The sequence below is a fragment of the Pseudomonas sp. Lb2C2 genome, assembly GCF_052112205.1.
Lineage (GTDB): Bacteria > Pseudomonadota > Gammaproteobacteria > Pseudomonadales > Pseudomonadaceae > Aquipseudomonas > Aquipseudomonas kilonensis.
The window spans coordinates 516,756-631,740 of the sequence record NZ_JAUTYW010000004.1 but is presented as its reverse complement, the minus strand read 5'-3'; the positions used below and the strand labels follow the sequence as shown (position 1 = coordinate 631,740).

The 114,985-nt window shown below is 60.7% G+C and carries 101 protein-coding genes and 4 pseudogenes (2 of these 105 only partly in view); 60 read left to right on the top strand and 45 right to left on the bottom strand.

Features of this window, described 5'->3' with window-relative positions; genetic code table 11:
* The 6 genes from hflD to aceA form a co-directional block, all read left to right on the top strand.
* Positions 1-404: the 3' portion of a high frequency lysogenization protein HflD gene (gene hflD, locus Q7F16_RS14820; RefSeq protein WP_046064955.1), read on the top strand. The gene continues 220 nt to the left of window position 1, outside the view; 404 of the gene's 624 nt are visible here — the last part of the coding sequence; its start codon lies off the left edge, out of view; the stop codon is at positions 402-404.
* 124 nt (positions 405-528) lie between these two features.
* Positions 529-1,899: an adenylosuccinate lyase gene (gene purB, locus Q7F16_RS14815; RefSeq protein ID WP_046064954.1), complete on the top strand. Its 1,371-nt coding sequence runs from the start codon at positions 529-531 to the stop codon at positions 1,897-1,899.
* A gap of 84 nt (positions 1,900-1,983) precedes the next feature.
* A complete protein-coding gene (locus tag Q7F16_RS14810; protein WP_014337681.1) occupies positions 1,984-3,150 on the top strand; it encodes a ribosomal protein uL16 3-hydroxylase in 1,167 nt (388 codons plus the stop codon).
* Positions 3,143-3,568 carry a GNAT family N-acetyltransferase gene (locus tag Q7F16_RS14805; protein ID WP_409557188.1) on the top strand — a complete coding sequence of 142 codons (426 nt, stop codon included), beginning with the start codon at positions 3,143-3,145 and terminating at the stop codon, positions 3,566-3,568. The genes Q7F16_RS14810 and Q7F16_RS14805 overlap by 8 nt, the downstream gene beginning before the upstream one ends.
* Before the next feature lie 231 nt (positions 3,569-3,799).
* Complete coding sequence (locus Q7F16_RS14800) at positions 3,800-4,561, top strand: secretin N-terminal domain-containing protein (RefSeq protein WP_409557189.1); 762 nt, start codon at positions 3,800-3,802, stop codon at positions 4,559-4,561.
* Between the two features lie 456 nt (positions 4,562-5,017).
* Positions 5,018-6,343: an isocitrate lyase gene (gene aceA / locus Q7F16_RS14795; protein WP_014337679.1), complete on the top strand. Its 1,326-nt coding sequence runs from the start codon at positions 5,018-5,020 to the stop codon at positions 6,341-6,343.
* A gap of 112 nt (positions 6,344-6,455) precedes the next feature.
* Here the strand turns inward: aceA and Q7F16_RS14790 are convergent, their stop codons facing one another.
* A complete protein-coding gene (locus Q7F16_RS14790; RefSeq protein ID WP_409557467.1) occupies positions 6,456-7,160 on the bottom strand; it encodes a methyl-accepting chemotaxis protein in 705 nt (234 codons plus the stop codon).
* A 198-nt stretch (positions 7,161-7,358) separates the two neighbouring features.
* Positions 7,359-8,243: pseudogene (locus tag Q7F16_RS14785) on the bottom strand (methyl-accepting chemotaxis protein); the annotation flags it as partial.
* 949 nt (positions 8,244-9,192) lie between these two features.
* Between Q7F16_RS14785 and Q7F16_RS14780 the strand changes: the two are divergent.
* From Q7F16_RS14780 to nuoN, 13 genes are all read left to right on the top strand, one after another.
* Positions 9,193-9,606: an NADH-quinone oxidoreductase subunit A gene (locus Q7F16_RS14780; RefSeq protein WP_003203367.1), complete on the top strand. Its 414-nt coding sequence runs from the start codon at positions 9,193-9,195 to the stop codon at positions 9,604-9,606.
* 10 nt (positions 9,607-9,616) lie between these two features.
* Entirely contained in the window at positions 9,617-10,291 is a 675-nt protein-coding gene (locus Q7F16_RS14775) for a NuoB/complex I 20 kDa subunit family protein (protein WP_013693708.1), read from the top strand.
* Positions 10,292-10,364: 73 nt separating this feature from the next.
* Positions 10,365-12,149 carry an NADH-quinone oxidoreductase subunit C/D gene (gene nuoC / locus Q7F16_RS14770; protein ID WP_018609203.1) on the top strand — a complete coding sequence of 595 codons (1,785 nt, stop codon included), beginning with the start codon at positions 10,365-10,367 and terminating at the stop codon, positions 12,147-12,149.
* A 2-nt stretch (positions 12,150-12,151) separates the two neighbouring features.
* Positions 12,152-12,649: an NADH-quinone oxidoreductase subunit NuoE gene (nuoE, locus tag Q7F16_RS14765; RefSeq protein ID WP_003203372.1), complete on the top strand. Its 498-nt coding sequence runs from the start codon at positions 12,152-12,154 to the stop codon at positions 12,647-12,649.
* The gene (gene nuoF, locus Q7F16_RS14760) at positions 12,646-14,001 is read left to right on the top strand and encodes an NADH-quinone oxidoreductase subunit NuoF (RefSeq protein WP_003203373.1); all 1,356 of its coding nucleotides are present in this window, start codon (positions 12,646-12,648) and stop codon (positions 13,999-14,001) included. The genes nuoE and nuoF overlap by 4 nt, the downstream gene beginning before the upstream one ends.
* A 137-nt stretch (positions 14,002-14,138) precedes the next feature.
* The gene (gene nuoG, locus Q7F16_RS14755; RefSeq protein WP_409557190.1) at positions 14,139-16,853 is read left to right on the top strand and encodes an NADH-quinone oxidoreductase subunit NuoG; all 2,715 of its coding nucleotides are present in this window, start codon (positions 14,139-14,141) and stop codon (positions 16,851-16,853) included.
* Entirely contained in the window at positions 16,850-17,857 is a 1,008-nt protein-coding gene (gene nuoH / locus Q7F16_RS14750; RefSeq protein WP_014337673.1) for an NADH-quinone oxidoreductase subunit NuoH, read from the top strand. Before nuoG ends, nuoH begins: the two co-directional genes overlap by 4 nt.
* A gap of 11 nt (positions 17,858-17,868) precedes the next feature.
* Positions 17,869-18,417 carry an NADH-quinone oxidoreductase subunit NuoI gene (gene nuoI, locus Q7F16_RS14745; RefSeq protein ID WP_003180051.1) on the top strand — a complete coding sequence of 183 codons (549 nt, stop codon included), beginning with the start codon at positions 17,869-17,871 and terminating at the stop codon, positions 18,415-18,417.
* A 9-nt stretch (positions 18,418-18,426) separates the two neighbouring features.
* A complete protein-coding gene (gene nuoJ / locus Q7F16_RS14740) occupies positions 18,427-18,927 on the top strand; it encodes an NADH-quinone oxidoreductase subunit J (protein WP_003203382.1) in 501 nt (166 codons plus the stop codon).
* A gap of 4 nt (positions 18,928-18,931) precedes the next feature.
* Positions 18,932-19,240, top strand: coding sequence for an NADH-quinone oxidoreductase subunit NuoK (nuoK, locus tag Q7F16_RS14735; protein WP_003180046.1), 309 nt, complete (start codon positions 18,932-18,934; stop codon positions 19,238-19,240).
* Positions 19,237-21,090, top strand: a complete 1,854-nt coding sequence (gene nuoL, locus Q7F16_RS14730; RefSeq protein WP_409557191.1) for an NADH-quinone oxidoreductase subunit L — start codon at positions 19,237-19,239, stop codon at positions 21,088-21,090. The genes nuoK and nuoL overlap by 4 nt, the downstream gene beginning before the upstream one ends.
* Before the next feature lie 39 nt (positions 21,091-21,129).
* Positions 21,130-22,662, top strand: a complete 1,533-nt coding sequence (gene nuoM / locus Q7F16_RS14725; RefSeq protein ID WP_014337671.1) for an NADH-quinone oxidoreductase subunit M — start codon at positions 21,130-21,132, stop codon at positions 22,660-22,662.
* Between the two features lie 7 nt (positions 22,663-22,669).
* Positions 22,670-24,133 (top strand): NADH-quinone oxidoreductase subunit NuoN, encoded by a 1,464-nt coding sequence (gene nuoN, locus Q7F16_RS14720; protein WP_003203388.1) that lies wholly within the window; start codon positions 22,670-22,672, stop codon positions 24,131-24,133.
* Positions 24,134-24,269: 136 nt separating this feature from the next.
* Here the strand turns inward: nuoN and Q7F16_RS14715 are convergent, their stop codons facing one another.
* On the bottom strand, positions 24,270-24,605 hold the full coding sequence (locus Q7F16_RS14715) for a GNAT family N-acetyltransferase (RefSeq protein WP_079302263.1): 336 nt from the start codon (positions 24,603-24,605) through the stop codon (positions 24,270-24,272).
* A 179-nt stretch (positions 24,606-24,784) separates the two neighbouring features.
* Between Q7F16_RS14715 and Q7F16_RS14710 the strand changes: the two genes are divergently transcribed.
* From Q7F16_RS14710 to Q7F16_RS14695, 4 genes are all read left to right on the top strand, one after another.
* Complete coding sequence (locus Q7F16_RS14710; protein ID WP_014337668.1) at positions 24,785-25,057, top strand: CopG family ribbon-helix-helix protein; 273 nt, start codon at positions 24,785-24,787, stop codon at positions 25,055-25,057.
* Positions 25,057-25,332 carry a type II toxin-antitoxin system RelE/ParE family toxin gene (locus Q7F16_RS14705; protein WP_014337667.1) on the top strand — a complete coding sequence of 92 codons (276 nt, stop codon included), beginning with the start codon at positions 25,057-25,059 and terminating at the stop codon, positions 25,330-25,332. The genes Q7F16_RS14710 and Q7F16_RS14705 overlap by 1 nt, the downstream gene beginning before the upstream one ends.
* A gap of 63 nt (positions 25,333-25,395) precedes the next feature.
* Positions 25,396-26,505, top strand: a complete 1,110-nt coding sequence (locus Q7F16_RS14700) for an NAD(P)/FAD-dependent oxidoreductase (RefSeq protein ID WP_409557192.1) — start codon at positions 25,396-25,398, stop codon at positions 26,503-26,505.
* 198 nt (positions 26,506-26,703) lie between these two features.
* Positions 26,704-27,180, top strand: a complete 477-nt coding sequence (locus Q7F16_RS14695; RefSeq protein ID WP_003203396.1) for a hemerythrin domain-containing protein — start codon at positions 26,704-26,706, stop codon at positions 27,178-27,180.
* Between the two features lie 56 nt (positions 27,181-27,236).
* On the opposite strand, the gene Q7F16_RS14690 is transcribed toward Q7F16_RS14695, so the two are convergent.
* From Q7F16_RS14690 to Q7F16_RS14660, 7 genes are all read right to left on the bottom strand, one after another.
* Entirely contained in the window at positions 27,237-28,115 is an 879-nt protein-coding gene (locus tag Q7F16_RS14690) for a LysR family transcriptional regulator (protein ID WP_079302265.1), read from the bottom strand.
* A 240-nt stretch (positions 28,116-28,355) separates the two neighbouring features.
* A complete protein-coding gene (gene ycaC, locus Q7F16_RS14685) occupies positions 28,356-28,985 on the bottom strand; it encodes an isochorismate family cysteine hydrolase YcaC (RefSeq protein WP_014337664.1) in 630 nt (209 codons plus the stop codon).
* Positions 28,986-29,131: 146 nt separating this feature from the next.
* Positions 29,132-30,970 (bottom strand): amidohydrolase, encoded by a 1,839-nt coding sequence (locus Q7F16_RS14680; protein ID WP_409557206.1) that lies wholly within the window; start codon positions 30,968-30,970, stop codon positions 29,132-29,134.
* Positions 30,971-31,088: 118 nt separating this feature from the next.
* A complete protein-coding gene (locus Q7F16_RS14675) occupies positions 31,089-31,727 on the bottom strand; it encodes an antibiotic biosynthesis monooxygenase (RefSeq protein ID WP_409557193.1) in 639 nt (212 codons plus the stop codon).
* A complete protein-coding gene (locus Q7F16_RS14670; protein WP_014337661.1) occupies positions 31,720-32,133 on the bottom strand; it encodes a DoxX family protein in 414 nt (137 codons plus the stop codon). The genes Q7F16_RS14675 and Q7F16_RS14670 overlap by 8 nt, the downstream gene beginning before the upstream one ends.
* Complete coding sequence (locus Q7F16_RS14665; protein WP_014337660.1) at positions 32,130-33,077, bottom strand: LysR substrate-binding domain-containing protein; 948 nt, start codon at positions 33,075-33,077, stop codon at positions 32,130-32,132. Before Q7F16_RS14665 ends, Q7F16_RS14670 begins: the two co-directional genes overlap by 4 nt.
* A 138-nt stretch (positions 33,078-33,215) precedes the next feature.
* Entirely contained in the window at positions 33,216-34,037 is an 822-nt protein-coding gene (locus tag Q7F16_RS14660; RefSeq protein ID WP_003203408.1) for an alpha/beta fold hydrolase, read from the bottom strand.
* Positions 34,038-34,394: 357 nt separating this feature from the next.
* Between Q7F16_RS14660 and Q7F16_RS14655 the strand changes: the two genes are divergently transcribed.
* Positions 34,395-37,184: an ATP-binding protein gene (locus Q7F16_RS14655; RefSeq protein WP_409557194.1), complete on the top strand. Its 2,790-nt coding sequence runs from the start codon at positions 34,395-34,397 to the stop codon at positions 37,182-37,184.
* Here the strand turns inward: Q7F16_RS14655 and Q7F16_RS14650 are convergent.
* Both Q7F16_RS14650 and Q7F16_RS14645 read right to left on the bottom strand, forming a co-directional pair.
* Entirely contained in the window at positions 37,146-38,636 is a 1,491-nt protein-coding gene (locus tag Q7F16_RS14650) for an ATP-binding protein (RefSeq protein ID WP_409557195.1), read from the bottom strand. The genes Q7F16_RS14655 and Q7F16_RS14650 overlap by 39 nt on opposite strands.
* Positions 38,637-38,818: 182 nt before the next feature.
* On the bottom strand, positions 38,819-39,769 hold the full coding sequence (locus Q7F16_RS14645; RefSeq protein WP_046064941.1) for a GlxA family transcriptional regulator: 951 nt from the start codon (positions 39,767-39,769) through the stop codon (positions 38,819-38,821).
* A 310-nt stretch (positions 39,770-40,079) separates the two neighbouring features.
* Here Q7F16_RS14645 and Q7F16_RS14640 point away from each other — a divergent pair, with 310 nt between their 5' ends.
* Both Q7F16_RS14640 and Q7F16_RS14635 read left to right on the top strand, forming a co-directional pair.
* Complete coding sequence (locus tag Q7F16_RS14640) at positions 40,080-40,802, top strand: pirin family protein (protein ID WP_409557196.1); 723 nt, start codon at positions 40,080-40,082, stop codon at positions 40,800-40,802.
* Between the two features lie 382 nt (positions 40,803-41,184).
* The gene (locus Q7F16_RS14635; protein ID WP_014337654.1) at positions 41,185-41,598 is read left to right on the top strand and encodes a hypothetical protein; all 414 of its coding nucleotides are present in this window, start codon (positions 41,185-41,187) and stop codon (positions 41,596-41,598) included.
* A gap of 120 nt (positions 41,599-41,718) precedes the next feature.
* Here Q7F16_RS14635 and Q7F16_RS14630 read toward each other — a convergent pair whose 3' ends face one another.
* Positions 41,719-42,762 carry a GlxA family transcriptional regulator gene (locus Q7F16_RS14630; RefSeq protein WP_046064939.1) on the bottom strand — a complete coding sequence of 348 codons (1,044 nt, stop codon included), beginning with the start codon at positions 42,760-42,762 and terminating at the stop codon, positions 41,719-41,721.
* 292 nt (positions 42,763-43,054) lie between these two features.
* Between Q7F16_RS14630 and Q7F16_RS14625 the strand changes: the two are divergent.
* The 11 genes and pseudogenes from Q7F16_RS14625 to Q7F16_RS14575 all read left to right on the top strand — a co-directional run.
* Positions 43,055-44,137: pseudogene (locus tag Q7F16_RS14625) on the top strand (HAMP domain-containing protein); the annotation flags it as partial.
* Positions 44,138-44,143: 6 nt separating this feature from the next.
* Positions 44,144-44,998 (top strand): methyl-accepting chemotaxis protein, encoded by an 855-nt coding sequence (locus Q7F16_RS14620; protein WP_371103548.1) that lies wholly within the window; start codon positions 44,144-44,146, stop codon positions 44,996-44,998.
* A gap of 269 nt (positions 44,999-45,267) precedes the next feature.
* Positions 45,268-46,260 (top strand): SphA family protein, encoded by a 993-nt coding sequence (locus Q7F16_RS14615; RefSeq protein WP_409557197.1) that lies wholly within the window; start codon positions 45,268-45,270, stop codon positions 46,258-46,260.
* Between the two features lie 55 nt (positions 46,261-46,315).
* On the top strand, positions 46,316-47,497 hold the full coding sequence (locus Q7F16_RS14610) for an MFS transporter (RefSeq protein ID WP_409557198.1): 1,182 nt from the start codon (positions 46,316-46,318) through the stop codon (positions 47,495-47,497).
* Positions 47,498-47,532: 35 nt separating this feature from the next.
* On the top strand, positions 47,533-48,981 hold the full coding sequence (locus Q7F16_RS14605; RefSeq protein WP_409557199.1) for a carotenoid oxygenase family protein: 1,449 nt from the start codon (positions 47,533-47,535) through the stop codon (positions 48,979-48,981).
* 314 nt (positions 48,982-49,295) lie between these two features.
* On the top strand, positions 49,296-50,147 hold the full coding sequence (locus Q7F16_RS14600) for a fumarylacetoacetate hydrolase family protein (protein ID WP_409557200.1): 852 nt from the start codon (positions 49,296-49,298) through the stop codon (positions 50,145-50,147).
* 2 nt (positions 50,148-50,149) lie between these two features.
* On the top strand, positions 50,150-50,971 hold the full coding sequence (locus tag Q7F16_RS14595) for an IclR family transcriptional regulator (RefSeq protein WP_409557201.1): 822 nt from the start codon (positions 50,150-50,152) through the stop codon (positions 50,969-50,971).
* Positions 50,972-50,992: 21 nt separating this feature from the next.
* Complete coding sequence (locus Q7F16_RS14590; protein WP_409557202.1) at positions 50,993-52,639, top strand: bifunctional 3-(3-hydroxy-phenyl)propionate/3-hydroxycinnamic acid hydroxylase; 1,647 nt, start codon at positions 50,993-50,995, stop codon at positions 52,637-52,639.
* A gap of 22 nt (positions 52,640-52,661) precedes the next feature.
* Positions 52,662-53,510, top strand: a complete 849-nt coding sequence (locus tag Q7F16_RS14585; protein WP_409557203.1) for a VOC family protein — start codon at positions 52,662-52,664, stop codon at positions 53,508-53,510.
* Between the two features lie 73 nt (positions 53,511-53,583).
* Positions 53,584-55,062 carry an aldehyde dehydrogenase family protein gene (locus Q7F16_RS14580; RefSeq protein ID WP_409557204.1) on the top strand — a complete coding sequence of 493 codons (1,479 nt, stop codon included), beginning with the start codon at positions 53,584-53,586 and terminating at the stop codon, positions 55,060-55,062.
* Between the two features lie 88 nt (positions 55,063-55,150).
* Positions 55,151-56,149: a helix-turn-helix domain-containing protein gene (locus Q7F16_RS14575; RefSeq protein WP_079302308.1), complete on the top strand. Its 999-nt coding sequence runs from the start codon at positions 55,151-55,153 to the stop codon at positions 56,147-56,149.
* 186 nt (positions 56,150-56,335) lie between these two features.
* On the opposite strand, the gene Q7F16_RS14570 is transcribed toward Q7F16_RS14575, so the two are convergent.
* Genes Q7F16_RS14570 through Q7F16_RS14560 form a run of 3 tightly spaced genes read right to left on the bottom strand, consistent with a single transcriptional unit; the run spans position 56,336 to position 62,072 of the window.
* The gene (locus Q7F16_RS14570; protein ID WP_046064911.1) at positions 56,336-57,733 is read right to left on the bottom strand and encodes an efflux transporter outer membrane subunit; all 1,398 of its coding nucleotides are present in this window, start codon (positions 57,731-57,733) and stop codon (positions 56,336-56,338) included.
* Positions 57,730-60,876 carry an efflux RND transporter permease subunit gene (locus tag Q7F16_RS14565; RefSeq protein WP_046064910.1) on the bottom strand — a complete coding sequence of 1,049 codons (3,147 nt, stop codon included), beginning with the start codon at positions 60,874-60,876 and terminating at the stop codon, positions 57,730-57,732. Before Q7F16_RS14565 ends, Q7F16_RS14570 begins: the two co-directional genes overlap by 4 nt.
* A 2-nt stretch (positions 60,877-60,878) precedes the next feature.
* On the bottom strand, positions 60,879-62,072 hold the full coding sequence (locus Q7F16_RS14560; protein ID WP_046064909.1) for an efflux RND transporter periplasmic adaptor subunit: 1,194 nt from the start codon (positions 62,070-62,072) through the stop codon (positions 60,879-60,881).
* Positions 62,073-62,184: 112 nt separating this feature from the next.
* Between Q7F16_RS14560 and baeS the strand changes: the two genes are divergently transcribed.
* The 3 genes from baeS (at position 62,185) to Q7F16_RS14545 (ending at position 64,622) form a co-directional block, all read left to right on the top strand.
* Positions 62,185-63,603 (top strand): sensor histidine kinase efflux regulator BaeS, encoded by a 1,419-nt coding sequence (gene baeS, locus Q7F16_RS14555; protein WP_046064908.1) that lies wholly within the window; start codon positions 62,185-62,187, stop codon positions 63,601-63,603.
* Positions 63,604-63,605: 2 nt separating this feature from the next.
* A complete protein-coding gene (locus tag Q7F16_RS14550; RefSeq protein ID WP_046064907.1) occupies positions 63,606-64,289 on the top strand; it encodes a response regulator in 684 nt (227 codons plus the stop codon).
* Between the two features lie 168 nt (positions 64,290-64,457).
* Positions 64,458-64,622, top strand: coding sequence for a hypothetical protein (locus Q7F16_RS14545; RefSeq protein WP_153387482.1), 165 nt, complete (start codon positions 64,458-64,460; stop codon positions 64,620-64,622).
* Positions 64,623-64,690: 68 nt separating this feature from the next.
* Here Q7F16_RS14545 and Q7F16_RS14540 read toward each other — a convergent pair whose 3' ends face one another.
* The 4 genes from Q7F16_RS14540 to Q7F16_RS14525 all read right to left on the bottom strand — a co-directional run bounded on the left by Q7F16_RS14540 (position 64,691) and on the right by Q7F16_RS14525 (position 67,642).
* Positions 64,691-64,888 carry a hypothetical protein gene (locus Q7F16_RS14540; protein WP_413211832.1) on the bottom strand — a complete coding sequence of 66 codons (198 nt, stop codon included), beginning with the start codon at positions 64,886-64,888 and terminating at the stop codon, positions 64,691-64,693.
* Positions 64,889-65,142: 254 nt separating this feature from the next.
* Positions 65,143-65,592, bottom strand: a complete 450-nt coding sequence (locus Q7F16_RS14535) for a hypothetical protein (protein WP_409557255.1) — start codon at positions 65,590-65,592, stop codon at positions 65,143-65,145.
* Positions 65,593-65,699: 107 nt separating this feature from the next.
* Positions 65,700-66,962, bottom strand: a complete 1,263-nt coding sequence (locus Q7F16_RS14530; RefSeq protein WP_409557256.1) for a HAMP domain-containing sensor histidine kinase — start codon at positions 66,960-66,962, stop codon at positions 65,700-65,702.
* A complete protein-coding gene (locus Q7F16_RS14525) occupies positions 66,959-67,642 on the bottom strand; it encodes a response regulator transcription factor (RefSeq protein WP_014337608.1) in 684 nt (227 codons plus the stop codon). Before Q7F16_RS14525 ends, Q7F16_RS14530 begins: the two co-directional genes overlap by 4 nt.
* Before the next feature lie 225 nt (positions 67,643-67,867).
* On the opposite strand from Q7F16_RS14525, the gene bamA reads away from it, so the two are divergent.
* The 3 genes from bamA (at position 67,868) to Q7F16_RS14510 (ending at position 72,195) form a co-directional block, all read left to right on the top strand.
* Positions 67,868-70,234 (top strand): outer membrane protein assembly factor BamA, encoded by a 2,367-nt coding sequence (gene bamA, locus Q7F16_RS14520; RefSeq protein WP_217870548.1) that lies wholly within the window; start codon positions 67,868-67,870, stop codon positions 70,232-70,234.
* Positions 70,235-70,388: 154 nt separating this feature from the next.
* The gene (locus Q7F16_RS14515) at positions 70,389-71,333 is read left to right on the top strand and encodes a glycosyltransferase family 2 protein (protein ID WP_082098025.1); all 945 of its coding nucleotides are present in this window, start codon (positions 70,389-70,391) and stop codon (positions 71,331-71,333) included.
* A gap of 25 nt (positions 71,334-71,358) precedes the next feature.
* Positions 71,359-72,195, top strand: coding sequence for an NAD-dependent epimerase/dehydratase family protein (locus Q7F16_RS14510; protein ID WP_409557257.1), 837 nt, complete (start codon positions 71,359-71,361; stop codon positions 72,193-72,195).
* A gap of 519 nt (positions 72,196-72,714) precedes the next feature.
* Here Q7F16_RS14510 and Q7F16_RS14505 read toward each other — a convergent pair.
* The 4 genes and pseudogenes from Q7F16_RS14505 to Q7F16_RS14490 form a co-directional block, all read right to left on the bottom strand.
* On the bottom strand, positions 72,715-74,880 hold the full coding sequence (locus tag Q7F16_RS14505; protein ID WP_409557258.1) for a glycosyltransferase: 2,166 nt from the start codon (positions 74,878-74,880) through the stop codon (positions 72,715-72,717).
* Positions 74,873-75,559, bottom strand: a complete 687-nt coding sequence (locus Q7F16_RS14500) for a 2OG-Fe(II) oxygenase (protein WP_041475847.1) — start codon at positions 75,557-75,559, stop codon at positions 74,873-74,875. The genes Q7F16_RS14505 and Q7F16_RS14500 overlap by 8 nt, the downstream gene beginning before the upstream one ends.
* Positions 75,553-76,914, bottom strand: a pseudogene (locus Q7F16_RS14495) (polysaccharide pyruvyl transferase family protein); the annotation flags it as partial. The pseudogene Q7F16_RS14495 and the gene Q7F16_RS14500, both read right to left, overlap by 7 nt.
* 138 nt (positions 76,915-77,052) lie before the next feature.
* Positions 77,053-78,276: pseudogene (locus Q7F16_RS14490) on the bottom strand (ABC transporter ATP-binding protein); the annotation flags it as partial.
* Between the two features lie 183 nt (positions 78,277-78,459).
* Between Q7F16_RS14490 and Q7F16_RS14485 the strand changes: the two are divergent.
* From Q7F16_RS14485 to Q7F16_RS14430, 12 genes are all read left to right on the top strand, one after another.
* A complete protein-coding gene (locus Q7F16_RS14485) occupies positions 78,460-79,278 on the top strand; it encodes an ABC transporter permease (protein ID WP_046064647.1) in 819 nt (272 codons plus the stop codon).
* Positions 79,279-79,425: 147 nt separating this feature from the next.
* Complete coding sequence (locus Q7F16_RS14480; RefSeq protein ID WP_046064646.1) at positions 79,426-81,873, top strand: glycosyltransferase; 2,448 nt, start codon at positions 79,426-79,428, stop codon at positions 81,871-81,873.
* 113 nt (positions 81,874-81,986) lie between these two features.
* Positions 81,987-84,395 carry a phospholipid carrier-dependent glycosyltransferase gene (locus Q7F16_RS14475; RefSeq protein ID WP_235399668.1) on the top strand — a complete coding sequence of 803 codons (2,409 nt, stop codon included), beginning with the start codon at positions 81,987-81,989 and terminating at the stop codon, positions 84,393-84,395.
* A gap of 12 nt (positions 84,396-84,407) precedes the next feature.
* On the top strand, positions 84,408-85,430 hold the full coding sequence (locus Q7F16_RS14470) for a glycosyltransferase family 2 protein (protein ID WP_003203521.1): 1,023 nt from the start codon (positions 84,408-84,410) through the stop codon (positions 85,428-85,430).
* Between the two features lie 92 nt (positions 85,431-85,522).
* On the top strand, positions 85,523-86,209 hold the full coding sequence (locus Q7F16_RS14465; RefSeq protein ID WP_409557259.1) for a class I SAM-dependent methyltransferase: 687 nt from the start codon (positions 85,523-85,525) through the stop codon (positions 86,207-86,209).
* Positions 86,206-86,613 (top strand): GtrA family protein, encoded by a 408-nt coding sequence (locus Q7F16_RS14460; protein ID WP_409557260.1) that lies wholly within the window; start codon positions 86,206-86,208, stop codon positions 86,611-86,613. Before Q7F16_RS14465 ends, Q7F16_RS14460 begins: the two co-directional genes overlap by 4 nt.
* Positions 86,614-86,615: 2 nt before the next feature.
* Complete coding sequence (locus tag Q7F16_RS14455) at positions 86,616-87,896, top strand: NAD-dependent epimerase/dehydratase family protein (RefSeq protein WP_409557261.1); 1,281 nt, start codon at positions 86,616-86,618, stop codon at positions 87,894-87,896.
* On the top strand, positions 87,886-89,472 hold the full coding sequence (locus tag Q7F16_RS14450; RefSeq protein ID WP_409557262.1) for an FAD-dependent monooxygenase: 1,587 nt from the start codon (positions 87,886-87,888) through the stop codon (positions 89,470-89,472). The genes Q7F16_RS14455 and Q7F16_RS14450 overlap by 11 nt, the downstream gene beginning before the upstream one ends.
* Positions 89,469-90,578, top strand: a complete 1,110-nt coding sequence (gene wecB, locus Q7F16_RS14445) for a non-hydrolyzing UDP-N-acetylglucosamine 2-epimerase (protein WP_046064641.1) — start codon at positions 89,469-89,471, stop codon at positions 90,576-90,578. Before Q7F16_RS14450 ends, wecB begins: the two co-directional genes overlap by 4 nt.
* Positions 90,569-91,675: a glycosyl transferase gene (locus Q7F16_RS14440; protein WP_409557263.1), complete on the top strand. Its 1,107-nt coding sequence runs from the start codon at positions 90,569-90,571 to the stop codon at positions 91,673-91,675. Before wecB ends, Q7F16_RS14440 begins: the two co-directional genes overlap by 10 nt.
* A 60-nt stretch (positions 91,676-91,735) precedes the next feature.
* Entirely contained in the window at positions 91,736-91,999 is a 264-nt protein-coding gene (locus Q7F16_RS14435) for a hypothetical protein (protein ID WP_003203536.1), read from the top strand.
* An 81-nt stretch (positions 92,000-92,080) separates the two neighbouring features.
* The gene (locus Q7F16_RS14430) at positions 92,081-92,167 is read left to right on the top strand and encodes a hypothetical protein (protein ID WP_442087941.1); all 87 of its coding nucleotides are present in this window, start codon (positions 92,081-92,083) and stop codon (positions 92,165-92,167) included.
* A 102-nt stretch (positions 92,168-92,269) separates the two neighbouring features.
* On the opposite strand, the gene Q7F16_RS14425 is transcribed toward Q7F16_RS14430, so the two are convergent.
* Positions 92,270-92,587 (bottom strand): type II toxin-antitoxin system RelE/ParE family toxin, encoded by a 318-nt coding sequence (locus tag Q7F16_RS14425; RefSeq protein ID WP_409557264.1) that lies wholly within the window; start codon positions 92,585-92,587, stop codon positions 92,270-92,272.
* A 2-nt stretch (positions 92,588-92,589) separates the two neighbouring features.
* The gene (locus Q7F16_RS14420; protein ID WP_024617907.1) at positions 92,590-92,820 is read right to left on the bottom strand and encodes a type II toxin-antitoxin system ParD family antitoxin; all 231 of its coding nucleotides are present in this window, start codon (positions 92,818-92,820) and stop codon (positions 92,590-92,592) included.
* Between the two features lie 125 nt (positions 92,821-92,945).
* Here Q7F16_RS14420 and Q7F16_RS14415 point away from each other — a divergent pair, with 125 nt between their 5' ends.
* Positions 92,946-94,967: a DKNYY domain-containing protein gene (locus Q7F16_RS14415; protein ID WP_409557265.1), complete on the top strand. Its 2,022-nt coding sequence runs from the start codon at positions 92,946-92,948 to the stop codon at positions 94,965-94,967.
* Here the strand turns inward: Q7F16_RS14415 and Q7F16_RS14410 are convergent.
* The gene (locus tag Q7F16_RS14410) at positions 94,964-96,004 is read right to left on the bottom strand and encodes a zinc-dependent alcohol dehydrogenase family protein (RefSeq protein WP_409557266.1); all 1,041 of its coding nucleotides are present in this window, start codon (positions 96,002-96,004) and stop codon (positions 94,964-94,966) included. The genes Q7F16_RS14415 and Q7F16_RS14410 overlap by 4 nt on opposite strands.
* A gap of 417 nt (positions 96,005-96,421) precedes the next feature.
* Here Q7F16_RS14410 and Q7F16_RS14405 point away from each other — a divergent pair, with 417 nt between their 5' ends.
* The 3 genes from Q7F16_RS14405 (at position 96,422) to Q7F16_RS14395 (ending at position 99,798) form a co-directional block, all read left to right on the top strand.
* The gene (locus Q7F16_RS14405) at positions 96,422-97,861 is read left to right on the top strand and encodes a lactate dehydrogenase (protein ID WP_409557287.1); all 1,440 of its coding nucleotides are present in this window, start codon (positions 96,422-96,424) and stop codon (positions 97,859-97,861) included.
* A gap of 205 nt (positions 97,862-98,066) precedes the next feature.
* Positions 98,067-99,509 (top strand): permease, encoded by a 1,443-nt coding sequence (locus Q7F16_RS14400; protein WP_409557267.1) that lies wholly within the window; start codon positions 98,067-98,069, stop codon positions 99,507-99,509.
* 22 nt (positions 99,510-99,531) lie between these two features.
* Complete coding sequence (locus Q7F16_RS14395; protein WP_014337586.1) at positions 99,532-99,798, top strand: thioredoxin family protein; 267 nt, start codon at positions 99,532-99,534, stop codon at positions 99,796-99,798.
* A 34-nt stretch (positions 99,799-99,832) separates the two neighbouring features.
* On the opposite strand, the gene arsJ is transcribed toward Q7F16_RS14395, so the two are convergent.
* The 7 genes from arsJ to Q7F16_RS14360 all read right to left on the bottom strand — a co-directional run bounded on the left by arsJ (position 99,833) and on the right by Q7F16_RS14360 (position 105,387).
* Positions 99,833-101,053, bottom strand: coding sequence for an organoarsenical effux MFS transporter ArsJ (gene arsJ / locus Q7F16_RS14390; RefSeq protein WP_186651482.1), 1,221 nt, complete (start codon positions 101,051-101,053; stop codon positions 99,833-99,835).
* Between the two features lie 9 nt (positions 101,054-101,062).
* The gene (locus Q7F16_RS14385; RefSeq protein WP_014337584.1) at positions 101,063-102,067 is read right to left on the bottom strand and encodes an ArsJ-associated glyceraldehyde-3-phosphate dehydrogenase; all 1,005 of its coding nucleotides are present in this window, start codon (positions 102,065-102,067) and stop codon (positions 101,063-101,065) included.
* Positions 102,068-102,141: 74 nt separating this feature from the next.
* Complete coding sequence (gene arsH / locus Q7F16_RS14380; protein ID WP_014337583.1) at positions 102,142-102,858, bottom strand: arsenical resistance protein ArsH; 717 nt, start codon at positions 102,856-102,858, stop codon at positions 102,142-102,144.
* 46 nt (positions 102,859-102,904) lie between these two features.
* Positions 102,905-103,276, bottom strand: a complete 372-nt coding sequence (locus tag Q7F16_RS14375; RefSeq protein ID WP_082098021.1) for a metalloregulator ArsR/SmtB family transcription factor — start codon at positions 103,274-103,276, stop codon at positions 102,905-102,907.
* A gap of 132 nt (positions 103,277-103,408) precedes the next feature.
* Positions 103,409-104,467 (bottom strand): flavin-containing monooxygenase, encoded by a 1,059-nt coding sequence (locus tag Q7F16_RS14370; RefSeq protein WP_409557268.1) that lies wholly within the window; start codon positions 104,465-104,467, stop codon positions 103,409-103,411.
* A 37-nt stretch (positions 104,468-104,504) separates the two neighbouring features.
* A complete protein-coding gene (locus Q7F16_RS14365) occupies positions 104,505-104,852 on the bottom strand; it encodes an ArsR/SmtB family transcription factor (protein WP_046064631.1) in 348 nt (115 codons plus the stop codon).
* Between the two features lie 91 nt (positions 104,853-104,943).
* Complete coding sequence (locus Q7F16_RS14360; protein ID WP_186651486.1) at positions 104,944-105,387, bottom strand: tautomerase family protein; 444 nt, start codon at positions 105,385-105,387, stop codon at positions 104,944-104,946.
* Between the two features lie 95 nt (positions 105,388-105,482).
* Here Q7F16_RS14360 and Q7F16_RS14355 point away from each other — a divergent pair, with 95 nt between their 5' ends.
* Positions 105,483-106,445, top strand: coding sequence for a GlxA family transcriptional regulator (locus Q7F16_RS14355; protein WP_046064629.1), 963 nt, complete (start codon positions 105,483-105,485; stop codon positions 106,443-106,445).
* 107 nt (positions 106,446-106,552) lie between these two features.
* Here Q7F16_RS14355 and Q7F16_RS14350 read toward each other — a convergent pair whose 3' ends face one another.
* The 11 genes from Q7F16_RS14350 to Q7F16_RS14300 all read right to left on the bottom strand — a co-directional run.
* Positions 106,553-107,386, bottom strand: a complete 834-nt coding sequence (locus tag Q7F16_RS14350) for an ABC transporter substrate-binding protein (RefSeq protein ID WP_409557269.1) — start codon at positions 107,384-107,386, stop codon at positions 106,553-106,555.
* A 56-nt stretch (positions 107,387-107,442) separates the two neighbouring features.
* A complete protein-coding gene (locus Q7F16_RS14345; RefSeq protein WP_409557288.1) occupies positions 107,443-108,171 on the bottom strand; it encodes an amino acid ABC transporter ATP-binding protein in 729 nt (242 codons plus the stop codon).
* A 23-nt stretch (positions 108,172-108,194) separates the two neighbouring features.
* The gene (locus Q7F16_RS14340) at positions 108,195-108,938 is read right to left on the bottom strand and encodes an amino acid ABC transporter permease (protein WP_409557270.1); all 744 of its coding nucleotides are present in this window, start codon (positions 108,936-108,938) and stop codon (positions 108,195-108,197) included.
* Between the two features lie 6 nt (positions 108,939-108,944).
* On the bottom strand, positions 108,945-109,646 hold the full coding sequence (locus Q7F16_RS14335) for an amino acid ABC transporter permease (protein WP_018609115.1): 702 nt from the start codon (positions 109,644-109,646) through the stop codon (positions 108,945-108,947).
* A 119-nt stretch (positions 109,647-109,765) separates the two neighbouring features.
* Positions 109,766-110,518 (bottom strand): SDR family oxidoreductase, encoded by a 753-nt coding sequence (locus Q7F16_RS14330; protein ID WP_018609113.1) that lies wholly within the window; start codon positions 110,516-110,518, stop codon positions 109,766-109,768.
* A 131-nt stretch (positions 110,519-110,649) separates the two neighbouring features.
* Positions 110,650-111,417, bottom strand: coding sequence for a LamB/YcsF family protein (locus Q7F16_RS14325; protein ID WP_409557271.1), 768 nt, complete (start codon positions 111,415-111,417; stop codon positions 110,650-110,652).
* A 16-nt stretch (positions 111,418-111,433) separates the two neighbouring features.
* Positions 111,434-111,838, bottom strand: a complete 405-nt coding sequence (locus Q7F16_RS14320) for an acetyl-CoA carboxylase biotin carboxyl carrier protein (protein WP_409557272.1) — start codon at positions 111,836-111,838, stop codon at positions 111,434-111,436.
* Between the two features lie 12 nt (positions 111,839-111,850).
* Positions 111,851-112,822 (bottom strand): biotin-dependent carboxyltransferase family protein, encoded by a 972-nt coding sequence (locus Q7F16_RS14315; RefSeq protein ID WP_214510663.1) that lies wholly within the window; start codon positions 112,820-112,822, stop codon positions 111,851-111,853.
* Positions 112,819-113,490 (bottom strand): 5-oxoprolinase subunit PxpB, encoded by a 672-nt coding sequence (pxpB, locus tag Q7F16_RS14310; protein WP_409557273.1) that lies wholly within the window; start codon positions 113,488-113,490, stop codon positions 112,819-112,821. Before pxpB ends, Q7F16_RS14315 begins: the two co-directional genes overlap by 4 nt.
* Positions 113,487-114,839: an acetyl-CoA carboxylase biotin carboxylase subunit gene (gene accC, locus Q7F16_RS14305; protein ID WP_409557274.1), complete on the bottom strand. Its 1,353-nt coding sequence runs from the start codon at positions 114,837-114,839 to the stop codon at positions 113,487-113,489. Before accC ends, pxpB begins: the two co-directional genes overlap by 4 nt.
* A 31-nt stretch (positions 114,840-114,870) precedes the next feature.
* Positions 114,871-114,985 carry the 3' portion of an acetyl-CoA carboxylase biotin carboxyl carrier protein gene (locus tag Q7F16_RS14300; RefSeq protein ID WP_409557275.1) on the bottom strand. 308 nt of this gene lie beyond the right edge of the window, so 115 of the gene's 423 nt are visible here — the last part of the coding sequence; its start codon lies beyond the right edge, outside the window — the gene reads right to left on this strand; the stop codon is at positions 114,871-114,873.

Below are 114,985 nucleotides of genomic sequence, written 5' to 3'. Positions count from 1 at the left end.
GCGATCCCAGCGCCCTGCAACGCGAACCGCTGCGCTACGCCCTGTCGATGCTGGGCCTTGAGCGCCAGCTGGCCAAGCGCGACGACCTGCTGGAAACCATCGGCAAACGCTTGCCGCAGATCCAGTCCCAGGTCGAGCACTTCGGCCCGTCCCACGAAAACGTCGTCGCGGCCTGCGGCGCGCTGTACCAGGACACCCTGAGCACCTTGCGCCAGCGCATCCAGGTGCATGGCGACATGCGCAACCTGCAGCAACCGAGCAATGCCTCGAAGATCCGCGCCCTGTTGCTGGCCGGGATTCGTTCGGCACGGCTGTGGCGACAGTTGGGCGGCCATCGCTGGCAACTGGTGATCAGCCGGCGCAAATTGCTTAAAGAGCTTTACCCGTTGATGCGCAACGAATAAGTCGCCTCAACCCGTTTTTGTAGTTCGTTACGCGTAATACGCCGGTCAGTTGGCGACGGACCGGCGATTGTTTTCATGTATGATACGCGCCCCATTTCGTTGCCCGACTGTCCGAGAACACCCCATGCAGCTCTCTTCGCTCACTGCGGTTTCCCCTGTTGACGGCCGCTACGCCGGCAAAACCCAGGCCCTGCGCCCGATTTTCAGCGAGTACGGCCTGATCCGTGCCCGCGTCCTGGTTGAAGTGCGCTGGCTCCAGCGCCTGGCCGCCCACCCTGCCATCAGCGAAGTGCCGGCGTTTTCCGCCGAAGCCAACGCGGTGCTCAACACCCTGGCAGAAAACTTTGTGCTTGAGCACGCCGAGCGCGTCAAAGAGATCGAGCGCACCACCAACCACGACGTCAAGGCCATCGAATACCTGCTCAAGGAGCAGGCGGCCAAGCTGCCGGAACTGGCCAATGTCAGCGAGTTCATCCACTTCGCCTGCACCAGCGAGGACATCAACAATCTGTCCCACGCCCTGATGCTGCGCGAAGGCCGCGATGAGGTGATGCTGCCACTGATGCGCCAGACCGCCCAAGCCATCCGCGAGCTGGCGATCCGCTTCGCCGACGTGCCGATGCTGTCGCGCACCCACGGTCAACCGGCTTCGCCGACCACCCTGGGCAAGGAGCTGGCGAACGTGGTCTACCGCCTGGAGCGCCAGATCGCCCAAGTGGCCGCCGTGCCGCTGCTGGGCAAGATCAACGGCGCCGTGGGCAACTACAACGCCCACCTGTCGGCCTACCCGGACATCGACTGGGAAGCCAACGCCCGCGCCTTTATCGAAGACGAGCTGGGCCTGAGCTTCAACCCCTACACCACCCAGATCGAACCGCATGACTACATCGCCGAGCTGTTCGATGCGATCGCGCGCTTCAACACCATCCTGATCGACTTCGACCGTGACATCTGGGGCTACATCTCCCTGGGTTACTTCAAACAGCGCACCATCGCCGGCGAAATCGGTTCCTCGACCATGCCGCACAAGGTCAACCCGATCGACTTCGAAAACTCCGAAGGCAACCTGGGCATCGCCAACGCGCTGTTCCAGCACCTGGCGAGCAAACTGCCGATCTCCCGCTGGCAGCGCGACCTGACCGACTCCACCGTGCTGCGCAACCTGGGCGTGGGTTTTGCCCACAGCGTCATTGCCTACGAAGCCAGCCTCAAGGGCATCAGCAAGCTGGAACTGAACGAGCAGAAGATCGCCGCTGACCTGGACGCCTGCTGGGAAGTCCTGGCCGAGCCGATCCAGACCGTGATGCGTCGCTATAACATCGAAAACCCGTATGAAAAGCTGAAAGAACTGACCCGTGGCAAGGGCATCAGCCCTGAAGCGTTGCAGACTTTCATCGATGGCCTGGACATGCCTGCCGAGGCCCGCGCCGAGCTGAAGAAGCTGACGCCGGCCAACTACATCGGCAACGCGGCGGCACAAGCCAAGCGCATCTGATACACGGCTGTACCTTTGAGACGCCCGGCCGCGCCGGGCGTTTTTATTCGCGTCTGAAAAGTATATTTTTTCAATAGGTTACACATGAATCCTGATATTCCTCTGCAACTTCTGGGCGGCATCACGGCACGGGAGTTCCTGCGTGACTACTGGCAGAAAAAGCCCCTGCTGATCCGTCAGGCGATTCCTGACTTCCAGAACCCGATCGATGCCGACGAACTGGCCGGTCTGGCCTTGGAAGAAGAAGTCGAATCGCGCCTGGTGATCGAACACGGCGAGCGCCCTTGGGAATTGCGTCGCGGCCCGTTCGCCGAAGACGAATTCAGCAAGCTGCCAGAGCGCGAGTGGACCCTGCTGGTACAGGCCGTCGATCAGTTCGTACCGGAAGTCAGCGAGCTGCTGGAGAACTTCCGCTTCCTGCCGAGCTGGCGCATCGACGATGTGATGATCAGCTTCGCCGCCCCAGGTGGCAGCGTGGGCCCGCATTTCGATAACTACGACGTGTTCCTGCTGCAGGGCCATGGCCAGCGCAACTGGAAAATCGGCCAGATGTGCGACTCCGAAAGCCCGCTGCTGCAGCACGCCGACCTGCGCATCCTCGCTGAATTCGAAGCCACTGACGAGTGGACCCTGGAACCGGGCGACATGCTCTACCTGCCGCCGCGCCTGGCGCACTGTGGCGTGGCCGTGGACGACTGCATGACCTACTCGGTGGGTTTCCGTGCGCCGAGCGCCGCTGAAGTCCTGACCCACTTCACCGACTTCCTCAGCCAGTTCCTGCCGGACGAAGAGCGCTACACCGACGCCGACGCGCGCCCTGTAGCCGACCCGCACCAGATCCAGCAGGACGCCCTCGACCGCCTCAAGGGCTTGCTGGCCGAGCACATGAGCGACGAGCGCCTGCTGCTGACCTGGTTCGGCCAGTTCATGACCGAGCCGCGCTACCCGGAACTGGTGGTGGGCCCGGAACTGGAAGAAGACGACCTGCTGGCCAGCCTGGAACAAGGTGCCGTGATCATTCGCAACCCGAGCGCGCGCCTGGCCTGGTCGGAAGTCGATGACGACCTGCTGCTGTTCGCCAGCGGCCAGAGCCGTTACCTGCCGGGCAAGCTGCGCGAGTTGCTGAAAATGATCTGCGCCGCCGACGCCCTGCACATCGAGAACCTCGGTCCGTGGCTGGCCGACGAAGACGGTCGCGGCCTGGTCTGCGAACTGGTCAAGCAAGGCAGCCTGGGGTTCGCCGATGAATAAAATTCACGTTCGTGTCGCAGCCTGGCAAAAGGATAACGCCGAGATCCGGCGCATTCGTGAGACCGTGTTCATTGCCGAGCAGTCCGTTCCACCTGAGCTGGAATGGGATGCCGACGACCAGAGCGCGGTGCATTTTCTGGCGTTTGAAGGCGACTTTCCCATCGGCACCGCCCGCCTGTTGACCGACGGCCATATCGGCCGTGTCTCGGTCCTCAAGGACTGGCGCGGCCTGAAGGTGGGCGATGCGCTGATGCATGCAGTGATCGCCGAAGCCGAGAAACGTGGGCTCCAGCAACAGATGCTCAGCGCCCAGGTGCATGCCACGCCGTTCTATGAGCGACTGGGGTTTGCGGTGGTCAGCGAGGAGTTCCTGGAAGCCGGGATTCCGCATGTGGACATGGTGCGGCGCTCAGCCTGAAACCTGTGGCGAGGGAGCTTGCTCCCGCTGGGCTGCGCAGCGGCCCCTGCTTTTTGGGGTTCGCTTCGCGACCCAGCGGGAGCAAGCTCCCTCGCCACAAAAGCATCATGCAAGCTCAAAACGCCCCGCCATCCACCGATGCCGGGGCGTTTTGCCGTCTAACATTCAACTTGCCCCACCCGGGGCCGACAAACTGGCAATATCAGGCCTTTGTCTCACGGAGAAATGGACATGCTTCTACGCACCCTGCTGACCCTCCTGCTGCTTGGTAGCAGCCTGTCAGCCATGGCCGATACGCAAGTCGTGCCGCTGAACTACCGCACCAGCGCAGACCTGCTGCCGGTGGCGCAGAATTTCATCGGCAAGGACGGCCAGGTCAGCGCCTACGGCAACCAACTGATCGTCAACGCCGAGCCCGGCAAGATCGAAGAACTCCGGCAATTCCTGGCCCAGTTGGACACCGCGCCCAAGCGCCTGCTGATTACGGTCGATACCAACGAAAACAACCTGCAGGGCGACCAGGGTTACTCGATCAACGGTGCCGCGCCCAGCCAGACCCGCATCATCAACCGCAGCACCGCCAGCCGTGACGGCGGCGTGCAGCAGGTGCAAGCCAGCGAAGGCCAGCCGGCGCTGATCCAGGTCGGCCAGAGCGTGCCCTTCACCAGCAGCCAGACCGACAACTACGGCCGCCTGCAAAGCCAGACCGAATACCGCAACGTCACCCAGGGTTTTTATGTCACGGCGAGCGTCACCGGCGAGACCGTTCATCTCAGCATCAGTACCAACCGTGACCGCATGAGCCAGGAACGTCCCGATGTAGTGAACGTTCAGAGTACCAACACAACCGTCAGCGGCCGCCTGGGCGAATGGATCACCCTGGCCGGCGTCAATCGCCAGACTCAAGCCGACAAACAGGGCCTGACCCGCAGCTACTCGACCCAGGGCCGCGACGACATGATTCTGCGGGTCAAGGTCGACACCCTGAACTGAAGCACCAAAAACTGACTGATGAGTCGTATTAGACCAAAGATGTAGTGCCACAAAAAAAGCACTACAAAACGTTTGACGAGGCAAAAAACCGAAGGCATGATGGCCTCGCTCCCGCTAATCAGGGGCCCTGGCAAGGGCCTTCGGGTCGACGCTTGCAACTACCCTGCGAGCCGATTCGTGTCTGTACCGCCCACAAGGTGTGTTTGACGAGGTTGCGACTGGAACGAAGTTGTCCCGAGGGACGGAAGCGTAACTAGGTAACCCGGCATCACTCTGAGTTCGTATGGAGGCCCACGACGCCCGAATGCGCCCGCAGTTCGCCCCTACCTGCTCACTTTCCCCTCGAGCCCATCGTTCATCCCGTCGCCACCCCGCCTGAACCGACTTGCACGCCAACCCCCTGGTCGGCAGGAGCAGGAATTTTCCACCAAGACCTATGCGACGAGGTTTATCTCCATGGCACTGACACGCGAACAGCAAATTGCAGCCCTTGAAAAAGACTGGGCTGAAAACCCGCGCTGGAAAGGCGTGAAGCGCAATTATTCCGCTGCTGACGTCGTCCGTCTGCGTGGCTCGGTTCAACCTGAGCACACCTTTGCGAAGATGGGCGCCGAGAAGCTCTGGAACCTGGTGACCCAGGGCGCCAAGCCAGCCTTCCGTCCCGAGAAAGATTTCGTCAACTGCATGGGCGCCCTGACCGGCGGCCAGGCTGTGCAGCAAGTCAAGGCCGGCATCCAGGCGATCTACCTGTCGGGCTGGCAAGTAGCCGCGGACAACAACTCCGCCGAGTCGATGTACCCCGACCAGTCGCTGTACCCGGTGGATTCGGTTCCAACCGTGGTCAAGCGCATCAACAACTCGTTCCGTCGCGCCGACCAGATCCAGTGGAAAGCCGGCAAGAACCCGGGCGACGAAGGCTACATCGACTACTTCGCGCCGATCGTGGCTGACGCTGAAGCCGGTTTCGGTGGCGTCCTGAACGCGTACGAGCTGATGAAGAGCATGATCGAGGCAGGCGCCGCCGGCGTTCACTTCGAAGACCAACTGGCTTCGGTGAAGAAATGCGGCCACATGGGCGGCAAGGTACTGGTTCCAACTCAGGAAGCCGTGCAGAAGCTGACCGCTGCCCGCCTGGCTGCCGACGTTGCCGGTGTACCGACCATCATCCTGGCCCGTACCGATGCCAACGCCGCTGACCTGCTGACCTCCGACTGCGACCCATACGACCAGCCGTTCGTGACGGGTACCCGCACCCAGGAAGGCTTCTACAAGGTGCGCGCCGGTCTCGACCAGGCCATCGCCCGTGGCCTGGCCTACGCGCCGTACGCCGACCTGATCTGGTGCGAAACCGCCAAGCCGGACCTGGACGAAGCCCGTCGCTTCGCCGAAGCGATCAAGAAGGAATACCCGGACCAACTGCTGTCGTACAACTGCTCGCCTTCCTTCAACTGGAAGAAAAACCTGGACGACGCGACCATCGCCAAGTTCCAGCGCGAACTGTCCGCCATGGGCTACAAGCACCAGTTCATCACCCTGGCCGGCATTCACAACATGTGGCACAGCATGTTCAACCTGGCGCACGACTACGCCCGCAACGACATGACCGCCTACGTGAAGCTACAAGAGCAAGAGTTCGCTGACGCCGCCAAGGGCTACACCTTCGTGGCTCACCAGCAGGAAGTGGGCACCGGCTACTTCGACGACATGACCACCGTGATCCAGGGCGGCACTTCGTCGGTGACCGCACTGACCGGTTCCACCGAAGAAGAACAGTTCCACTGATACACGCCGTAAACGGCCCTTGCGGACCGAGTAAAAGCTAACCGCAAAGCCGATGATCTGAAGCCCCGACTGGTTCGGGGCTTTTTTTTGCCGGTTTTTTCCGCTCCGTTTTTCACACCTTGAAGTGACTGACCAACTGCTGCAACTGGTTACCCAGGCGCGCCAGTTCGATGCTGGAGGCGGCGGTTTCTTCGCTGGCGGAGGCGGTCTGTTCGGATACATCGCGCACGCTCAGGATACTGCGGCTGATTTCCTCGGCCACCGAGCTTTGTTGCACCGCGGCGGCGGCAATCTGTTGGTTCATGGCCTGGATGCCAGAAACCGCCTGGGTAATGTTGCCCAGGGATGTGCCGGCTTTGCCTGCCAATTCCACGCTGCTGTCGGTCAGTTCGCGGCTATTTCGCATGATGCTCGATACCTGGCGCGTGCCGTTCTGCAAGCCCGCCACCAGGCTTTCAATCTCTTCGGTGGAATGCTGGGTACGCTGGGCCAACCCACGGACTTCGTCGGCGACCACGGCAAAGCCGCGCCCGGCGTCACCCGCGCGAGCGGCCTCGATGGCGGCGTTAAGGGCCAACAAATTGGTCTGCTCAGCCACCGCCCTGATCACGTCCATGATCTTGCCGATGCGCCCGCTTTCCTGCTCCAGCTCGTTCATGGCGTCGACGGAGCGCCCGACCTCGCTGGCCAAGCGCTCAATTTGAACGATGGCTTGCGCGACCACCTGGTCGCCGACACGGGCTTGTGCATCGGCCTCTGATGCAGCTGCGCGAGCTTGTTCGGCATTACGCGCGACTTCATGTACGGTGACCGACATTTCGTGCATGGCGGTAGCCACCTGATCGGTCTCGGTCTTCTGACTATTGACCCCGGCACTGGTCTGCTCGGTGACAGCCGATAGCTCTTCGGCGGCACTGGCGATTTGGGTGACGCCATCGCGGATGCCACCGATCAAGTCGCGCAAGGTCGTGCCCATACGCTCGATACCCTGCTGCAAGACACCCAGCTCATCACGACGGGTCACGATCATGTGTTGCGTGAGGTCACCTGCTGCAATGCGATCGACCACAGCCAATGTGTCCTGTAACGGCCGTGTAATCTGGCGGGTGATGATCAGGGCGGCAAAAATCCCCAGCAACATCGCCAAGGCAGTACAGCTCAGTTGCAGGATGCGCGCCTGGGCGCTGTCTTCGTCACGGGAGACCAGTTGGTTGGCATACATTTCGTCAGACAGTCGAGTGATGGTTTCACCCAAATCGACAGTGTCCTGCACCGCCTTGCCAATGGCCTGATTGCTGGCAGTGAAGTCCTGCACCGAACGGCGGTAGGCAATCAGCGCGGTTTCCAACTGCTTGATGGTGTCGGCATAGGTCGGACCGAAAGCGCCGTTGAGGGTTTCGATGCCCTTGAGCGCATTTTCGAGCTGGCGGGCGGCGGCGAGCTCGGTGGCACTGTTGGGGTTGCCGGTATAGCCACGCACTTCATAACGCACCAGTGCCAAGTCCTCTTTTGCCTTGAGGATGACCCTGTACTGCTCGAAACGGCGCTCATCCGAGGCAGGCATTGCTTCTACGTCATTGATGACCTTGGCAATCAGCGCGGCCCCCTTGACCGCGTTGACGCCCATCTCCTTGCGCATGGCCGCGTCATTGCGATAAGCCTCGCGCATCGCATCCAGCGCCACTTGATACTGCGTGCTGGCCTGCTCGATCAGCGCAAGTTTTTTCAGGTTTTCAGGTTTTCTCAACTCGTTTGCGAGGCTTTTCTGCTTGGCGACAAACTGCTCCAGCGACGCCTGGATCAGTGCACCCTTTTGTTCATCTCCCCGGTCCAGCTGGTATTGCAAGCGAGCCCTGCGCAGGTGATCAAGACGGTTGCCGAGTTCGGTGATGCTGGTCATTCGATCAGTACGCTCGATCATTTTCCCCAGGCTGAACCAACCGGTCGCGGCGAGGATAGCGGTCAGAAGCAGCACAACGGCAAAGCCCAAAGCCAGCTTGAGCATAACGCTCATATTCGCGATCCAAGAGTTCATGGCATTCCTTGTGGTCATCAGCCGCGAACGATGAGACCTGGCGCGGCTATCTAAGAAGGGGGCGTTGGCCTAACCAAATATTGGTATAGATGATTAGATGAATGAGGCACAAAGATAGCCATTTGATATCACTTCTTCAAGAGAAGTCGACGACGGATAGATTGTGCGGGGGGCTAGCGAGCAAAAATCGGCACGAGTCTGGTTTTTTCACCCGTTTTTTTTGAAGCAACCTACGCTGTAAGAGCAAGCCTGCATCTGTGGGAGTCAGGCTCGCCTGCGATGAACGATTACGCTGTCTGCCTCGGGACCGCGTTACCGGCATGGCGAGCAAGCTTGGCTCCCACAGGAGCAGTCCCCCACGCAGATCCAACCCTCACCGAGCCCTTCCTCACAAAACTTCGGCGTACGGATAGAAAAATTGATCGAACGCAGTATTGGGCAGTCCGAAAAGGAGTAAAACGTGCGGCGCTGACAATTGCAGTAGCGGCGATGTAAGACAGTCTCTCGGGCACAATACTAAGTACACCGTAGAAAGGCCGCCACAGATAATAATAATTATCATTTGGAAGCCATTATCATTGTTACATTCCGCACGAAATATTATTGCTGAACACACGGTCAACGCCCGCCCGGCCTGGGCCGCGGGGTCATGGAGGCGCGCTATGTCCTTATTCCAATAAATAATTTCGCTATAGGAATTTTACTTGCCCGGTGTTTAGCCATAAAATCACCGCGATTGATTGCTGCGACATATCGTCACTGCGTTATTTCATTCAAGCTCAGAGACCTTTGCTCTCTGTTAAGGATTTCCAGCATGTCCGAAGCGACAGGACTCATGGCCCACAATTGGGGCTTTGCCATTTTCCTTCTGGGCGTTGTTGGCCTGTGTGCTTTCATGCTCGGTGTGTCGAGCCTGCTTGGGTCAAAAGCCTGGGGCCGCAGCAAAAATGAACCGTTCGAGTCCGGCATGCTACCTACCGGTGGCGCCCGCTTGCGGCTCTCAGCCAAATTCTATCTGGTCGCGATGCTCTTCGTGATCTTCGATATCGAAGCCCTCTTTCTCTTTGCATGGTCTGTGTCCGTCCGCGAAAGCGGCTGGACCGGATTCGTCGAAGCTCTCGTTTTCATAGCAATTCTGTTGGCAGGTCTTGTCTACCTTTACCGAGTGGGGGCGCTTGATTGGGCTCCGGAAGCTCGGCGCAAGCGGCAAGCGAAGCTGAAACAATGAGGCTTTGGCAATGCAATACAATCTCACCAGGATCGACCCCGATGCTCCTAACGAGCAGTATCCGATTGGCGAACGGGAAACCGTCGCCGATCCGTTAGAAGATCAAGTCCACAAAAACATCTTCATGGGCAAGCTCGAAGACGTGCTGAACAGCACGGTCAACTGGGGTCGCAAGAACTCCCTGTGGCCGTACAACTTCGGCCTTTCGTGCTGCTACGTGGAAATGACCACCGCCTTCACGGCGCCCCACGACATCGCGCGCTTTGGCGCCGAGGTGATCCGGGCATCGCCACGCCAGGCGGATTTCATGGTTATCGCCGGTACCTGCTTCATCAAGATGGCGCCGATCATCCAGCGTCTCTACGAGCAAATGCTCGAGCCCAAGTGGGTCATCTCCATGGGTTCGTGCGCCAACTCCGGTGGCATGTACGACATCTACTCCGTCGTTCAAGGGGTGGACAAGTTCCTGCCCGTGGACGTCTACGTGCCCGGCTGCCCGCCTCGCCCTGAAGCTTTCCTGCAAGGCCTGATGCTGTTGCAGGAGTCGATTGGCCAGGAGCGTCGCCCACTGTCCTGGGTCGTTGGCGATCAAGGCGTCTATCGCGCCGACATGCCATCGCAAAAGGAACAGCGCCGCGAACAGCGTATCGCAGTCACCAACCTGCGCAGCCCCGACGAAGTCTGATCCAGCTCTGTTCCTCTACAAGAAACGAGAACCTGGCTTCATTCTTTACGTTGACCGAAAGCGATAAATAACCATGACTACAGGCAGTGCTCTGTACATCCCGCCTTACAAGGCAGACGACCAGGATGTGGTCGTCGAACTGAACAACCGTTTTGGCCCCGAGGCGTTCACCGCCCAGCCGACCCGCACCGGCATGCCGGTGCTTTGGGTTGCCCGCGCCAAACTCGTCGAAGTCCTGACCTTCCTGCGCAACCTGCCCAAGCCGTACGTCATGCTCTACGACCTGCACGGCGTGGACGAGCGCCTGCGCACCAAGCGTCAAGGGCTGCCCGACGGCGTCGACTTCACCGTGTTCTATCACTTGATGTCGATCGAGCGTAATAGTGACGTAATGATCAAGGTCGCCTTGTCCGAGAGCGACCTTAGCGTGCCGACCGTGACCGGCATCTGGCCGAACGCCAACTGGTACGAGCGTGAAGTGTGGGACATGTACGGGATCGACTTCCCCGGCCACCCGCACCTGACCCGCATCATGATGCCGCCGACCTGGGAAGGTCACCCGCTGCGCAAGGATTTCCCGGCTCGTGCCACCGAGTTCGACCCGTTCAGCCTGTCCCTGGCCAAGCAACAGCTCGAGGAAGAAGCCGCGCGCTTCAAGCCTGAAGACTGGGGCATGAAGCGTTCGGGCGCCAACGAGGACTACATGTTCCTCAACCTGGGCCCGAACCACCCTTCGGCCCACGGTGCGTTCCGCATCATCCTGCAACTGGACGGCGAAGAGATCGTCGACTGCGTGCCTGACATCGGCTACCACCACCGTGGCGCCGAGAAGATGGCCGAGCGCCAGTCCTGGCACAGTTTCATCCCGTACACCGACCGCATCGACTACCTCGGCGGTGTGATGAACAACCTGCCGTACGTGCTGTCGGTGGAGAAACTGGCCGGGATCAAGGTACCGGAGAAGGTCGACGTCATCCGCATCATGATGGCCGAGTTCTTCCGTATCACCAGTCACCTGCTGTTCCTGGGGACCTATATCCAGGACGTGGGCGCCATGACGCCGGTGTTCTTCACCTTCACCGACCGCCAGAAGGCCTACACGGTGATCGAAGCCATCACCGGTTTCCGCCTGCACCCGGCCTGGTACCGCATCGGTGGCGTTGCCCACGACCTGCCACGCGGCTGGGAAAAGCTGGTCAAGGACTTCGTCGAGTGGATGCCCAAGCGCCTGGACGAATACACCAAGGCCGCCCTGCAGAACAGCATCCTCAAGGGTCGTACCATCGGGGTCGCCGCCTACAACACCAAGGAGGCCCTGGAATGGGGCGTCACCGGTGCCGGCCTGCGTTCCACCGGTTGCGACTTCGACCTGCGCAAGGCACGCCCCTACTCCGGCTACGAGAACTTCGAATTCGAAGTACCGCTGGCGGCCAATGGCGATGCCTACGACCGCTGCATGGTTCGCGTCGAGGAAATGCGCCAGAGCATCAAGATCATCGACCAATGCATGCGCAACATGCCGGAAGGCCCGTACAAGGCGGATCACCCGCTGACCACGCCGCCGCCCAAAGAGCGCACGCTGCAGCACATCGAGACCCTGATCACGCACTTCCTGCAGGTTTCGTGGGGCCCGGTCATGCCGGCCAACGAATCCTTCCAGATGATCGAAGCGACCAAGGGCATCAACAGTTATTACCTGACGAGCGATGGCGGCACCATGAGCTACCGCACCCGGATTCGCACCCCAAGCTTCCCACACCTGCAACAGATCCCTTCGGTGATCAAAGGCAGCATGGTCGCGGACATGATTGCGTACCTGGGTAGTATCGATTTCGTTATGGCCGACGTGGACCGCTAAGCATGAACAGCACGCTTATCCAGACTGACCGTTTCGCCCTGAGCGAAACCGAGCGCTCGGCCATCGAGCACGAGCTGCATCACTACGAAGACCCGCGCGCGGCGTCGATCGAAGCCCTGAAGATCGTCCAGAAGGAACGTGGCTGGGTGCCTGACGGCGCGCTCTACGCCATCGGCGAAATCCTCGGCATCCCGGCCAGCGACGTCGAAGGCGTGGCCACCTTCTACAGCCAGATTTTCCGCCAGCCAGTAGGCCGTCACATCATTCGCGTCTGCGACAGCATGGTCTGCTACATCGGCGGCCACGAATCGGTGGTCGGCGAAATCCAGAACAAGCTGGGCATCGGCCTGGGCCAGACCACCGCCGACGGTCGCTTCACCCTGCTGCCAGTGTGCTGCCTGGGCAACTGCGACAAGGCGCCAGCGCTGATGATCGACGACGACACCTTCGGTGACGTCCAGCCTGACGGCGTCGCCAAACTGCTGGAGGGCTACGTATGACCCTGACTTCCTTCGGGCCCGCCAACCGCATCCAGCGTTCGGCCGAAACCCATCCCCTGACCTGGCGCCTGCGTGACGACGGCGAAGCCGTATGGCTGGACGAGTACCAGGCCAAGAACGGCTACGCCGCTGCGCGCAAGGCGTTCAGCGACATGGCCCAGGACGACATCGTCCAGACCGTGAAAGACTCCGGCCTCAAGGGCCGTGGTGGCGCGGGCTTTCCCACGGGTGTGAAGTGGGGCCTGATGCCCAAGGACGAGTCCATCAACATCCGCTACCTGCTGTGCAACGCGGATGAAATGGAGCCCAACACCTGGAAGGACCGCATGCTGATGGAGCAACTGCCCCATCTGCTGATCGAAGGCATGCTGATCAGCGCCCGCGCGCTGAAAACCTACCGCGGCTATATCTTCCTGCGTGGCGAGTACACCACCGCCGCCAAGCACCTGAACCGTGCCGTGGAAGAAGCCAAGGCCGCCGGCCTCTTGGGCAAGAACATCCTGGGCTCGGGCTTTGATTTCGAGCTGTTCGTCCACACCGGTGCCGGGCGCTACATCTGCGGCGAAGAAACCGCACTGATCAACTCCCTGGAAGGCCGTCGCGCCAACCCACGTTCCAAGCCGCCCTTCCCTGCCGCCGTAGGCGTGTGGGGCAAGCCGACCTGCGTGAACAACGTCGAGACCCTGTGCAACGTGCCGGCGATCATCGCCGACGGCGTGGACTGGTACAAATCCCTGGCCCGTGACGGCAGCGAAGACATGGGCACCAAGCTCATGGGCTTCTCCGGCAAGGTCAAGAACCCTGGCCTGTGGGAACTGCCGTTCGGCGTCACCGGCCGCGAGCTGTTCGAAGACTACGCCGGCGGCATGCGCGACGGCTACAAGCTCAAGTGCTGGCAGCCTGGCGGCGCCGGTACCGGGTTCCTGTTGCCGGAACACCTGGACGCCCAAATGTATGCCGGCGGCATCGCCAAGGTCGGCACCCGCATGGGCACCGGCCTGGCGATGGCGGTGGACGACAGCGTCAACATGGTGTCGCTGCTGCGCAACATGGAAGAGTTCTTCTCCCGTGAGTCGTGCGGTTTCTGCACCCCTTGCCGCGATGGCCTGCCGTGGAGCGTCAAGCTGCTGCGGGCCCTTGAAAACGGCGAAGGCCAGGCCGGCGACATCGAGACCCTGCTGGGTCTGGTGGGTTTCCTCGGCCCAGGCAAGACCTTCTGTGCTCACGCACCGGGTGCCGTGGAGCCGTTGGGCAGCGCGATCAAATACTTCCGTCCAGAGTTCGAAGCCGGCATCGCGCCCACCAGCGCCGTCGTCCCGCCTCTGGCAAAGCCGATCGTAGTCGGCGCGTAAACGCTTAAAAAGACGAAGGGTCCGTGCCCTTCGTCTTCTCGTGTGATGACGCCGTAAACGGCTGTGTTGATTCACGCGAATAACAAGATTCCATTAGCCACGCCCGCTGACACCGGGCCAACGAAGAACTTTGAACCATGGCCACTATCCACGTAGACGGCAAAGAGCTCGAAGTCGATGGCGCAGACAACCTGTTACAGGCATGTCTGTCGCTGGGCCTCGACATTCCTTATTTCTGCTGGCACCCCGCCCTTGGCAGCGTTGGCGCTTGTCGCCAGTGCGCGGTCAAGCAGTACACCGACGAAAACGACAAGCGTGGTCGGATCGTCATGTCCTGCATGACCCCTGCCACCGACGGCAGCTGGATCTCCATCGACGACGAAGAAGCGAAAGTGTTTCGCGCCAGCGTCGTCGAATGGCTGATGACCAACCACCCTCACGACTGCCCAGTCTGTGAGGAAGGCGGCCACTGCCACCTGCAAGACATGACGGTGATGACCGGCCACAACGAGCGCCGTTATCGCTTCACCAAGCGCACCCACCAGAACCAGCAACTGGGCCCGTTCATTTCCCACGAGATGAACCGCTGCATCGCCTGCTATCGCTGCGTGCGTTTCTACAAGGACTACGCCGGCGGCACCGACCTGGGTGTGTTCGGCGCCCACGACAACGTGTACTTCGGTCGCGTTGAAGACGGCACCCTGGAAAGCGAGTTCTCCGGCAACCTTACCGAGGTTTGCCCGACCGGTGTGTTCACCGACAAGACTCACTCCGAACGTTACAACCGCAAGTGGGACATGCAGTTCTCGCCGAGCATCTGCCATGGCTGCTCCAGCGGTTGCAACATCTCCCCGGGCGAGCGCTACGGTGAACTGCGTCGCATCGAGAACCGCTTCAACGGTTCGGTGAACCAGTACTTCCTGTGTGACCGTGGTCGTTTCGGCTATGGCTACGTCAACCGCAAGGATCGTCCACGCCAGCCGCTGCTGGCAAACGGCGCCAAGCTGAGCCTGGACCAAGCCCTGGACAAGGCCGCCGAGCTGCTGCGCGGTCGCAACATCGTCGGCATCGGTTCGCCACGGGCCAGCCTGGAAAGCAACTACGCGCTGCGTGAGCTGGTCGGCGCCGAGCACTTCTACAGTGGCATCGAAGCCGGTGAGCTGGAACGCATCCGCCTGGTGCTGCAAGTGCTCAAGGACAGCCCGCTGCCCGTGCCGAACATGCGCGACATCGAAGACCACGACGCGGTGTTCGTCCTTGGCGAAGACCTGACCCAGACCGCCGCCCGCATGGCCCTGGCCCTGCGCCAGTCGGTCAAGGGCAAGGCCGAGGACATGGCAGACGCCATGCGCGTGCAGCCGTGGCTCGACGCCGCCGTGAAGAACATCGGCCAGCACGCGCTGAACCCGCTGTTCATCGCCAGCCTCGCTGAAACCAAGCTCGACGACGTGGCCGAAGAATGCGTCCACGCCGCTCCGGACGATCTGGCGCGCATCGGTTTCGCCGTGGCCCACGCCCTGGACGCCAGCGCCCCGGCCGTCGAAGGCCTGGACAGCGAAGCGGCCGCCCTGGCCCAACGCATCGCCGACGCCCTGCTGGCGGCCAAGCGCCCACTGATCATCGCCGGCACCTCGTTGGGTTCCAAGGCGCTGATCGAAGCTGCGGCCAACATCGCCAAGGCCTTGAAGCTGCGCGAGAAGAACGGTTCCATCAGCCTGATCGTGCCGGAAGCCAACAGCCTTGGCCTGGCCATGCTCGGTGGCGAATCGGTGGACGCCGCCCTGCAAGCGGTGATCGACGGCAGCGCCGACGCCATCGTGGTGCTGGAGAACGATCTGTTCACCCGCACTGACAAGGCCAAGGTCGATGCCGCGCTGAACGCAGCCAAGGTTGTGATCGTCGCCGACCATCAGAAAACCGCCACCACCGACCGCGCCCACCTGGTGCTGCCGGCGGCGAGCTTCGCCGAAGGCGACGGTACGCTGGTCAGCCAGGAAGGTCGCGCCCAGCGCTTCTTCCAGGTCTTCGACCCGCAATACCTGGACGCCAGCATCCTGGTTCATGAAGGCTGGCGCTGGCTGCACGCCCTGCGCGCAACCCTGCTGGACCAGCCGATCGACTGGACGCAACTGGACCACGTTACCGCCGCCGTCGCTTCGAGCAGCCAGCAACTGGCCGCCATCGTCGACGCCGCACCGTCCGCCTCGTTCCGCATCAAAGGCCTGAAGCTGGCGCGCGAACCGCTGCGCTACTCCGGTCGCACCGCCATGCGCGCCGACATCAGCGTTCACGAACCGCGCACCTCCCAGGACAACGACACCGCGTTCTCGTTCTCCATGGAAGGCTACTCGGGCTCGACCGAACCGCGTTCCCAGGTGCCATTCGCCTGGTCGCCGGGCTGGAACTCGCCGCAAGCCTGGAACAAGTTCCAGGACGAAGTCGGTGGTCACCTGCGTGCAGGCGACCCGGGCACCCGCCTGATCGAAAGCCAGGGCGATCGCCTGAGCTGGTTCGCCAGCGTGCCGCGCGCCTTCAATCCGGCACCGGGCACCTGGCAGGTCGTGCCGTTCCATCACCTGTTCGGCAGTGAAGAGAACTCGTCCAAGGCCGCACCGGTACAGGAACGCATCCCGGCCGCCTACGTGTCGCTGGCCAAGTCCGAAGCCGACCGCCTGGGCGTCAATGACGGTGCCCTGCTGAGCCTGAACGTGGCCGGCCAGACCTTGCGTCTGCCGCTGCGCATCAATGAAGAACTGGGCGCCGGCCTGGTGGCCCTGCCGGCCGGCCTGGCAGGCATCCCGCCAGCGATTTTCGGCAAAACCGTCGACGGTCTGCAGGAGGCAGCGCAATGAGCTGGTTCACCCCTGAAGTGATCGCTGTGATCCTGACGGTCCTCAAGGCCATCGTGATCCTGCTGGCCGTGGTGGTCGCAGGCGCACTGTTGAGCTTCGTCGAACGTCGCCTGCTGGGCTGGTGGCAGGACCGCTACGGTCCGAACCGCGTTGGCCCATACGGGATGTTCCAGATCGCCGCCGACATGATCAAGATGTTCTTCAAGGAAGACTGGACGCCACCGTTTGCCGACAAGGTGATCTTCACCCTGGCACCGGTGGTCGCCATGAGCGCCTTGCTGATCGCCTTCGCGATCATCCCGATCACCCCGACCTGGGGTGTGGCGGACCTGAACATCGGCCTGCTGTTCTTCTTCGCCATGGCCGGCCTGTCGGTGTACGCGGTGCTGTTCGCCGGCTGGTCGAGCAACAACAAGTTCGCCCTGCTGGGCAGCCTGCGGGCCTCGGCCCAGACCGTGTCCTACGAAGTGTTCATGGGCCTGGCGCTCATGGGCATCGTGATCCAGGCCGGCTCGTTCAACATGCGCGACATCGTCGAGTACCAGGCCCAGAACCTGTGGTTCATCATTCCGCAGTTCTTCGGTTTCTGTACCTTCTTCATCGCGGGCGTAGCCGTGACTCACCGTCACCCCTTCGACCAGCCGGAAGCGGAGCAGGAACTGGCCGACGGTTACCACATTGAATATGCCGGCATGAAATGGGGCATGTTCTTCGTCGGTGAATACATCGGCATCATCCTGATCTCGGCGCTGCTGGTAACGCTGTTCTTCGGTGGCTGGCACGGTCCGTTCGGCATCCTGCCGCAACTGTCCTTCGTCTGGTTCGCCCTGAAGACCGCGTTCTTCATCATGCTGTTCGTCCTGCTGCGCGCCTCGATCCCGCGCCCACGCTACGACCAGGTGATGGACTTCAGCTGGAAATTCTGCCTGCCGCTGACCCTGATCAACATGCTGGTGACCGCTGCGATCGTTTTGATGAACGCGCCTGCGGCCGCGGTTCAGTGAGGATTTGACCCATGTTCAAATATATTGGCGACATCGTTAAGGGTACTGGTACCCAACTGCGAAGCCTGGTCATGATCTTCGGCCATGGCTTTCGCAAGCGCGACACCCTGCAATACCCGGAAGAGCCGGTCTACCTGGCACCGCGCTATCGTGGCCGCATCGTCCTGACCCGCGACCCCGACGGCGAAGAGCGCTGCGTGGCCTGCAACCTGTGCGCCGTGGCGTGCCCGGTGGGTTGCATCTCGCTGCAGAAAGCTGAAACCGAAGACGGTCGCTGGTACCCGGACTTCTTCCGCATCAACTTCTCGCGCTGCATTTTCTGCGGCCTCTGCGAGGAAGCCTGCCCGACCACCGCGATCCAGCTCACGCCGGATTTCGAAATGGCCGAGTTCAAACGTCAGGACCTGGTGTACGAGAAAGAAGATCTGCTGATTTCCGGTCCCGGTAAAAACCCTGATTACAACTTCTATCGTGTTGCAGGTATGGCCATTGCCGGTAAGCCAAAAGGCGCCGCGCAGAACGAAGCCGAACCGATCAACGTGAAGAGCTTGCTGCCTTAAGGAAGAAAGATGGAATTCGCTTTCTATTTCGCATCGGGTATCGCGGTGGTGTCCACGCTTCGTGTGGTCACCAACACCAACCCCGTGCACGCCCTGCTCTACCTGATCATTTCGCTGATCGCCGTGGCCATGACCTTCTTCGCCCTCGGTGCACCGTTCGCCGGTGCCCTGGAAGTGATCGCCTACGCCGGCGCCATCATGGTGCTGTTCGTGTTCGTGGTGATGATGCTCAACCTCGGTCCGGCCGCGGTCCAGCAGGAACGCTCCTGGCTCAAGCCCGGCATCTGGGCGGGACCGGTGATCCTGTCCGCCCTGCTGCTGGGTGAACTGCTGTATGTGCTGTTCGCTCACCAGAGCGGCCAGGCCATCGGCCACACCACCGTAGACGCCAAGGCCGTGGGCATCAGCCTGTTCGGTCCGTACCTGCTGGTGGTCGAACTCGCCTCGATGCTGCTGCTTGCCGCAGCCGTCACGGCGTTCCATTTGGGCCGTAATGAGGCGAAGGAGTAATCACATGCCTGCTATCCCTCTCGAGCATGGTCTGGCGGTTGCCGGCATCCTGTTCTGCCTCGGTCTGGTTGGCCTGATGGTCCGCCGCAACATTCTGTTCGTGCTGATGAGCCTGGAGGTCATGATGAATGCCTCCGCCCTGGCTTTCATCGTCGCGGGCGCTCGCTGGGCGCAGCCGGATGGACAGATCATGTTCATCCTGGTGATCAGCCTGGCAGCCGCCGAGGCCAGTATCGGCCTGGCGATCCTGTTGCAGCTGTATCGCCGCTTCCACACTCTCGATATCGACGCTGCCAGCGAGATGCGCGGATGAACCTACTCTTTCTGACTTTCGTATTCCCCCTCATTGGTTTCCTGCTGCTGTCGTTCTCTCGTGGACGCTGGTCGGAAAACCTTTCGGCACTGGTTGGCGTGGGTTCCATCGGCCTGTCTGCCATCGTCACGGCCTACGTGATCTGGCAATTCAACGTCGCCCCACCGGAAGGTGGCAGGTACGTGCAGGTGCTGTGGCAGTGGATGGCCGTTGAAGGCTTCACGCCGAACTTCGCCCTCTACCTGGATGGCCTGTCGGTGACCATGCTCGGCGTGGTGGTCGGGGTGGGTTTCCTGATCCACCTGTTCGCCTCCTGGTACATGCGCGGTGAAACCGGTTATTCGCGCTTCTTCGCCTACACCAACCTGTTCATCGCCAGCATGCTGTTCCTGGTGCTCGGCGATAACCTGTTGTTCCTGTACTTCGGCTGGGAAGGCGTGGGCCTGTGCTCGTACCTGTTGATCGGTTTCTACTACAGCAACCGCAACAACGGGAATGCCGCACTCAAGGCGTTCATCGTCACCCGCATCGGCGACGTGTTCATGGCCATCGGCCTGTTCATCCTGTTCCAGCAACTGGGTACGCTGAATATCCAGGAACTGCTGGTCAAGGCACCCGAGCACTTCAAGGTCGGTGACTTCTGGATCGTCCTGGCGACCCTGATGCTGCTGGGCGGCGCCGTCGGTAAATCCGCGCAACTGCCGCTGCAAACCTGGTTGGCGGACGCGATGGCCGGCCCTACCCCGGTCTCGGCACTGATCCACGCCGCAACCATGGTGACCGCCGGCGTCTACCTGATCGCCCGTACCCACGGCCTGTTCGCCCTGGCGCCGGACATCCTGCACCTGGTGGGCATCGTCGGCGGCGTGACCCTGGTGCTGGCCGGTTTCGCCGCGCTGGTACAGACCGATATCAAGCGCATCCTCGCCTACTCGACCATGAGCCAGATCGGCTACATGTTCCTGGCCCTGGGCGTCGGTGCCTGGGAAGGCGCGATCTTCCACCTGATGACCCACGCCTTCTTCAAGGCGCTGCTGTTCCTTGCTTCCGGTGCGGTGATCGTTGCCTGCCACCACGAGCAGAACATCTTCAAGATGGGCGGCCTGTGGAAGAAACTGCCGTTGGCCTATGCCAGCTTCATCGTTGGCGGCGCGGCCCTGGCGGCCCTGCCACTGGTCACCGCCGGCTTCTACTCCAAGGACGAGATCCTCTGGGAAGCGTTCGCCAGCGGTAACCAGGCACTGCTCTATGCCGGCCTGGTGGGTGCGTTCATGACCTCGCTGTACACCTTCCGCCTGATCTTCATCGCGTTCCATGGTGAAGCCAAGACCGAAGCCCATGCCGGCCACGGCATTGCTCACTGGCTGCCACTGTCGGTGCTGATCGTGCTGTCGACCTTCGTCGGCGCCATGATCACCCCACCGCTGGCCGATGTGCTGCCACAAAGCGTCGGCCATGCCGGCGGCGAAGCCAAGCACAGCCTGGAAATCGCCTCGGGCGCCATCGCCCTGGCGGGTATCCTGCTGGCCGCCCTGCTGTTCCTGGGCAAGCGTCGTTTCGTCACGGCGATCGCCAACAGCGGCATCGGGCGATTCCTTTCGGCCTGGTGGTTCGCCGCCTGGGGCTTCGACTGGATCTACGACAAACTGTTCGTCAAGCCATACCTTGCGATCAGCCACATTCTGCGCAAAGACCCGCTCGACCAGACCATTGGCCTGATCCCGCGCATGGCCAAGGGCGGCCACACTGCCCTGAGCCGTACCGAGACCGGTCAACTGCGTTGGTATGCGGCTTCCATGGCGGCTGGCGCCGTGCTGGTTATCGGCGCCATCGTGCTGGTAGCGGTCTGATATGAACCTTGCGAACTTGCGAAAGGAAACGAGCCCGTCATGATTCTGCCCTGGCTAATCCTGATCCCCTTCATCGGCGGCCTGCTGTGCTGGATCGCGGAGCGCTCCAGCTCCACGCTCCCGCGCTGGATTGCGCTGCTGACCATGTCCCTGGAACTCGCGCTCGGCCTCTGGCTGTGGGCGACCGGCGACTATTCATTTGCTCCGGCTCCTGGCGCCGATCCGACCTGGGCGCTTGAATTCAAGCACGTCTGGATCGCGCGCTTCGGCATCAGTGTGCATCTGGCCCTCGACGGCCTGTCGCTACTGATGATCCTGCTGACCGGCCTGCTGGGTATCCTCTCGGTACTCTGCTCCTGGAAAGAGATCCAGCGTCACGTGGGCTTCTTCCACCTGAACCTGATGTGGATCCTGGGCGGCGTCATCGGCGTGTTCCTGGCGCTGGACCTGTTCATGTTCTTCTTCTTCTGGGAAATGATGCTGGTGCCGATGTACTTCCTCATTGCGCTCTGGGGTCACAGTTCTTCGGACGGCAAGAAAACCCGGATCTACGCGGCGACCAAGTTCTTCATCTTCACCCAGGCTTCCGGCCTGATCATGTTGGTGGCGATCCTTGGCCTGGTGCTGGTCAACTTCAACAACACCGGCGTGATTACCTTCAACTACGCCGACCTGTTGAAAGTGCAGATGTCCAAGACCACCGAGTACGTGCTGATGCTCGGCTTCTTCATCGCCTTCGCGGTGAAGCTGCCGGTGGTGCCGTTCCACTCCTGGCTGCCGGACGCCCACGCCCAGGCGCCGACCGCAGGTTCCGTGGACCTGGCCGGTATCTTGCTCAAGACCGCGGCCTACGGCCTGCTGCGCTTTGCCCTGCCGCTGTTCCCCAATGCGTCGGCCGAGTTCGCGCCGATCGCCATGACCCTGGGCCTGATCGGGATTTTCTACGGTGCGTTCCTGGCGTTCGCCCAGACCGACATCAAGCGTCTGATCGCGTTCTCCAGCGTTTCGCACATGGGCTTCGTGCTGATCGGGATCTACTCCGGCAGCCAGCTCGCCCTGCAAGGCGCGGTGATCCAGATGCTGGCTCACGGCCTGTCGGCGGCAGCGCTGTTTATCCTCAGCGGCCAGTTGTACGAGCGCCTGCACACCCGGGACATGCGTGAGATGGGCGGCATCTGGTCGCGCATCGCCTACCTGCCGGCCATCAGCCTGTTCTTCGCAGCCGCGTCCCTGGGCCTGCCAGGTACTGGCAACTTCGTCGGCGAGTTCCTGATCCTGATCGGCACGTTCGCCAGCGCTCCGTGGATCACCGCCATCGCCACTTCCGGCCTGGTGTTCGGTTCGGTCTACTCGCTGATCATGATCCACCGTGCCTACTTCGGCCCGACCAAGTCGGACGAAGTGCTGCGTGGCATGGACGGTCGCGAACTGATCATGGTGCTCGGCCTTGCGGTGCTGCTGGTTTACCTCGGCGTTTTCCCGCAACCGTTCCTCGACACCTCTGCCGCCACGATGCATGGCGTGCAGCAGTGGCTCGGCACCGCCTTCTCTCAACTCGCTTCGGCCCGGTAAGAGCGCTATGGAATTCACGATTCAACACTTTATCGCGCTTGCGCCGCTGTTGATCACCAGCGCCACGATCATCGTGGTGATGCTGGCGATCGCCTGGCGCCGCAATCACTCACAGACCTTCCTGCTGTCGGTGGCGGGGCTGAACCTGGCCCTGCTGTCGATCCTGCCGGCCCTGAAAGTCGCGCCACTGGCGGTCACCCCGCTGATACAGATCGACAGCTTCGCCTGCCTCTACATGGCGTTGATCCTGGTCGCCACCCTGGCCTGCGTCACCCTCGCCCACGCCTACCTCGGCGATGGCGGTTCGGGTTACCCGGGTAACCGCGAAGAACTGTACCTGCTGATCCTGATGGCCGCCGCCGGTGGCCTGGTCCTGGTCAGCGCGCAGCACCTGGCCAGCCTGTTCATCGGCCTGGAACTGCTCTCGGTACCGGTCTACGGCCTGGTGGCCTACGCCTTCTTCAACAAGCGTTCCCTGGAAGCCGGCATCAAGTACATGGTGCTGTCGGCGGCAGGTTCCGCGTTCCTGTTGTTCGGCATGGCCCTGCTCTACGCCGAAGCCGGCACCCTGAGCTTCGTCGGCATCGGCCAGGCCCTGGCGGCCACCGGCCTGCCTAGCCCGATCGCGCAACTGGGCCTGGGCATGATGCTGATCGGCCTGGCGTTCAAGCTGTCGCTGGTACCGTTCCACCTCTGGACCCCGGACGTCTACGAAGGCGCCCCGGCGCCAGTGGCGGCGTTCCTGGCCACCGCTTCGAAAGTGGCGGTGTTCGCGGTCATGGTGCGTCTGTTCCAGATCTCGCCAGTGGCCAGCAGCGGTGTGCTGAGCAACGTGCTGACCATCATCGCCATCGCGTCGATCCTGTTCGGCAACCTGCTGGCACTGACCCAAAGCAACCTCAAGCGTCTGCTGGGTTACTCGTCCATCGCCCACTTCGGCTACCTGCTGATCGCCCTGATCGCCAGCAAGGGCCTGGCCGTGGAAGCCATCGGCGTGTACCTGGTCACCTACGTGATCACCAGCCTCGGCGCCTTCGGTGTGATCACCCTGATGTCCTCGCCGTACAACGGCCGCGACGCCGACGCCCTGTACGAATACCGCGGCCTGTTCTGGCGCCGTCCGTACCTGACCGCCGTGCTGACCGTGATGATGCTGTCCCTGGCCGGCATCCCGCTGACCGCCGGCTTCATCGGCAAGTTCTACATCATCGCCACCGGCGTCGAGGCTCACCAATGGTGGCTGGTCGGCTCCCTGGTGCTGGGCAGTGCCATCGGCGTGTTCTACTACCTGCGCGTCATGGTCACCCTGTACCTGATGGAACCGAACCTGCGTCGCCACGACGCCGAGTTGCACTGGGAACAGAAGGCAGGCGGCGTGATGCTGCTGGCCATCGCCGTACTGGCGTTCTTCCTCGGCGTGTACCCGCAGCCGTTGCTGACCCTGGTTCAGCAGGCTGGTTTGACGGGTTGATCGTGTAGCGGTAGCTCGTAGAAAACAGAAACGGCACCTTTGGGTGCCGTTTTTGCGTTTGGGGCATGATGGATTTTCAGAAACCCGTGATCGCAGCCTTTCTTGCTCCAGTTCTTATGCGATCAATCAAACCTTCCTATAAAAGCCTCTTCACCATGGGAACACATGCCAGTTGAAGCCCCGAAGGGGATTGGTAAATCGCAGGCGCCTCACCCACGAAACCGCAGCGTCGGTAAAAGTCAGCCGCATTCAAAGTCGCATCAAGATTGACTTCCGCCAGGCCCAACCCTCGCGCCAGGCATTCGAGGTGATCCAGGACTCTCCTGCCAATACCGCGCTGCATAAAGTCAGGATGCACAAAGATCGCGCCGATTTCGCTGTTCTCCAGGTCAAGCATTCCTGTCGCCACCGGCTCTCCATCAATACAGCCCAGATAGAAGTGCTTCTCCACAACCTGTGCATGTTCCGACATGCTTTTGAGTATCCGGAGCTGTTACGAACGGAGTGCTTGACGCTACAACATTATTCAATATGATTCATTCTTAATCATTTCGCTTAATAAAGATTCACTATTATTCACCGATAGCAAGTAGCCCCGGAAGCGGTTGCTCAGACTGGCTTTTACTGCCAATTGCCTAAGAGAAATCCACCATGACAACCACCGCGAAAACCCGGTCGGTCACAGCTCACGTCCCGGTGCACCTGGCCGAAAAAGTCGACCTGATGGCCGAGCGCCTCGAGCGTTCCAGGAACTGGATCGTCAAACAAGCGCTATCTGCCTGGATCGAGCAGGAGGAGGAGCGAAGCCGCCTGACCCATGAGGCCTTGGCCGATGTTGACGCCGGCCGAGTGATTGACCACCAGGCTGTCCAGGCATGGGCCGATAGTCTCAGCACCGACGCCCCGTTACCGGTACCGCGCTGATGGAGTTGAAGTGGACCAGCAAGGCGCTTTCCGACATTGCTCGACTTTATGAATTTCTGGCGGCGGTGAATCAACCCGCGGCCGCGCGAACAGTGCAACAACTCACGGCCGCGCCGACCTCTCTGCTGGCCAACCCGCGCATTGGTGAACGCCTGGAAGAGTTCGAACCTCGAGATGTGCGCAGAATCCAAGTGGGGCGCTACGAAATGCGCTATGAAATAGCCGGTTCCACCCTGTACCTGCTGCGCCTGTGGCACACACGTGAGGATCGATGACTTGGGCTCGAAGGGAATGACTGCCGTCACGCAGAATCTTTTTTCATTCGACGACCGGCAGGGATGAGCGTCGATATCGAATGCGTGGTGGTCGGCGCAGGCGTCGTTGGCCTTGCCGTGGCACGGGAAATGGCCCGGGCCGGTCATGAAGTGCTGCTGATCGAAGCCGCCGAAGCCATCGGCATGGGCATCAGCTCGCGCAATTCCGAAGTCATCCATGCGGGCATCTATTATCCGCCGGGCAGCCTCAAGGCGCAGCTGTGCGTAGAAGGCCGGCAACGGCTGTACACCTATTGTGAAAGCCACGGCGTCGCCACCCGCCGGCTCGGCAAGTTGATCGTTGCCACGGATCAGGCGCAGGTGGGCGGACTCGAAGCATTGCTTGAGCGGGGCTCGATGAACGGCGTGGACGACCTGCGCCTGCTCGACCAAGAACAGGCGCAGGCATTGGAACCGGCCCTGTCCTGTGTCGCCGCGCTGTATTCGCCTTCCACCGGTATCGTCGATTCCCACGCTCTGATGCTGGCCTTGCTGGGTGACGCCGAAGCGGCCGGGGCGAACATTGCTTTCCACACGCCTTTACTGGGTGCTCGCGTCATCACTGGGGGGTTCATGCTGGAATTGGGCGGCACGGCGCAGATGGCCTTGTCCTGTCGCCTGCTGATCAACGCCGCCGGCCTCCAGGCACCTGCCCTCGCCCGCCGCATCGAAGGCCTGGAGATGCAATCAGTGCCCGAGGACTTTTTGTGCAAGGGCAACTACTTCAGCCTCGCCGGGCGAGCACCGTTCCGGCACTTGGTCTATCCCGCCCCGGAAGCCGCCGGCCTGGGCATCCACATGACGCTGGACCTGGCCGGCCAGGCGCGTTTCGGGCCGGACACCGAATGGGTCGAGTGCGAGGACTACCGAGTGGATCCGGCCCGGGCCGAAGCGTTTTACCCGGCGATCCGAAATTACTGGCCGGGGCTGCCGGACCAGAGCCTGCAACCGGCCTACAGCGGCATCCGCCCGAAGATCTCCGCGCCCGGCGAACCGGCCCGCGACTTTGTCATCAGCAGCGAGGCCGAGCACCGGGTGCCAGGGTTGATCAACCTACTCGGGATCGAATCGCCCGGGCTGACATCCTGCCTGGCAATCGCCAGCCGGGTCCGACAACAGATCGAAAATGTCTAGCCACCAGCGCAAAGTGCAACGCGTTTTGCCCCCCGCTCATGCAGCTTGCACGACGCCGGAAATTCTTTGCGTTTCAACTTATTGTTTATAAAGGGTTTTAAATCGATCTTCGGCTGGCACAGCTGATGCAATTCAGCTCTTACGCGGCGTCGGCGTCTCCAAGCCTGCCCGCTTCCGTGTATTGCCGAGGAGCTACCTATGAATGCCATCGATCTGTTGAAAGCCGACCACGAACGCGTCAAAGCCATCCTGACTCAACTGAGCGAGTCGACCGAACGCGCCGTGAAAAAACGCACCGACCTGTTGGCGAAACTGGAAATGGAAATTTCCATCCACACCCGCCTGGAAGAGGAAATTCTTTATCCGGCTTTCAAGCAGGCCGGTGGCAAGGATGAGGCCGAAATGTATTACGAGGCCAAGGAAGAACACCGTACCGTCGACTCGCTGGTGCTGCCGGACCTGAAAGCCACCGATCCAACCCAGCCGGAATTCGCCGGTCGGGTGAAAGTGGTCAAGGAACTGCTTGAGCACCACATCGAGGAAGAAGAAAAGGAAATGTTCCCCCACGCGAAAAAACTGTTGGGCAAGGCAAAACTGGACGCCTTGGGTGCAGACATGGAAACCATGAAAGCGCAGTATAAAAAAGAACTGAGCAGCGCCAATCTAGCCGCCTGACCAAAGCGCCGTAGATGCTTCAGCCGTCATGTGACGGCTGAATGCGTTGCGGCGATTTATTGCATTTGTTCGCGCAAGAATTCCACCAACGCCTGCACCGGGCGTGCACTTTGCCGATGCTGGGGATACACCGCCGATAGCGCCAACGGCTCGGTCTCGAAGCCTTCCAGGACCTTGATCAGCCGCCCATCCTTCAAGGCATCGCCGAGGATGAAAGCGGGCAGATAGGTGATGCCCATGCCGGCGATGGCCGCGTCCCTGAGCAAATCCCCGTTATTGGCGCGCATGCGTCCCGTGACCTCCAGGGTCAACGGTTTGCCAGTCCCCGCAAAACGCCACTGCACCTGACGGCTGTGCCCGTAGGGCAAGCAGTCGTGATTGCGCAGGTCTTCAGGCCGCGCGGGTGTGCCTTTTTGCGCCAGGTAGGCGGGGCTGGCGCAGTACACCCGCTCGATGGTCGCGATGCGCCGGGCAATCAGCGTCGAATCCTCCAGCACGCCGATGCGCAGTGCCAGGTCATAGCCCTCCCCCAGCAGATCCACCGAGCGGTCGCTCAGGTCCACCTCGACACTGACGCCCGGATAGCGCTGCAGAAACAGCGGCAGCAGGCTGCCCAGGTGCGCCACGGCGAAGGACAGCGGTGCGCTGAGGCGAAGGGTGCCGCGGGGCTCGCTGGTCTGGCCGCTGATGCCCTGCTCCACCTGCTCGACTTCATTGAGCAGGCGCAGCGCCGCTTCGTAATAGCGCTGGCCCAGGGGCGTGACGTCCAGTCGCCGGGTCGAGCGATTGAGCAGGCGCACGCCCAGGCGCTGTTCCAGTTCCATCAGCTTGCGGCTGACGAACTGCTTGGACAGCCCCAGTTTGTCCGCCGCAGCGGTGAAACTGCCCGACTCCATGACCTGGGCAAAGATGCGCATTTCTTCGAAGGGGTTCATTGTCATTCCTGGGGTGGACAGTCATGGTGATTTGCTGGGTATTGTGGTCTTGGTGAATCAGATTGCCTAGCTGTGGGGATGTGCCATCGTCATCGCGAGCAAGCTTTGCTCCCACATTGGATCTGTGGGAAAACCTGTGGGAGCAAAGCTTGCTCGCGATAGCGGTGGCACAACTTGCGAGGCGCCAATGCCCGACACAAAAACGCCCGCACAAGGCGGGCGTCGTTCAGCATGGACCGCTTACTTGGCCGTCAGCGCCGAGTAGCTGTTCATCAGGTTGCGGTAGTTCGGAATGCGCTGGGACAGCAGGTTGCCCAGGCCTTCGATGTCGTTGCGCCAGTCGCGGTGCAGCTCACAGGCCACCGAGAACCAGTTCATCATCTGCGCGCCAGCAGCGGTCATGCGTACCCAGGCGGCCTGTTGTACGGTTTCGTTGAACGTACCCGAGGCGTCGGTCACCACGAACACGTCAAAACCTTCAGCCAACGCCGACAGGGTCGGGAACGCCACGCAGACGTCGGTGACGACGCCAGCGATGATCAGTTGCTTGCGGCCGGTGGCCTTGATCGCCTTGACGAAATCTTCGTTGTCCCAGGCATTGATCTGGCCTGGACGGGGGATGTACGGCGCGTCCGGGAACATTTCCTTGAGCTCCGGCACGATCGGACCGTTGGGCCCTTGTTCGAAGCTGGTGGTCAGGATGGTCGGCAGTTCGAAGAACTTCGCCAGGTCGGCCAAGGCCAGCACGTTGTTCTTGAACTCGTTGGGCGAGAAGTCCTGGACCAGGGAAATCAGGCCGGTCTGGTGATCGACCAGCAGGACGACCGCGTCGTCTTTGTTCAGACGGTTGTAGGCGGGTACGTTGCTCATGGGATGACTCCTTTGGGATGGTTTGTGACAAAACCCTGTGGGAGCGAGCTTGCTCGCGATAGCGGTGTGTCAGCTTGCGGCGATGTCGGGTGTTCCGCCGCCATCGCGAGCAAGCTCGCTCCCACAGGGGGAAATCCGCGTGTTAGTCAAAAGGCAAAGCAGGAACAGCCAAACGCGCCCCAGAAGCCTTGGAAATCGCTGACCGGGACGTTCGACAATCGCGCCCGTTCATGGCTGTGGGAATGCACCGTGCACGGACCGCTGCACTGGTGGACCTGGGCCTGCAACGGTGACGTCGGGCGCCAGTGGCCCGGGACCTTGACCACCGGCGACCAGTCGGGCAGCACCGGGACGCTGGCCGGCCCGAGTTTTTCGAAGTCGCCGGCGGCATACACCACCTTGCCGTCGACCACGGTCAGCACCGACTCGATCCACTTGATGGCTTCTTCCTCGACGCTGAAGAAGTCCGCGCTCAGGGCCGCCAGGTCAGCCAGTTGGCCAACCTTGATCTGGCCTTTCTTGCCCTGCTCCGACGAGAACCAGGCACTGCCGTGGGTGAACAGTTCCAAAGCGGTCAGCCGCGGCAGGCCCTCTTCATGCAACGAAAGGCCGCCGACCGTGCGCCCGCTGACCATCCAGTACAAGGAGGTCCAGGGGTTGTAGCTGGAGACGCGGGTGGCGTCGGTGCCAGCGCCCACCGGCACGCCTTCGGCCAGCATGCGCTTGATCGGCGGCGTGGCTTCGGCGGCCTTGGCGCCGTAGCGGTCGACGAAGTATTCACCCTGGAAGGCCATGCGATCCTGGATCGCAATCCCGCCGCCCAACGCACGTACGCGCTCGATGTTCTTCGGCGTGATGGTCTCGGCATGGTCGAAAAACCAGGGCAGGCCGTTGAACGGAATGTCGCGGTTCACCTTTTCGAACACATCGAGCATGCGGCTGATGGATTCGTCGTAGGTGGCATGCAGGCGGAACGGCCAGCGCTGCTCCACCAGGTGCCGGACCACCGGCTCCAGGTCCTGCTCCATGCCCGGCGGCAGATCCGGACGCGGCTCGAGGAAGTCCTCGAAATCCGCCGCCGAGAACACCAGCATTTCCCCGGCGCCGTTGTGCCGCAGGAAGTCGTCGCCCTGGTGCAGCTTGACGCTGCCGGTCCAGTTCTTGAAGTCGGTGAGTTCTTCCTTGGGCTTCTGAGTGAACAGGTTGTAGGCGATGCGCACCGTCAACTGCTGCTCGCGGGCCAGCTGTTCGATGACCTCGTAGTCGTCCGGGTAGTTCTGGTAGCCACCGCCGGCGTCGATGGCACTGGTCAAGCCCAGTCGATTGAGTTCCCGCATGAACTGGCGGGTGGAGTTGACCTGGTATTCCAGCGGCAACTTCGGCCCTTTCGCCAGCGTCGAGTAAAGGATCATCGCGTTGGGTCGCGCCACCAGCATGCCGGTGGGCTCACCCTTGCTGTCACGCACGATCTCGCCACCCGGCGGGTTCGGCGTATCACGGGTGTAGCCGGCCACCCGCAGCGCGGCACGGTTGAGCAAGGCACGGTCATACAGGTGCAACACGAACACTGGCGTATCGGGAGCGGCCTGATTGAGCTCTTCCAGGGTCGGCATGCGTTTTTCGGCGAACTGGAATTCGTTCCAGCCGCCCACCACGCGCACCCATTGCGGTGTTGGCGTGCGGTCGGCCTGGTCCTTGAGCATGCGCAAGGCATCGGCCAGGGACGGCACGCCTTCCCAGCGCAGTTCCAGATTGTAGTTCAGGCCGCCGCGGATCAGGTGCAAGTGCGAGTCGTTGAGCCCGGGAATGACGGTGCGCCCCTTGAGGTCGATGACCTGGGTGCCGCTGCCGCGCAGGGCCATGGCTTCGGCGTCGGTGCCGACCGCGACGAAGCGCCCCTGGCTGATGGCGACCGCACTGGCGCGGGGCTTTTCACGGTCGACGGTATGGACCTGGCCATTGAACAGAATCAGATCGGCGTTCATCGGATTTCCTTCTGGATGAGTAGAGGCAAGGGACAGCCGCGGCCAGAAAGCCGCCGCAGCACTGAGCAAGGACCCGGCGGCGAGCAATTGGCGGCGCAGCGGATCGGTTGGGTCGTCCTTATTGGCCATGGTCGGGCTCCAGGTGCACGTGGGCTTTCGAGGCCTCAAGCCACGGTGCGAACAGACGGGTCGCCAGCGGCATGCACACGTACACCACCGAAAGCACGATGGTCAGGGTGATCAGGAACGTGGCCACCACGTAGTTGGAAAGAAAACTGTTGAGTTGCAGCAACGGCCCCCAGATCAGCGGCACCAGCAAGGTGTGCGGCAGGATCACCAGCAGCGTCACCACGGCCTGCTTCCAGCGCGGCGGCGGTGTGGCCGCATCGGCCAGCGGGGTGAACCAGAATTCCTTGTGCGACCCGACTTCGGTCTGGTCACCGTCGGCCAGCAACGGCAGGGCCTCCTCCACCAGCTCGCGGCGCTCGGGCGAGTCCAGCCAGCGCTGCATGGCCTCGGTGGAACAGAAACGCAGCACGCAGGTGAACAGCGCCAGCCCGCCCTGCTTGCCCCGCACCACATCCACCCCCAAGTGCCCCGGCCACTGGCCGGCCACGCGCACCGTGCGACGCAACCAGGCCTCGTAGGCAGCCTCCTGGCCAGCCTTGATCCGGTGCTTGACCACCAGGGTCACGATTTCATCGAAGCCGGGCCTGGCCGGGCTCGTGGCGGATTCAACGGTTTGCGATTCAGACATGGCGAAGCACTCCAACAAAACGCGTATTGATTGCCAGGCGTCCAGGCCCGGCGATAAACACGCTGGTAAATACGATCAGCAGCAGCCAGCCGAACTGGCCTTCTTCCAGGCTCCACTGCGGGTGCACCACCAGCAGCGCCACCGCCAGGAGAAACAGGATCGGCAGGCACGCCAGGCGCACCAGCACACCGGCCATGATCAGCAGCGGACACAGCACCTCGGCGAAAATCGCCAGGACCAGGGTCGGCGCCGCGCCAAGGTGAAACGGGTCTTCGATACGGGTCAGCTCGACGCTGTAGTGCAACAGCTTTGGCAGCCCATGGACCCACAGCAAAAACAACCCGCCGCTCAGGCGCAGGAACAACAAGCCCAGATCCTGCAGCGGGCGCTCATCAGTCATGTTCATCGGTGGGCTCCGTCCGCGGTGAGCGAGGCCGCCGCTGGCAGCGGTTGGGACATGTGACTGGCAATGCGCGAGCGCAGCCAGCGCTCGGCCGGGTCGTTGTCATGCACGCCGCTCCAGACCATCGACAGCTCGGCGGCATTGATCTCGAACGGCGGGTCCTCGGCGCGCAGCGCGCAGCCTTCCACCAGCGCGCAGGCGGCATAGTCGGGCACAGTGGCGATCAGTTCGGTACCGGCCAGCAAGGCCCGCAGCCCGCTGAACTGCGGCACCGCCAGCACCACTTTGCGGGTCCGGCCAATACGGGCCAGGTCCAGGTCGATGTTGCCGCTCAGGTCACCCGAGAACGAGACCATGGCGTGGGGCCGCGAACAGTATTCATCCAGGGTCAAGGGCCCCGGGCGCTTGTCGCCACGCAAGACTTTGCAAGGAATGTCCCGCAGTTTCTTGCGCTTGGCATTGGCCGGCAGATCGGTGGTGTAGCTGACACCGACGCTGATTTCACCGCTGGCCAGCAGCGACGACATCAGCAGGAAGTTGGCCCGGCGCACCACCACGATGATCCCCGGCGCTTCTTCGCGCAGTTGGCTCAGCAGCGGTGGAAACAGGCCGAATTCGGCATCGTCGGACAGACCGATGCGAAACACGTCGCAACTGGTGGACGGATCGAACGCCTTGGCCCGGCTGACCGCGCCAGAGATGGTGTCCATGGCCGGTTGCAGCTCTTGCAGGATCGCCAGGGCCCGCGGCGTCGGCTCCATGCCACGACCGTGGCGGATCAGCAACGGATCATCGAACAGATCCCGCAGTCGCCCCAGCGCCGCGCTCACCGCCGGCTGGCCCATGAACAGCTTTTCGGCGACGCGGGTCAGGTTTTTCTCGAACATCAGCGCCTCGAAGATCACCAGCAGGTTCATGTCGAGACGGCGTAAATCGTTGCGGTTCATGGGTGTGAGTCCTATCGATCCTGTGGGAGCGAGCTTGCTCCGGGCGGCGTTCCGACGATAGCGGTGGATCATCTGGCATCGATGTTGAATGTAATGACGCCATCGCGAGCAAGCTCGCTCCCACAGGTTAGTGCTTGATCAACCCTGGATGAACGCCAGCAGGTCCGCGTTCAGGCGGTCCTTGTGGGTGTCGGTCAGGCCGTGGGGCGCGCCGGGGTAGATCAGCAGCTGCGAGTTCTTGAGCAACTTGGCGGCGGCGATGCCCGCCGTTTCGATGGGGACCACCTGGTCGTCATCGCCATGGACCACCAGGGTTGGCACGTCGATGTTGCGCAGGTCTTCGGAAAGATCGGTCTCCGAGAACGCCTTGATGCAGTCGTAGGTGTTCTTGTGGCCGGCGAGCATGCCCTGCATCCAGAACCAGTCGATCATGCCTTGGGAGACTTTGGCGCCCGGACGGTTGGCCCCGAAAAACGCGCTGGCCACATCTTTGTATAGCTGAGAACGGTCGGCCAGGGACGCCTGGCGGAAACCGTCGAACACTTCCACAGGCAGACCGCCGGGGTTGGCCGGGGTCTTGAGCATCAGCGGCGTCACCGCCGAAATCAGGCCGAGCTTGGCGACACGGGCAGCACCATGGCGGCCGATGTAGCGCGCCACTTCGCCACCGCCGGTGGAGAAGCCGAGCAACACCGCGTCCTTCAAGTCCAGCCGCTCGATCAGCTCGGCCAGGTCATCGGCGTAGGTGTCCATGTCGTTGCCGTCCCAGGGCTGGCTGGAGCGCCCGTGCCCACGGCGGTCATGGGCGATCACCCGGTAGCCATTGGACGCCAGGAACATCATCTGCGCCTCCCAACTGTCCGAGTTCAACGGCCAGCCGTGGCTGAAGACCACCGGTTGACCACTGCCCCAGTCCTTGTAGTAGATCTCGGTGCCATCGCGGGTGATGAAGGTGCTCATGACATGACTCCTTGAGGTGGGTGGATCGCTTTATGGTCTGGTCAGAGGAGGCATCAGCGTGAGTTAAACGTTGTTAATTTTTGCGGAACGGTGGTGTTAAAAACCGGCTTTTGTGGCGAGGGAGCTTGCTCCCGCTGGGCTGCGTAGCAGCCCCAGAACTGTCACCTCGGAGTGTCAGATTGATTGGGGGGTGAGGCCTTTGGGGCCGCTTCGCGGCCCAGCGGGAGCAAGCTCCCTCGCCACAGGTTCGGCGTCTGGAAGGCCGGGAGTAGAGCCTGCGCCGTTGCGCTTGAAGCCAAACCTGAGGAATATGCTCGGGTAAAGCCCAGGCACCAGGACCAGAACATTGAGAGCAACATGAGCCAATTCCTCAGCCTGCCCGTCGAACAGACGGTGCATTTCGGCCCTTACCGGGTCCATCCTCGCCAGCGCCTGGTGCTCGAGGGTGGGCAACCGTTGCGCCTGGGACGGCGGGCCGTGGAGATTCTGCTGGTGTTGCTCGAGCACGCCGGCGAGGTGGTGAGCAAGCAGCAACTGATCGCTAGGGTCTGGCCCAGGAGCGTGGTGGAAGACACCAACCTGCGCGTGCACGTCGCGGCACTGCGCAAGGCCCTCGGGGATGGCCAGGCCGGGCAGCGCTACATCGTCACCGTGGCGCAGCGCGGCTACAGTTTTGTCGCGCCGCTGTCATTCGAACCGTTCGACCAATGGGCACACATCCCTCATCCATCTTTGACGCGCAACCTGCCGCTGCAGCGCACGCGCCTGATCGGACGCCAGGCCCTGGTGGAAAACCTGGTGACCCAGCTACCGCGAAAACGCTTCATTACCCTGGTCGGCACCGGCGGCATCGGCAAGACCACCGTTGCCCTGCGGGTCGCTGAACGGCTGATCGACCACTACCGTGACGGCACCCATCTGCTGGACCTGGCGTCGCTCAACGATGCGGCCATGATCGCCCCCAACCTCTGCGCATTGCTCGACGTGCCACTGCAGGACGGCGATCCGCTGGACGCCATCGCCCGGCAGCTCAGGGAGCGGCATCTGCTGCTGGTGATCGACAACTGCGAGCACCTGATCGACGCCATCGCCCAGCTCAGCGAAACCCTGCTACGCGGCGCCCCTCACCTGCACATCCTGGCCACCAGCCGCGAAGGCCTGCGCGCCGAAGGCGAACACGTGCAGCGCCTGGACGCCCTGGCGTTCCCGCCTCGGGAGATGCCCATCGAGGGCTATCCCGCCCTGGAATACCCGGCGTTGCAACTGTTTGCCGAACGGGCGATGGCCAGCCGTGACGACTTCGAACTGACCGATCGCGAGGTGCCGTTGGTGATCGACATCTGCCAGCGGCTGGATGGCATTCCACTGGCCATCGAACTGGCCGCTGGACAACTCGGCCGCTTCACCCTGGAGGAACTTCACCGGCAACTGCAAGACAACGTCGCCCTGCTTCACAACGACACCGACGCCGCACCGCGCCAGCAAACCCTGCGCGCCACGCTGGACTGGAGCTTCGCGTTGCTCACGGCCTGCGAGCAGACCTGCCTGCGGCGACTGGCGGTGTTCATGGGCAGTTTCAACCTGGCCTCGGCCGCCGCAGTGATCGTCGGCCAGCATGTCGCGCCCGAGCAGGTGCTGGTGTCGGTCAGCCAGTTGGTCGCCAAATCGTTGCTCAATGTAGAGATCGGCGATGAAGAGGTACGCTATCGCCTGCTGGACACCACCCGCCGCTATGCCTTGGAGCAACTGGCCGAGGCCGGGGAACTGGCGGCCAGTCAGGAACGCCACGCCGAGCGCTGCCTGGCGCTCATGGGGCAAGCGGAAAGCGATTGGGAAAACACCCCCACCCGACTGTGGATCGCCCGCTACGCCGACTATCGCGACGACATCCGCGCCGCGCTCGACCGAGGCTTGGGCCCGCAGGGTTCACACGCCGTAGCGATCCGCCTGACCGCCCGTACCCTGCCCCTCTGGCAGGAGCTGTCGCTGCTCAAGGAACACGGCCTCTACGTCAACAAAGCGCTGCAATTGTTGCGGGCCAACCCCGCGCCATGCCCTCGCTTGACCCTGGCTCTGGAACTGGCCCACGCCAGTTTCAACTACCACACCGAGGGCGGCACACCGGCCACTGTTCGCGCCTTCGCCACGGCCCGGCAACTGGCCCGGCAATGCCAGGACCTGGCCGGCGAGCTGCGGGCCGTGTCCGGGCAAATGACCGTCGACCTCAGTTGCGGTGACTACCAACAGGCCCTGGCACACAGCCGGGATTTCGACCGATTGGGCTTGCAGGGCGACCCGACCCTGTCCTTGAGCACCCAACGCCTGCGGGTGCTGGCGTTGCACTTCACCGGCGATCAGGGGGCGGCGCGGCGCGAAGCCGAACAGGTGATCCAGCGCCTGACCCAGAGCGGTCACCTCAGCCGCTTCAGCCACGGCTTCGGCGTGCAATACGATCAGAGCGTGGCCGCGCTGACGGTTCTGGCGCGCATCCTCTGGCTGCAAGGCTTTGCCGAGAAAGCCCGGCGCACCGCCAACCTGGCGCTGCAGATCGCCGTGCAGATCAACCACGGCATTTCGATCTGCTACACCTTGGCGCTGGCCGGTTGCGTGATCGCCCACTACAACGGCGATCATCCGACCGCCCGAGAAAGGCTCGACCTGCTGAAGCAGCAAGCCAAGAAACATTCGGTGATGCTGTTCCATGACTGGGCTTGCCATTACGACTACGCATTCGACGGCCAACCCCTGGCAACGCGCCCGACAAACGGCTTGATCCAGGACATCGCCGTCACCCTGCGCAGCGACGTCGTCAGCCCGGCGCAAATCGAACGGGCCCGCAGTGGCGCCGCGGGCTGGTGTTCGGCGGAGATCCTGCGGGCCAATGCCGAGAGCTTGCTGGCCCGGAACGAACCGTCTCTTGAAGAAGCAGCCGAAGCGCAACTGCTGGCCGCACTGGGCATCGCCCGTCGTCACCAGGCCCTGGCCTGGGAACTGCGCAGCGCCACGTCCCTGGCCCGTTTGTGGCAGCGCCAAGGGCAAGCGCATGCCGCGCAGGCACTGCTCGGCCCCGTCTATCGACGCTTCACCGAAGGTTTCGAGACCCCTGACCTATTGGAAGCCGGCGTGCTGCTCCAGGCGTTGACTTGACGGTTGGGGCCGTGAACGCCGGACTCCCCAAGCACCTTGCAGCACGTAACGCCGATGAAACACAGGCCACTGACCACTGCACCGCAGTTTGTCCATGGCATAGGTGCGAGTGGTGCGGAGCAGGTAGAAGCGAACCCCTTCGGCACGCGGCTCGACCATCAGCAGCGACACGCTCGCCAGCCGCGACAGCAGCGGGGGCAATTGTCCGACACTCAGTTCAGCGCAACTGATCACGGCCAGCGCCGCCTTGAGCGTAAACGGCCCCTCGAACACCGCCAGACGCTGGAATGCGGTTTGTTCGTCAGCGCTCAACCGCTCGAAACTCGAGTCCAGCACCGCCTCCAGGCTGCGATGCCGGGCCACCGCCGTCCGCCGTCCGTGGCTCAAGAGTGATAAACCGTGATCCAGTTGTTCCAGGACTCCAGCCACTCCCAAGGCATCAACCTGGGCCGCCGCCAGTTCCAACGCCAGCGGCAATCCGTCCAAGCGCTGGCAGATCTGTGCAAGCGTCGACCAGTCGCGACCACCCGGCCTGAAGCCCTGCTGCCGGGCGCCAACCCGCTCGATCAGCAACTGCACCGCCGGACATGCCTCGATCTGGTGCTCGGGTTCCCGGGGCGACGCCACGGCCAGGCCCGGCAGTGACACAACCCTTTCGTCCTGCAAGTCCAAGGGTTCGCGACTGCTGAGCAGCAGCGACACCCCAGGCGCCACCGCAGCCAGTGTCCGGACCAGTTCCCGACAGGCATCGAGCATGTGCTCGCAGCCGTCGAGCACCAGCAACATCCGACAGGGTTCGAGGACGCGACCCAAAGCACCCTGCTCCACGCCCAGCACACCGGCCACTTGCGCCACCACTTGTGAAGGATCGCTAACGGCCGCCAGGTCAACGAACCAGGCACCATCCTCAAAGTGCTCGAGCAGCAGCTCCGCCACCCGCACCACCACGGTGGTCTTGCCGACACCGCCCGGGCCAGTCACTGTGGTCAGCGACTGACGGGGCACTTGCGCCAGTAGCCGCCCCAGGACTTGGTCGCGACCCACCACCGGGCTCAAGCGTGCAGGCAGGTTATGCCGCTCGGCTTGGGGGCAAAAAGGCGGCTCAATACTCTCTTGCACCGCCAGGGGCACCGCCAGGCAATAGCCTTGCCGAGGATGATTGAGGATATAGCGAGCGCCATCGCGCCCGTCACCAAAGGCCCGCCGCAGCGCCGCGATGTGCACCCGCAGGTTGATGGCCTCCACGACGCTGTCCGGCCAGACGTGGGCGATGAGTGTTTGCTTGCTGACGTAGTGGCCGGCGTGCTCCACCAGCACCTGCAGGACATCCAGGGCACGGCCACCCAGCGCGAGGGGCTGGCCGTCACGGGTGACCAGCCGCTGCTGCCGGTAGAAGGCAAACGGACCGAAGCCCACCGCCGGCTCGCTATCGGGTTTGACGAAACTGTTCATGGGCGATCCAGCGCCGGATAACCGGTGCGGGCGTCAGCGTGCGGATCACCGAACACATCTGCCCTGGCTCCTGCGCATCCTTTCCAAAGGGTTCGCCGTATCTTGGCAGGCACAGGCCTCAGGACAATGCTGGCACAGGGAGCGCCACGGACATCACGGTGCCCTGGACGGACACCGATGGCTCAACTGAACTGCTGGCGATACTGCACCGGGGTCAGGCCGAGCTTTTCACTGAACAAAAATCGCATGTGCCGCACACTGCCGAAGCCACTGCGAAACGCCACGGTCTTGAGCGGCAGGTCGGTGGTTTCCAGCAACTGACGCGCCCGGTCGATGCGCGCGCCTTGCAGGAACTCCATGGGCGTCATTTTCACTTCACGGGCGAAGACCCGGGCGAAATGCCGCGAACTCATGGCGGCCAACGCGGCCATGCGCTCGATGGTGAAGGGTTCTTCCAGATGTTCCATCACATGATTCTGCACCCGGGTAATGGCCGATTCCTGCGTCGACACCGCCGCCACCGAGGGGCTGAACTGCGCCTGTCCGCCCTGGCGTTTCATCACCACCAGCAACACCTTGGCCACGTCTAACGCGACTTTGCGGCCGTGGTCCTGGGCGACGATGGACAGCGCCAGGTCGATCCCGGCGGTGACACCGCCGGAGGTGATCAGGCGCCGGTCCTGCAGGAAGATCTTGTCGGTTTCCACCAGGGCCTTGGGGAAACGTTGGATCAGGCGCTCGGTGTAATGCCAGTGGGTGGTGACGCGATAACCGTCGAGCAAGCCCGCCTCACCGAGCACAAAGACTCCGGTACAGATGGAGCCGTAGCGCGTGGCCCGTTGCGCCGCCGCCCGCAGCCAGGTGTGCAGTCCCGGATGCTGGTCGTTATAGGCCCCCGGCCCGCCCGGCACCAGCAACACGTCATAGGCCGCCCAGGCCTGGTCGATATGGATATCGGCCTGCACCATCACGCCGTTGGACGCCCGCAACGCCCCGCGCTCGGTTCCCAGGGTCAGCAATTGATAACGCAGGTCCGCTGGGAGGTAACGATTGGCGATGGAAAACACCTCCAGAGGCCCGGCCATGTCGAGCAGCAAAAAATCCGGGAACAGCACCATTGCAACGGTTTTCATCGGGAAAGACGCCAAAAAATCCAGAAACTGTGAAACCTCTTGTGGGAGCGAGCTTGCTCGCGATAGCGGCGGAGCAGTTGGAATTGATGTGACTGACACACCGCTATCGCGAGCAAGCTCGCTCCCACAGGGTTTATCGTCAGCATTATGTCGAAGCGAAGCATCAGCCGGTAGGCATTCTCGATTGTCCACTCAAAGCAGACAGTCTTTCGTTTTTCACCTGCTTATTGAACATATGGATAACCATTAACCTTCTTCTGAACCCGGCGAGCGGCCCAGCCGTCGCCCACAGACATCAGGAGAATTGATCATGCTGACCCTTCGCAAAGCTTCGGACCGCGGTATTGCCCGCCACGGCTGGCTGACCTCGTTCCACACCTTCTCGTTCGCCAGCTACCGCGACCTCAACGAACAGGGCTTCTCCGACCTGCTGGTCATCAACGATGACCGGGTCGCCGCCGCCAAGGGTTTCGGCCAGCATCCCCACCGGGACATGGAGATCTTTTCCTATGTGCTCGAAGGGGCGCTGGAACACAAGGACACCCTGGGCACGGGCTCGGTCATTCGCCCCGGTGACGTGCAGTTGATGAGCGCCGGCAGCGGTGTGGCCCACAGTGAGTTCAACCATAGCGCGGACGAACCGGTGCACTTCCTGCAGATCTGGATCGTGCCCAACGTCAGCGGCGCCACGCCACGCTACCAACAGGAGCATTTCAGCAGCGAGCAGAAACGCGGTCGCCTGCAATTGATCATCTCCCCCGACGGTGCCGACGGCTCGCTCCAGGTGCGCCAGGATGCACGGGTCTACGCCGGGCTGTTCGATGGCGAGCAAAGCGCCACCCTGACCCTGGCCCCGGATCGCTATGCCTACGTGCACGTGGCCCGAGGCGCTGTCGAGCTCAACGGCGTGCCGTTACAGGAAGGTGATGGCGTGCGAGTGCGCCAGGAGCAGGTCCTGACCTTGAGTAACGGCCAGGATGCCGAGGTGCTGGTGTTCGATCTGCGGCCGCAGGAACTGCCACAGATGCCATGAAGCAACCGTGAACCCTTGTGGGGGCGAGCCTGCTCCCACAATGTTTATCTCTGGCAATGAGCGAAAAAAGACTCGAAAGTCCTTAATCCATAATTAATGACGCATTTCAGGCTAAAAACATCTAAAAAAAGTCAGCCAATCTGAAAAATCCAGGCTTAGATAATTGAGAGCGGCGCATTTTGAGAGATTCACTGGGCCGCCTCAAAATGCGTTCGTCTGTTGCCACGAGCCAGGTCGATCTATAAAGTTCCCGAAAGAACCTCGTTTCTGACAGAAGGTCATTGGATACTTCTCCAACGCAAATTGACCAGCGCACGCGCCAAGGCAAAATGATCTCACTTTGCCATTAATTCTCCTGACTTGCTTATTCACGGAAGAAAGCATGAAAACCGTCATATCCCTCGCGTTACTTTCCATTGCGTGCAGTGCGGCTGCGGACGTCCAGAACATCAAGTACGTCTACGATGATTCGGATGCCGTGTACTCCATCGTTTCGTCTGTCGACAGCGGTACCGCCATCCAGGCCACCGTTCAACGATCGGGCGCTTACTTCACCAACTACACAAAGCTTGAACTTGACTGCGCCAACCGCAATGTTCGGCACATGGGGATGTACAACAGTCTTTCAGGGGTGGAAAAAGCTCAGTTCGACCAGATGCAAGGGCGAATCATCGACGGCTCGATAGCCGACGAAGTTGGAAAAGTGCTGTGCAAGGACACCACCTTGACCGCTTCGCAAGTCGCGCCACAAACTGAAGACCTGCCCACCGAAACACCAACAGACGATAACACCTGACTTATATTCGTAGCGCAGGAGCCGTGCGGGAGTAAAGCCTGCCTACACATAGCTCCCGCGCTACGGCGCGGCAACGCCCTCTCCCCACCCTGGAAACTCATCTCTGATCTGCCTGCGTCTTCATCGCACGGTTTGTTTGCGCTCCGATTTCGAGCGATAGCTACCAGGCGGCACACCAAAAAAATCCCGGAAACGACGCTGGAAGTGCGGAGAGCTGACGAAGCCCGTCGCCACGGCGATTTCGGTCACGGATCGATTGGTTTGCTGGATAAGCTGGCGGGCACGCGTCAAGCGCAGTTCCAGGTAATAGCGCGTGGGCGTCGCACCGAGAAAGCTACAGAACCGCCGCTCCAACTGCCGCTTGGAAATTTTCACGCACGCCGCCAGCTCATCGATGGTCAACGGCTCTTCCACGTTTTGCCACATCAATTCCAAAGCCAGCTTGAGACTTTCCGGAAGCGTCGGGTCCGTCTCGACGAAGACCGGCGGCAAGTCCGTCGCATCATCGCCGGACTCATCACAGCGAAGAATTTCCTCGATAGCGCCTACCAGCGCTGCCCCGCCCGCCTGGCGAATCAACTGGAGCATCATGCGCAGCGAACTGTTGGCACCCGCGCAACTGACCCGTTCCCGATCAACCACATAGGCCCGGCTGGACACTTTCACATGGGGAAACACCTCCGCCATCATGGCGCGGCTTTCCGGGTGGACAGCGCATTCGAAACCATCCAGCAGGTTGGCATCGGCCACAAAGAAGGCACCGTTCCACAACCCGCCCAGGATCGCCCCGCACGCCGCGTTGGCGCGTAGCTTGCGCCGCAGCAAGGGGTGGCCTTGCAACTTCACGCGAAAGCCCCCGGCGACAATCAGCACGTCCTGGTTTTCCGGCATCTGCGCCAGTTCGATGTCGGTCGAGATGACAATGCCCAGGTCGCTCGTGACTTGCCCACCTGAAACCCCCACCGTCAGCACTTCATAGAGGGGCATGTCGCTCATCAGGTTGGCGGTCACCAGCGCGTCCACCGCACCGGTGAACGACATCATCGAGAAATTATCCATCAGTACAAACGCGACGCGGATCGGCGCCTGGCTGGCGGGAGCTGATCCGAGCGGTCGATAAGCCATGTTCTTGTTTTTGAGTACGCTCTCGAATGCGCTTGGCATAGGGCCTCGTTAATACATCAAAGACGATGATGATTGGCTGCACGTGGGTGCCTTGAGCCGCAGGGCGAAGGCGCAGAGCAAACACGCTATCTTCCAGACTAGTCAAGCCGGCTGCAATCGCGCCTGCGCCGTCTACCGGTCGGTCCGCGCCATAATGAAAAGCCTCAAGTGCCTACGACTTTGGTCGATACACTGTCAGTAGGCATGGGCGCTTTTCCCTTCCAGAGACTCGCAACGCCAACCACTGCTGTTTCCGCCGCTCCAACACTTAAAATATTCCGCGGGAGAAGTCATGAATATCAAACAGAAGCTGACATGGGCGTTCGCGGCCATCGCCTGCCTCCCGGTTATCCTGGTGGCGGTGCTTGTCGTGCTGAACCTGCGCGACGCCGCAAAAACCAACTTCCTGGACAGCAGCGGCCGTGAAATCCGCCAGATCGACAACGGCATGAAGCAGTTTTTCGATGGCATCAGCCAGAACGTCGAATTCTTCGCCAAGGACCCCCGGGTCATCGCGGCCAAAGGGCTGAAAAGCTACGCCGGTGCCGACGCCGCACAACTGCCCTTCCCCGAGATCAACCAGCAGCTTCTGGATATCTTCGAGAGATTCGCCAAGAGCCACCCCACCACCGCCTACCTTTCCGTGGGCATGGAGGACGGCGGCTACGCCAGTTGGCCGGACGATCCCAAAATGGCCAACTACGACCCGCGCGTACGTCCATGGTACAAGGCCGCGATGGCCGCACCTGGCACCAACGTACGCACGGACGCCTATTATTGGGCGCCGGACGACGTATCGCTGATTGGTACCGTACACACCGTCGCCGACGCCAGTGGCAAACCCATCGGCGTGGTCGGCCTGGACGTGTCGCTCAAGCAGCTCACCGAACTGGTCAAGAACATCAAGCTGGGTGAAAGCGGATACCTGATGCTGGTCGAAGCCAACGGCAACGTCCTGGTGGACGCTGCCGATGCCAAGCACAACTTCAAGCCGCTGGCCGACCTTGGGCCCAACTATGCCGAGCTGGCCAAAAGCAGCGATGGCGTGACCCAGATCGAAATCGACGGTGTGCCCTACATGGCCAACGTGGTCAGCTCCAAAGGGTTGGGCTGGCGCTTCATCGGCCTGATCAAACGCGATGAAGTGATGGCCGAGGCTTCGAGCCTGACTTGGCTGATCGCCGCCATTGCTGCCGTACTGGCTGTGGTGTTCGCTTTGGTGGGCGCCAGTTTCGCCAGTGTGATCGTGCGGCCGATTCGCGGTGTTGCCAATGGTCTGCAGGAAATTGCCGAAGGTGAAGGTGACCTCACCCGCAAACTCTCCGTGCAAGGCAAGGACGAAACGGCCACCTTGGCCGGCTGGTTCAACCAGTTCCTGGGCATGATCGCGCAACTGATGCAGCGCATCGGCAGCGCCTCTTCCGACCTGCAAACTGCCGCAGCCGATACCAGCCACGTGGCGCAGAACATGAACGACGCTGCCGGGCGCCAGCGCCAGGCCGTGGAACTGGTGAGCACCGCGTTCAACGAAATGGTCGCCACCGCCAACGAAGTGGCCCGCTCTTGCAGCCAGGCCGCCTCCAGTGCGGACGAAGGCTATCGTGACGTGCACGACGGCCAGCATCACATCGGCGAAGCCACCGGCAGCGTGATGAAACTGAGCGACGACCTGCAAAAGTCGACCCAGACCATGCAGGCGCTGGAGCAGGACAGCAAGAACATCAACACCATCCTCGACACCATTCGCTCGATCGCCGAGCAGACCAACCTGTTGGCCCTCAACGCCGCCATCGAAGCCGCGCGGGCCGGCGATCAAGGCCGCGGGTTTGCCGTAGTGGCTGACGAAGTCCGGGCGCTGGCACGGCGTACAGCTGATTCCACCGGCGAGATCGACAGCCTGCTGGGTAACCTTGCTCGTCGCACCCAGGAAGTCACCCAGCAGATGCAAAGCAGCCTGCAGGTGTCGCAAACCAGCGTGGAACGCATCCAACAGGCCCGCGACAGCTTCGACAAGATCCGCAACTCGGTGGACTCGATTCGCGACCAGAATACGCAGATCGCCACAGCGGCAGAGGAACAGCACCAGGTGGCCGAAGACATCAACCGGCACATCGCGCAGATCCATGCCGATGCCCAGTTAGTCGAGGAATTCGCCCACTCGGCACAGACCGGCTCGGGGCGTCTGACGGATATTTCCGGTCAGCTCAAGGGCTTGGTGGGGCGCTTCAAGTTCTAATGTAAAAGCCTGAAGCCAAGGACGGCTCAAGGCGAATGAACACCCGCAAACCACTATCCTTTCGCGATTTCACCCACGCCAACCAGGGAACGAGTTATCTAGAGAAAACGGATGCTCGCGGCTGAGCAGTTCGCTCGCGTTTCTCCCGGTTCATGGCGCTCCCAGTCAACTCTGGCCGTTGCGCTCAAGCATCACCCACCACCGGGACTTAAAGTCGAAGTGCCAGGGGACATTCCCCCGCTCACAATTCCAAGAATAGAGCCACTTCAATGAGCCTGACCAAATCCCTGCCAGCGTGCCTGGCACTCAGCTTCGCGTCATTTGCCGCCCATGCAGCCGACGGCCCTCCTCCACCGTCCGTAAGCCAACCCAGCGGTATCAACCTGGGCGGCACCAGCTTTTACGACGGATTTGCGGGGCCGCCCGGGCTGACTCACCAGACCTACCTGAAGTTCAGCACCGCCAGCAGCATCAGGACCAACGGCGGCAAGAAAAACGGCGCCTTCGATGACCCGAAGATCAACGTCATCACGATGATCAATCAGCTGAGCTACTACTCCCCCGACACCTTCGCGGGAGGGGCACACCTGGGTTGGAGCCTGCTGGTCCCTGTCGTATCCCTGGACGGCGACTTCGGTGACAACGGTGCCAAGCTCAAGGACAACGCTACCGGCCTGGGCGATGTCACGGTCGGGCCACAGGTCCAGTTCGATCCAATCGTCGACGCCAGCAGCCGGCCGGTTTTCGTCCAGCGCATGGCCTTCGACACCATCCTGCCAACGGGCAAGTACGACAAAGACAAAGACCTGAACCCCGGCTCCAACCACTTCTCCCTGAACCCCTACTGGGCTGCGACCTGGATGCCGGCACCCCGTTGGGAAGTGAGCTGGAGACTGAACTATCTGTACAACTTCAAGAACGACGATCCGGCGAGCAGTTCGCAGCAGTTCTTTGAAGGGCAAGCGGTGCGCGACACCCAGTCAGGACAGTCGGCTTGGGCCAACTTCACCGCCTCGTACGAAGTGTTTCCGAAGGTCTCGGTGGGCATCAACGGCTACTACTTCCGGCAGATTTCCGATGACAAGGTCAACGGCAACACCCTGACCGACTCCCGGGAAAAGGTGCTGGGCTTTGGCCCGGGCCTGTTCTGGAAAATCACCGAAGACAAAGCCTTCTGGCTCAACACCTATAAAGAAACCGGTGTCGAGAATCGCTCCCGAGCGGATTACCAGGTGCAGGTTCGCTACGTTCACAAGTTCTGATTGACGTGCACGCCGGCTCACGCATGAGCGGGCTCTTTACCTGAGGTGATGCTTCATGAACGCACTCGACTCCATCGACAGCAAAAAATCACTGGGCGCCATCTGCCTGATGATGGTCATTTCCCTGGGGACGCTACAGATCCAGCCGATCCTGGGCGGTGCCCTGATCGACCAGCTCGGCCTGCCGCTCAATGCAATCGGCGCGATCTTCGCCGCGGAACTCATGGCGATGGCCATCGCTTGCGGGGTCTGCGCCCTGTTCATGGCGAGCGTCGACCGGCGCCGCTTCGCCCTGGTGGCCTTGTTGATCCTGGCATTGGGTAACCTGGTCAGCACACAACTGCACAGCCAGGCCGGACTGGTCATTTCCAGGATGATCTGCGGCGCCAGCGGCGGCGCGGTCATGGCGGTGGTCTATGCCACCGCAGCGCTGCGCACGTCCAAGGATGCGACCTTCGCCATCATCAACATCGGCAACCTGCTGTGGGGCATGCTGCTGGTGACCTCCATGCCGCTGGTCCTTCAAGCATTTGGCGTGAATGGCGCGTTTTCCCTGTTGGCGATCACCAGCGTGCTCGCGGCGCTGGGTTGCTGGAGAGTGCCCAAGCGCTACCCGGACGCCCATCGCGCGGCCAATGGCTCGATCCAGCCATTCGGTCTCACCGCCATGCTGTTGATCCTGCTGTTTGCCCTGCTGTTCTTCGGCCACTCGGCCCTATGGGTGTACCAGGAACGCATCGGCAAGAGCATCGGCCTGGAGCCCCAGCAGATTGGCGGCATCCTCGGCGGCAGCATCCTTGCCGGTGCCCTTGGCGCCGGGCTGGCCGGGTTGATCGGACGGCGCCTGGGCCTGCTGTTTCCGCAACTGTTGAGCTTCGGCACGGCATTGCTGGCGACCTTGATCATGGTCTATGGCACCAGCCCCGTTGCCTTTATCACCACGGCCTGCCTGATCCATATGGTCTGGTTTTTCAGCCTGCCCTACCTGCTTTCCATGGCGGCGGAACTGGACCCTTCCGGCCGACTGGCAGGCCTGGGCAATGCCGCGATTTTCATCGGCCAGGGACTCGGCCCGTTTGGCGCCGCACTGGTCGTGGGCGAAGGACACTTGCGCGCGGTCGGATGGCTGGCCGCCTCAGCCTATCTGCTAGCCTTGGTGATCTCGTGCCTGGTCGTTGCACGCTTTCGCCGCGGCGTGAAGCCTTCCGGGCCGGCGATGTCCCCGCAATCGGCCTGAACATGAACGAACCCGCACATTGACGAGATTGCCCGATGAGTATTCCATTCCCTCAAACCCCTGAATTTTCCGCCGCTCTCTACACGCCCAGCCGCGTGGAAGCAGAGGTGTTCGATCTTGAGATCGAAGGCATCCTGCCCGCTTCGATCTGTGGGACTTTTTATCAGGTGGCGCCAGACCCGCAGTACCCCCCCATGCTGGGTAACGACATTTTTTTCAACGGCGACGGCGTGGTCAGCCGCTTCAACTTTGCCAATGGCAAAGTCTCGATGCGACGCCGCTACGTGAAGACCGATCGCCTGCTGGCCCAGCGCCGTGAAGGGCGTTCGCTCAACGGCGTCTATCGAAACGTCTACACCAATGACCCCCTCGCGGCGAAAAACAACACCACCGCCAACACCACCGTTATCCCGCACAACGGCGTCCTGTTGGCGCTCAAGGAAGATGCCCTGCCTTGGGCGCTGGATCTTGAAACCCTGGAGACCCTCGGCGAATGGACCTTTGATGGGCAGATCAAAGCCGCGACGTTCACCGCCCACCCCAAGCTCGATCCGGTGACAGGCAACCTGCTGGCCTGCAGCTATGAGGCCAAAGGCGACGGCACGCCCGACCTGGCCTATTTCGAAATCTCGCCCGACGGAAAGCTGCTGCACGAGATCTGGTTCCAGGCCCCTTATGCGGCGATGGTGCATGATTTCGCGGTGACCGAACGGTACGTGGTGTTCCCGTTGATTCCGTTGACGGTGGACGTCGAGCGCATGAAAAACGGCGGGCCGCATTTCCAGTGGCAACCCGACCTGCCCCAGCTGTTCGCCATCGTGCCGCGCAACGGGTGTGGGCAAGATGTGCGTTGGTTCAAGGGGCCCAAGGACGGTTTCCAGGGGCATACGCTCAATGCGTTCGATGAGGACGGCAAGGTGTATGTGGACATGCCGGTCACCGGCGGGAACATCTTCTACTTCTTCCCCCAGGCCGACGGCTACGTACCACCGCCTGAAACCCTGGCCGCCAGCCTGATGCGCTGGACCTTCGACCTCAATGGCGCGCAGGAGGACGTTCAACCGCAGCCACTGACGGAATATCCCTGCGAGTTTCCACGGTGTGATGATCGCTACATCGGTCGAAAGTACCAGCATGGTTTCCTGCTCGCCTTTGATCCTGAGCGTCCTTACAACCCGGCGAATGGGCCGATACCCTTCCAGTTTTTCAACCTGCTGGCGCACCTGGACCTGCAGACAGGCCGCACCGACGCCTGGTTTCCCGGCGACAGCGGCTGCTTCCAGGAGCCCATCTTCATTCCGCGCTCGGCGGATGCAGAGGAAGCCGATGGCTACGTGGTTGCCCTGCTCAACCTCATTGCCGAAGGGCGCAGTGAACTGGTCGTGCTGGACACCCGTGACATGGCCAGCGGTCCCATTGCCCGGATCAGGATCCCCTTCCGGATGCGCATGTCGCTGCATGGCTGCTGGGCACCGAACGATTGATTGGCATCGGGCCCTGATGCCCGTCAATTAAGCACAGTCCCTGTGGGAGCGAGCTTGCTCGCGATGGCGGCGGTTCAGTTACATGAGTATTGAACTGGCTGGCCTCATCGCGAGCAAGCTCGCTCCCACAGGTTTAGAGCCCTTTCCGCACCTCCCCTTGCTCCCCTTGCTCCCCAGGTCCGCCAAAGGGACAGTCTCGGCAAAAAATACATAAATTCCATATTGTAGGATTTTTTCATAAATCCTACTTTACAGGATTTTATAGCAAGACTAGATTAACCCTCATTGCACCCTCCCTCTTCCCAGGAGCCTCCATGAAAATCGCAAGCTTTATTGTCCAAGGCCGTAGCAGCTACGGTGTGGTCGAAGGTGACCAAATCATCGACCTGGAATCGCTCAAGCCAACCCTTGGCAGCGATCTCAAACAGGCCATCGGCCACAATCGCCTGAACGAACTGAGCGCTGCGCGCCTGGCAAGCCTGCCGCGTATCCCCTTGGCTGACGTGACGTTCCTGCCGGTGATCCCGAACCCGGGCAAAGTGCTGTGCATCGGCATCAACTACGCCACCCACGTGCGCGAAACCGGTCGGGAAATGCCGACCTATCCGATGATCTTCACCCGCTTCGCCGACAGCCAGACCGCCCACCTGCAACCCATCGTTCGCCCAACGGCGTCCCACAAGCTTGATTTCGAGGGCGAGCTGGCGGTGGTGATCGGTAAAGCGGCCCGCCACGTCAAACACGCCGACGCGCTGGACTACGTCGCCGGTTATGCCTGCTACAACGACGGCAGTGTCCGCGACTGGCAGAAGCACACCATTCAGTTCGTCCCCGGCAAGAACTTCCCGAACACCGGCGGTTTCGGCCCCTGGCTGGTGACCGGCGACGAGATCGGCGACCCGCAGGACCTGGAATTGACCACCCGCCTGAATGGCGAAGTGATGCAGCACACCCGCACCAGCGACATGATTTTCGATGTGCGCCAGCTGATCGAGTACTGCTCCACCTTCACCGAACTGGCCCCCGGTGACGTGATTGTCACCGGCACCACTGGCGGCGTCGGCGCGTTCCGCGAGCCACCGGTGTGGATGAAACCAGGCGACGAAGTTGAGATCGAGATCGCTCGAATCGGCACCCTGCGCAACAGCATCGTGGACGAACAATAAGCATGGAAAACCTACACACCCCTGACGCCCAGCCCGAGCAGGATGGCGACAGCAAAGGCTCGAGCCTGGAGCGCATGCTGCGGGTACTCGACCTGTTCACCGAACAGAGCCCGATCTGGGCGGTGGACGACATGGGCGGCGCCTTGGGTTTTACCCGTTCGACGGTCTACCGCTACGTGCGCGAATTGGCCGAGGCCAACCTGTTGTTCCAGGTCGAAGCCGGGCGTTATGCCCTGGGCGCGCGAATCATTACCTGGGACCGCCAGCTGCGCCTGAGCGACCCCCTCGTACGCGCCGCACAATCGCTTGAGCCCAGCTTCCCGCAGTGGAGCGAACAACAGGTGTGGCTGATCTGCCGGCTGTTCAAGGACCAGGTCGTGTGCATTCACCAGCACGGGGACCTGTTCAGTGAGGTCAGCTACTCCCGTGGCTCGCCCAGGCCTTTGTTCCTGGGGGCGACGTCCAAGGCGATCCTCGCCAACATGACCTCGCGCCAACACAGCCAACTGTTTCTCGACCACCCCGAAGAAGTGCGCGCCAGTCAACTTGGCCAGACCTGGGAGGCGTTTCGTCGCTCGCTGCAGCAACTGCGTCGCCAAGGCTATGTGGCCAGTGCAGGTGAAGTCGACGCGGGCGTCTATGGCCTGGCCGCGCCGATCTTCGACGGCGATGGCAAGGTCGTCGGCAGCATCAGTTGCGTGCGCCCGGAGCGAGAACGCGACAGTGCCCAGGAAGAGACACAAGGGCAGCAGATCCTTGCCCTGGCGCAGGATCTGTCGCAACGCATGGCTGCGCTCGCCAACCGTGCCAAGCCACTGGGCTGAGCCATCCGCAAGGGAATAACAATGACAACCCTCAAACGCATCAACACCCAGGTCCTGGTCATCGGTGCCGGTCCTACCGGGCTGACCCTGGCCAACCTGCTCGGCCAAGCCGATGTAGACACTCTGATCATCGATCGCAAGCCGGGCACCGTGACCGAACCACGGGCGGTTTCAATCGATGACGAATCCTTGCGCACCATGCAGGCCATCGGGCTCGATGCCGCCGTGCTGCGTGATGTCGTGCCCGGCTACGGCGTGCATTACTTCACCCGGCCCGGCGGTCGCTGCTTTGGCAAGGTCGAGCCGACCGGCAAACTGTATGGCTTCCCCAAGCGCAACGCCTTTCGCCAACCACTGTTTGAAAACACCCTCAGGCTAGGCCTCGAACGTTTTGCCAGCCTGACGGCGCGGTTCAGCCACGAATTGGTGGAGTTCACCCAGGCCCCACACGGCGTGTGCGCGCTGGTGCGTGACGCCGAAGGGCAACTGATGGAGGTCCACGCGGCTTACCTGGTGGCCTGCGACGGCGGCCGTAGCCCAGTGCGCAAGCAGCTCGGGATCGAGATGGTCGGTTCGAGCTTCTCCTCGCGCTGGCTGGTGGTCGATACCGACCAGGACGACGACCCCTTCTGGCAGACCCGCGTGTATTGCGACGCCCGGCGTCCGGTAGTGGAAGTGCCCGGCCCCCACCGTACGCGCCGATTCGAGTTCCTGCTCAAGCCCGATGAAACGGACGAACAGGTGCTCGACGAAACCTGCCTGCAAGCATTGCTGCGCCCGTTCAAGGGAGACGCGCCGGTTTCCATCGTGCGCAAGACGGTCTACACCTTCCACGCCCGGGTCGCCGAGCGGTGGCAGGTGCAGCGGGTGTTTCTCGCCGGCGACGCCGCGCACCTGACCCCGCCCTATGCCGGGCAAGGCATGAACAGCGGCGTTCGCGATGCCCATAACCTGGGCTGGAAGCTGGTCGGCGTACTGAAGGGAAAAATGGCAGAAAGCGCACTGCTGTCCTACGAAAGCGAGCGTCGTGATCATGCGTGGGCATTGATCAAGTTGGCCTTGAACCTCGGCGTGGTCATGGCACCGGCCACCGTCCTGCGCGCTCGCCTGATCAGTGGCGCATTCGCCTTGATCGGCCTGTTGCCGCCGTTGCGCGATTATTTCCTGCAAATGCGCTTCAAGCCCAAACCCCGCTTCACCCGGGGCCTGGTGCTGACCGAGGGGCAAGCAGGCACGTTGTCCTGTGGACAGATGTTCCCGCAACCGATGCTCACTGACGCCCACGGCCAGGAACACCTGCTCGATGACGCCATCGGCGCCGGCTTCGCCTTGATTCAATACGGTGACCCGACCCGCCAGCGTATCGATGAACTCAAGCATGGCCTCTGGAGCCACCTTGAAGCCAGACGCATCCTGATCCTGCCCGCGTCCGTCCAGGCCATGCCGTCGATCCCGGGCTGCACGGTGCTCCAGGACCGTGAAGGCCAGCTCAAAACCCTGCTGGGCGATTCGCACCCGTTCCTGCTGCTGCGCCCGGATCGCTATATCGCCGCGATTTTCGACAAGGCCACCGAAACCCGGGCCGCCGAATCGTTGCAGTCGCTGTTTGGCATCGCCGTGGCCCACAGCAGCGCAATCGAGCCGAGCATCGCGCCCGTCTTTCATTAAACCTTCACGCACAGAGGTGGTTATGCAAACACTCCAGACTTCCACACCTGCACGCCTGTGCTACCTGCACCTGGCGAGCAAGGACGCGCAACGGCAAATCGATTTCTATCGACGGATGCTGGATATGGACAGCCAGGCGCAAGCCGATGGCAGCTGGATGCTCAGCGGCCCGCAACGCGCCATGCTCGTGTCTCCCGCCGACCACAGCGGCCTGCTCGCGGCGGCGTTCGACCTGGGCAGTCAGCCTCGACTGCAAGCACTGCGGGTCCGCCTGCTCGGCAACGGCTGCGCAATCGAAGAGGTCGACTCGCCGCTGCTCGAAACGGGGGCTTTCCTGATTCGTGATCCCCAGGGCCGGCAAACGATATTTGGCGTCGCTCACCCCGCTCTCCAAGCCTCTGGCCAAGGCATGCCCGGCCGCTTGCAGCACGTGGTGTTCCAGACCACGGAGCTGGAAGCCATGATCGATTTCTACGTCAACACGGTGGGCTTCACTGTTTCGGACAATGTCGTGGATGAGCAGACCGGCCAACTGATGACGTGCTTCCTGCGCTCGGACGACGAGCACCACACCTTGGCATTTTTCCGCGGTTCGAAAAACGAGTGGGACCACCACTGTTACGAAACCAACGAATGGAATGACATCCGCGACTGGGGTGATCGCTTCGCCAAGGAACGCATCACCATTTTCTTCGGGCCCGGTCGACATGGGCCGGGCAACAACCTGTTCTTCATGGTGGTCGATGCCGATCGCAATCGCCTGGAGTTCTCGGCCGAGCTGGAAGTCACCGATGCCAGCCGCCAGCCCGGTGTCTGGGCACAGGAGGAATACACACTCAATTCCTGGGGCCGCGCCTGGATCAGGAGCTGAGCAGTTTTCCCATCGGCGTTTGCACCCTTAATTTCTAAACGAGGCGACCACCTGCCTCCAAAGGTAAAAGACCATGACGACTCAACCGCTCGCGCCCTACGCCATCAACGGCAACCAATACATCAACGGCACCTGGCGTGCAGGGCGCTCCGCACGCCGCCTGGACGACCGCAACCCCTTCAACGGCGAACAGTTGTTGGAGATGCCCCTGGCCTCGATTGCCGATCTCGACGACGCCTATCAGGCAGCGCAGCAGGCGCAGGCAGCGTGGGCACAACTGCACCCCACCCAGCGCGGCGCACAACTTGAAAAACTCGCCCAGGTCATCCAGAACCGCCGTGAAGAAATCATCGACTGGCTGATCCACGAGTCCGGCAGCACCCGGATCAAGGCGAGCATGGAATGGCAATTCACGCTGAACCTGGTGCGCGAATGCACGACGATGCCGATGCAGGTCGAAGGTCGGATCCTGACCAGCTACAAGCCCGGCGAACAGAGTTTTGTCTTCCGTGAACCCTTAGGTGTAGTGGGCGTGATCAGCCCATGGAATTTCCCGCTGTACCTGAGCATGCGCTCGGTGGTGCCGGCACTCGCCCTGGGCAACACGATCGTGCTCAAGCCTGCCAGCGACACAGCGGTGACCGGCGGCCTGCTGATTGCCCACCTGTTCGAAGAGGCCGGCTTCCCCGAGGGTTCGCTCAACGTCGTGGTCGGCGCAGGCTCGGAAATCGGCGATGCCTTCGTCGAGCACCCGGTGCCGAGCCTGATTTCCTTCACCGGTTCGACGGATGTGGGACGCAATGTCGGCCGTATTGCCACTGGTGGCAAACACATCAAGCGCGTGGCCCTGGAACTGGGCGGCAACGCGCCGCTGGTGGTGCTGGATGACGCCGACATTGAAGTTGCGGCGCACGCTGCGGTGGTCGGGCGCTTCCTGCACCAGGGCCAGATCTGCATGAGCGTCAACCGGGTGATCGTAGACCGCTCGTTGTATGCCGATTTCGCGTCGCTGGTGGTGGAGCGCGTGCGCAACCTCAAGACGGGTGATCCGACCAAGGCCGACACGGTGATCGGGCCAGTGGTCAATCAGAGCCAGCTCGATGGCCTGCTGCGTAAGCTCGACGGCGCCCGGAGTGCTGGCCTCAAGCAGCTTTGCGGCGGCCCGGCATCCGGGCTGGTGCTGCCTGCCCATGTGTTCGGTGAAGTGGGAGCCGATCAGGAACTGGCCCGCGATGAAACGTTCGGCCCCCTGCTGCCGCTGCTGGTCGCAGAAAACGAAACCCATGCATTGGCGTTGGCGAACGCCAGCGAGTATGGCCTGTCCAGCGCCGTGTTCACCCGGGACATGGCCCGTGGCTTGAACTTCGCCCGTGGCATTGTGGCGGGCATGACCCATATCAACGACATCACCGTCGATGACCAACCCAATGCCCCGTTCGGTGGTGAAAAGAACTCCGGCCTCGGTCGCTTCAACGGTCACTATGCCCTGGATGAGTTTACCCGTGCCCATTGGGTCACCTGGCAGCCCGGAGGCCATCACTACCCGTTCTGAGTCTTTGGCCCCCTTGACCAGACCCGGATCGGGCAAATCAACCCCTTTGCCCGATCCGTCAGAAAACAATAATAAACAGAGGCGAAAAATGAACCATTTAGCCTGCGTGTCCACCGATCAGGTTGTTCGCTCCGACCGCCTGATGAAATGGAAAGAGTTCATGAGCGATCACCTGGGGCGTACGCCGGACTATATAAAACGGCTGGAGTCGACGTTCATTGACCCATTGCATGACAGCAACTTCCAGGGTCGGCTGGAGTACGGGGACCTGGGCCAATTGCGTTTCTGTCGAATGACCGCCAGCGCCCATCGATATTCGCGCCACCTGAGCAAAGCGATCGACGCCCTCGATACGCCGCGCATGTTGATCATGCAGGTGGCTGGTGTCAGTCACTTCGAGCAGGGCCAGCAAAGCAGCGTGCTGGCCCCTGACGAAATGCTCCTGGTCGACTGCGGCAAACCTTTCAACGTGACCAGCACACAAGGTTGCGAACATTTCATCCTGCTGTTCCAGGGGGCATCCGGGCAGCTCGCGCAAACCTGCGACATGCACCTGAACGGTCGCAATGGACTGGGGCGGATGCTCATGCACCTGATCAGCGATGCCTACAATCAATATCCCTTGCTGAACAACCATTCGGCCGGGCTGATCGGTGACAGCATCACCGGGCTGCTGGATAACGCGCTGAAGAACAAACAGGAAGAAAAGCAACTCGAACACGACTTCCGCTTCTTCAAGCAGAACCGCCTCAAGGCTTACATCGAGCGCCACCTGGCCGACCGCGACCTGACCATCGAACGCATCGCCAACGCCGAACAGTGCTCGGTCCGCAGCCTGCACCGCGCCTTCCAGGACGAACTGGGGTGCAGTGTCAGCGAATACATCTGGCAGCGGCGCCTGTCACGTTGCGCCGAAGACCTGCGCAACCGGGAACATGCCCACCGCTCGCTCACCGAGATCGCCTACGCCTGGGGCTATGGCAGCAGTTCCCACTTCAGCCGGCATTTCAAATCGACGTTCGGCATGTCGCCGCGGCTATTTCGTGACACCGCGAGCGACAGCCGAGAGAAATCGACGGCGGCTTGAGCCTGGTTCCAATTCATCTGGGTTCACCATATCCCCTGTGGGAGCTGAGTGTTCATGGATTCGGCGCTCACCACAAATCTTCTGTGGGAGCAAAGCTTGCTCGCGATGGCGGTGGGTCAGTCTGCCGTGATGTTGGATGTGCTGACGCTATCGCGAGCAAGCTTTGCTCCCACAGGGGCGGGTTACTTAATTCCAGCCGCCGCCCATCACCTTGTACAACGTCACGCGGTTGCTCTGCTCGGTCAGGCGCAGGGTGATCAGGTCCTGTTGCGCGCTGTACAGGGAACGCTGGGCGTCGAGGGCTTCGAGATAGCTTTGCGAACCGCCACGGTATAACGCGTCGGAGAGTTCGAAGCTCTTGCGGCTGGCGTCGGTCAACGCCTGTTGGGCCTCGATACGGCGATCCAGCGTGCTGCGCTCGGCCAGGGCATCGGCCACTTCCTTGAAGGCGCTCTGCAGTGTTTGCTGGTAGGTCTGCACCTGAATCTCGCGCTCGGTCTTGGCCGAGTCCAGCGTCGCGCGGTTACTGCCGGCATCGAAGATCGGCAGGCTGATACTCGGGGCAAACGTCCAGGCGCCGCTGCCGGACTTGAACAGGCCGGACAAGGCCGAGCTTGAGGAACCGGCATTGGCCGTCAGGCTGATGCTGGGAAAGAACGCCGCACGGGCGGCGCCGATGTCGATATTGGCCGACTTGAGCGTGTGCTCGGCGGCCAGCACATCGGGGCGTCGTTGCAACAGGCTGGAAGGCAGCTCTGCCGGCACCTGCACCAGCGCCGCGGCTGATTCCAGGTACGCGCCCGGCAACAACTCTTCGGGAATGTCGCTGCCCACCAGCAGGCGCAAGGCGTTGCGATCCTGCAGGATCTGGCTTTCATACGCCGCCGCATCGACCCGCGCCGACTCCACGGTGGTTTGCGCCTGGGCCACGGACAGACCGGAGGAGCCGCCCAGGGCGTGGCTGCGTTGGGTCAGTTCGTAAGTCGCCTGCTGGCTGCGCAAGGTCTCCTGGGCCAGGTGCAGGCGCTCGTTGTCGGCCGCCAGGGTCAGCCAGGCGGTGGCCACTTCGGCCACCAGGCTGATCTGCGTGCTGCGTCGGGTTTCGGTCAGGGACAGATAGTCTTCCAGGGCTTCGTCCTGAAGGTTCTGTACCCGTCCAAACAGATCCACTTCATAACTGCTCAAACCCAGTTGCGCACTGTAGTCATGGGTGGTGGCCGCCGAGCCCGTGTTGGACAACGAACCGGGCGTGCGACTGTGAGTGCCACTGACACTGGCATCGATCGAAGGCAAGGACTCGGCGCGCTGGATGCGGTATTGCGCCTGGGCCTTTTCAACGTTCAGGACCGCCAGGCGCAGGTCGCGGTTGTTGCTCAGCGCCAAGGACTGCAAGCGCGCCAGGCGGCTGTCGGTGAAAAAGTTTTGCCACTCGATGTCGGCACTCACCTCGCCCTTGGGCGTGCTGGCGACCGGCAGCCATTGCTCGGAGACTGGCGCCTCAGGGCGTTCATACTGCGGCGCCAGATTCATGCAGCCACCGAGCAGCGTGAGGATGGCCAGCAATGGCCAGCGGAACTTGATCATGCGTCACCTGACTGGGCGGATGGAACAGAGGTCGAAGCCGTGGAAACGCGGCCGAAACGCCGGCGAATCTGCACGAAAAACAAAGGAACGAAGAAGATACCCAGCACCGTGGCGGACAACATGCCACCCAGCACACCGGTACCAATGGCCTGGCGTCCGGCGGAACCGGCACCGCTACTCAGGGCCAGGGGCAATACGCCGAACATGAAGGCCAGGGATGTCATGAGAATCGGCCGCAAGCGTTGGCGCACGGCGATCAGCGTCGCCTCGCGCAAGCTGTTGCCCTGCTCTTGCAGGTGCTTGGCGAACTCGACGATCAGAATGGCGTTCTTGGCGGCCAATCCCACGGTGGTCAACAGCCCGACCTGAAAGTACACGTCATTGCTCAAGCCACTGACACGCGTGGCCAGCACCGCGCCCACCACCCCCAGCGGCACCACCAGCATCACCGAGAAAGGCACCGACCAACTTTCATAGAGCGCAGCGAGGCAGAGGAACACGAACAGCACCGAAATCCCGTACAGCAACGGCGCCTGCGAACCGGAAAGACGCAACTGATAGGATTGCCCGGTCCACTCGTAGCCGATGCCTTCCGGCAATTGCTTGACCAGCGCTTCCACCGCATCCATGGCGTCCCCGGAGCTGACGCCGGGCGCCGGATCGCCAACCACCTCCAGCGAGGCGTTGCCGTTGTAGCGTTCCAGCAACGGCGAGCCGTAGCTCCAGGAACTGCTGGCGAACGAGGAAAACGGCACCATCTCATCGTTGCTGTTGCGCACGAACCAGTGCTCCAGGTCAGCCGCCTGCATCCGCGCCGTAGCCTCGCCCTGGACGTAGACCTTCTTCACGCGCCCCTGGTTGAGGAAGTCATTGACGTAAGTGCCGCCCAACGCCGTGGACAGCGTGGTGTTGATGTCGCTGGTGCTCAGGCTCAAGGCCCCGGCCTTGCGATCATCGATGCTGACCTTGAGCTGCGGTGCGTCGTCCAGGCCATTGCTGCGTACCCCGAGCAAGCGAGGATCCTGGTTGGCCAGCTCGATGAGTTTTTCCCGCGCCGCCACCAGCGTGTCATGCCCCAGGCCGGCAAGGTCCTTGAGTTGCAGGTCGAAGCCGGACGTCTGTCCCAGGCCGCGCACGGCCGGCGGTTGCATGACGAACACATTGGCATCGCCGATGCTCGACAGCGCCATGGTCGCGCGCTGGGCGAAGGACGCCGCATCCTGCCCTGCCCCCGTGCGCTCGCTCCAGTCCTTGAGCCGAATAAATGCACGGGCGCTGTTCTGGCTGTTGCCGTTCATGCCCAGGCCGGAAATGCTGATCAGCGCTTCGACTTCCGGCTGTTCGAGCAGGTAGCTTTCGAACTGCTTGACCACCGCTTGCGTGCGGCTGTCCGTGGCCCCGACGGGCAACTGCACCTGGGCCATGAGAATGCCCTGATCTTCGTCAGGCAGGAACGAAGTCGGCAAGCTGAAATAACCGGCGGCCATCACCAGCAGCACCAGCCCATACACCAGCCAGCCGACGCGCCCGCGCTGCAAAATGCCCCCCACCTGGCGCTTATAGGCCTCGGCAGCACGCTCGAACGTGCGGTTGAACCAGCCGAAAAATCCGCGTTGAGCGCCATGCCCCTGACCATCGGACGGCTTGAGCAGGGTCGCGCACAAGGCCGGCGTCAGCGTCATGGCGACGAGTACCGAGAGCACCATGGCCGAGACGATGGTGACCGAAAACTGCCGGTAGATAACGCCTGTGGAGCCGCCAAAAAATGCCATGGGAATGAACACCGCACTGAGCACCAGGGCGATGCCGACCAGGGCGCTGGTGATTTCATCCATCGACTGGCGCGTGGCGTCCAGGGCCGACAGCCCCTGCTCGCCCATCACCCGCTCGACGTTCTCCACCACCACAATCGCGTCGTCCACCAACAGGCCGATGGCCAGGACCATGGCGAACATGGTCAGGGTGTTGATCGAATAACCGAACAGCGCCAGCACACCGAATGTCCCCAGCAGCACCACCGGCACCGTGATCGCGGGGATCAACGTGGCCCGCAGGTTCTGCAGGAAAAGGAACATGATCAGCACCACCAGGACAATCGCCTCGCCCAGTGACTTGACCACTTCTTCGATGGACAGGCTGACAAAGGGCGTGGTGTCGTAGGCAATCACGTTCTTGAGTTGCATCTCCGTTGGATAGAACGGCTCCAGCTCCTTGAGCTTGGCCTTCACCGCCTCACCGACGTTCAGGGCGTTGGCCCCGGCGGCGAGCTGGACGCCCATGGCGGCAGCGGGTTTGCCGTTGAGGGCAGAACTGACGTCGTAGCTTTCACTGCCCAATTCAACCCGCGCCACATCCCCAAGCAGCACCACCGCTCCATCGCTGGTGGACTTGACCACCACATTGCGAAACTCCTCGACGGTTTGCAGCTTGCTGCGGGCGCTGATGGTGGCGTTCAACTGCTGACCTTTCACCGCCGGCATGGCGCCGAGTTGACCGGCAGAAACCTCGGTGTTCTGCGCCTCCAGGGCCGTGCTGACATCCGAAGGCATCAGCGCGTATTTTTCCAGCAGGGCCGGGTCCAGCCAGATGCGCATGGCATAGCCGGAGCCCAATGTCTGCACATCGCCGACACCGTCGATGCGGCTGATGGAATCGAGCAAGGTGCTGGAAATGTAATCGCCGATCTGGGTGCCGGTGACGCTCGGATTGTCGGAGGCCAGGGCGGCAATCATCAGGAAGTCCGAACCGCCCTTGGTCACGGTCAGGCCCTCGCTTTGCACCGACTGCGGCAGCCTCGACTCGGCCTGTTGCAACTTGTTCTGCACTTGCATCTGGGCCACGTCCGGGTTGGTGCCGGCGGTGAAGGTCAGGCTGATGCTGGCGCTGCCATCAGAGCTGCTGGAGGCCGACATGTAGGTCAGGTTATCCAGGCCCTTCATTTGCTGTTCGATGACCTGGGTCACCGAGTCTTCCACGGTCTTGGCCGAGGCGCCGGTGTAGGTTGCGGAAATACGCACCGTCGGCGGCGCGATGTCCGGGTACTGTTCCAGGGGCAACTGGCTGATGGACAAGGCGCCAGCGAGCATGATGACGATGGCGATGACCCAGGCGAAAATCGGTCGGTCGATAAAGAAGCGCGCCATGTTCAACCCTCCTGCGCAATGGCAACAGGCGTCGCTTTCTGCGTACGGCTGCGGGTACCGGTATTCTGTGCCACGACGGTTTCACCGACCCGGACCTTCTGCCCGCCCTCGACAATCACCTGGTCTCCCGCGTTCAGCCCCGCGGTGACCCACCACTGGTTATCCACGGCGCGGTCGATGGTCAGCATGCGCTGCTCGACCTTGCCATTGACCACCACCAACACCGAAGTCGCGCCGCTGGCGCTGCGGGTCACCGCCTTCTGTGGAATCAGGATGGCCTTGTCATCCCGCGCCTGCTCCAGCACCGCTCGCACGTACATGCCCGGCAGCAACAGTCGGTCCGGGTTGGCGATTTGCGCCCGCAGGGTCACCGTGCCCGTGCCCTCATTGACGCTGACCCCACTGAACTTCAAGCGACCTTCATGGGTATAGGTGCTGCCGTCATCGAGCTTGAGGCTGATCCGCGCTTCACCTTCGCCATTGCTCTGCAGCACACCGCTGGCCAGGTCGCGCTTGAGCCGCAACAGTTCGGTGGTCGACTGGGTGACGTCTACATACATCGGGTCCAACTGCTGCACGGTGGTCAGTGCGCTGTCCTGGTTGGCCACCACCAGCGCGCCGGGCGTGACCGTCGAGGTTTCGATGCGCCCGCTCACGGGGGAACTGATGCGGGTATACGCCAGGTTGATGCGTGCGGTGTCGACATCGGCCTGGGCCACTTGCACCTCCGCTTCGGCGGTCAGCAGGCTGGCCTGGGCATCCTCGTTGTCCTGCTGGCTGATGGCATCGATCTTTACCAACTGGGCGTCACGCTTGGCCGTGGCCTGGGCCGACTTCAAGGTGGCGCGTGCCTTGGCGAGATTCGCCTGGGCCTCAGCCAATGCGGCCTTGTAAGAGGAAGCATCCAGTTGATACAGCGCCTGTCCGGCCTTGACCTCGGCCCCTTCGACAAACAGGCGCTGCTGGACGATACCGCCGACCTGCGGGCGTATCTCGGCGACCATGAACGCCTGGGTGCGTCCGGCCAGCTCAGTGGTCAGCGCCTGGCTTTGCGGCTGCACGGTGATCACCGAGACCTTGGGCGGTTCGGGTGTGGGTGCCGATTCGCCGGAGCAACCGCCCAACATGAACAAAACGATCAAGCACACCAGGAAGGCGGCGGTCACCAGGGATTTGGCGAATAATTTGGTCGACATAAATGCCTCTGCAAGACGGATGGTTCAAGCCAGGCGCCATACTGCGAGGCAAATGTGCAGGAAAATTGAAGATTGCCCGCCGCCCTTGAATCTTCATCGCTCCAGGGCCTAAATGGTCAGGCCATTCATCGAACTGCCCGAGCCCATGAAACTGAGCATCTCCACCAAGCTGTTTATTGCCGTCATGGCCAGCGTCCTGTTTGTCATCCTGAGCATGGGGGCGGCCAACGGCTGGAGCTTTGGCAACGGCTTTCTCGACTACCTCAACGAACAGGCACTGTTGCGCATGAAGCCGGTGCTCCCCCGCCTGGCCAACGCCTACCAGCGCGAAGGTGACTGGGAATTCCTGCGCAACCAGCCGGATCGCTGGTTCGAACTGCTGCGCCCGGAGCCGGCGGAAAACACCACCCACCCAGGACGGCCCCCCATGCCGATGTCCGACCTGACCGGGGCGGTGTTTCGCATCGCCCTGCTCGACCAACAAAAACAATTGGTCATGGGCTATTCGGCCATTGGCGACGACGCCCTGATGCGCCCGATCGAGGTCGCCGGCAAAACTGTCGGCTGGCTGGCGGTGACGCCGTTCCAGAACGTGACTGAAGCTGGCGGTGAACGCTTTCGTCAGTATTTGGTGCGCACCAGCCTGGCCGTGGGCGTGCTCTCGTTGCTGTTGGCGATGCTGATTGCCTGGTGGATCGCCCGTACCCTGCTTGACCCGGTCAAGCGGGTGGCCGCCGCCACGCACCGCTTGGCCGCCGGGGAATACAGCAACCGCGTGTCGGTGGCCTCCAATGACGAAGTCGGTCAGTTGGCCCGAGACTTCAACCAGCTGGCGTATACCCTGGAACGCAACGAAAAAATGCGCCGGGAATTCATGGCCGATGTGTCCCACGAACTGCGCACCCCGTTGTCGGTGTTGCGCGGTGAGCTGGAAGCCATCGAAGACGGCGTACGCACCCTCGACCCGTCCTCGATGAAATCGCTGCAAGGCGAAGTCAGCATGCTCAGCAAACTGGTGGATGATCTCTACGAACTGTCCCTGGCCGATGTCGGCGCGCTGACCTACCGCAAGAGCGAATGCGATCTCAACGACTTGCTGGACGGTTGCGTGGCGATGTTCCAGGAGCGTTGCAATGCCCGGCATCTGCGTTTGGAGCTGGAGCTGCCGACAACGCCGCTACGGTTGGAGGCCGACCCCAAACGCTTGCAGCAGCTATTCAGCAACCTGTTGGAAAATGCCGTGCGTTATACCGACGAGGGTGGCGTGCTGCGCATTCGTGCCGCCAGCGAGGACGACGTCGTGCGCATCGATTTTCTCGACTCCGGCCCCGGGGTCGATGCGGATCAATTGCCGCGACTGTTCGAGCGTTTTTACCGCGGCGAAACCTCACGCAATCGCGCCAGTGGCGGCGCCGGCCTGGGACTGGCCATCTGTCACAGCATCGCCCTGGCCCATGGCGGCAGCCTCAGCGCCGATCACTCGCCGCTGGGTGGCCTTTGGCTGACCCTGCGCCTGCCACGGAACACCTGAACATGGCCACTGACAGCCCAATCCTTATCGTCGAAGACGAACCCAAGCTGGCCGCATTGATGCGCGACTACCTGATCGCCGCTGGCTACGCGACCCAATGCCTGGACAATGGCCTTCAAGTGGTGCCGGCGGTACGGGCCAGCGAGCCGCGGTTGATCCTGCTCGACCTGATGCTGCCGGGGCGCGACGGCCTGCAAGTGTGCCAGGAGTTGCGCAGCTTCAGCGCCGTGCCGATCATCATGATCACTGCCCGCGTGGAGGAAGTCGATCGCCTGCTCGGGCTGGACCTGGGGGCCGACGACTACATTTGCAAACCCTTCAGCCCGCGTGAAGTGGTGGCCAGGGTCAAGGCGATCCTGCGGCGTAGCCCGCAACTGCTCGTCACCGCGCCAGCACGCCTGCTGATTGACGAAGACCGTTACCAGGCGTCACTCGATGGCGTCGCCCTGGACCTGACGCCCTTGGAACTGCGCCTGCTCAGTACATTGGCGCAGTCCCCGGGGCGGGTGTTTTCCCGGGATCAATTGCTCGACCGGATCTATTCCGATCATCGGGTGGTTACCGATCGTACGGTTGACAGCCATATCCGTAATCTGCGGCGCAAGCTTGAGCAGGCTTGCCCGGCGGAGAATCCTATCGAGTCGTTGTATGGGGTGGGTTATCGGTTTCAGCTTGCTGACGTTTGAAGCGGTGCGTCTTGGGGTGCGTCTTGGTGAACGGGAGGATGGGTACATATCCGTTTTTTGCGGTAACGGCTGCTTAGGGTTCCGCCCTGACGGCGGCTCACTTTTGAAGAGCGCAAAAGTAAGCAAAACGCTCCTGCCCCACCACTCGGCACCTCGCTTAGGCTCGGTGTGCCCTCTCTCCGGCATTGCTCCGTGGGCCGCCGCGAAGGGCCATCCATGGCCCAGCGCGGCTACCTCGGCATCCATGCCGAGGTGCCCACTGCGCAATGCCTGCGTTCGGCCAGCGTGGTTAACGGGGCGCCCGAGATCAACGTCCACCGCGAGGCGGCCTAACAGCCGACCTGTTTTTGGTGGGACCGCGTTTCTCCTGTGGGAGCGAGCCTGCTCGCGATAGCGGTGGTTCAGCTAAATAAATGTTGGCATATGTCCCGCTCTTGCTCTTGCTCTTGCTCTTGCTCTTGCTCTTGCTCTTGCTCTTGCTCTTGCTCTTGCTCTTGCTCTTGCTCTTGCTCTTGCTCTTGCTCTTGCTCTTGCTCTTGCTCTTGCTTTGGATCTTGATCTGGGTGCCCCGTTAAACCACGCTGGCCGAACGCAGGCATTGCGCAGTGGGCATCCCGGCATGGATGCCGGGATAGCCGCGCTGGGCCATGGATGGCCCTTCGCGGCGGCCCACGGAGCAATGCCGGAGTGAGGGCATGCCGAGCCTAGGCGAGGCACCAAGTGGTGGGGCAAAAGCGTTTTGCTTACTTTTGCGCTTTTCAAAAGTGAGCCGCTGTAAAAGCGGAACCATAAGCGGCCGTTACCGCAGCAACGGATATACACCCTAAAAACTACGCCCCCGGATAAGTCGAGCCTATTGATCCGCTGAGTAGATAATGGTTTGCGCATTGCCCCCCGCAGCAGGCCGACGGGTGAAGTAGGTGTCGCCTTCGTCTGTCTGGATCTCGTAGTCGGCCTTGCTGGCGACCCGACTCGATGCATCGCTGTGCTTGATGATTTTCAGCACCCGCTGGAACTTCACGCCTTGCGTGCCGTTCTGGGCGGGGCCGGTGAGTACATTGACCTTCTGGAACCAGCCTTCCTGCTTTTTGTTCGACACCAGGGTGCCGCTCAGTGCTTCAAAACGCTCAAGACGGGTAAACCCCCAGAGTGTCTGTTCCTCGACCACTTTGCCCGGGGTGGCGGAACCGGTGAAGACAAACAGGTTAAGGCTCGGATTGTCTTCGCAGAAGAAGTCATAAGGCACCAGACCATCGACCATTCTCTTGCCGGGAACGAAACCCTTCTTATGAACCAGAAACATGAGCACCTCCACGCTGAAACACCAGCAAACGCTGAGTAAGTTTGAGCGCAAAGTCTACTGAGGCGGGGCGTACAGGGCCGTCAAGCCAATGTAATATCGTGTAAAGATCACACCCTACGAGGCAAGCTGATTTCCACAGTCAACCCACCGGACGACTCGTTGCGCGCCAGGATGGAGCCACCGTGTATTTCCACGGCCCTTGAGGCAATGGCCAGGCCCAGGCCGAAGCCGGCACTGGCTTCGTTCAAGCCACGTTCGAATGGGTTGAAAATGCTCTGTAGCCGCGAATGTTCAACACCCGGGCCCTGATCGCTGATCTGCACTGTCAGGCCATCTGCGGCGCCATTGACCTCGGCCACGACCATCACCGTGGTGTCTGGCCGGGTATGGCGCACGGCGTTTCGGATGACGTTCTCGAAACACCGATACAGCAGCTCACCGCTGGCATGGCTGATAAAAGCCGGAGACGCCTGCAGGCTGACACGACAACCTTTCATGCCCGCCTCGAATTGCGCGTCCTCGACGATCACCGACAGCAACTCGACGATATCGATGGGCTCGCGCTCGATGCTCTCTGGTCGCCCCTGCAGGCGTGCCAGGGTCAACAGCGCCTCGATCAGCGTATCCATGCGCACCGACTCACGGTCGATGCGTTCCACCATTTCCAGGCGGGCCGGTTCCTGGCGCAACAGCCCAATGGCCGCTTGCATGCGCGTCAGCGGTGAGCGCAATTCGTGGGAGATGTCGTGCAACAGGTCTTGCTGGGCTTGCACCAACAGTTTCAGTTGGTTGGCCATTCGGTCGCAGTCCTCGGCCAGGTCGACGATTTCATCGCGCCGCCCACCCATCATCGGTTTTACCCGAGTTTCGAAACGTCCCTGGGCAACCTCGCTCATGGCCCGCCGAAGATTGGCCAGCGGCCATGCCAGGTAATACGCCATATAGCCACTGAACAGCGCACTCATCAGCGTGCCGATGATCAACGGCGTCGAGCGCGCCGGCCCGTCGCCACCTTCCCTGCCGGGCGGATGCGTAGACCTCAGCCATAGCGTCATACCGTCCTTGCTGATGATCGCGCGCTCGTAGGCCGGCTGTGGAACCGGCGCCCCCGCTATCAGCTGACCGGCCTTGTCATACACTCCAATGGCCTGATCCCCAGGGTGCTCCCACACCGCCAGCAACTGCTGGCCCGCCTCGACACCAAACTGGCGCAGCAGTTGCTCCTCGCTGGCAAGGATCGTTTCCAGATGCGGATCCCCGGGCTTGAAACTGCCCAGCACCAGGACGCCCAACCCCACCAGAAACGTCAAGCTGGTGGCGAGCCAGAACGCCAGGAACAGTTTCCAGAACAGCCGGCTGGGCTTCATCATTCGGCGATCAACAGGTAACCGAGGCCCCGCACGCTCTGGATCCAGGCCTTGGCATCGGGCCGCGGTCCCAGCTTGTGGCGAATGCTACTGATGTGCACATCGATGCGCCGGTCATAGCGAGTCAAGGGGCAACCCAGGGCATTGAGCGACAGGTTCTGTTTACTCACCACTTGCCCGGCACAGCGGGCCAGTTCCTCGAGCAAACTGAACTCGGTGCTGGTCACCCCCAGCTCGCGCCCCTGCCAGAGCGCCTGGCGCTTGCCGGGCCACAAGACCAGCGGTCCGGTCCTGATCACTTCGCCGGTTGACCGATCCACCGGCTGTACCCGGCGCATGATCGCCCGCAAACGCGCCACCAGCTCCCCCGGTGAGCTGGGCTTGGGCACATAGTCATCGGCGCCCAGCTCCAGGCCGGTGATCTTGTCGATGTTGTCGCCACGAGCTGTCAGCAACACCACCGGCACCTGGCTCACGGCCCGAATGCGCCTGAGCACCTCGATACCCGACAGTCGCGGCAGCATCACGTCCAGCACCACGATGCTGTAGCGACCGGACAGCGCTTGCACCTCGCCCTCCTCCCCCGTGTGCACGGCAGTCGCCTCAAAGCCTTCGCGCTCCAGGTATTGGCTGAGCATTCCCGTCAGTTCCTGGTCATCGTCGACTAGCAATACAGAGATCATGGGGCGCTCTTGAGTAGGTGTCGGGCCATTATCGCCCGTGTGCCGCGTACCGTCATCGCCGCGGGCCAACCTTTACCTAACTTGACATTGGGTTAACCGCACCAAACGCAGCGAACTTTTATGCTTGCTCGCCACCAGCCCGCTCGCTCCCGCGGTGACTCGTCTTGCGGTGAGATATCCGCGTCCACCTACACCACCTGTCGATGTGTCCTGGATAAGATCTTGATGAATTTTTCGCGCCTGCTCTGCTCGGCTGCACTGCTGCTCAATGTCACACTTGCCCACGCCCAAGGTTTCAAGATTTCCGATATTCGCATCAACGGCCTCCAGCGCGTTTCCGCAGGCAGTGTCTTCGGTGCCTTGCCATTGAACGTCGGCGATAACGCGGATGAGCGGCGCCTGGTGGAGTCCACGCGTGCGCTGTTCAAGACCGGCTTTTTCCAGGACATCCAACTGGGACACGACGGTGATGTCCTGGTCATCACCGTCGTCGAGCGCCCCTCCATCGCCAGTATCGAGATCGAAGGCAACAAGGCGATCTCCACTGAAGACCTGATGAAGGGCCTCAAGCAATCCGGCCTGGCCGAAGGCGAGATCTTCCAGCGCGCCACCCTCGAAGGTGTACGTAACGAGCTGCAACGCCAGTACGTTGCCCAGGGTCGCTACTCGGCCACCGTCGACACCGAAGTGGTGCCGCAGCCGCGCAACCGCGTCGGCCTGAAGGTCAACATCAACGAAGGCACCGTGGCGGCCATCCAACACATCAACGTGGTGGGCAACACGGTTTTCCCTGACGAAGACCTGATCGACCTGTTCGAACTCAAGACCACCAACTGGCTGTCGTTCTTCAAGAACGACGACAAGTACGCCCGTGAAAAACTCTCCGGTGACCTGGAGCGCCTGCGTTCCTACTACCTGGACCGTGGCTACATCAACATGGACATCGCTTCGACCCAGGTGTCCATCACCCCGGACAAGAAGCACGTCTACATCACCGTCAACGTCAACGAAGGCGACAAGTACACCGTTCGTGACGTCAAGCTCAGCGGTGACCTGAAGGTGCCTGAAGACCAGGTCAAGTCGCTGCTGCTGGTGCAGAAGGGCCAGGTGTTCTCGCGCAAGCTGATGACCACCACCTCCGAACTGATCACCCGCCGCCTGGGTAACGAGGGCTACACCTTCGCCAACGTCAACGGCGTGCCGCAGCCGCACGATGAAGACCACACCGTCGACATCACCTTCGCCGTGGATCCGGGCAAGCGTGCCTACGTCAACCGTATCAACTTCCGTGGCAACACCAAGTCCGAGGACGAAGTGCTGCGCCGTGAGATGCGCCAGATGGAAGGTGGCTGGGCGTCGACCTACCTGATCGACCAGTCCAAGACCCGCCTGGAGCGCCTGGGCTTCTTCAAGGAAGTCAACGTCGAGACCCCGGCCGTGCCGGGCGTCGATGACCAGGTCGATGTGAACTACAGCGTCGAAGAGCAGGCTTCCGGCTCGATCAGCGCCAGCGTTGGCTTCTCGCAAAGCGCCGGCCTGATCCTTGGCGGCTCGATCACCCAGAACAACTTTCTCGGCACCGGCAACTACGCCAGCCTGGGCCTGACCCGCTCGTCCTACCAAAGCAAGTACAACATCGGCTTTACCGACCCCTATTTCACGCCAGACGGCGTGAGCCTGGGTTACAACGCGTTCTACAACGCCACCGACTACAACGAATATTACGATGACGATAACTCGTACTATTCCATCAATAGCTACGGCGCCGGCACCTCCCTCGGCTACCCGATCAATGAAACCTCACGGTTGAATTTCGGCGTGACGGTACAACATGACAGCATCGAACCAGGAACCTACAGCGCCGATGAGATCTACGATTTCATCGAGCGTGAAGGCAAGGACTTCACCAACTTCAAGGCCAATCTCGGCTGGTCCGAATCGACCTTGAACAAGGGCGTGCTGGCCACCCGTGGGCATTCGCAAAGCCTGAACCTGATGGCGACGGTGCCCGGCAGCGACCTGAGCTTCTACAAGATCGACTACACCGGGCAGGCCTTCGTGCCGGTCAGCGACGCCACCTCGCTGCGCTTGCACACCAAACTCGGCTACGGCAACAGCTACGGCTCCACAGACGGCCTGCCGTTCTATGAAAACTACACCGCCGGTGGCGAAGGCTCGGTGCGCGGCTTTGAAAGCGGCACCCTCGGCCCGCGCAATACACCGGCCACCGGCACCTATGCCAGCGCCGGCCAAGCGTACTACTCCGACCGGGACACCGAGTCACTGGGCGGCAACATACTCATCACCGGCGGCGTGGAATACCTGTTCCCACTGCCCTTCATCAAAGACAACAAATCACTGCGCACCTCGGTGTTCTGGGACGTGGGCAGCGTCTATTCCGACAAGTGCTACCTGAGCACCACCCAGGGATGCGATGGGGTCGATCTCAGCCAGATGGCCAGTTCGGTGGGGGTCGGGGTGACCTGGTATAGCCCGCTGGGTCCGTTGAGCGCCAACGTGGCCTTTCCGGTGCGAACCCCGGATAACGCGGATACGCAGGTGTTTCAGTTTTCCTTGGGGCAGACATTTTGATCCGGGAATCACTTCAGCCTCCCCTATGAGACCTATCTGCGGAGCGCACATCAGCGCTGGAACTGGTCGAAGGCCGCGAACCTGCTATCTTGAGCTACAGACCTGAGCAGTTGCGATCCGATACGTATCCAGGTCTGTACAGGGAGTGATGAAGTTGGAAGCAGTGGAACTGCTCGCTATGGATGAATGGACCACATCATCTCTACTTGGCGAGTGTGATGTGATCATCGTCAATTACAATGCCGGTGAACTGTTGCTGGCGAGTGTAGGGGCGGCGTTTGCCGCCGGCGCTTCGAGCGTGATCGTGGTGGACAACGACTCCCACGACGATAGCCTGATGCTGGTGGAGCGAACCCACGCTGCCGGCGACTCGCTTAAAATCGTCCGCAATACCGCCAACCTCGGCTTCGCCGTGGCGTGCAACCAAGGTGCCCGCCTGTCAGCGGCCCCCAATTTATTTTTCTTGAACCCGGACACCGTGCTGGCCGCCGATGCCATAGACAACTTGCTGCTGGCGCTGCGCAGCGCGCCGCAGATCGGCATGGTCGGAGGGTTCCTGTGCAATCCGGACGGCAGCGAGCAAGCCGGTGGGCGTCGGGTATTTCCAACCCCCAGACGCGCCTTCATGCGGGCTTTCGGACTTTCGCGGCTCTCAGCACTTTTCCCATCGCTGTTGTCCGACTTTTTATTGCACAAGGAGCCGCTACCCGGCACCCCCATTGTCGTTGAGGCCATCTCCGGGGCTTGCATGCTGGTCAAGCGCGAAGCGATCGAGAGTGTCGGGTTATGGGACGAAGACTATTTCCTTCATTGCGAGGACCTGGACTGGTGCATGCGCTTCCATCAAGCCGGCTGGCGCGTGCTGTTCGTGCCGGATGCTCGGGTGATGCATGTATTCGGTGGTTGCAGTCGTCATCGTCCCTATTTCGTCGAATGGCACAAACACCGGGGATTCCTGCGTTTCTATCGCAAGTTTTTCCGCCGAAAATACCCAGCCGTCCTATGGTTCAGCGTGGTGATCGGGGTCTGGTTTCGATTCAGCCTGGTGGTCCTTCGTCACGCGGCTACCCGGTTTAAACATGCATGGAACCTACGATAAGAGACCTCAATTGCGGATAGGAATATTGGGCGGCTCCAGCCTCTTGGGCGAGCACGCCCTGCCATTGCTGGCACAAACCGGTCTCCCGACGAGCGCCTTCACTCGAAGCTTGCCCAAGGTGCCCTGCCCCGGTGTGACATGGCGAAACGCTGACGACTGGCACGGGCTGACGCTGGACACCTTCCTGTCATTTGCCCCTATCTGGGTGTTACCCGACTATTTGGAGCGCCTGGCCAGCACCCACGTCAAACGCGTTATCGTGTTGTCCTCCACCAGCCGTTTTTCCAAGCAAGCATCGCCCGATGCTCGAGAACGGGACGTGGCGCAACGCTTGATAGGCGCGGAAGAACAGCTCAAGCAGTGGGCGGTCGAGCGGAAAATCGAATGGGTGATCCTGCGACCGACCATGATCTATGGCTTTGGCCGCGACAAGAACATCTCGCAAATAGCACGTTTCATTCGACGCTTCGGATTTTTCCCGCTTATCGGGGGCGGAACCGGACTGCGCCAGCCGGTGCATGCTGGCGACGTGATCCAGGCGTGTCTGTCCGCCATGAGTACGCCTGGCCTGCCCAGTGGTGGCTACAACCTCTCAGGGGGAGAAAGCTTGCCTTATCACACGATGGTGAGGCGAATATTCCAGGCCATGGGACGTCCGGAGCGAACGCTGCCCCTCCCTGCCCAGGTATTAAGCCGGGGCGTTTCGATCATGCGGTGTCTGCCACGCTATCGACATCTCTCAAGTGCGCTGGTGGCGCGGATGAACGAGGACTTGGTGTTTGACCATTCGCCGGCCAGTGATTGGCTTGGTTTTGCTCCCAGGGCGTTTCATCTGATGGGTGAGGATTTGCCTGGGCGCTGAGATAGTCTTGGGCGAATAGGCAGGACGGTTCTTCTCTGGGGCGGGGGTATATCCGTTGCTGCGGTAACGGCCACTTAGGGTTCCGCCCTTACGGCGGGTCACTTTCGAAAAGCGCGAAAGTAACCAAAGCGCTCCTGCCCCACCACTCGGTGCCTCGCCTAGGCTCGGCATGCCTGAACAAAGGTATTGCTCCGTGGGCCGCCGCGAAGGGCCATCCTTGGCCCAGCGCGGCTAACCCGGCATCCATGCCGGGTTGCCCACTGCGCAATACCTTCGTTCAGCCAGCGTGGTTAACGGGGCGCCCGAGATCAACGTCCACGCCGAGGCGGCCTAGTAGCCGACCTGGCTCTCCCGGCCGTACACCCATCAGAACTGTGGGAGCAAAGCTTGCTCGCGAGGCGGCCTGACAGCCGACCAGGCTCTCTCGGTCGTACTCCGATCCAATTGTGGGAGCGAGCCTGCTCGCGATGGCGGTGTGTCAGTTTGCGGTGATGTTGGATGTACTGGCCTTGTCGCGATCTAGCCCTTGTCCCCTGTCTCCACCCCAGGCTCGTCGCGATGAACGTGGGCTTGCCAAGCGCCCCATTTGCTTTCGAAGTACGCCTGGTTTTTGTCCCAGAGGGCCTGGTACTCACCACTGGCGATCAGCTTCCTGAACGAAGCCTGCCCGTAATGATGGATAAACGCGTCTTCGGCGCAGACCGTCCGGTAGCCGGCCGCCTGCACGCGACGGCTGTAGTCGTCGTCTTCGAACATCCCGATACCGAATGCTTCATCCAGATACCCCACCTCTTCAAGAATGCCTCGGCGAAAGGCGACACAGAACATGGCGAGCATCGAGATATCGAACGACCGCCCCTTGCGGGCTTCGGTGTAGCGGTCTGCAAAATCTTGCATCTGTTGAATGTCGGTGTAGGAAACTTCGATTTTCGCTTCGTTTCCTACCGCATTCGTGACCGGTCCGACCAAGCCGATACTCGGGTCGCTCAAATGCCTGACCAGCGGATCCAGCCAGCCGTCTGGCACTACCGTGTCGTTATTGAGCAACAGCAGGATGTCACCGTCGGCTTCTCGCAAGCCCTGGTTATTGGCCGCAGCGAAGCCTCGGTTGTCCGGGTTGAGGATGACCTTCGCGGTCGGCACTGCCTGGCGCAGGCGTTCAAGATAATCGCCCGTGCCATCCTCCGAGCCATTGTCGACGACAATGAGCTGGTAATTGGGCCAGGTGGTATTGCGCAGAATGCTATTTACACATTGAATCGTCAGATTGAGGTTGTTGTACGTCACGAGCACGATGGAGACTTTCTCATACAGCCCGACGATAGCCTGTTGCATGCTATCGAATCGATCTTTCCAATCATTGGCCCGGGCAAGTTCTACGCGTCGTTTGTACAGCGCCAGGTCGCGCTCGGCCAAGGCACGCTCGATCTGCTCGATGAACTCATCGACCCCGGTTGCGAAGTACAACAGGTCTTTGTAAATGCTCATCTCCGTCAAAGGCGTGGAGATCACCGGCTTGCCTGCACTGATGTACTCGTAGAACTTCACCGGATCGACCGCATGCGTCACGTTGTAGAGCCTGAAGGGAATCAGGCACGCATCGAAATGATCCAGGTACAGCGGCATTTGCGCGTACGGCTTGTGGCCTAGCAACTGCACATTGGGCTTGTGCTCGAGGCCCGCCAGATCGTCGACGAAAATATCCCCCACCAGGATGAAGTTCCACTCTGGCCGCCTGTCTGCCAACGTCGCCAGCAAGGGATAATCGAGCCATTGCGCCAGGGCGCCGTAGTAGCCAATAACAGGCCCGGCAAGCCCGCTCAGCACATCATTGGTAAAGCAGTGCTGCCGGAAAAAAGCAAAATCCACCGCGTTTCGCACCAGCACACAGCGTGGGTTGTGGGCGCACCACTTCTGGTAAAGCAACGCAGCGGAAACGGTCACCAGGTCGGCCTGGGCAATCAGGGTCTTTTCCTCGCTCAGCAGCTGTTCGCCGATGTTCGGAAATCCATCCCAGTCATCCATGCAGTCATAGAGAATGCGCCAGCCATGCATGGCTCGCAGGCTGAGTGCCACGGGGCTCCAGTAAGCAATATGCACCACCGAGAGGGCGGTTCTTATCTGCATATCGGCGACCAGCGTCGCCATGGCGAGCAGCAAAGCCTGATGATTCTCAGGCGTCACTGTTTTTTCGTAATACGCTTCTTGCGCCTCACGCTGCAGTGCCACTTCAAAGATATTGGGTGCCACTGACGTCAATCGATAGAGCTGTCCCTGCTCCGGCACACTGGAGGGGACGATATAAAACACCCGGTAACCATTGCTCGCAAACTGGTTCATCAACTGCTGCGGCCGCTGGAACCGGGCGGCCCACTCGATGTTCGCGAAGCAGAGAATGTCCAGGCGCCCTTTCGTGCCGAAATCAGCGTCCACCTCAACGTTCGGCAACGGCTCCGGTGCGGCCGGGTAGACGATTGCAGCAACCGTCTCGGGAAATTCCTGGGTGGCGGCAAAACCATAACGCATCAACCGGAAAAGCGAGCGCAGCGGTCGGGTGAAACGCCACGAACGGGTGTTTTGCAGGAAGTCGACTTTCGCCAAGGCAATATCGCGCTCATTGATGGCCGCGTCTCTTTGAGCCAAGGCGGCGTCGCGGTCGATCAAGGTGCTGTCGAGCTTAGGCACGTGGGTATCCATGCAGTGGAGTGCTGTCGCCCGGCGGCCACATGGAACTGAGGGAACCCGGTCGGTAGAACGTTGCCGTCAGGCTGCGGCGGGAGGAATGGCAGCCGCTCACCACGGGCGTGACGGCATGCCAGGAGTTATCCGAGCGCACCAGGATCGCCGAGTTGCCCACCAGGGGTTCGATCTCGGCCGCCACGGCAGTGGGATCGTTGTGGTGCAGAATGTTCAGGCAACCGCCGTCGTTGCGGTCCCAGGACTCATTGAAATACAGGATATGAGTGACCAGTTTATCGGGCAGGTCCGGATGGGGCCCGAGGCTCGCGCCAGGACCGTAATGAAAAACGTTGACCTCCATCGGCACGTTGCGCAGATCAAATCCGGTCAGCTCCGACATGGCCTCTCGATAGCCGGTCGAGCCCAGATCCTGCGCCAATCTCAACCATGCCTCGCTCAGTTCTTCGGGGAAAGCGATGGTATGAGTGCCCATGCTCACCAGGGCGCGCGCCTCATAGTCATAATTTTTCTCTCCGCCATAACCACTCACCGTCTTGAAGTGATCATGAGGGAAGGTCGCCGCCAACGCGGCGGCATCCTCGGTCGAATACAGACGGCCGATTTCAGCCCATGAGAACGGGTGAGACTTTAACGCCGCTGGCGTGAGACGAGAGAGATCTAGCATTGTCTGTTCTTGTTCGCTGTCAGGTTTCTGATACCACGGGCGATGGAACGCAGTGGTGCGGTCATTCGGAATGAATTGGAGTTCTGCAACTCAAGCATCCTGGCGTCACTGAGGGCCAGTTGCTGACTGAGCTGGGCAATCCGTTGCTGCTGGGCAAGCACCTCTACTGCCGGCTCCGGCGCCGGCTCGATGACCTCAGGCTCCGGCACCGCCGGGCTTACCGCACATTCAGCCGGCAAGGGATAACGCCCCTCGGCCGCGGCTTCGAGCAGGTTGGGTAGATGCTGTAGAAATGCACCCAAAACCGGCTGGGACGAGGTTTTGCCCTGGCGAATGATTGCCGCGACCCGGTCCCAATGCTCGACCAACCGATCCGACGCCGCACGCGCCGCGGGCGATGGATGGGTCTTGCCCACCCTCGCTAGAAACCATTGCGGATCGACCGTCGCCGCGTCCGGCAACGCATGAAGTGAATCGAACTCCGCCAGCGCCGTGTACTTGCCCGTGGTCAGGTCCGCCGAGCAGAACACCGGGACGCCAAACGCCAAAGCAGTGATCGCCAAGTGGTAGCTATGGCCAATCACCGCTTGGGCCTGGCTGAGAATTTCCGCCATCAGCAACGGCTCTGGCCAGAACGACAGGGTGATGGCCTGGGGCAGGCGCGCCGCAATGACCGACGGATCGTCACCCAGGACAGGGCCAATCGGCACCACCAGCAACTGATAGCCCTGGAACGCCTCGGCGTGGTCTTCGAACAGTTTTACAAAAGATTCCACCACATGAATGGCGTGGATCACGATATAGGGCCCGGTCAGCCCGGCCTGCTCGCGCAGGCGAACGAACTCGGTGGAAGGCTGCTGCTCATCGATCAGGCGGGGCAAGCCGAACGCGGTGTCGGGCAGCACTTCGATCTCGGCCTGCTGGGTGAGCGCGCCGAGGGCATCGCGTGACAGTCCATCACGGACTCGCACGTACTGGCTTTGCTCAAGAGCCATCGTCAACAACGGCCTGGCCCAGTCGGGAATACTGTTGCAATGCATCCCGGGGGCATTCCACATGACCGGAACCCCGTGCTGCTGCGCGATGAGCGCAGGGGTCAGCCAATAACCGGTAGGGTGATGAATATTGGCGGTTGTCGGACCATAGCCGTGGGCAACGACTTTATCGAATCGGATCAGGAACCCCCCACCGATCAACACGCCATCCAGACTGGCTGCTATATGAGGCAGCTCTGTCAACGACGTCACTGCATAGGGCCATTCGGGTCGGTTTTTCCCGTGATAGGAAAACCGATGCAGGTTGACTGAACCCAAGCGCCGGGTCAGCTCAGCCTCGGCGATGATCGGAAACAGCAGGTCACCGTAGTTCTCTACGTCAAAGGTTCCGAATATAGCAACCTGCCACGTGCGCTCGTCCAGGTGTTGCGTCAAAACCTTCTCTCCTTGAGTCCCGCAGGCCTTGGCAAGCGCCTCGACCGGTCGAAGGTCGATCCTCTGCAAGCCCAGGTCAACCATGCCCAGGAAATTCTTGTGGTTCGGCAACATGTCGAACGCCAAGGGCGCGACCTGCTTCTCGATCAGTTGCGAGGTGTCTTCCGTCGCGCCGTGCAACAGCTTGAGCGTGACATGATAGCGCCCCTCGGCGAGGTTGGCCGGGAAGCGCACCGTGATCGCTGTACGCCGCCAGCCATTTTCGACGGGCCCCGGTTGCAGTGCGAAGTTGCCTCCACCAATCACCAGCAGCCTCGCTTCCTGGATGGTGAAGCTGATGTTGGGTTGAGTGATCGACTCATGCAGCAACGCCTCGACGCGGATCTCGATGTCGTCGCCATACAGGTAACTGGAAGAAAGCTGCTGGGTGTTGGTGAAGCAGGCAGCGCTGATGTGTCCCTCTTCGGTCCCAAAGGCCATCCCCTCCTGCCCGCCCATGAATGCCTTGCGTGTAACCGGTATGACGCCGCCACTGGCCCAGCGCCGTTGCTCGTCACGCATGTCGAGCAAGTGCAGCTCGGCCATTTCATCGGGCGAGCCGCTGGCAACGACCCGGCCTGCGCGCAGGTAGATGACCCGGTGGCAAAAACGCTTGACCATGCTCATGTCATGGGAGACGAACAGCAGCGTCGTGCCTTTGGCAGCCAGCTCTTCCAGCCGATTCAGGCACTTGAATTGAAAGGACGCATCGCCGACGGAAAGGGCCTCATCGACGATCAGGATCTCGGGTTCGACACAGACCGAAACGGCGAAGGCCAGCCGTACCAGCATCCCGCTGGAATAGATTTTGGTGGGCTGGTCGATAAAGTCGCCGATATTGGCAAAGGCGATGATGTCATCGAAACGAGCGTCGATTTCCGCGGGGCTCAAGCCCAGCACCGCCGCATTCACATAGACGTTTTCCCTGCCGGTGAACTCTGGATTGAAACCAGACCCCAGCTCAAGCAACGCCGCAATCCGGCCATGCCCCTGGACACGGCCACGGGTTGGCATCAACGTTCCGCAGATCAGTTGCAACAGGGTGGATTTGCCACTGCCATTACGGCCGATGATACCGACAGTCTCCCCCCTTGCGATGGTCAGGGAAACATTGTCCAGGGCCCAGAACTCGCGATAGAAACGCTTCCTGCCGCGTACCAGCATCTGCAACAGGCGGTCCTTGGGCGCATCATAAATCTGATAACACTTGCTCAGGTTTTCGGCGCAGATGGCCACTTCAAACGACATCGGCAAAACCCTTCCATGAATCACGGCCATTATTGCGGCGTTACTGAATCAGTCCTTCGCTGGGTGCTGGGGATGAGTTAAGCACAGATGGGATAAAAAGCTGCGAATGAATCCTCACTTGGCCTACCCTCCATGGGGATGCGATTCAAGGAGCATCCGATATTGTCTTGAGGTCAAGCACCAATGCAGTCGTTCCGCACATCCCCCGCCGCCATGATCAGGAGTGTCCTGATCAATCGAATATTGATCTACGTGTTGATCCGCAGAGAAGTCATCGGTCGCTATAAAGGCTCAGTGCTCGGTATTTTATGGTCGTTCTTCACCCCGGCTTTCATGCTGGTGGTCTACACGTTCGTGTTCAGTGTCGTCTTCAAGGCCCGCTGGTCTGGCGGCGGTGAGTCCAAGAGCGAATTCGCCCTGGTGCTGTTCGCTGGCCTGCTGGTCTTCAACCTGTTTTCCGAATGCGTGAGCCGTGCGCCGGGCCTGGTTCTGGCCAATACCAACTACGTCAAGAAGATCGTGTTCCCACTGGAAACCCTGCCGCTGGTGTCGCTTGGCGCAGCGCTGTTCCACATGGCTGTCAGCGTCGTGGCCTGGCTGATCTTCTATATCGTCCTGTTCGGCCCACCTCCGCTAACCGCCCTGCTGCTGCCATTGGTGCTGTTTCCATTGGTGTTGCTGACGCTGGGCATCTCCTGGTTTCTCGCCTCGATAAGCGTGTACCTGCGCGATATTGGCCAGTTCATCGGTATCATCATCACCGCGCTGCTGTTTCTCTCACCGATTTTCTATCCGCGCTCGACACTTCCGCAAAACTATCAGACCGCCTTGCAGGCAAATCCCCTGACGCTGCCAGTGGAAATGGTTCGCGATGTCCTGTTCTGGGGCAGGCCGCCGCAATGGGAGCATTTGGCCACTTACTCGGTAATCGCCGTGTTGATTGCCTGCGCCGGGTTTGCCTGGTTCCAGAGGACACGCAAAGGCTTTGCCGACGTCATATGACGTTTGTTTGCGTGGCGCCCCGCCCAGCAACCGCTATGATGATTCATGGCACGGCTGGAGCCTGGGCCTGGCTGGTGATTGAGGCAAACATCGATCCTGAAAGACCGAGTGTGCGTTACCGTATTGACCAAAGGACCAGAAAACCGCATGGACCAGATCAACCGTCTTGTTGATTGCATTGACCAACTGACTCGTTCAACACAATCCAGATCCATAGAAACCTTGCAGTTGGTCAAGGAAATCGAGAATCGAGATCGGCTTATCAAACAGCTGAACGTTGGTTCGAAAGCGCTTCGCACCCGTCTATCGCTCCAGGAAGGCAAGACCGGGCGGCTGCGCGAGCAACTGCGGCTGGCCGAACAACGCCTCAAGGACGCCGAGGCATTAATCCAGACAAAGGAAAAAGAGGCTGTCGTGCTTTCCGATTGGGCAGTGGATTTGCGTGCCCAACTGGCGGCCAAGCAAGCCGAGTTGTTCAAGCTTTCCGACTGGGGCAACGCCATCGAACGTGCACCGCTGCGTTATTCGATACGCAAGCAATTGTATAAATTATCGCGCCGGGTCTACGCCTGGTTGCCCCTCACCGCACAGCAGAAAAGCAAACTGGCACGTCGGCTTCGAAATTGGCTGAAACCCGGCAAGGCAACACCGGGCGAATCATCGCCAGACGCTGGTTTTGCGCTGCAAACTCTGCCACCGCCCGTAAACGTTGCCGTACCGTCTAGCCTCGGGCAGCCCATGATCCTGATGTTCGGCGTGATTGACTGGCACTTTCGCATCCAACGCCCACAAAACCTGGCCAAGGAATTGGCCCGGGCCGGACAAACGACTTTTTATATCTCGAACAATTTCATCGACGACGAAGCCCCCGGCTTCCAAGCAGAACCTTTGGAAGGCTCCCACCGGCTGTTCCAGATCCGTTTCAAGGTACGCGGTGCACCGGCCATCTATCATGCCCCGCCGTCAGCGGCCGTGATCCGCCAGTTGTGCGAAGGCCTGGCCATGCTCCTGGAAGCGGCGAACGTCGATGCCGCGGATTGCATTGTCCAGCACGCCTACTGGTTTCCGCTGGCCAGGCGTATCCCCAACGCCACCCTGGTCTATGACTGCATGGATCATCACGAAGGTTTCGGCAACGTTGCCCAGGAACTGCTCGACCTGGAAATCGCCCTGATGCGCCGGGCCGATCTGCTGGTGGCGACATCCGACTGGATCGAACAACACGGCAAGCGGGAAAACCGCAACGTCGAGGTGATCCGCAACGCCTGCGAGTTCAGTTTCTTCAGCCGACGTCCCGACAGGGTCTACCGGGACCCAGCCAACAGAAAGATCATCGGTTACTACGGCGTCATTGCCGAATGGTTCGACCTGGACCTGGTCAAGCGGGTCGCCCAATCCTTCCCGCAGCACCTGATCCTGTTGATCGGCAGTGATATCGTCCAGGCAAAAAAACACTTCAAGGCCTGCCCGAATGTGGTCCTGGAAGGTGAAGTCCCGTATACCGCCCTGCCTTACTACCTCCACGCCATGGACGTTTGCCTGCTTCCGTTCAAGGTCATGCCGTTGACCCTCGCCACCAACCCGGTCAAGGTCTATGAATACCTGAGCGCTGGGAAACCGGTGGTGTCGGTGAAACTGCCGGAGTTGAGCCAGTTCGGCAAACTGGTCTGGGCGGTTGAAGAGCCGACTGAGTTCATCTCGACCCTGCGCGGTGTCCTGGGGGCACTGCCGGAGGCCAGCGCCACATTGGAGGCTCGTCAATCGTTCGCCCGAGGCCAGACCTGGCAGCATCGGGCCGCCAGCCTGCGCGATGCCATCGCGACATTGCCCCAGCCCAAAGTCAGCGTCGTGGTGCTGACCTACAACAACCTCGAACTGACCAAGGCCTGCCTCGACAGCCTGTTGACCCAGAGCCAATACCCGAACCTTGAAATCATCGTCGTCGACAACCACTCCAGCGACCAGACCCCGGCCTACCTCACCGCCTGGGCCAAGGGACATCCGGACCGGATCGTCATCCTCAACCCGGACAACAAGGGATTCGCCGCCGGCAACAACCTGGGCCTGGCCGCGGCCAGTGGCGACTATCTGGTCATCCTGAACAACGATACGGTCGTCACCGCCGGCTGGGTCAAAGGCTTGATCCGCCATCTGCAGGACCACAAGGAAATCGGCATCATCGGCCCGATCACCAACAACATCGGCAATGAGGCCAAAGTCAGCACCCGCTATGGCCGGATCGAAGACATGCCCGCCGAAGCCGCGCAGATGACCCGCGCCCGTATGGGCGAGTGGTTCGAAATCAACACCCTGGCCTTTTTCTGCGTGATGTTCCCGCGCTCGACCTACGAGCAGATCGGTGGCCTGTGCGAAGAGTATGGCCTGGGGTTCTTCGAGGATGACGATTACTGCCGTCGCGTGCAGCGTCGTGGCATGCGCGCGGTGTGTGCCGAAGACGTTTTCGTGCACCACCACCTGTCCGCCTCGTTCAACGCCTTGGGCGCAAGGAAAAAACAGGCACTTTTCGAAAAGAACCGGGCGATCTACGAAAGCAAGTGGGGATCCTGGGTCCCGCACACGTACCGAGATGTATAAGCAGCCCTGCATGCGCAGCAGATGAATTTGTGGCGAGGGGATTTATCCCCTCGCCACAATGAATCGAACAAGCATCCAGTGGACAGCATTGTCCCTTTAGCCGAGACGATATTTTGCCCAGATACAACCTGAAGTACGCAGTAGTGTTGTTGGTTTTACTGGCGAGTGCGGCGGTCGGCGTGTACGGTTTTTCGACGCTTGAACTGGCGTCCATGAACAGCGGCACCCGGATGATCGCGCTGTCACTGGCAGGCCTGGCCGCCCTCACTATCTTTACTCGCAAGCCACCGATCATGCTTTGCCTGGGTTTGCTGGCGTGCCTGTCCATTGCCTGCGCACAAGTTTGGCCCGTGATTGTGGTCGCGGTCTTCGCGTTGTCTGCCACCGTGCTCGGCAGGTGGATGCTCAGGCAGGACGCCTTGGCCGACTGGAGCGTCCACCTGCTGGTGGGAGCCGGTACGTTCGGTACGCTGACAGGCCTGGCGGCCTACTTGCCGATCAACTACCCCTGGCTGTATGGCGCGCTGCTGTTGTTGCCGCTTGTATTGGGGCGCAGACACGTCACGTCGATAGGCCGTGAACTGTTGCGGCAAATCCGGGCCACCCGCGCAGAGCAAACACCGGTCCAGACGGGGCTCGACGTGCTGATCTGCAGTTTCGCCTGCCTCTATGTGTTGGTCGCCTTCATGCCGGAGGTCGGGCATGACGCGTTGGCCATGCACCTCTTCGTCCCGTCACACCTGGCCCAGCGGCATCAATGGTCGTTCGATGCCAACACGTATGTGTGGGCGGTCATGCCCATGCTGGCCGACTGGATCTACAGCATTGTCTATATGCTGGCCGGCGAAACAGCATCGCGCCTGAGCAACAGCGCATTCACCTTGCTGCTGGCGTGGCAAATCCGCAGCATGACCCTCTGGGCCGGAGGCTCTGCCACAAGCGCCCGCTGGGCAAGCCTGATCTTTCTATCAACACCCCTCGCCTTCGCTGAAAGCAGCAGCCTGCACATCGAATCGGCGTGGACCGCCTTCATGATGGCCGGGACGTTGGCAATCCTGAAGGTCTCAAGCTTCACGCCGGGGCCCAGGGAGCGCCTGTCGCAATTGCTCCAGGCGGGCCTCCTGCTGGGCTTCGCCATGGCGACCAAGGCCGTGACCCTGAGCATCCTGCCGGTCCTGCTGGTGATCCTCTTGCTGCACTCCAAGGCCTGGGCCGTCCAAGGGATCGTCAAGACGCTCCTGCTTGGCAGTGTCGCCCTGATACTGGCCGGTGCTACCCCTTATGTCTCTGCCGGGTACTTGACCGGCAACCCGGTGTTCCCGTTTTTCAATGCCATTTTCCATTCGCCGCTCTGGCCGAACATCAACTTCGAACCACCGGCCACTTTCGGTACCGGGGTGACCTGGGACACCCTCTATCGAATGGTCTTCAAGTCGCCTCAGTTCATTGAAGGGCGGGTTGGCGCGGCAGGCTTTCAATGGCTGTTGCTGCCCACCGCTGCCGTCGCCGTGCTGTTGAGCGGCAACAAAAAAGCCCTGTGCATCCTCCTGGTCGGCGCCGGCGCGCTGTTCATGACGTTCCACTCAACAGCCTACCTGCGTTATGTGTTCCCCTCCTTCGCGCTGTTCTCAGTGATCCTGGCCCTGCCTTTTTCCGACGCCAGGATCTTCCCGCGCAGCCTCGCCATCGTGGCCGGTGCCGTGTTGATCCTGACCAATACCCGTTTCATCCAGGCCGCGACTTACTATGGCGAAATCAAACCCTCGGCACTGTTGAGCACGGCAGGTCGGGATGCCTATCTATCGGAACGCCTGCCCATCCGAAAAATGGTCGACACCGTCAACGCCTTGAATACCGGGCACCAACCCGTGGCGGTCTTTGCGTCGCCCTTGATGGCGGGTTTACATGGCGATGCCCTCTACGCCTCGTGGTACAACCTGAAATGGAAAAGCGAATTCGACGCGGCGGCCTCGCCATCAGAACTTGCCCAGCGCTTGCGCCGGCGCCAGGTGAGCTGGCTGGTGATCGACCTCAAGTCCCTGCCCCAGGCGCCACTCGATCGGCTGCTCACGGTGTCCACGTCGTATGCCAGACTGGGTGACATGGAACTGCGCAAGCTCAATGACACCCACGACGAACACCTGCTCAACCCAGAACTGTCCAGCCTTGAGGGCTGGAGCCTGACGTCACCCGCGACCTATGACGCGGCGCGCAAGATCCTGACCGTCAGTGTCAAGACACCGGCAACCCAGCGTGTCGACGTGACGCCGGGGCTGACGTACATCAACAGCGTGTCGGCACGCTGCGCAACGACAGCCACGACCGGAAGAGTCCAGGCCAATTGGATGGACGAACAAGGCGACTTCCTTACCACCAGCATCGAGACGTTTGACTGCACCACGCAATGGGAGACCCATGAGATGAACGTCGTAGCCCCTGCCAATGCCACCTCCGTGATCATTTACGCATCCGGGCATACCGACACGCCCCTGGAGTTCAAGTCACTTTCATTCAGGCAATAGTTGGCGATATCGATGAACTCAAAAACAGCGCTTTTCACGGACGAGCAACGCGTCGCCGTCGTCATCCCCAGCTATCGGGTCACCGCTCATATAGGCGCCGTCATAGCGGCCATAGGGCCGGAGGTCTGGCGCATCTATGTCATCGACGACGCCTGCCCGGACGGCTCAGGCGGGCATGTCCTGGCCTCCTGTAACGACCCCCGGGTCAAGGTGCTGCCCCATGACGTCAACAAAGGCGTGGGCGGTGCGGTCATGACCGGTTATCGAGCCGCCCTCGACGACGGCGCGAGTATCATCGTCAAAGTCGACGGGGACGGTCAGATGGACCCGACCCTGATCCCGCTGTTCATCGAGCCGATCCTGGCGGGAGAAGCCGACTACACCAAGGGCAATCGGTTTTTCGATCTGGAAGAAGTCCAATCGATGCCGCGCATTCGCCTTTTTGGCAACGCGGTGTTATCGCTGATGGCCAAACTGTCGACGGGTTACTGGGACCTGTTCGATCCCACCAACGGCTACACGGCGATTCACCGTGACGTCGCCAGGCTTTTACCCCTGGACAAGGTCAGCCAACGCTACTTTTTCGAGACCGACATTCTGTTCCGCCTGAACACCGTGCGCGCCGTCGTGGTGGATATTCCGATGGAAGCCCGATACGGCGACGAGGTCAGTCACCTCAAGATCTCGAAAATCGTCGGTGAATTCCTGTTCAAACACCTGCGCAATTTCACCAAGCGCGTGCTCTACAACTATTATTTGCGCGACATGTCCCTGGCTTCGATCGAACTGCCGATCGGGATTCTCATGTTCTTGTTCGGCATCTTTTTCGGCAGTTATCACTGGTATGAATCGGCGCAGAATGGCATCGCGACGCCGGCCGGCACCGTGATGCTCAGCGCACTGCCCATGCTCATGGGATTGCAACTGATCATGGCGTTCCTCGGTTATGACATCGCCTCCGTACCCAGCAGGCCACGGCAATCCAGGCGTGGTAGAGCAACCTCATTGCGGGAAGAAAACTCATTAAAGCGCTGAGAGATTTTTTAACCGACCCGTCGCTCAAGGCATTGGATGTCGACGGCAGCGAGCGCCTGGAACTTCACGGCAAAGTGCTTGAACGCAAGCAAATGCTTCGGGAAGTTTTCGTAGAGTTCCACCATGCGTTTCATCGCCTGGCAGACCGCTATTTCAAGGTCGAAGGTCTTGAGGTGGAGTTGGGGGCAGGCATCGCGCCCATGCGCAATTCGTACCCTGAAGTATTGGCGACGGACATTGTCGCCACCGAGCAACTGGACATGGCGCTCAATGCCGAGGCAATGAGCCTGGACGATCACTCGGCCAGGGCCTTTTATGGCCAGAACTGTTTTCACCACTTCCCTCATCCCGATCGCTTCTTCACGGAGCTGGAAAGAACACTCAAGATCGGCGGCGGCGCCATTTTGATCGAACCCTTCCACGGCCCCTTTGCCACTTTTCTCTATAAGCGCCTGTTCAAGTCCGAAGGGTTCGACATGCACTTCCCGTCTTGGGAAACACCGTCGACCGGCCCCATGAACGGCGCCAACCAGGCCCTCAGCTACATCGTCTTCGTTCGCGACAGACAGGCGTTCGAGCGCAAGCACCCGGGCCTGGAAATCGTCCACCAGGAAATCTGCGGCAATTATCTGCGCTACCTGATTTCCGGCGGTTTGAACTTTCGCCAGTTGCTGCCCGACGCACTGGTCCCTGTGCTCAAGGTCGTTGAAAAACTGCTGTATCCGTTGAGACGGGTATTGGCGCTGCACCACATCGTGGTCATCCGGAGGAAGTCTTGACCTTTATCCGGTACGGCGCCATCCAACTCGTGGCTTATGCGTTGGACATGGGGACCTTTTTGCTGTTGATGGCCTTGTTCAACGATCAACCCGTCCTGGCCAACATCGCCGGCAAAGGCGTTGCCGGTGTGTTCGCCTTCTTTTTGCATCGGCACTTCACGTTCCAGTCAGCCGGTGGCAGCAGCAAGGTTCAAGCGATGCGCTATTTCTCGTTGCTTGCCATCAATATTCCGCTCGCTTCGGCGCTGTTCAGCGTGGGGCTGTATTTCGTCAACAGCCCTGCCTCGGTGAAATTCGTCTCCGACGTGGTCTGTGTGGCCCTGACCTACTGGATCAGCAAACTGTTCGTGTTCCATTGCGCTGCGCACCCGCCTGTTCCTAGTGACCGCGCCGAAGGCGCATGACAATGAAACTACTGATTACCGGCGCGACAGGCTACATCGGACAACGCTTGTCAGCCCTCGCGGCGGCCAGCGGACACGAGGTCATTTGCGCCACGCGCCAGCCGTGCCCCGCCACCTATGCCTGGCTCCCTTATGACCTGCGGGGTCCGGCGCCCGACTGCCCGACGGGCACCCAGGTGTTGATCCATTTGGCGGCCGACACATCGACAGCTGCCACCAACGCAGACGACGAAGTCAAGGCGGCCCAGGCGCTGATCCGTTGCGCCCAACAAGGCTCGGCCAGGTTCATCTTCATCTCCAGTCAAACCGCCGAGGCCACGGCCCCTGGCGTTTATGGCCGGACCAAGTGGCGTATCGAACAGCACGTGCTGGCCGCCGGGGGCAGCGTGATCCGTCCTGGGCAAGTGTATGGTGGCCCCGAACGCGGGCTCTTTGGCCTGTTGTCAGAGCTGGTTCGCCGAAGCCCGTTCATTCCGATCCTGATGCCGGCACCTGGCGTGCAACCTATTCATGTCGACGACCTGGCAGCCTCGATACTGGCGGTCGTCGAGCGGAACGACATTCACGCCGAGATCCTCAATCTGGGCGCCGTGCAGCCGATTGCCTTTGGCCACTTCCTGATGTCGATTGCGACGCACCGGGTGCGTGCCGCTCGCCTGCCAGTCCCTCTGCCGGTGGCCTTGCTCAGGTTATTGCGCGTTTCACTCGGACAATCCTTGAGCGCGAAACTGGGCCTGGAGCGAATCTTTTCCCTCATCCGCCTGCCGCCCATGGACAGCGAGCGTTCCCTGCAAAAACTCGGCATCCAGTTGCGCCCCCTTGCCCACGGCATGCATCGCTCCGGCCATGGGCAACGTCGTGGGCTTCTGCAAGAAGCCGCGGTGCTCTTGCACTACCTGCTCAAACGCCCGCCGCAACGAAGCCTGGTCAGTCGCTACGCCAGGGCGTTGGAACGTGCGGGCAAAACCCGATCCATCATTCATTCACGCTTGCTGATGCGCTGGCCGATACTCCTGGCGCTTCTGGACAATCCCGGTGTCCTGCACCAGCCCGACGGCCAGGAACTGGCCTGGCGCCTGCAGATTGCACTCGGTATTGCCGAAGCCAGCCCCCAGGGGGCGCAGGTGTTTCTCGGCACCCAACAGCAGCGCAGCCTGGTCGCCACGCTGGTTGCACTGGGATTCACCTCGGTCAAAGCGCTGGCGTGGAAGGTAGCAGCGTTGTTAGGCCGCCCCTTTGCCCGCCTGTTGTTGCTTGGAAGTGAAGCCCACCGTGAAACCTGAATTTGATGTGATCATTGTCGGCAGCGGCCCGGCCGGGACTTCGGCAGCCTATCCGCTGGTCAAGGCGGGCCTGAGAGTCCTGATGGTCGATGCCCAGGCCGATACAGCCTCTGCCACGCTGCCGACGCGTCCATTTCTCAGCGCCAGGACCAACGACGAGCATCAGTGGAAATGGATGATCGGCGAAAACTTCCACGCCTTGAACCAACTGGACGCGGTATCGCCCAAGCTGAAGACGCCGACCCACGCCCATGTCTTCGAAGGGTTCAGCGCCCGCAATCGCATCGAGACCGACAACTTTATCGGCATCGGTTCACTGGCCACCGGAGGTCTGTCCAATGCCTGGGGTTGCGGCGTGGCAACGCTCGGGGCCAGCGACTTTGCCGGGCTGCCCATCGATTATTCCGAGATGCAGGCGTCCTATGAAACGGTCACTCGCCGGATCGGTATCAGTGGCCGGATCGACGATGACCTCTCAAGCTACTTCGGCCTCGATGAGTGGTCGCAACCACCCCTGCCATTGGACGCACTGCACCAGCGCCTGCTCGATCAGTACACCCGGCGCCGATCGGCTTTTCCCGACTTGGGGTTTCGCCTTGGCCGCTCCAGGGTCGCCGTCTTGAGCCAGCCGCTGGACGAGCGCAAGGCCTGCGACCTGTCTGGAAACTGCTTGTGGGGCTGTCAGAACCAGGCCTTGTACAGCGCCTCGCAAGAGCTGCAAAAACTCAAGCAATACCCAGGGTTCCAGCACCTCCAGGACTTCCTCGTGGAGGACCTGCAGAAACTGGACGGTGCATGGGCGATCACCGACCATCGCTCCGCCCGGCGCTTCTGCGGTACGCGCCTGCTGCTGGCGGCGGGGACCCTGGCCACGACCCGGCTCGCCCTCAAGAGCCTGAACCATTCGGCCCCGATCCCACTGCTGTCATCACCGACGGCCGCCTTCCTGCTGTGGCTGCCAAAAATGCTCGGAACCCCAAGGGTGCCGACATTTGGCCTGGGCCAGCTATCGTTCGCCCTGGCGCTGACGGCCAGTACCACGGCTTTCGGTTCGACGTTCAGCACCACAGGCTTGCCGATGACCGAGTTTGTCAGCCGCATCCCCATGAGCAAACGCTACAGCATCGAACTGCTGAAAAACCTGCTCAGCGCTTGCCTCGTCGGGAACATCTTCCTTCCCGGGCACCTGTCCAACAACACCGCGGTCCTGCGCCCCGACGGTTCGTTGCGCATCAACGGCCAGGTGCATCCCGAACTCCCCGGGCTCATGAAGGCAGCCGAGGCAACGCTGCGCCGGATCTATTGGAAAATGGGCGCGCTGTTGATGCCCATGAGCTTCACCATCGGCAGGCCGGGGGCGGATATCCATTATGCGGGCACCCTGCCCATGCACTCGACGCCCAGAATCGGGCAGACCGATCGCTTTGGCGAAGTCGCGGGCCTGGGCGGTGTGCATATTGTCGACGGCGCCTGCCTGCCCAGCCTTACCGAGAAATCCCACACGCTGACCCTCATGGCCAACGCAGACCGGATAGCACGCTCACTTGCCACAACGATAGGAAATCAAAAGGCATGACCCGCAAGGTACTTTGCATCGTCGGTACGCGTCCGGAAGCCATCAAGATGGCTCCCGTGATCAAGGCGCTCCAGGCCGAAAAACATATCGTTTGCCGGGTGCTCGCCACCGCCCAGCACCGAGGTTTGCTGGACCAGGTGCTTGAGGGCTTCGCAATCACTGCCGACCTGGACCTGGACATCATGCGCCCCAACCAGTCATTGGCGGCGCTGACCTCACGCCTGCTGCTTGAACTCGACGGCGTACTGCAAGCCGAGAAACCGGATGTGGTACTGGCTCAAGGCGACACGACCACGGTCATGAGTGCTGCATTGGCGTGTTTCTACCTGCGGATTCCCTTTGGCCATATCGAAGCAGGCCTGCGTACCCGGGACCTCGGCAATCCGTTCCCCGAAGAAGCCAACCGGGTGATCGCCAGCAAGCTGACCCGCTGGCATTTCGCACCCACCCAGCAAGCCGTGGACAACTTGCTGCGCGAGGGTGTCGCCGAAAGCGATATCACCCTGACCGGCAATACCGTGATCGATGCCTTGCTGATGACCGCAGCACAAGACTCCGCATTGGCTATCCCACTGGATGCCAGCAAACGCCTGGTGCTGGTGACCGCCCATCGCCGGGAAAACTTCGGCGAACCGTTCCAGAATATCTGCCAGGCACTCAAGCACCTGGCCGAACGGAATCCGGACATTCAGATCCTCTACCCTGTCCATCCCAACCCGAACGTCAAGGATGTCGCGCATCGATTGCTTGGCCAGACCCCGAACATCATCCTCTGCGCACCGCTGGATTACGCGCCGTTCATCGCGGCAATGAAGCGCTCGTACCTGATCATCAGCGACTCCGGGGGCGTGCAGGAAGAGGCCCCGGCCCTGGGCAAACCCGTGCTGGTACTTCGGGAAGAAACCGAACGCCCGGAGGCAGTCGGCCTCGGCGTGGTCAAGCTGGTCGGCGCCAACCGGGACACCATCGCCAAACAGGCACAACGATTGCTCGATGACCCACAGGCTTACCAGGGCATGGCACGTGGGGTTTCCCCCTATGGCGACGGCAAGGCCGCCGCGCGCATCGTCGACGTGTTAAGGCAGCACTTCCAGCCATGCGCATGATCTACCTGTCCCCGGTGCCATGGGCCAGCTTCAGCCAGCGCCCCCATCACTTCGTCAACTGGTATCACCATCAGACCGGGGAGCCAGTACTCTGGATCGATCCGTACCCGACGCGCTTACCCTCGCTGAACGATTTCAAGCGCTTGCCGCCTGTTGCCGATCAGCAAGGCGTCGCCGTTCCACCCTGGTTGCAGGTCTGCAAACCCCGGAGCTTACCCATCGAGCCCATTCCGGGCTCGGCCATGCTCCTCAAGCGACTGTGGCGCAACCTGTTCAAAGAGGCCGCGGCATTTTCCGCAGAAGGCCCATGCATGATCTGTGTCGGAAAACCTTCCGAACTGGCCCTGCAACTGCTCGCCCTCATCCCTGCAAGCCATGCCGTCTACGATGCCATGGATGATTTCCCGGCCTTTTATCAGGGCCTGTCACGCAGGTCCATGGAACGGCGCCAGGCACAGCTCATTCGACGGGTCGCCAAAGTGCTGGCGTCCTCCAGCCCCCTTCGCGACAAACTCCTGGGCATGACCGACCAGGTAGACCTGGCCCTCAATGCCTGTGACATGCACGCACTGGCACCAGTCGAGAGCCTGGACTTCGGTGCCAAACAACAGGTACTCGGCTACGTTGGCACGCTGGGGCGTTGGTTCGATTGGGAACTGGTCATCGCGCTGGCGCAGGCCAATCCTGGAAACCAGATCCGGCTGATCGGCCCCCTCTTCACACCGCCGCCTTGTGTATTGCCCGCCAACATCGAGCTGCTACCCGAATGCTCCCACGCCGGTGCAATCGCCGCCATGGCAACATTTTCGGTGGGCTTGATCCCGTTCAAGCGCAACCGCCTGACGGCCTCGGTCGACCCGATCAAATACTACGAATACCGCGCCCTCGGCCTGCCCGTCATTTCCACTCGCTTCGGTGAAATGGCCCTGCGCGACCGGGAACCGGGCGTCTGGATCGTGGATCAAGGCACCGATCTGGGTAAAACCGCCATGGACGCGCTCGCCAGCCAAAGCGACCGTTCGACTGTTCATCAATTTCGTCAGGCGCACCTTTGGGCTCAGCGTTTTTCTGCGATCCATCTCAAAAACGGCCAATAACGGCCGATACCCAGGATAAGACCCCGCGACTGGGGCGCAGGACAGAACGGTAGGCCAGTCATGACAGAGATTTATTTGCTGATAGCGCACGGCACGGACCAGGGCGAAGCTTACGTCCTGGGCTGGTTCGACGACCGGAGCAAAGCCCGGGAAGTGGCCGAGCAGAAAGAATGGGAAGCGTACCGCGCCAGCCTGAAGGAGAAACATCCATGGTCCAGCCACAAACCGCTGGCACCGGACCAGACGGACTATCGTCGCTACTGGATCAAGACCATCTCAAAATTCGAGCATGTGCCAGTGCCAAGGTCCTTTGCGGTCCATTGATCACCACGCATGAATATTCAACGAAACGCGCGTTATCGGTAGCGGTCTAGACGATTAAGCCCATCCGATGAGAGCGTTTTTATGTTGAAATTCCTTGGCGGCACCGTAGGTATCATCTTCCTGATTGGCCTGATCGTGGTGATTGCGCTGTTCAAGTTCATTTTTTGAGCCTGGCGGCGGCCAGTGGCTTGGCGTTCCATTTTTCTGGCGTGAAAAAGCCCAATCTTTACAGATTGGGCTACGTTATTGTGGCCAACCGGTTCGCTTGAGTCATGACGACATCCATTCAGGGATGTCCCGCATGCCATGCAAAACTCGCCATACATCAATGTGTTCATCGCGTTCAACGTAGAACACCAGATAGGGATAACGTTTCAGCGGCCAGCAGAGCAATCCGGGTATATCCAGCTCATGGGCGTACCGGGTCATACCCGATGCCGGATGGCGGCTGATGTGCGTATAGGCGTTTTCCAGGGCGCCGATGAAACTAAGTGCCGCCTGCTCGGCCTGCTGATCTAGGTAATAGTTGACGGCGTCCTCTACATCCTGGCTGGCCAGAGCTCGCGGAATGACGGGTTTCGCCTTCATCCTCACCCCTTGCGCACCTTGGCCCGTAGAGATTCGAAGTAGTCGCCATTCACAGGAGCAGTGGGAGCCGACTCAGCCCCGGCCAGTACCAGGCCGCGCAGATGCTGCCGATCCTGATCCTTGCGAATCAGCTCCCGCACATATTCGCTACTGGTGCTGTAGCCTCGCAGGCTAACCTGATCATCTATAAAAGATTTGAGAGCGTCCGGCAGGGAGATGTTCATGGTACTCATGGCTTTGCCTGTTTTTTGACAAAATTTGCCAAAGTATACACTCTTGAGCCGGCCTCGCCAGGGATCGAGCTCGCTGCAAAACTTGTAGTCCTTGGCCAACCATCAGACGTTCAAGACGCAATAACATGACTGACATAGAGACGGCTATTGCTGACTGGGAGCCGCTGCAACTTGAATGGCATCAAGGTTTCGCCTTCGTCGACGGTGTGCTGCTGGGCGACGGGCAAGTGCCTGATGTGTACATCATGCTCACCCCCGAAGGTGCACCACCCGGCGAGTTGGCTCAATGTGCCAGCGCTGGGCACTATCCGCCCTCGCCCTTGCTGGCCGATCAGCCGGTTTGGCGACATCGACGCAACCCTTGGGTCTTGCGCGACACGCTGCGCGATTACTACCTGCTTCCGTCCTACCGGGAGCGCCATGGCTACCACGCGCTGCAGGCCCTGCCGTTTCGCTTCGACCACGGCCTGGAAAGCCTCGGCCACCAGTACTGGCGCGACGCAACCGGCGCCTATTGGTTCGGCGACTACGCGATCAGCCGAATCCCCGACGCACGACCCGACAGCCTGGCCCTGTTGCCAGCGTCGCCAGCCTCGGTGACTTCAGCGTCCGCCCTGTTCAGCGACGGGGTGAATATCTTTTTGCAGGGGCGTTTTATCGCCAGCGCCACGGCGCGGGTGCGGTATTGCAACCACCCGTCCTATCGAGTGATCGCCGGTCAGGTCTACAAGGGCTTCAAGCCCCTGCACCAGAAGGACGGCACGCCGCTGCCGATCGCAAACCCGGACGACTTCCAGATGCTCGCCCATCGCTGGGGCACCGATGGGCAGTCGATCATCGTGCAAGCGCAGCAAGGTTCGAGCATTTCCTATGAATACTTCTATCGCATCGACAATGCCGACCTGGCGACCTTCACCGTGCTTAACGAACGCTACGCCAAAGACCGACACCGCGCCTATTACCTGACCGGCAAGAGCATTCGCTACGTTGGCGATTTCCACCTGCTCAGATGCTGGCAACCAGTGTTTGATGAGTGCGGCCGCGTGGTCAGCGCCAGCGAACGCGAGCATGACTATTTTGCCGTGGACGACACGTTCGTCTACGCCGCCGGAACCCGCTTGCGTGATGCCCATGGTCCGAGTTTTCGCCACTTGGGGTTCGACTATTACCGCGATCACCAGCACGTCTACAGGCGCCAGAAACGCCTTGATGTCGACGCAGAAAGCTTCGTAGTGACCCAACTCTATCGCAATGACCAGGATTACGCGCCCGTGCTGGTCGGTGACAAGCACGGCCCGCTGGGCTCTGGCGGCATCATCGATGCGGCCATGCAGCAGGCCTGGGCGCCTTATTTCGAAGCCCATCCGCAGTTGAAGGACTATTGGTGGCACCGTCTACAGGCCCTGCCTGAAGAATCGCAAACACCTGCAGAAACACTGCCCTTACGTGCCATCGGCCAGGGTTTCGAACTGGGTCGCCAGGTGTACTTCCATGGGCGCCTTATCAACGGGCTGGACGCGGCGAGTTTCAAATTGCTGGACACGCACCTGTGCGGCGATGCCCAGGGCTTGTATCTGATCCCGTTTCATAACGCCGAAACCGAGGTACCGGAACGGTTTTCCCAGGCGCCCGCGGAGCATTTCCGCTCTCTGGGTGCGCCCTACCTGACTGACGGTAAGACCGTGTTCTGTCACCGGATTTTTTATCACCCCCCGGAGCCGATTCACAAGGCGCAAGCGGCCACGTTCGAGTCCTGCGGTCATGGTTGGGCCAAGGATCAGAATGCGGTGTATTACTACGGCGAGGCGAAAAAGCGGCTACATCCCTCGGATACCCGCATTCTCGGCACCTATGCCATCAGCCCTAGCCTGATTCTCTCGGAAGGCAAGCCGCTGGAGGTGGCGTTCGATCCTGAAGAGGTTCGCGTGCCCCATCCCGATTTCCTGCAACTGGGCACGCGCAAGTTGTTCTGCCGCCGACGACCGGTGAGCGCCAAGCGAATCGACCTGGCTACCCTCCAATTCCTGGACGACCGCTACGCCCGTGACCAACATCGCATCTATCACTACGATGGTTATGCAAGCCTGACCGAGGTCGACGAAGCGCATTATCGCGAATCCCTCGGCCAGCCGGCGGCGAACGCCTAGAACTGCGTCACGACCGTAACCCCTGCCGTGTCAAACCGGTCCATGTTCATGAGCGCATCAATGGATTGTTCGAGGCTGATGGTCTTGCCGACCAGTTTTTCAGGCGCCAGCTTGCCGGACGAGATCATCTCCATCATCGCGCCGTAACGGTGAGCCTGCATGCCATGGCTGCCACAGATCTCCAGCTCGTAGGCAATGACTTTGCCCATCGGAATCGCCGGCGTACTCTGGTCCGCCAGCATCAACCCGACCTGGACGTGCCTGCCGCGCCGTCTCAGATTATTGATGGAGTTGAAGCAAGTCGTAGGATGGCCCAGGGCATCCAGCGAAACGTGAGCGCCGCCCTTCGTAATCTCGAGTACCGCCTCGGTGACATCCGCCACGCGACTTGCGTTGACCGTCGCGACGGCACCCAGCGACTGGGCAAGCTTGAGCTTATCGTCGGAAATATCGATGGCGATAACGTTCGCCCCGATAGCGTGGGCGATCATCACCGCGGACAACCCCACACCGCCACAGCCATGAACCGCGACCCACTGGCCCGCCGTAACCTTGCCTTGATCGACAACCGCGCGGAACGAGGTGACGAAACGGCAACCAAGGCTCGCCGCCGTGGCGAAATCCATGTTTTCAGGCAGCGCGACCAGGTTCAAATCCGCCTTGTGAATCCCCACATACTCGGCGAAAGAACCCCAATGGGTGAAGCCCGGTTGAAACTGGCTGTGGCACACCTGCTGGTTGCCGCTATTGCATTCCGGGCATGCCCCGCAGCCACCGACAAACGGAACGGTAATGCGATCGCCAACCTTCCACCGAGAGACATCCCTTCCCACCTCCGCCACGATCCCCGCCAATTCATGACCGGGTACATGGGGCAACTGAATATCAGGATCATGACCTTTCCAGCCATGCCAGTCGCTTCGGCAGACGCCCGTGCCAAGGACCTGAACCACAACACCATGATGCTCAGGGGTCGGGTCTTCGACCGTCATCAAACGAGGGGGTTGGGAAAAGGCTTCGTAAACTACGGCTTTCATGAGAATCCCTCTACTTTGAAAAAGCGCTGTACATGAATCCGAGCAAGTCGCTTGCGCTCAATTCACTATCGGGTGGTCTGTTCACCCAGCACTGATCCGCACCATGCCTGACGCCCTCCTGAAAAACCAAATCTTTTCAGAGGGGGCGAAGCCGTTCCAGCATTCGATAACGGGCCAATGCGTCATGGCTCTCTGCCACTTATTTCAATGTCCACGCTTTCAATCGGGCGGTGTATTCACTACATTGAGCATAACCCTGCTCTGTCGACACGGACTGTCATGACTACCCTATCCCCGATCAGCTCCGCCCTTCCCATCCAGACTCGCTCTGCCGTCGCGGCATCGCCTGCAACAGTGATAGAGAGTGCTGATGCCCTTCCGGCTCGACCATCGGCAACTGTCAGCCTGGGCAACCCCGTGGCCGATGTCGAATCACAGACCTATTCCCGACTCGGGCAACTGCCCGGCCAGGAGATTGTTCGTGTCTGGGAAAAGACCAGTCAGGATGCCGTCACTCGCGTCATGGGGACCAACCCCAGATCGTTGTCGATAGCCAACCGGTTCCACGGCCTGGGCGCAGCCTTGGTGGAGCAGTTCGCCAAGAGTGGTTCGAGCATTTCCCAGTCAGTGCTCCATACCACCACGGACAGGGCTCACAACGCCGCCGAGATAAAATCCGAACAGGCGCTGCTGCACAATAAAGCCGACAACCTGATCACCCTCAGCATCAAGACCGCCAGTGGCAAGACGGTTACCTTCAGCCTGACCAGCCAGGACGATGGACTTGGCGTTCAGGCTACGGTGGACGGGGGCCCGCTGAGCGAGGACGAACTCAAGGCGATTGGTGTGCTTGGCAGTGCCTTCCAGGCCGCTGTCGACGGGTTGACCGCCGAGCCTCCCAAGCTCGACCTGGGCAAGCTGACGCAGTTCGACTCCAGCGTATTGGCATCCATTGACCTGAACGCCAAGCTCAAGGGCGTGGACGGTGAGGACCTGATCCTTGCCTACCGCGCCGACAGCCAGAGCCGCACTACGCAAATGAGTGGTCCGGATGGCGAATTGAACCTGAGCGTGGACCTGAAGAACAGCGCAATCCTGGGCGATGCCAAGCAACAGGCCAACGCACTGAACAGCTACCTCGCCCAGTTTGAGCGAGTGCAGGAGCGTGGCAGCGCCAAGGCTGCCCTGATGGAGATGTTCAAGGACGCCTTCAGCGCCATGAACAGCCACTATCCACAGGGCGCTACCCCGTCACAGCCACTGACCCGTAACGCAACGGACAAAGGCCTGCTGACTGGGCTGGCAGACTTCGAGGCGTCCATCAAACAAACCAACAACGCGTCCAACCCGATGCGCCCGTCCGAAGTCGATAGCTTTGCTTATAACCTGTCGCAAAAAACTGTCGTTGCAGGTTCCATAATGAGCAATCGCAGCGTCGATCAAGTCCAGCAATCGAGTTTATCGGCCAGTTATCACAAGAGCCTGAAGGGCGGGAAAGCACCTGCGATAGGCAAAACGACCGACTCGCAGAACTATCTCTACGTACAAGTGCATGACGAGGCCCGCAGTTCGGCCAGCCTCGCCTACAAGGACGGCCGACTGAGCAAAGCCTCCGTCACGCAAAGCGCCAGCCAGGACACACGGACACAGAAGTACGTCATGGGCAAAATGATTGAAGAGACGGTGGTGCCGAAGGAGGCTTCGGTTAGCCGCAGTCACTTGGTATTGCTGGAATACGCCGCCAAGCAAAGCAAGAAGTCCCAGGATGCGCAGGATCAATCCCTATTGAAGGAAGCGCTCGATACCCTGCACAACTCGGTGCTGCTGCAGGAAAACCCTTCGGCACTGGTGCGTTGAAAGCAAAAGACAGTCGACTCGGCCTGGAGGATGACAGTGGATACTGACGGTTTTCCTGGCGATGATTTGCTTTGCGCCGGGCCGCGCAGTGGTCTAGCGAATGACGTAAAGTTTTTCAGCATGCAACTGATCTACGTCAAGCCCGTTCAACGCGCAACAAATACCTTGGAACCTGGCTTTTAATGGTCATGCTCCAGGGTTTGCCATGGACCTTTTGCTTAAGTTAATCAATGGTGGAGCTGGCAGTCTGGCTTCCTACTTGGCGGCCCACGTCCTGCTTTGTCTGTTGCCAGCGTTTTTCATTGCCGGGGCCATGGCAGCACTTATTCCTAAAGCCAGCATCACTCACTGGCTGGGACGGCATGCACCTGTCTATGTTTCCTACCCTGCGGCGGCATTGGCCGGGTCACTGATTGCCGTCTGCTCATGCACCATTGTTCCTTTGTTCGCGGGCGTTTACCGCAAAGGCGCGGGTATCGGCCCGGCGATCACCTTTCTGTTTTTTGCCCCGGCAGGAAATATCATGGCCCTCGCCTATACCGGCAATATTCTGGGAGCAGAGTTTGCAATTGCCCGTTTGACTCTCTGCCTGATCTTCGGCATCGGTATTGGCTTGATAATGGCGACTCTATTCTGGAAAGACGACCTGACCCACGATGCACAGGCAGATGCCCTGTTCGCAGAGAAGGCCAGCATTTCCGGGCCTGCCCTGGGCATCCTCCTATCTCTGGTGGCCCTGCTGATCGCGGGCACCTTGAGACTGTGGCCCCTGACCGCAGACCTGATCAGTATCAAAGTCCCGCTTGTCTGGGCCCAGGCGTGGCAGGACACCCTGTTTGACTGGGTTCCCTATGACGCCAGCAAAGGAGAAGAAGGCGTGAGCTTGCAGGGGTCTGTACTCATCGCCCTGCTCCTGATGATTGCCGCCACGGCCAAGCGTGGCCTGGATAACATCACCGAAGGTGCCAACAGCTGGACATGGGTTGCACTGAGCCTGACCGCCAGTACTTTGCTGATCGCCTCGATGCGCCTGACGCCAGAACCTGGCATGTTGGTGTTCATCTTCACGGGTCGAGTATTCGGTGTCGCACTGGCCTTATTGTCTGTTTGGTACTTTGCCCGAAAACTGCCAGCCGAAGACTGGCAAGGCTGGCTGTGGGAAGCCTGGCGCTTCGTCAAGCAGATATTTATTGTGCTGGTGGTGGGGGTGTTCATCGTCGGCATGGTTCGCCAGGTTATTCAACCCGAGTGGATTGAAAGCCTTGCAGGCAGCAATTCCGTGCTCGCCAATGCCATAGCGGTAGGGTTCGGCGTGTTCATGTACTTCCCCACCTTGGTAGAAGTGCCCGTCGCCCGCATGTTCCTCGATCTTGGTATGCATCCTGGCCCGCTCCTGGCCTATCTGATGGCAGATCCTGAACTTAGCTTGCAGAGCATGCTCATGGTGGTGGCTGTGATTGGTCGCAAGAAGACCGCCGCCTACGTTGGGTTAGTCGCGTCGTTCAGCATCGTGGCAGGCCTGCTCTATGGTGCCTGGGTCGATGGCACCGGCTGGCGCACCCTTGCTGCAGGGGTGGCGGTCGCGCTGGCCATAACCGCTGCAATCTGCCAGTTGATCCGTTCTCAGCGTCAACAGACAGCAAGTTGACTTTCACACCCAGGAGCTTCCAATGCTGAACATCAAAATCCTCGGTTCAGGATGCGCCAACTGCAAGAAACTGGAGGCCGCAGCCCGTCAAGCTGCGCAGAATCTTAATATCCAGGCCGAATTCGAAAAGATCACCGACATGGGCAAGATGATGACTTATGACATCCTCTCCACCCCGGCGCTGGTGATCAACGAGAAGGTTGTAAGCAGCGGGAAGATTCCGACGGTTGCGGATATTCAGGGCTGGATTTCGACGGCGGGCCCTGCCAATTCCTCCACATGCACGTAGCCCGATGAGGTTCATGCCGTCCTGCCTGGCGGCTTCATATCGCCTCGGCATGCCTGGGTAAAGCGATGGAAATCAAGGCGGCCAGCAACACGAATGCGCTTGATATCCAAAGACATGCGCCCAATCCAAACACCTGGTAAATCCAGCCAGAGAGCACGGTGCCGATCAAGCGCCCCATGGCGTTCGACATGTAATAAAACCCCACATCCAGCGACACGCCGTCTTCCTTGGCGTAGGACACGATCAGGTAGCTGTGCAGCGACGAATTCACGGCGAACAAAGCACCAAAAACCATCAGTCCACCCAACAGCACCATTTGTTGCGACAGCCCGGTGTCCAGACCGAGCGCAATGGCCGCGGGCAGACCCGCCAGTGCAAGTGCCCACAGAAACGCCGCACGACCATCCGGCACGTGACCTCGTTTCTTTCCAGTGATGTTGGGCGCGAAGGACTGGACGATGCCGTAGCCAATCACCCAGGCCGCCAGGAAGCCACCAACCTTCCAGAAATCCCAGCCGAACACGCTGCTCAGGTACACCGGCAAGGCCACCACGAACCAGACATCGCGGGCGCCGAACAGGAACATCCGCGCCGCCGAAAGGATGTTGATCGCCCGGCTCTTGGACAGAATGTCACGAAACTTGGGCTTGGCCTTGGCCTTGCCCAGGTCCTTCTTCAACAGGATCAAGCTACTGATCCAAATCAGCGCCAGGCCACCCGCCATGGCCAGCAACGCGCCTTTGAAACCGACCCCTGCCAGCAAAGCTCCGCCAAGAAAGAAGCCGACACCCTTGAGCGCGTTCTTTGAGCCAGTGAGGATCGCCACCCATTTGTAGAGTTTGCCCTGTTGCCCATCGGGGACCAGAAGTTTGATGGAGCTTTTGGCGCTCATCTTGTTCAGGTCCTTGGCGACCCCGGACAACGCCTGAGCCCCCATCACCCAAGGAATGGTCAGCCAAGCTACCGGCACTGTCAGCATCAACAGCGCCGCCACCTGGAGGCCCAGCCCGATGTTCATAGTTCGGTTCAGGCCCAGCCGGGCGCCGAGGTAACCACCCACCAGGTTGGTGATCACGCCAAAGAGTTCGTAGAACAGAAACAACGCCGCGATTTGCAGCGGGCTGTAGCCCAACGCGTGAAAGTGCAGCACCACCAACATGCGCAAAGCGCCGTCGGTGAGGGTGAAGGCCCAGTAGTTACCCGTCACGAGCAGGTACTGCCGCACTGACGGCGCAAGGGCTGACAACGCTTTCATGGCCGCTCCTCAGACTGCCAGACCGACCATTTTGGCCAGTTCGACCGTGCGGTTGGCATAGCCCCACTCGTTGTCATACCAGGCGTAAAGTTTGACCTGGGTGCCGTTGATGACCATGGTCGACAGCGCATCGATGATCGATGAACGCGGGTCGGTACGGTAGTCGATGGACACCAGCGGTCGCTCCTCGAAACCGAGGATGTCTTTGAGCTCATTCTCGGCAGCGTCCTTGAGCAACTGATTGACCTCTTCGACGGTGGTGGCCCGCTCGACTTCAAAGACACAATCCGTCAACGACGCATTGGCCAGCGGCACACGTACGGCGTGACCATTGAGGCGCCCACGCAGCTCCGGGAAGATTTCGGCAATGGCGGTGGCCGAGCCGGTACTGGTTGGAATCAGGCTCATGCCGCTGGCACGCGCACGACGCAGATCCTTGTGTGGCTGATCGAGAATGCTCTGGGTGTTGGTCAGGTCGTGAATGGTGGTGATCGAACCGTGGCGAATGCCCAGCTTTTCATGGATGACTTTCACGACTGGGGCCAGGCAATTAGTGGTGCACGAGGCAGCGGTGACGATACGGTGCTGCGCCGGGTCGAACAGGTGCTGGTTGACGCCCATGACGACGTTCAACGCGCCTTTTTCCTTCACTGGAGCACACACCACCACACGCCTGACCCCCTGGTCCAGGTAAGCCTGCAGCACCGCGACGGTTTTCATCTTGCCGCTGGCTTCGATCACCAGATCGCAACCCGACCAATCTGTGTCGGCAATCGCCTTGTTGGCCGTGACTTTGATCCGTTTATTGTCAATGACGACGCTGTCGCCTTCGGCGCGGGCTTCGTTGTTCCAACGGCCATGCACCGAGTCGAAGTTGATCAGGTGAGCATGAGTGGCCGCGTCACCCGCTGGATCGTTGATCTGCACGAATTCGAACTCAGGCCAACTCCAGGCAGCCCGCAGAGCGAGGCGACCGATCCGACCAAAACCATTGATGCCAACTTTGATAGTCATGTTGTTGTGCTCTGTATCTGTTGTGAGTGGGCGTTCGACTGGGTGTCGAACGGGCCGATGTATGCGATATGGGGTCAGATGGAACGCTGATTGACACGTTTCATGAGTTCTTGCGCCGATTCCTTGCGCTCGGAATAACGATCAACCAGATAGTCCTGACGGTCGCGAAGCAGCAGCGTGAACTTCACCAACTCCTCCATCACATCCACGACACGGTCGTAGAACGGCGAAGGTTTCATCCGACCGTTATCGTCGAACTCCATGTAGGCCTTCGGCACGGAAGACTGGTTGGGAATGGTGAACATGCGCATCCAACGTCCCAGTACCCGCAGTTGGTTGACCACGTTGAACGACTGCGAGCCGCCGCACACCTGCATGACGGCAAGGGTCTTGCCCTGGGTCGGACGTACCGCGCCCATTGCAAGTGGCACCCAATCAATCTGCGCTTTGAACACTGCGCTCATGTTTCCGTGGCGCTCCGGAGAGCACCAGACCTGTCCCTCGGACCACAACACCAAGTCGCGCAGTTCTTTCACACGCGGATGATCGTCGGGCGCGTCGTCGGGCAGTGGCAAACCTGACGGATTGAAAATCCGCGTCTCGGCGCCGAGGTGCTCCAGCAACCGAGCGGCCTCCTCCACCAGCAGACGACTGAAGGAACGCTCACGGGTGGATCCGTACAGCAGCAAAATGCGCGGCTTGTGGATGGAGGTCTCTTCGATACCGAGTTTGTCCGCCGAGGGGAGATCAACCAGCTCAGTATCGAGCTGGGGAATAGGGTCATCAAACATCGTCTTTGTCCTGCGCAATTATTCCGAAGGCGTCGTCGAAGGCGTATCAGGCGGTCTGGCTTTCGCAGCAAACGGCTGCACGCTCAGGGCGATCACCCATTCCATCAAGGCGTTTGGCATCAGGGCTTAACCAGTGCTTGTTGCTTTCCAGCGTAGTGGTCAGCACTTGATGAACCCAATCGGGGAGATTCGGGTGCAGTCGGTAATACACCCATTGGCCTTGCCGACGGTCCGACAACAGCCCGCAAGTACGCAACTGCGCCAGGTGCCTGGAGACCTTTGGCTGACTCTGGTTCAACGCGCAGGTCAGCTCGCAAACACAAAGCTCTCCTTCACGAGTGATGAGCAGCATGGTGCGCACGCGGGTGTCATCAGCCAGGCATTTGAAAACAGTGGTCGGTGTCAGGTGGTCAGCCATATCGATTCTCAGCGAACAGGACACGGGCTTTGCTGGTCATTGTGAAGCCTCGACTCATATACGGTTTTTCGAATATATGGTTTTTCGAATAAGAGATAAACCCCTCCCATCGGAAAACTCGAAAGTTGCCTGCTAAACAGGCACATCGCGAACAAATCGCATCAAGCGGGGCATGATGTAGGCCGCATCCTGGCCGACGCCCCTGAGCGTCGCTGAAGCAAAATTCCGTTGTTTCGGCAGACCGACAAAATACAGCCCGGGCAGATGCTTCGCCTGCCCGTTACGATGAGCCCAATATTCATCGCCTGGGCATTCCAACCCGCTCAAAAATTTCAGGTTCGGGCGAAATCCTGTAGCAAACACCAAACTATCAACCTCAGTGTGCTGCCCATCAGCCCAGATCACGCCGGTTGGCGTTATCGCCTCGAACATCGGCTTACGCTCGAAAAGCCGTTGCTTGAGGGCTCGACGATAGATCCCGTCATCGAGTACCGGCGTACTTTGATCACTCAACCAACGGGTCTTTTCCAACCCTGACCACTTCAGCCACCGATGAAAATCCAGGCCGAGGATCTTTTGCGGAAAAAACCGAATGGGCTCCCTGCTTGCCAGTACGACGTTGCCCACATGGGCCAGTTCATAAGCAATTTGAACAGCCGAGTTTGCAGCACCTACCACAACCACTCGCTGCCCACCAAAGCCATCGGCATTTCGATATTCCGCGCTGTGCAAACTGCGCCCGAGAAAGCCCTGAAGGCCTTGAATATCGGGAATGAAAGGCTGATTGAATCCTCCCGTGCAGACGATCAGCGCCTTGGAGCAAAAGTTTTCCCCGTCGTCCGTTTGAAGCCGAAACAGCCCGTGCTCTCTGCGTACATGCTGTACTCGGGCGTACTGACGAACTGGCAATTTGAATGCCTTTGCATAGTCTTCCAGATAGCGCACGACCTCATCACGAAGCGGGTAATGATCAGGTTCTGCCGGGAAGCGCATGCCTGGCAATGACGAGTAAGCCGCAGGAGAAAAAAGCTTCAGACTGTCGTAGTAGTTGCGCCAATTCCCTCCCGCAGATCGCTCAGCATCCAGAATCAGGAACCTGAGGTTGTGCTGCTGCAAGTGCCAACCGCACGCTAATCCTGCCTGGCCAGCGCCAATCACAATGACATCCAGGACTTCATTCGTTACATTCATATATGCACACTCATGCACACTACAAGACAAAAAAATATCAGGACGCACCTGGGCAACAGAACGGTGTCAGGCTTTTCATATGCTCAAGAATGGCTTCGAGGCGTGCCACCACCGCCGGACCATCCACCTCGTAGAACATCTGCCTGCTGACCTTGGTGCCGCGGACGATACCTGCCTCTAACAGCACTTGCAGATGTCGGGAAACCACTGAACGTTCCTGGGGCAATCCTTGGGCAATCTCGCCGATATCGGCGCGCCCCAGTTGCATCACGCGCTTGAGCACAGCGACACGCGAAGGCTCGCAAAGCGCCTTGAAGAAAGCGCCATCGAGCGACTCGATGGCAGCGTCAATTGCGCGGGTTCGGTGAAGGATTCGATCAGTCATGCAACCGACTATATGTGCATGCTTATGCACGCGTCAATACACTGCAATGACACGCCTCCCCAGGCCGTGCGCTTTCTGGAAGGCCTATAGCCTAGGGAGCGAGATGTCCGTACCCGGCCGCACGGGTGAAGTCGGCCAAATGCCAAATATCACCGTTCGCCCCCCAAGTGCCATCAACCACATCCTGGATCTGTATTGAGGTCAGCAACTGACGCTGATCCTCCACTGTCAGGCTCGACTGTATTGCGCAATGCAATTCACGCACGTAGCGCTGGCGCATCGGTGCATCAAGAACGCCGGCAGGCACCTGGACGATGACAATGCATGGAACGAACCTGGCATGAGGAGCAACGCCTGCGCACAGCCATTCATCGGCCTGAATTTCCTCAATGAGCACCCAGCACAATGCACGCTGTTGAGGGGCATCGCCCATGTGTTCATTAACCATTGCCACGTCGCTCACGCTTCGAAGCAGCTGTTGGCGCTGTGGCTGATTGAAAGCTCCCGTAGGCACCTTGATCAAGATGTTTGGCATGGCGAAACCTCACTGTTAACTGGAAGCGCCATTGGGCCAGCTATCTCTCCACTCCATAAGTGACCGATTCGTCTTGTTTCGGGCATAATCGGACAATGTACGATTTCACTGTTCTAGTCTTTCCCGAGTCGTTCGCCTCAAGCGTCGCGGCCACCCTGGACATCCTCGGCACCGCCGCGACACTTGCGCAGCGGCAAGGCCTTGCCGTGCCACGCTGGCGAGTTTGCGGGCCGCAGCCAGGGCTGATTACCCTAGGGCAAGGCATGCAACTGTTGGTCGACGAACTGACGACAGACGCCGAGGACAACTCCTGCTGGGTCATTCCGGGCCTTGGCATCAGCGACTTCGACGCGCTGCTGCGGCGCCTTGAGGAAGACTGGGTACTTCAGACACTGCCAGCGCTGAGGGCACATGTGAATGAAGGCAAGGAGATTGCCGCCTCGTGCTCGGCGGTCTTTCTCCTGCATGCCGCAGGATTACTGGACGGTCGAAAGGTAACGACCTCCTGGTGGCTCGCCCCTTGGCTGTCGAGCATTGCGCCTGACTGCATCGTCGACCCCAATGTCATGGTGCTTTGCGACCCACCCTTGACGACCGCTGGCGCAGCCTTCGCGCAAACTGACCTGATGCTGCACCTGCTGCGCAGACGCCTGTCGCCGACGCTCGCCGACTATGTGGGCAAGGCTCTTCTACTCGACGGCCGACAGTTGCAATCCCCATTCATCAACCCTGCGATCATGGCCCGGGGCAATACACTGGTCGCCAACCTCACCGCCTACATAGAAGCCTGCCTGCCCCATCCTCCCAGCGTTCCGAGCCTTGCGGCGTACGTCGGCATGTCTGAGCGAACGCTGTCCCGGCACCTTCGAAAAGCAACCGGCCTTTCAACCCAATATTTGATCCAGCGCGTGCAACTGAACAGGGCCCGCGTGCTACTGGAAACCAGCAGATACTCCGTTGAATCCATCGCCGAGCAGGTGGGATACCAGGATGCCACGGCCCTACGGCGACTTATGCGCCGCCTGTTGAACGCATCCCCAAAACAACTGCGCCAGTAAGATCCAGTTTTAACTCTCAAAAGCGAAAACCGCAGACATGAAAAAGCCCGACGCTGAACGCTCGCCGGGCTTTTCCGTCAGTGCTCGACAATGACGGTGTATCGGGTTTAAGGCAAAGGATCGAACTTCAAGCTGCTGAGGCTCTGCACTTTGTCCTCGCGAACCATTTTGTACTCAGTGTTCGGGCCGATCCAGCGATCCCAGATCGCATCGATCTCCCCGGCTTTTTCCATTGCCGCCAATGACTCGTTGACCTTGGCGAGGAATGCCGGCTCATCCCTGCGCATGCCCGCGCCAATCGGCTCGAGCGCCATCGGTTCCTTGGCCAGCGCCAGTTCCACGCCACTGGCCTTGGCTTGATTGACCAGTTTCAAAGCGGTCATGGTGTTGGTCACCAGGCCCACGACCTTGTTTTGCTGCAAGGCCATGTAGGCCGAGCCGGTGTCCTGGAATGTTACCGGCGTGGCCCCGGCAATACGGATCGACTGCTCGGACGTCGAGCCTTTGGTGGAGCTGATGCGCTTATCCTTGAAGAAGCTTTTCGGTTGATCGGCGTTGACCGCGCGCACCACCAGGGTTTCCTTGGCGATGTAGTACGGGTCGCTGAACTGGATCTGTTCGGCGCGGGTCTTGGTGTAGGCCAGGTTGGCGAAAATCACATCGACGCGGCCCATTTTCACTTCAGGAATCCGTGCTTCGACAGACAGCGGTTTGAGCTCCAATGCGACGCCCATGGTCTTGGCCAGCGCCTTGCACAGGTCGACGTCCATACCCACCAGCTCGCGGGTTTTCGGGTCCGGTGCGGAAAATGGCGGCACGTCGGCGTACACACCGCAGCTCATGGACTTCTTGGTCATGATGTCGCTCAATTGATCGGCCTGCGCTACCGCAACAGCCAAAGGACCTAACGCCAGCGTGACAAACAGATGCTTCATACGCATGGAAAAACTCCTGGGATTGAAAAGTCGGATGGCAGAGGGAGACAAATCGCTGCGGCTCAATGGGCACGCAGATCGGCAATAAAACGTTGTGCTCGCGGATGCGAGGGCTGATTGAAAAAACGCTCGGGCGTGCTCTTTTCCAGAATCTGACCCGCGTCCATGAACCAGATGGTGTCAGCCACTTCACGGGCAAAATTCATCTCGTGAGTCACGCACATCATGGTCATTCCATCCTTGGCCAAACTCTTCATGACGTTCAGCACTTCCCCGACCATTTCCGGGTCGAGTGCACTGGTGGGCTCATCGAACAACATCACTGGCGGCTCCATCGCCAAAGCCCGGGCAATCGCCACCCGTTGCTGTTGACCGCCGGACAACTGCGCCGGATAGGCGCCAGCCTTGTGCGCCAGCCCTACCCGATCAAGCAATGTCATGGCCTGCTGCTTCGCGGCCAAGCCTTTCAGACCGCGAATTTTGCTCGGCGCCAAAGTGATGTTTTCCAGCACCGACAGGTGCGGAAAAAGGTTGAAACTCTGGAACACGAAACCCACTCGGCTGCGCAGCCGGTTGATGTGCGCGTCAGTGCCGTGCACGTCCTGACCATCGAACAGGATCTGGCCCTTCTGAATGTCTTCCAGGCGATTGACCGTGCGGATCAGCGTCGACTTGCCGGACCCTGACGGACCACACAACACCACCACCTCGCCGGGTTTCACCTCGGCGGTGATGTCGGTCAGTGCGTGGTACTCGCCGTACCATTTGTTGATGTTCGAAAACATGATCATTGGATGCATGGACGCAACCCTCTTCAATTATCGATGGCCAGCAAGGGGTCGGCAGCCACGGCCGGACCACCGTTGCCCAGACGCTTGCGAGCGATACGGCGCTCCACCCAGCCGGCCAGATGGGTCAGGCCAAAACAGAGCAGGTAGTAGATGATCGCCAGGATAAAAAACACCTGGAACGGCTTGGTCAATAGCTGGTTATTGACCTGGTTCGCAGCGAAGGTCACCTCCTGGACGTTGATCACATAGCCCAGCGAGGTTTCCTTGATGATCGAGATGAATTGGCTTATCAGGCTCGGCAGCGCGTTGTAGAGCGCTTGCGGCAGGATCACCCAGATCGTCGTGCGCAGGTAACCGAGGCCCAGTGCGCGGGACGCTTCGTACTGACCTGGCGGTAACGCCTGGATGCCGCCACGAATGATTTCGCACAGGTAGGCACTCTGGTAGATCACCAACGTGCAGAGCATGGTGACGAACCCGGTGATGTTGTGACCGATCAACAACGGCACCAGGAAGTAGGTCCAGAAAATCACCATCAGCAGCGGAATACCGCGTAGCACATAGACCCACACCGTGGCCGCCCAACGCAGGCCCTTCCACGGCGAAACCCGTGCCAGCGCCAGCAGCAAACCGAACGGGAATGCCAACAACAGTGCCAGCGCCGCCAGGATCAAAGTGCTGGCCAAACCGCCCAAGGGGCCATGCGGGTATTGGCCGATCAGAAACAGCGTCCAGTTGTTTTGCACAATCGAGAAAAGATCGAACATGCTCATCTACCTCGCCAGCGCTTTGTTGAAGCGCCGCGCCAACAATGCGCCGAGCCCCATCAACAGCAGTGAAAAGACCAGGTAGAACACCGTGGCAACCAGGTAGGACTCGAACGTGCGGAAGGTGTAATTCTCGACTTCGCGGGTGGCGTAGGTCAGTTCGACCACGCCGATGGCCATGGCCAGGCTGGTGTTCTTGAACAACAGCACGGTGTGGTTGATCAGCGAGGGCAGGCAATTACGCACGCCCTGCGGCAGGATCACGTAGCGCATCGAACGCACATAACCCAGCCCCAGCGCTCGGGATGCTTCGGTCTGCCCCGCCGGAATGGCACGCAAGCCACTGCGGATGTCTTCACAAAAATACGCGGCCTGACACAACCCCAAGGCAATCACCGAGAACAGGTATTCAGTGCTGTAGTTGGCCAGCCACAACTGAGTGGATTCGCTCAGCAGCGTCGGCACACCGAAGTACCACAGCATCAATTGCACCAGCGTCGGCACGTTGCGGTGATAAGACACGTAACCGGCCACCAGACGATCAGCGAGCTTGTTGCCGGTCAGGCGAACGGTCACCAGCAACAGCGCCAGGGCCATTGCCAGCAGCCAGGCGAACAGCGCCAGTTGTAGAGTCGTTTCGATGCCCTTGACGATCAGCTCGGCATATTCGCCTTGCAGAACCGCGGCCAAATCGAAGTCATGCTTCATGATCAATCCCTACGGGCATTGGGCTAGGGCAGAATTGATAAGCGTCTGGCGAGCCATGACGTGAGTACCGCGTGACGGATTGATCCGTTCTTCTGGGGGGCGTCCGTTGCCAGGAAATCTCAGCCCTGGTAATCCTGTGGGCGAGCCGTGGACAGGCCGCCGGGCACTTGCAGGGTCGGGGTGATCTCCATGTGCCCGACGTTCACCGCAACCGGGGCGGCGATGGCAAACGCGATGGCATCGGCGATGTCCTTGGCCTGGGGCAGCTCGAAGCCTTCGACGAAGCGCTTGTAGGTCTCTTCGGAGTCGCCATGGACATGGGCAAAAATGTCGGTGGCCACGCGGCCCGGGCAGATCTCGGTGACCCGCACCCGCTTGCCGAAGGCGTCGATACGCAGTTGCCGCGAGAGCATGCTCACGGCGGCTTTCGTCGCGTGGTACGTGGAGTTGCCGCCGAAGTTGTATGCGCCGGCAATCGAACTGATGTTGATGATATGGCCGCAATCACGCTCGACCATCCCCGGCAGCGCCAGGCGTGCCAGGTGCAGGACCGCCCGCAGGTTGACGTCGATCAGCAAGTCGATGCCTTCGGCGTCCGCCTTGAGAATCGAGCCCGGTTTATCGACACCGGCGTTGTTCACCAGAATGTCGAACTGCTGGGTTTCGAACAAACGGGTCAGCCCGGCCAGGTCAGTGACATCGATGGCGTGCGCGATACAGCCGGTCTTGGCCGCCAGTTCTTGCAGCTTGTCGGCGCTGCGGGCCAATGCGTGTACCTGCACGCCTTCCTGACACAGGCGTTCGACGACGGCGGCGCCGATCCCGGAAGAAGCACCGGTCACCAGCGCGGTTTTGTAATCTGAAAATGGCATGAAGTTGTCCTCGTATTACGTGTGCGGATCACTCGGTGATCGCGATGACTTCGACTCTATCCAGCCCTGAAGCCGTGGACCAAGACGGAATGACTGTGTGGCAATAAGCCCTGCTTATGACCGTGCAACCGTTACGCCAACAGCTGCGAAATGGGTGTGATGCAACCACCCGCCAGCTCGATTTCTCGACGGATGGTGCGGGCCAGTTCGACGGCGCCAGGCGTATCGCCGTGCAACAGGATCGAATGCGCCGGCACCGCGATGTGCTTGCCGTTGAGCGTGGTCACGGTACCCTCCTCCAGCAACTGTCGAACCCGCTGCAGCACGTCTGCCGGTTCCTTGATCACCGAGCCCGGCACCTTGCGCGGCACCAGCAGGCAGTCATCGTCATAGGCGCGGTCGGCCAGAAACGTGGTGGCGACCCGCAACCCACATTTGTCAGCAGCGTTTTCGATGGCCCGACTGCTCGACGAGCTGATAATCAGCGTCGGATCGAACGCCGCCACCGCACGGACCAGGGGCTCAGCCAGTGCCGCGTCGGCTGCGACCATATTGCCCAGCGCGCCGTGAAAGCTCATGTGGGTCATACGATGGCCATTGACCGCCGCCATCCCGGCCAGCGCGCCAAGCTGATAAACCACATAGGTCGCCAGCTCCTTGAGCTCGATGTTCATCTGCCGCCGGCCGAAGCCCATCAAATCGGGGAAGCCCACATGAGCCCCCAGATCGATGCCCCCGGCCTTCGCCAGACGCACGGTGTTGTCCATGATCAGCGGGTCGCCGGCATGGAAACCACACGCCACGTTGGCCGATGAGATCAGGCTCATCAACGCTTCATCTTCCCCCATGCGCCACGGACCGAAACCCTCGCCCAGGTCAGCGTTCAAATCGATTTTCATCACTTGCCCTCGCTCGTCATGCCGCATCCAGGCGCATGAGCGCCTCTCCATAACCGACGGTCGTGCCACACGCCGTCAACACCGCAGCCAGCCGTCCGGTCTTCTGGCTGCGGACCGGCAACAGCAGATCGCCGACTTGCAACAACGCCACCAGTTGCCCTTGCTCCACTCGACTGCCGACCGATACCAGCACCTCGTTCTGTTGCGGATGCGTTAGCAACAACTGGCCCAGGCCGGGGCTCCTCAACAACAATTCATCTGTAACCTTTGGCGCCATGGGTGTTGCGATTTGAATGGGCGCTACCACCTCGTCGACGCAGCGCTTGAGCAGTAAATGCAGCCCCGGACGGCGGATTTCTGCGCCGGCCAGGTGGGTCTCCTTGAGCCACACCGCCAACTGGCGGATTTCCTGATTTGTCATGGTCGAATGTCCTTAACGCGAGGCCATCCCGTGAAGATCGACCAAGCGGCTGACCTCCGCGAGATAGCGCGAATTATCTTCCAAGGCCGCAACGGCTTCGGCATAGCTGCACTCGATAAACCGCACCTTGCTGCCAATCGGCGCCTGACCCAAGCGCCACAGATCGGCCTCGATCACCGTGCCGAATTTCGGGTAACCGCCGCTCGGTTGCGCGTCACGCATCTGAATGATCGGCTGGCCACCGTGGGGCACCTGAATCACGCCGGGGACGATGCCGTGGGAACGGACTTCCATCGGCACCTTAGGCAAGATCGGCGCGCCTTCGAGCCGGTAGCCGTAGCGGTTGCTCTGGGTCGTGACCTTCCACTCGCCCGCCCAGAACGCCACACGGGATTCGTCCAGAAAACACTCGTATTCGGCCGCAGGCAGGACGCGCATGGCCGGTAATCCATCGAGTTGCAACGCCAGCGCCTGATTCGGGGACACGACGCCGAAATCCGTAGGCAGTGCACTCAGGCCTGGACGCAGCGCTGCAACCCGGTCGCCCTGCTGCAAGGCTCGCCCCTGTAAGCCACCGAATTCACCGCGTAATTGAGTGCTGCGCGAACCCAGCACCTGCGGCACGTCGACACCGCCAGCCAGGCATAGATAAGCGCGGCTGCCGGAGGTCGGAAAGCCGAGGTTCAACACCTGGCCTTCCCGCGCCTGCGTCACCCAGGATGGCGGCAATGGCTGGCCGTCGAGGGAGGCCTCGCAAGCCGCGCCGGTCACCGCAAAGGCGCAGTCTTGAACAAACCGCACATCGAATGGGAACAGCGGGATTTCGATGGCCGCTGCGCCCTCGGGATTGCCCAGCAGCAGATTGCCCAACGCCAGCGCCAAATGGTCCATCGCGCCGGAGGTTCCGACGCCGTAACCGAGGCTGCCAAAGCGGCCGAAGTCCTGCACCGTGGCCAGGGCGGTGGCCGATAAAATCTCGATCATCGAATGATCCTCTCGATGCGCAAGCGCAACATGTCGCCCGGCCTGAGCATCGCCGGAGGGTTTTGGGTCGGGTCAAAAAACGCCATTTCGGTGCGGCCGATGGTGTTCCAGCCACTGGGGCCGGCGGAGGCGGAGACGCCGGTCTGCACCCCGCCAATCGATACCGAGCCGGCGGCTATGCTGATCACCGGCACTTGGCGTCGTGGCGTGGCCAGGCGCGAATCCATGCCGCCGAGGTAGCAGTAACCGGGATGGCTGCCCAAGGCATATACCGGGTACAACGGCTCGCAATGCAGATTGGCGATGGTCTCGATGTCCAGCCCGGTGTGCGCCACCACATCATTGATGTGCGGGCCGAATTCGCCACCGTAGACCACCGGCAATTCAACGATTCGACCTTCCAGTGGCAATGGCCGACTGCCCTCCCACGCCTCCTGCAATCGCTCGCACAAGCCATTGATGTCGCGTGGCGGCTTGATGAACGTCAGCATCAGGTTGTTCATGCCTGGGACCGCTTCGTGGATCTCGGCCCACTCCCCGGCCTGCAAAGCCAAGCTCCAAATGCGTTGTTGCGGCGCTAGATCGAGTTCGCCCGGCGCCTCGAACAGCAAGGCCGTGGAGCCCAGCAGGCTGATGTGCGGACGCGGCGATACAGATGCTGTGTTCATGTCGGACTCCGTTGTTGCAGCCAGCGCTCCAGGTGATGAATGTCCACGCCGCCGGCACAGAAGACCGGGTCGTCAAGAATCTCGCGGTGCAAGGGAACATTGGTCGAGATGCCCTCCACCACCAGCTCACTCAAGGCCAGGCGCATGCGGGCCATGGCCTCATCGCGCGTCGCGCCGTGGGTGATGACCTTGGCCACCATCGAGTCGTAATACGGTGGCACCCGATACCCGGTGGTGACGTGGGAGTCGACTCGCACACCGAAGCCACCGGGAACTTCCCAGCGCTGGATCAATCCCGGCGTGGGCATAAAGGTGATCGGGTCTTCAGCGTTGATCCGGCACTCCAGGGAGTGGCCATTGAGCTGAACGTCTTGCTGGCGCAGCTCCAGCACTTCGCCACGGGCCATGCGCAACTGCTGTTGGACAATATCGATGCCAGTGGTCATCTCCGTCACCGGGTGTTCGACTTGCAGCCGGGTGTTCATCTCGATGAAGAAGAACGCGCCGTCCTCGTACAAAAATTCGAAGGTGCCGACGCCGCGATAGCCGATCTGCCGGCACGCAGCGGCACAACGTTCACCGACCTTGGCGATCAGTTCCGGATCGATCCCGGGGGCTGGCGCTTCTTCCAGGACTTTCTGGTGCCGGCGCTGCAACGAACAATCGCGGCAACCCAGCCAGATCGCATGCCCATGGGCATCGCACAACACCTGGATTTCCACATGCCGTGGATGGCCGAGGAACTTCTCGATGTAGAGTTCCGGGTTGCCGAAGGCCAGTCGCGCTTCTTCGCGGGTCAGGGCGATGGCATCGAGCAGTTCGCCCTCTTCTTTCACCACGCGCATGCCGCGACCACCGCCACCACCGGCCGCCTTGACGATGACCGGGTAACCGATTTCCCGAGCGATGGCGAGGATGCTCGCATCGTCGGTGGGCATCACTGAATCCGGTCCGGGTACGCAGGGAACACCGGCTTCACGCATCGCCCGTTTGGCCGCGACCTTGTCGCCCATGGTGCGAATGCACGCCGCGCTAGGGCCGATGAAAGTCAGGCCTGCGTTTTCTATACGCTCGGCGAACCCGGCGTTCTCCGACAGAAAACCGTAACCCGGATGAATCGCCTGAGCGCCGCTGACCTTGGCCGCGAACAACAGCGCCGTCTGGTTCAGATAACTCTGGCCGGGTGACGCGGGTCCGATGCACAGGGCCTGATCGGCGTTTTGCACATATTGGGCCTGGCGATCCGCCTCGGAGTGCACGACCACGGTTTGTATCCCCAGGCCATGGCAGGCACGCTGAATGCGCAGGGCGATTTCGCCACGGTTGGCGATCAGCACTTTGTCGAACATTGAATTCACCTGAAAGGGGATGGGCTTGGGATCAGTCGAGACGGAACAGCGACTGACCGGCTTCGACTTCAGCGCCACTCTGGGCGAGGATCGCAGCGATCCGGCCGGCGGCTTTGGCCTTGACCGGGTGAAACATTTTCATTGCC

What these genes read in the sequence shown, in the direction of transcription:
- purB (WP_046064954.1), top strand. Translation starts at nt 529, where the DNA reads ATGCAGCTCTCTTCGCTCACTGCGGTTTCCCCTGTTGACGGCCGCTAC.
- Q7F16_RS14810 (WP_014337681.1), top strand. Translation starts at nt 1,984, where the DNA reads ATGAATCCTGATATTCCTCTGCAACTTCTGGGCGGCATCACGGCACGG.
- Q7F16_RS14805 (WP_409557188.1), top strand. Translation starts at nt 3,143, where the DNA reads ATGAATAAAATTCACGTTCGTGTCGCAGCCTGGCAAAAGGATAACGCC.
- Q7F16_RS14800 (WP_409557189.1), top strand. Translation starts at nt 3,800, where the DNA reads ATGCTTCTACGCACCCTGCTGACCCTCCTGCTGCTTGGTAGCAGCCTG.
- aceA (WP_014337679.1), top strand. Translation starts at nt 5,018, where the DNA reads ATGGCACTGACACGCGAACAGCAAATTGCAGCCCTTGAAAAAGACTGG.
- Q7F16_RS14790 (WP_409557467.1), bottom strand. Translation starts at nt 7,160, where the DNA reads ATGTCGGTCACCGTACATGAAGTCGCGCGTAATGCCGAACAAGCTCGC.
- Q7F16_RS14780 (WP_003203367.1), top strand. Translation starts at nt 9,193, where the DNA reads ATGTCCGAAGCGACAGGACTCATGGCCCACAATTGGGGCTTTGCCATT.
- Q7F16_RS14775 (WP_013693708.1), top strand. Translation starts at nt 9,617, where the DNA reads ATGCAATACAATCTCACCAGGATCGACCCCGATGCTCCTAACGAGCAG.
- nuoC (WP_018609203.1), top strand. Translation starts at nt 10,365, where the DNA reads ATGACTACAGGCAGTGCTCTGTACATCCCGCCTTACAAGGCAGACGAC.
- nuoE (WP_003203372.1), top strand. Translation starts at nt 12,152, where the DNA reads ATGAACAGCACGCTTATCCAGACTGACCGTTTCGCCCTGAGCGAAACC.
- nuoF (WP_003203373.1), top strand. Translation starts at nt 12,646, where the DNA reads ATGACCCTGACTTCCTTCGGGCCCGCCAACCGCATCCAGCGTTCGGCC.
- nuoG (WP_409557190.1), top strand. Translation starts at nt 14,139, where the DNA reads ATGGCCACTATCCACGTAGACGGCAAAGAGCTCGAAGTCGATGGCGCA.
- nuoH (WP_014337673.1), top strand. Translation starts at nt 16,850, where the DNA reads ATGAGCTGGTTCACCCCTGAAGTGATCGCTGTGATCCTGACGGTCCTC.
- nuoI (WP_003180051.1), top strand. Translation starts at nt 17,869, where the DNA reads ATGTTCAAATATATTGGCGACATCGTTAAGGGTACTGGTACCCAACTG.
- nuoJ (WP_003203382.1), top strand. Translation starts at nt 18,427, where the DNA reads ATGGAATTCGCTTTCTATTTCGCATCGGGTATCGCGGTGGTGTCCACG.
- nuoK (WP_003180046.1), top strand. Translation starts at nt 18,932, where the DNA reads ATGCCTGCTATCCCTCTCGAGCATGGTCTGGCGGTTGCCGGCATCCTG.
- nuoL (WP_409557191.1), top strand. Translation starts at nt 19,237, where the DNA reads ATGAACCTACTCTTTCTGACTTTCGTATTCCCCCTCATTGGTTTCCTG.
- nuoM (WP_014337671.1), top strand. Translation starts at nt 21,130, where the DNA reads ATGATTCTGCCCTGGCTAATCCTGATCCCCTTCATCGGCGGCCTGCTG.
- nuoN (WP_003203388.1), top strand. Translation starts at nt 22,670, where the DNA reads ATGGAATTCACGATTCAACACTTTATCGCGCTTGCGCCGCTGTTGATC.
- Q7F16_RS14715 (WP_079302263.1), bottom strand. Translation starts at nt 24,605, where the DNA reads ATGTCGGAACATGCACAGGTTGTGGAGAAGCACTTCTATCTGGGCTGT.
- Q7F16_RS14710 (WP_014337668.1), top strand. Translation starts at nt 24,785, where the DNA reads ATGACAACCACCGCGAAAACCCGGTCGGTCACAGCTCACGTCCCGGTG.
- Q7F16_RS14705 (WP_014337667.1), top strand. Translation starts at nt 25,057, where the DNA reads ATGGAGTTGAAGTGGACCAGCAAGGCGCTTTCCGACATTGCTCGACTT.
- Q7F16_RS14700 (WP_409557192.1), top strand. Translation starts at nt 25,396, where the DNA reads ATGAGCGTCGATATCGAATGCGTGGTGGTCGGCGCAGGCGTCGTTGGC.
- Q7F16_RS14695 (WP_003203396.1), top strand. Translation starts at nt 26,704, where the DNA reads ATGAATGCCATCGATCTGTTGAAAGCCGACCACGAACGCGTCAAAGCC.
- Q7F16_RS14690 (WP_079302265.1), bottom strand. Translation starts at nt 28,115, where the DNA reads ATGAACCCCTTCGAAGAAATGCGCATCTTTGCCCAGGTCATGGAGTCG.
- ycaC (WP_014337664.1), bottom strand. Translation starts at nt 28,985, where the DNA reads ATGAGCAACGTACCCGCCTACAACCGTCTGAACAAAGACGACGCGGTC.
- Q7F16_RS14680 (WP_409557206.1), bottom strand. Translation starts at nt 30,970, where the DNA reads ATGAACGCCGATCTGATTCTGTTCAATGGCCAGGTCCATACCGTCGAC.
- Q7F16_RS14675 (WP_409557193.1), bottom strand. Translation starts at nt 31,727, where the DNA reads ATGTCTGAATCGCAAACCGTTGAATCCGCCACGAGCCCGGCCAGGCCC.
- Q7F16_RS14670 (WP_014337661.1), bottom strand. Translation starts at nt 32,133, where the DNA reads ATGAACATGACTGATGAGCGCCCGCTGCAGGATCTGGGCTTGTTGTTC.
- Q7F16_RS14665 (WP_014337660.1), bottom strand. Translation starts at nt 33,077, where the DNA reads ATGAACCGCAACGATTTACGCCGTCTCGACATGAACCTGCTGGTGATC.
- Q7F16_RS14660 (WP_003203408.1), bottom strand. Translation starts at nt 34,037, where the DNA reads ATGAGCACCTTCATCACCCGCGATGGCACCGAGATCTACTACAAGGAC.
- Q7F16_RS14655 (WP_409557194.1), top strand. Translation starts at nt 34,395, where the DNA reads ATGAGCCAATTCCTCAGCCTGCCCGTCGAACAGACGGTGCATTTCGGC.
- Q7F16_RS14650 (WP_409557195.1), bottom strand. Translation starts at nt 38,636, where the DNA reads ATGAACAGTTTCGTCAAACCCGATAGCGAGCCGGCGGTGGGCTTCGGT.
- Q7F16_RS14645 (WP_046064941.1), bottom strand. Translation starts at nt 39,769, where the DNA reads ATGAAAACCGTTGCAATGGTGCTGTTCCCGGATTTTTTGCTGCTCGAC.
- Q7F16_RS14640 (WP_409557196.1), top strand. Translation starts at nt 40,080, where the DNA reads ATGCTGACCCTTCGCAAAGCTTCGGACCGCGGTATTGCCCGCCACGGC.
- Q7F16_RS14635 (WP_014337654.1), top strand. Translation starts at nt 41,185, where the DNA reads ATGAAAACCGTCATATCCCTCGCGTTACTTTCCATTGCGTGCAGTGCG.
- Q7F16_RS14630 (WP_046064939.1), bottom strand. Translation starts at nt 42,762, where the DNA reads ATGCCAAGCGCATTCGAGAGCGTACTCAAAAACAAGAACATGGCTTAT.
- Q7F16_RS14620 (WP_371103548.1), top strand. Translation starts at nt 44,144, where the DNA reads ATGATCGCGCAACTGATGCAGCGCATCGGCAGCGCCTCTTCCGACCTG.
- Q7F16_RS14615 (WP_409557197.1), top strand. Translation starts at nt 45,268, where the DNA reads ATGAGCCTGACCAAATCCCTGCCAGCGTGCCTGGCACTCAGCTTCGCG.
- Q7F16_RS14610 (WP_409557198.1), top strand. Translation starts at nt 46,316, where the DNA reads ATGAACGCACTCGACTCCATCGACAGCAAAAAATCACTGGGCGCCATC.
- Q7F16_RS14605 (WP_409557199.1), top strand. Translation starts at nt 47,533, where the DNA reads ATGAGTATTCCATTCCCTCAAACCCCTGAATTTTCCGCCGCTCTCTAC.
- Q7F16_RS14600 (WP_409557200.1), top strand. Translation starts at nt 49,296, where the DNA reads ATGAAAATCGCAAGCTTTATTGTCCAAGGCCGTAGCAGCTACGGTGTG.
- Q7F16_RS14595 (WP_409557201.1), top strand. Translation starts at nt 50,150, where the DNA reads ATGGAAAACCTACACACCCCTGACGCCCAGCCCGAGCAGGATGGCGAC.
- Q7F16_RS14590 (WP_409557202.1), top strand. Translation starts at nt 50,993, where the DNA reads ATGACAACCCTCAAACGCATCAACACCCAGGTCCTGGTCATCGGTGCC.
- Q7F16_RS14585 (WP_409557203.1), top strand. Translation starts at nt 52,662, where the DNA reads ATGCAAACACTCCAGACTTCCACACCTGCACGCCTGTGCTACCTGCAC.
- Q7F16_RS14580 (WP_409557204.1), top strand. Translation starts at nt 53,584, where the DNA reads ATGACGACTCAACCGCTCGCGCCCTACGCCATCAACGGCAACCAATAC.
- Q7F16_RS14575 (WP_079302308.1), top strand. Translation starts at nt 55,151, where the DNA reads ATGAACCATTTAGCCTGCGTGTCCACCGATCAGGTTGTTCGCTCCGAC.
- Q7F16_RS14570 (WP_046064911.1), bottom strand. Translation starts at nt 57,733, where the DNA reads ATGATCAAGTTCCGCTGGCCATTGCTGGCCATCCTCACGCTGCTCGGT.
- Q7F16_RS14565 (WP_046064910.1), bottom strand. Translation starts at nt 60,876, where the DNA reads ATGGCGCGCTTCTTTATCGACCGACCGATTTTCGCCTGGGTCATCGCC.
- Q7F16_RS14560 (WP_046064909.1), bottom strand. Translation starts at nt 62,072, where the DNA reads ATGTCGACCAAATTATTCGCCAAATCCCTGGTGACCGCCGCCTTCCTG.
- baeS (WP_046064908.1), top strand. Translation starts at nt 62,185, where the DNA reads ATGGTCAGGCCATTCATCGAACTGCCCGAGCCCATGAAACTGAGCATC.
- Q7F16_RS14550 (WP_046064907.1), top strand. Translation starts at nt 63,606, where the DNA reads ATGGCCACTGACAGCCCAATCCTTATCGTCGAAGACGAACCCAAGCTG.
- Q7F16_RS14540 (WP_413211832.1), bottom strand. Translation starts at nt 64,888, where the DNA reads ATGCCTGCGTTCGGCCAGCGTGGTTTAACGGGGCACCCAGATCAAGAT.
- Q7F16_RS14535 (WP_409557255.1), bottom strand. Translation starts at nt 65,592, where the DNA reads ATGTTTCTGGTTCATAAGAAGGGTTTCGTTCCCGGCAAGAGAATGGTC.
- Q7F16_RS14530 (WP_409557256.1), bottom strand. Translation starts at nt 66,962, where the DNA reads ATGATGAAGCCCAGCCGGCTGTTCTGGAAACTGTTCCTGGCGTTCTGG.
- Q7F16_RS14525 (WP_014337608.1), bottom strand. Translation starts at nt 67,642, where the DNA reads ATGATCTCTGTATTGCTAGTCGACGATGACCAGGAACTGACGGGAATG.
- bamA (WP_217870548.1), top strand. Translation starts at nt 67,868, where the DNA reads ATGAATTTTTCGCGCCTGCTCTGCTCGGCTGCACTGCTGCTCAATGTC.
- Q7F16_RS14500 (WP_041475847.1), bottom strand. Translation starts at nt 75,559, where the DNA reads ATGCTAGATCTCTCTCGTCTCACGCCAGCGGCGTTAAAGTCTCACCCG.
- Q7F16_RS14485 (WP_046064647.1), top strand. Translation starts at nt 78,460, where the DNA reads ATGCAGTCGTTCCGCACATCCCCCGCCGCCATGATCAGGAGTGTCCTG.
- Q7F16_RS14480 (WP_046064646.1), top strand. Translation starts at nt 79,426, where the DNA reads ATGGACCAGATCAACCGTCTTGTTGATTGCATTGACCAACTGACTCGT.
- Q7F16_RS14470 (WP_003203521.1), top strand. Translation starts at nt 84,408, where the DNA reads ATGAACTCAAAAACAGCGCTTTTCACGGACGAGCAACGCGTCGCCGTC.
- Q7F16_RS14465 (WP_409557259.1), top strand. Translation starts at nt 85,523, where the DNA reads ATGCTTCGGGAAGTTTTCGTAGAGTTCCACCATGCGTTTCATCGCCTG.
- Q7F16_RS14455 (WP_409557261.1), top strand. Translation starts at nt 86,616, where the DNA reads ATGAAACTACTGATTACCGGCGCGACAGGCTACATCGGACAACGCTTG.
- wecB (WP_046064641.1), top strand. Translation starts at nt 89,469, where the DNA reads ATGACCCGCAAGGTACTTTGCATCGTCGGTACGCGTCCGGAAGCCATC.
- Q7F16_RS14440 (WP_409557263.1), top strand. Translation starts at nt 90,569, where the DNA reads ATGCGCATGATCTACCTGTCCCCGGTGCCATGGGCCAGCTTCAGCCAG.
- Q7F16_RS14435 (WP_003203536.1), top strand. Translation starts at nt 91,736, where the DNA reads ATGACAGAGATTTATTTGCTGATAGCGCACGGCACGGACCAGGGCGAA.
- Q7F16_RS14430 (WP_442087941.1), top strand. Translation starts at nt 92,081, where the DNA reads ATGTTGAAATTCCTTGGCGGCACCGTAGGTATCATCTTCCTGATTGGC.
- Q7F16_RS14425 (WP_409557264.1), bottom strand. Translation starts at nt 92,587, where the DNA reads ATGAAGGCGAAACCCGTCATTCCGCGAGCTCTGGCCAGCCAGGATGTA.
- Q7F16_RS14420 (WP_024617907.1), bottom strand. Translation starts at nt 92,820, where the DNA reads ATGAGTACCATGAACATCTCCCTGCCGGACGCTCTCAAATCTTTTATA.
- Q7F16_RS14415 (WP_409557265.1), top strand. Translation starts at nt 92,946, where the DNA reads ATGACTGACATAGAGACGGCTATTGCTGACTGGGAGCCGCTGCAACTT.
- Q7F16_RS14410 (WP_409557266.1), bottom strand. Translation starts at nt 96,004, where the DNA reads ATGAAAGCCGTAGTTTACGAAGCCTTTTCCCAACCCCCTCGTTTGATG.
- Q7F16_RS14400 (WP_409557267.1), top strand. Translation starts at nt 98,067, where the DNA reads ATGGACCTTTTGCTTAAGTTAATCAATGGTGGAGCTGGCAGTCTGGCT.
- Q7F16_RS14395 (WP_014337586.1), top strand. Translation starts at nt 99,532, where the DNA reads ATGCTGAACATCAAAATCCTCGGTTCAGGATGCGCCAACTGCAAGAAA.
- arsJ (WP_186651482.1), bottom strand. Translation starts at nt 101,053, where the DNA reads ATGAAAGCGTTGTCAGCCCTTGCGCCGTCAGTGCGGCAGTACCTGCTC.
- Q7F16_RS14385 (WP_014337584.1), bottom strand. Translation starts at nt 102,067, where the DNA reads ATGACTATCAAAGTTGGCATCAATGGTTTTGGTCGGATCGGTCGCCTC.
- arsH (WP_014337583.1), bottom strand. Translation starts at nt 102,858, where the DNA reads ATGTTTGATGACCCTATTCCCCAGCTCGATACTGAGCTGGTTGATCTC.
- Q7F16_RS14375 (WP_082098021.1), bottom strand. Translation starts at nt 103,276, where the DNA reads ATGGCTGACCACCTGACACCGACCACTGTTTTCAAATGCCTGGCTGAT.
- Q7F16_RS14370 (WP_409557268.1), bottom strand. Translation starts at nt 104,467, where the DNA reads ATGAATGTAACGAATGAAGTCCTGGATGTCATTGTGATTGGCGCTGGC.
- Q7F16_RS14365 (WP_046064631.1), bottom strand. Translation starts at nt 104,852, where the DNA reads ATGACTGATCGAATCCTTCACCGAACCCGCGCAATTGACGCTGCCATC.
- Q7F16_RS14360 (WP_186651486.1), bottom strand. Translation starts at nt 105,387, where the DNA reads ATGCCAAACATCTTGATCAAGGTGCCTACGGGAGCTTTCAATCAGCCA.
- Q7F16_RS14355 (WP_046064629.1), top strand. Translation starts at nt 105,483, where the DNA reads ATGTACGATTTCACTGTTCTAGTCTTTCCCGAGTCGTTCGCCTCAAGC.
- Q7F16_RS14350 (WP_409557269.1), bottom strand. Translation starts at nt 107,386, where the DNA reads ATGCGTATGAAGCATCTGTTTGTCACGCTGGCGTTAGGTCCTTTGGCT.
- Q7F16_RS14345 (WP_409557288.1), bottom strand. Translation starts at nt 108,171, where the DNA reads ATGATCATGTTTTCGAACATCAACAAATGGTACGGCGAGTACCACGCA.
- Q7F16_RS14340 (WP_409557270.1), bottom strand. Translation starts at nt 108,938, where the DNA reads ATGTTCGATCTTTTCTCGATTGTGCAAAACAACTGGACGCTGTTTCTG.
- Q7F16_RS14335 (WP_018609115.1), bottom strand. Translation starts at nt 109,646, where the DNA reads ATGAAGCATGACTTCGATTTGGCCGCGGTTCTGCAAGGCGAATATGCC.
- Q7F16_RS14330 (WP_018609113.1), bottom strand. Translation starts at nt 110,518, where the DNA reads ATGCCATTTTCAGATTACAAAACCGCGCTGGTGACCGGTGCTTCTTCC.
- Q7F16_RS14325 (WP_409557271.1), bottom strand. Translation starts at nt 111,417, where the DNA reads ATGAAAATCGATTTGAACGCTGACCTGGGCGAGGGTTTCGGTCCGTGG.
- Q7F16_RS14320 (WP_409557272.1), bottom strand. Translation starts at nt 111,838, where the DNA reads ATGACAAATCAGGAAATCCGCCAGTTGGCGGTGTGGCTCAAGGAGACC.
- Q7F16_RS14315 (WP_214510663.1), bottom strand. Translation starts at nt 112,822, where the DNA reads ATGATCGAGATTTTATCGGCCACCGCCCTGGCCACGGTGCAGGACTTC.
- pxpB (WP_409557273.1), bottom strand. Translation starts at nt 113,490, where the DNA reads ATGAACACAGCATCTGTATCGCCGCGTCCGCACATCAGCCTGCTGGGC.
- accC (WP_409557274.1), bottom strand. Translation starts at nt 114,839, where the DNA reads ATGTTCGACAAAGTGCTGATCGCCAACCGTGGCGAAATCGCCCTGCGC.